This window comes from Streptomyces sp. NPDC005878, assembly GCF_040629815.1.
In the GTDB taxonomy this organism is placed as follows: Bacteria; Actinomycetota; Actinomycetes; order Streptomycetales; family Streptomycetaceae; genus Streptomyces.
On sequence record NZ_JBEXWK010000008.1, the window covers coordinates 1 to 113,754 of the forward strand.

General features: G+C 73.1%; 101 protein-coding genes and 1 riboswitch (1 of these 102 only partly in view). Of the genes, 43 read left to right on the forward strand and 58 right to left on the reverse strand.

Translation table 11 applies throughout. From position 1 onward, the window contains the following. Both ABZ404_RS14820 and ABZ404_RS14825 read left to right on the forward strand, forming a co-directional pair. Positions 1-798 (forward strand): biotin/lipoyl-containing protein (locus ABZ404_RS14820; protein WP_358836403.1); only part of this gene is annotated, 798 nt, incomplete at its 5' end. A gap of 173 nt (positions 799-971) precedes the next feature. Further along, on the forward strand, positions 972-1,532 hold the full coding sequence (locus ABZ404_RS14825) for a helix-turn-helix domain-containing protein (protein ID WP_358836404.1): 561 nt from the start codon (positions 972-974) through the stop codon (positions 1,530-1,532). A 45-nt stretch (positions 1,533-1,577) separates the two neighbouring features. Here ABZ404_RS14825 and ABZ404_RS14830 read toward each other — a convergent pair whose 3' ends face one another. Beyond that, the gene (locus ABZ404_RS14830; RefSeq protein WP_358836405.1) at positions 1,578-2,531 is read right to left on the reverse strand and encodes a DeoR/GlpR family DNA-binding transcription regulator; all 954 of its coding nucleotides are present in this window, start codon (positions 2,529-2,531) and stop codon (positions 1,578-1,580) included. Between the two features lie 143 nt (positions 2,532-2,674). Beyond that, positions 2,675-4,114: an NAD(P)H-quinone dehydrogenase gene (locus ABZ404_RS14835; RefSeq protein ID WP_358836406.1), complete on the reverse strand. Its 1,440-nt coding sequence runs from the start codon at positions 4,112-4,114 to the stop codon at positions 2,675-2,677. A gap of 152 nt (positions 4,115-4,266) precedes the next feature. On the opposite strand from ABZ404_RS14835, the gene ABZ404_RS14840 reads away from it, so the two are divergent. From ABZ404_RS14840 to ABZ404_RS14855, 4 genes are all read left to right on the forward strand, one after another. Then, positions 4,267-4,704 (forward strand): gamma-glutamylcyclotransferase, encoded by a 438-nt coding sequence (locus tag ABZ404_RS14840; RefSeq protein ID WP_358836407.1) that lies wholly within the window; start codon positions 4,267-4,269, stop codon positions 4,702-4,704. Positions 4,705-5,423: 719 nt separating this feature from the next. Beyond that, the gene (locus ABZ404_RS14845) at positions 5,424-6,248 is read left to right on the forward strand and encodes a purine-nucleoside phosphorylase (RefSeq protein WP_358836408.1); all 825 of its coding nucleotides are present in this window, start codon (positions 5,424-5,426) and stop codon (positions 6,246-6,248) included. Positions 6,249-6,277: 29 nt separating this feature from the next. Then, positions 6,278-7,918, forward strand: coding sequence for a phospho-sugar mutase (locus tag ABZ404_RS14850; RefSeq protein WP_358836409.1), 1,641 nt, complete (start codon positions 6,278-6,280; stop codon positions 7,916-7,918). 301 nt (positions 7,919-8,219) lie between these two features. Next, positions 8,220-9,347 (forward strand): glycosyltransferase family 39 protein, encoded by a 1,128-nt coding sequence (locus tag ABZ404_RS14855; RefSeq protein ID WP_358836411.1) that lies wholly within the window; start codon positions 8,220-8,222, stop codon positions 9,345-9,347. 231 nt (positions 9,348-9,578) lie between these two features. On the opposite strand, the gene ABZ404_RS14860 is transcribed toward ABZ404_RS14855, so the two are convergent. Together ABZ404_RS14860 and ABZ404_RS14865 are read right to left on the reverse strand one after the other, a co-directional pair. Next, positions 9,579-10,211: a PH domain-containing protein gene (locus ABZ404_RS14860; RefSeq protein WP_358836410.1), complete on the reverse strand. Its 633-nt coding sequence runs from the start codon at positions 10,209-10,211 to the stop codon at positions 9,579-9,581. Between the two features lie 138 nt (positions 10,212-10,349). Continuing rightward, a complete protein-coding gene (locus ABZ404_RS14865; protein ID WP_358831709.1) occupies positions 10,350-11,546 on the reverse strand; it encodes a hypothetical protein in 1,197 nt (398 codons plus the stop codon). 244 nt (positions 11,547-11,790) lie between these two features. Between ABZ404_RS14865 and deoC the strand changes: the two genes are divergently transcribed. From deoC to ABZ404_RS14880, 3 genes are read left to right on the forward strand one after another with little or no spacing between them, the layout of a single operon-like run. Then, positions 11,791-12,747, forward strand: a complete 957-nt coding sequence (deoC, locus tag ABZ404_RS14870) for a deoxyribose-phosphate aldolase (protein WP_358831762.1) — start codon at positions 11,791-11,793, stop codon at positions 12,745-12,747. A gap of 10 nt (positions 12,748-12,757) precedes the next feature. Continuing rightward, the gene (locus ABZ404_RS14875) at positions 12,758-14,200 is read left to right on the forward strand and encodes an aldehyde dehydrogenase family protein (protein ID WP_358831763.1); all 1,443 of its coding nucleotides are present in this window, start codon (positions 12,758-12,760) and stop codon (positions 14,198-14,200) included. Further along, positions 14,193-15,140 (forward strand): aldehyde dehydrogenase family protein, encoded by a 948-nt coding sequence (locus ABZ404_RS14880; RefSeq protein WP_358831710.1) that lies wholly within the window; start codon positions 14,193-14,195, stop codon positions 15,138-15,140. The genes ABZ404_RS14875 and ABZ404_RS14880 overlap by 8 nt, the downstream gene beginning before the upstream one ends. A 150-nt stretch (positions 15,141-15,290) precedes the next feature. Here ABZ404_RS14880 and ABZ404_RS14885 read toward each other — a convergent pair whose 3' ends face one another. Further along, on the reverse strand, positions 15,291-15,710 hold the full coding sequence (locus ABZ404_RS14885) for a hypothetical protein (protein WP_358831711.1): 420 nt from the start codon (positions 15,708-15,710) through the stop codon (positions 15,291-15,293). Positions 15,711-15,774: 64 nt separating this feature from the next. Between ABZ404_RS14885 and ABZ404_RS14890 the strand changes: the two genes are divergently transcribed. After that, positions 15,775-16,497, forward strand: coding sequence for a uridine kinase (locus ABZ404_RS14890; RefSeq protein WP_358831712.1), 723 nt, complete (start codon positions 15,775-15,777; stop codon positions 16,495-16,497). 369 nt (positions 16,498-16,866) lie between these two features. Here ABZ404_RS14890 and ABZ404_RS14895 read toward each other — a convergent pair whose 3' ends face one another. Beyond that, complete coding sequence (locus tag ABZ404_RS14895) at positions 16,867-17,616, reverse strand: SigE family RNA polymerase sigma factor (RefSeq protein ID WP_358831713.1); 750 nt, start codon at positions 17,614-17,616, stop codon at positions 16,867-16,869. Positions 17,617-17,796: 180 nt separating this feature from the next. Here ABZ404_RS14895 and afsQ1 point away from each other — a divergent pair, with 180 nt between their 5' ends. From afsQ1 to ABZ404_RS14920, 5 genes are all read left to right on the forward strand, one after another. Beyond that, positions 17,797-18,474 (forward strand): two-component system response regulator AfsQ1, encoded by a 678-nt coding sequence (gene afsQ1, locus ABZ404_RS14900; RefSeq protein WP_190094067.1) that lies wholly within the window; start codon positions 17,797-17,799, stop codon positions 18,472-18,474. A gap of 43 nt (positions 18,475-18,517) precedes the next feature. Continuing rightward, positions 18,518-20,008, forward strand: a complete 1,491-nt coding sequence (locus ABZ404_RS14905; protein ID WP_358831714.1) for a HAMP domain-containing sensor histidine kinase — start codon at positions 18,518-18,520, stop codon at positions 20,006-20,008. Next, the gene (locus ABZ404_RS14910) at positions 20,005-20,649 is read left to right on the forward strand and encodes a hypothetical protein (protein ID WP_358831715.1); all 645 of its coding nucleotides are present in this window, start codon (positions 20,005-20,007) and stop codon (positions 20,647-20,649) included. Before ABZ404_RS14905 ends, ABZ404_RS14910 begins: the two co-directional genes overlap by 4 nt. 630 nt (positions 20,650-21,279) lie before the next feature. Beyond that, positions 21,280-21,807: a VanZ family protein gene (locus ABZ404_RS14915; protein WP_358831764.1), complete on the forward strand. Its 528-nt coding sequence runs from the start codon at positions 21,280-21,282 to the stop codon at positions 21,805-21,807. Positions 21,808-21,895: 88 nt separating this feature from the next. Further along, on the forward strand, positions 21,896-22,096 hold the full coding sequence (locus tag ABZ404_RS14920) for a PspC domain-containing protein (RefSeq protein WP_358831716.1): 201 nt from the start codon (positions 21,896-21,898) through the stop codon (positions 22,094-22,096). Positions 22,097-22,113: 17 nt separating this feature from the next. On the opposite strand, the gene ABZ404_RS14925 is transcribed toward ABZ404_RS14920, so the two are convergent. The 3 genes from ABZ404_RS14925 to ABZ404_RS14935 form a co-directional block, all read right to left on the reverse strand. Next, positions 22,114-22,821 (reverse strand): hypothetical protein, encoded by a 708-nt coding sequence (locus tag ABZ404_RS14925; protein ID WP_358831717.1) that lies wholly within the window; start codon positions 22,819-22,821, stop codon positions 22,114-22,116. A 138-nt stretch (positions 22,822-22,959) separates the two neighbouring features. Continuing rightward, positions 22,960-23,304, reverse strand: coding sequence for an ATP-binding protein (locus tag ABZ404_RS14930; protein ID WP_358831718.1), 345 nt, complete (start codon positions 23,302-23,304; stop codon positions 22,960-22,962). Between the two features lie 134 nt (positions 23,305-23,438). Then, positions 23,439-24,593, reverse strand: a complete 1,155-nt coding sequence (locus ABZ404_RS14935) for an adenosine deaminase (RefSeq protein ID WP_358831719.1) — start codon at positions 24,591-24,593, stop codon at positions 23,439-23,441. A 114-nt stretch (positions 24,594-24,707) separates the two neighbouring features. Here ABZ404_RS14935 and ABZ404_RS14940 point away from each other — a divergent pair, with 114 nt between their 5' ends. After that, positions 24,708-25,472: a prolyl oligopeptidase family serine peptidase gene (locus ABZ404_RS14940; protein ID WP_358831720.1), complete on the forward strand. Its 765-nt coding sequence runs from the start codon at positions 24,708-24,710 to the stop codon at positions 25,470-25,472. A 122-nt stretch (positions 25,473-25,594) separates the two neighbouring features. Here ABZ404_RS14940 and ABZ404_RS14945 read toward each other — a convergent pair whose 3' ends face one another. After that, positions 25,595-26,491 (reverse strand): LysR family transcriptional regulator, encoded by an 897-nt coding sequence (locus ABZ404_RS14945; protein ID WP_358831721.1) that lies wholly within the window; start codon positions 26,489-26,491, stop codon positions 25,595-25,597. Between the two features lie 119 nt (positions 26,492-26,610). On the opposite strand from ABZ404_RS14945, the gene ABZ404_RS14950 reads away from it, so the two are divergent. Together ABZ404_RS14950 and ABZ404_RS14955 are read left to right on the forward strand one after the other, a co-directional pair. Next, complete coding sequence (locus ABZ404_RS14950) at positions 26,611-27,900, forward strand: MFS transporter (protein ID WP_358831722.1); 1,290 nt, start codon at positions 26,611-26,613, stop codon at positions 27,898-27,900. A gap of 83 nt (positions 27,901-27,983) precedes the next feature. Beyond that, a complete protein-coding gene (locus ABZ404_RS14955) occupies positions 27,984-28,982 on the forward strand; it encodes a sigma-70 family RNA polymerase sigma factor (RefSeq protein ID WP_358831723.1) in 999 nt (332 codons plus the stop codon). Between the two features lie 717 nt (positions 28,983-29,699). On the opposite strand, the gene ABZ404_RS14960 is transcribed toward ABZ404_RS14955, so the two are convergent. The 12 genes from ABZ404_RS14960 to ABZ404_RS15015 form a co-directional block, all read right to left on the reverse strand. Continuing rightward, positions 29,700-29,972 carry an STAS domain-containing protein gene (locus tag ABZ404_RS14960; RefSeq protein ID WP_358831724.1) on the reverse strand — a complete coding sequence of 91 codons (273 nt, stop codon included), beginning with the start codon at positions 29,970-29,972 and terminating at the stop codon, positions 29,700-29,702. 147 nt (positions 29,973-30,119) lie between these two features. Continuing rightward, entirely contained in the window at positions 30,120-31,397 is a 1,278-nt protein-coding gene (locus ABZ404_RS14965; protein WP_358831725.1) for a thymidine phosphorylase, read from the reverse strand. A 117-nt stretch (positions 31,398-31,514) separates the two neighbouring features. Continuing rightward, positions 31,515-31,937 (reverse strand): cytidine deaminase, encoded by a 423-nt coding sequence (locus ABZ404_RS14970; protein WP_358831726.1) that lies wholly within the window; start codon positions 31,935-31,937, stop codon positions 31,515-31,517. Further along, positions 31,934-33,220 (reverse strand): ABC transporter permease, encoded by a 1,287-nt coding sequence (locus ABZ404_RS14975; RefSeq protein WP_358831727.1) that lies wholly within the window; start codon positions 33,218-33,220, stop codon positions 31,934-31,936. Before ABZ404_RS14975 ends, ABZ404_RS14970 begins: the two co-directional genes overlap by 4 nt. After that, positions 33,217-34,338: an ABC transporter permease gene (locus tag ABZ404_RS14980; RefSeq protein WP_358831728.1), complete on the reverse strand. Its 1,122-nt coding sequence runs from the start codon at positions 34,336-34,338 to the stop codon at positions 33,217-33,219. Before ABZ404_RS14980 ends, ABZ404_RS14975 begins: the two co-directional genes overlap by 4 nt. Then, positions 34,335-35,870: an ABC transporter ATP-binding protein gene (locus tag ABZ404_RS14985; protein WP_358831765.1), complete on the reverse strand. Its 1,536-nt coding sequence runs from the start codon at positions 35,868-35,870 to the stop codon at positions 34,335-34,337. Before ABZ404_RS14985 ends, ABZ404_RS14980 begins: the two co-directional genes overlap by 4 nt. 232 nt (positions 35,871-36,102) lie before the next feature. After that, positions 36,103-37,167: a BMP family ABC transporter substrate-binding protein gene (locus tag ABZ404_RS14990; RefSeq protein WP_358831729.1), complete on the reverse strand. Its 1,065-nt coding sequence runs from the start codon at positions 37,165-37,167 to the stop codon at positions 36,103-36,105. A gap of 140 nt (positions 37,168-37,307) precedes the next feature. Next, entirely contained in the window at positions 37,308-38,540 is a 1,233-nt protein-coding gene (locus ABZ404_RS14995) for an amidohydrolase (RefSeq protein ID WP_358831766.1), read from the reverse strand. Positions 38,541-38,825: 285 nt separating this feature from the next. Further along, entirely contained in the window at positions 38,826-39,926 is a 1,101-nt protein-coding gene (locus tag ABZ404_RS15000) for a hypothetical protein (RefSeq protein WP_358831730.1), read from the reverse strand. 16 nt (positions 39,927-39,942) lie between these two features. Further along, entirely contained in the window at positions 39,943-40,881 is a 939-nt protein-coding gene (locus ABZ404_RS15005) for an N-acetylneuraminate synthase family protein (RefSeq protein ID WP_358831731.1), read from the reverse strand. Positions 40,882-40,893: 12 nt separating this feature from the next. Continuing rightward, positions 40,894-42,150, reverse strand: a complete 1,257-nt coding sequence (locus ABZ404_RS15010) for an acylneuraminate cytidylyltransferase (protein WP_358831732.1) — start codon at positions 42,148-42,150, stop codon at positions 40,894-40,896. Further along, positions 42,150-43,472 carry a DUF6716 putative glycosyltransferase gene (locus ABZ404_RS15015; protein ID WP_358831733.1) on the reverse strand — a complete coding sequence of 441 codons (1,323 nt, stop codon included), beginning with the start codon at positions 43,470-43,472 and terminating at the stop codon, positions 42,150-42,152. Before ABZ404_RS15015 ends, ABZ404_RS15010 begins: the two co-directional genes overlap by 1 nt. 188 nt (positions 43,473-43,660) lie before the next feature. On the opposite strand from ABZ404_RS15015, the gene ABZ404_RS15020 reads away from it, so the two are divergent. Together ABZ404_RS15020 and ABZ404_RS15025 are read left to right on the forward strand one after the other, a co-directional pair. Continuing rightward, a complete protein-coding gene (locus ABZ404_RS15020) occupies positions 43,661-44,647 on the forward strand; it encodes a glycosyltransferase family 2 protein (RefSeq protein ID WP_358831734.1) in 987 nt (328 codons plus the stop codon). Then, positions 44,647-45,960, forward strand: coding sequence for an alpha-2,8-polysialyltransferase family protein (locus ABZ404_RS15025; RefSeq protein WP_358831735.1), 1,314 nt, complete (start codon positions 44,647-44,649; stop codon positions 45,958-45,960). The genes ABZ404_RS15020 and ABZ404_RS15025 overlap by 1 nt, the downstream gene beginning before the upstream one ends. On the opposite strand, the gene ABZ404_RS15030 is transcribed toward ABZ404_RS15025, so the two are convergent. Then, positions 45,890-47,428: an FAD-dependent monooxygenase gene (locus ABZ404_RS15030; protein ID WP_358990472.1), complete on the reverse strand. Its 1,539-nt coding sequence runs from the start codon at positions 47,426-47,428 to the stop codon at positions 45,890-45,892. The two genes, ABZ404_RS15025 and ABZ404_RS15030, sit on opposite strands and share 71 nt — an antisense overlap. A gap of 130 nt (positions 47,429-47,558) precedes the next feature. Here ABZ404_RS15030 and ABZ404_RS15035 point away from each other — a divergent pair, with 130 nt between their 5' ends. Continuing rightward, positions 47,559-48,203: a TetR/AcrR family transcriptional regulator C-terminal domain-containing protein gene (locus ABZ404_RS15035; protein ID WP_358831737.1), complete on the forward strand. Its 645-nt coding sequence runs from the start codon at positions 47,559-47,561 to the stop codon at positions 48,201-48,203. Between the two features lie 336 nt (positions 48,204-48,539). On the opposite strand, the gene ABZ404_RS15040 is transcribed toward ABZ404_RS15035, so the two are convergent. Beyond that, the gene (locus ABZ404_RS15040; protein WP_358831738.1) at positions 48,540-50,138 is read right to left on the reverse strand and encodes a methylmalonyl-CoA mutase family protein; all 1,599 of its coding nucleotides are present in this window, start codon (positions 50,136-50,138) and stop codon (positions 48,540-48,542) included. A 93-nt stretch (positions 50,139-50,231) separates the two neighbouring features. Here ABZ404_RS15040 and ABZ404_RS15045 point away from each other — a divergent pair, with 93 nt between their 5' ends. Then, positions 50,232-51,122 (forward strand): L,D-transpeptidase family protein, encoded by an 891-nt coding sequence (locus ABZ404_RS15045; RefSeq protein WP_358831739.1) that lies wholly within the window; start codon positions 50,232-50,234, stop codon positions 51,120-51,122. Positions 51,123-51,380: 258 nt separating this feature from the next. On the opposite strand, the gene ABZ404_RS15050 is transcribed toward ABZ404_RS15045, so the two are convergent. The 4 genes from ABZ404_RS15050 to ABZ404_RS15065 all read right to left on the reverse strand — a co-directional run bounded on the left by ABZ404_RS15050 (position 51,381) and on the right by ABZ404_RS15065 (position 55,696). Then, positions 51,381-52,562: a hypothetical protein gene (locus ABZ404_RS15050; protein WP_358831740.1), complete on the reverse strand. Its 1,182-nt coding sequence runs from the start codon at positions 52,560-52,562 to the stop codon at positions 51,381-51,383. Next, positions 52,562-53,203, reverse strand: coding sequence for an RNA polymerase sigma factor (locus tag ABZ404_RS15055; protein WP_358831741.1), 642 nt, complete (start codon positions 53,201-53,203; stop codon positions 52,562-52,564). The genes ABZ404_RS15050 and ABZ404_RS15055 overlap by 1 nt, the downstream gene beginning before the upstream one ends. A 282-nt stretch (positions 53,204-53,485) precedes the next feature. Beyond that, positions 53,486-54,076, reverse strand: a complete 591-nt coding sequence (locus tag ABZ404_RS15060; protein WP_358831742.1) for an RNA polymerase sigma factor — start codon at positions 54,074-54,076, stop codon at positions 53,486-53,488. Positions 54,077-54,130: 54 nt separating this feature from the next. Then, the gene (locus tag ABZ404_RS15065) at positions 54,131-55,696 is read right to left on the reverse strand and encodes a family 20 glycosylhydrolase (RefSeq protein ID WP_358831767.1); all 1,566 of its coding nucleotides are present in this window, start codon (positions 55,694-55,696) and stop codon (positions 54,131-54,133) included. A gap of 824 nt (positions 55,697-56,520) precedes the next feature. On the opposite strand from ABZ404_RS15065, the gene sdhC reads away from it, so the two are divergent. Genes sdhC through ABZ404_RS15085 form a run of 4 tightly spaced genes read left to right on the forward strand, consistent with a single transcriptional unit; the run spans position 56,521 to position 59,950 of the window. Next, positions 56,521-56,901: a succinate dehydrogenase, cytochrome b556 subunit gene (sdhC, locus tag ABZ404_RS15070; protein ID WP_358831743.1), complete on the forward strand. Its 381-nt coding sequence runs from the start codon at positions 56,521-56,523 to the stop codon at positions 56,899-56,901. An 8-nt stretch (positions 56,902-56,909) separates the two neighbouring features. Further along, a complete protein-coding gene (locus ABZ404_RS15075; protein ID WP_358831744.1) occupies positions 56,910-57,386 on the forward strand; it encodes a succinate dehydrogenase hydrophobic membrane anchor subunit in 477 nt (158 codons plus the stop codon). A gap of 30 nt (positions 57,387-57,416) precedes the next feature. Beyond that, the gene (gene sdhA, locus ABZ404_RS15080; RefSeq protein ID WP_358831745.1) at positions 57,417-59,171 is read left to right on the forward strand and encodes a succinate dehydrogenase flavoprotein subunit; all 1,755 of its coding nucleotides are present in this window, start codon (positions 57,417-57,419) and stop codon (positions 59,169-59,171) included. Further along, a complete protein-coding gene (locus ABZ404_RS15085; protein WP_358831746.1) occupies positions 59,171-59,950 on the forward strand; it encodes a succinate dehydrogenase iron-sulfur subunit in 780 nt (259 codons plus the stop codon). The genes sdhA and ABZ404_RS15085 overlap by 1 nt, the downstream gene beginning before the upstream one ends. Positions 59,951-60,026: 76 nt before the next feature. Here the strand turns inward: ABZ404_RS15085 and ABZ404_RS15090 are convergent, their stop codons facing one another. Continuing rightward, positions 60,027-60,542, reverse strand: coding sequence for a MarR family transcriptional regulator (locus tag ABZ404_RS15090; protein WP_358831747.1), 516 nt, complete (start codon positions 60,540-60,542; stop codon positions 60,027-60,029). 91 nt (positions 60,543-60,633) lie between these two features. On the opposite strand from ABZ404_RS15090, the gene ABZ404_RS15095 reads away from it, so the two are divergent. Together ABZ404_RS15095 and ABZ404_RS15100 are read left to right on the forward strand one after the other, a co-directional pair. Further along, complete coding sequence (locus tag ABZ404_RS15095) at positions 60,634-61,899, forward strand: MFS transporter (protein ID WP_358831748.1); 1,266 nt, start codon at positions 60,634-60,636, stop codon at positions 61,897-61,899. 30 nt (positions 61,900-61,929) lie between these two features. Continuing rightward, the gene (locus tag ABZ404_RS15100) at positions 61,930-62,658 is read left to right on the forward strand and encodes a TetR family transcriptional regulator (protein WP_358831768.1); all 729 of its coding nucleotides are present in this window, start codon (positions 61,930-61,932) and stop codon (positions 62,656-62,658) included. A gap of 17 nt (positions 62,659-62,675) precedes the next feature. Here ABZ404_RS15100 and ABZ404_RS15105 read toward each other — a convergent pair whose 3' ends face one another. Next, entirely contained in the window at positions 62,676-64,232 is a 1,557-nt protein-coding gene (locus ABZ404_RS15105) for an ABC transporter substrate-binding protein (RefSeq protein WP_358831749.1), read from the reverse strand. A 158-nt stretch (positions 64,233-64,390) separates the two neighbouring features. Then, on the reverse strand, positions 64,391-64,666 hold the full coding sequence (locus tag ABZ404_RS15110; protein ID WP_358831750.1) for a hypothetical protein: 276 nt from the start codon (positions 64,664-64,666) through the stop codon (positions 64,391-64,393). A gap of 109 nt (positions 64,667-64,775) precedes the next feature. Between ABZ404_RS15110 and ABZ404_RS15115 the strand changes: the two genes are divergently transcribed. Further along, positions 64,776-66,065, forward strand: a complete 1,290-nt coding sequence (locus ABZ404_RS15115) for a D-alanyl-D-alanine carboxypeptidase (protein WP_358831751.1) — start codon at positions 64,776-64,778, stop codon at positions 66,063-66,065. Here ABZ404_RS15115 and ABZ404_RS15120 read toward each other — a convergent pair. From ABZ404_RS15120 to ABZ404_RS15135, 4 genes are read right to left on the reverse strand one after another with little or no spacing between them, the layout of a single operon-like run. After that, positions 66,019-66,927: a YihY/virulence factor BrkB family protein gene (locus ABZ404_RS15120; RefSeq protein WP_358831752.1), complete on the reverse strand. Its 909-nt coding sequence runs from the start codon at positions 66,925-66,927 to the stop codon at positions 66,019-66,021. The genes ABZ404_RS15115 and ABZ404_RS15120 overlap by 47 nt on opposite strands. Then, on the reverse strand, positions 66,915-67,343 hold the full coding sequence (locus tag ABZ404_RS15125) for a GtrA family protein (RefSeq protein ID WP_358831753.1): 429 nt from the start codon (positions 67,341-67,343) through the stop codon (positions 66,915-66,917). The genes ABZ404_RS15120 and ABZ404_RS15125 overlap by 13 nt, the downstream gene beginning before the upstream one ends. Then, the gene (locus ABZ404_RS15130) at positions 67,340-68,284 is read right to left on the reverse strand and encodes a decaprenyl-phosphate phosphoribosyltransferase (protein WP_358831754.1); all 945 of its coding nucleotides are present in this window, start codon (positions 68,282-68,284) and stop codon (positions 67,340-67,342) included. The genes ABZ404_RS15125 and ABZ404_RS15130 overlap by 4 nt, the downstream gene beginning before the upstream one ends. Then, on the reverse strand, positions 68,281-68,835 hold the full coding sequence (locus tag ABZ404_RS15135) for a phosphatase PAP2 family protein (protein WP_358831755.1): 555 nt from the start codon (positions 68,833-68,835) through the stop codon (positions 68,281-68,283). Before ABZ404_RS15135 ends, ABZ404_RS15130 begins: the two co-directional genes overlap by 4 nt. A 187-nt stretch (positions 68,836-69,022) precedes the next feature. Between ABZ404_RS15135 and ABZ404_RS15140 the strand changes: the two genes are divergently transcribed. Further along, entirely contained in the window at positions 69,023-70,378 is a 1,356-nt protein-coding gene (locus ABZ404_RS15140; protein WP_358831756.1) for an FAD-binding oxidoreductase, read from the forward strand. Between the two features lie 39 nt (positions 70,379-70,417). After that, complete coding sequence (locus ABZ404_RS15145) at positions 70,418-71,173, forward strand: decaprenylphospho-beta-D-erythro-pentofuranosid-2-ulose 2-reductase (protein WP_358831757.1); 756 nt, start codon at positions 70,418-70,420, stop codon at positions 71,171-71,173. A 102-nt stretch (positions 71,174-71,275) separates the two neighbouring features. Here ABZ404_RS15145 and ABZ404_RS15150 read toward each other — a convergent pair whose 3' ends face one another. The 3 genes from ABZ404_RS15150 to glyA all read right to left on the reverse strand — a co-directional run bounded on the left by ABZ404_RS15150 (position 71,276) and on the right by glyA (position 74,445). Continuing rightward, positions 71,276-71,851: a 2'-5' RNA ligase family protein gene (locus tag ABZ404_RS15150; protein WP_358831758.1), complete on the reverse strand. Its 576-nt coding sequence runs from the start codon at positions 71,849-71,851 to the stop codon at positions 71,276-71,278. Between the two features lie 150 nt (positions 71,852-72,001). Beyond that, entirely contained in the window at positions 72,002-73,012 is a 1,011-nt protein-coding gene (gene trpS, locus ABZ404_RS15155; RefSeq protein ID WP_358831759.1) for a tryptophan--tRNA ligase, read from the reverse strand. A 161-nt stretch (positions 73,013-73,173) separates the two neighbouring features. Beyond that, complete coding sequence (glyA, locus tag ABZ404_RS15160; RefSeq protein WP_358831760.1) at positions 73,174-74,445, reverse strand: serine hydroxymethyltransferase; 1,272 nt, start codon at positions 74,443-74,445, stop codon at positions 73,174-73,176. Positions 74,446-74,471: 26 nt separating this feature from the next. Beyond that, a riboswitch (ZMP/ZTP riboswitch) is annotated at positions 74,472-74,561 on the reverse strand. Positions 74,562-74,671: 110 nt separating this feature from the next. Between glyA and rocD the strand changes: the two genes are divergently transcribed. Further along, a complete protein-coding gene (rocD, locus tag ABZ404_RS15165; RefSeq protein ID WP_358831761.1) occupies positions 74,672-75,880 on the forward strand; it encodes an ornithine--oxo-acid transaminase in 1,209 nt (402 codons plus the stop codon). A 98-nt stretch (positions 75,881-75,978) separates the two neighbouring features. Here rocD and ABZ404_RS15170 read toward each other — a convergent pair whose 3' ends face one another. After that, positions 75,979-77,160: a glutathionylspermidine synthase family protein gene (locus ABZ404_RS15170; protein ID WP_358836114.1), complete on the reverse strand. Its 1,182-nt coding sequence runs from the start codon at positions 77,158-77,160 to the stop codon at positions 75,979-75,981. A gap of 3 nt (positions 77,161-77,163) precedes the next feature. Beyond that, positions 77,164-77,493: a hypothetical protein gene (locus tag ABZ404_RS15175; protein ID WP_358836115.1), complete on the reverse strand. Its 330-nt coding sequence runs from the start codon at positions 77,491-77,493 to the stop codon at positions 77,164-77,166. Between the two features lie 150 nt (positions 77,494-77,643). Between ABZ404_RS15175 and ABZ404_RS15180 the strand changes: the two genes are divergently transcribed. Next, on the forward strand, positions 77,644-78,474 hold the full coding sequence (locus tag ABZ404_RS15180; protein ID WP_358836122.1) for a hypothetical protein: 831 nt from the start codon (positions 77,644-77,646) through the stop codon (positions 78,472-78,474). 754 nt (positions 78,475-79,228) lie between these two features. On the opposite strand, the gene ABZ404_RS15185 is transcribed toward ABZ404_RS15180, so the two are convergent. After that, positions 79,229-80,650, reverse strand: coding sequence for a PLP-dependent aminotransferase family protein (locus ABZ404_RS15185; RefSeq protein ID WP_358836116.1), 1,422 nt, complete (start codon positions 80,648-80,650; stop codon positions 79,229-79,231). Positions 80,651-80,739: 89 nt separating this feature from the next. Here ABZ404_RS15185 and ABZ404_RS15190 point away from each other — a divergent pair, with 89 nt between their 5' ends. From ABZ404_RS15190 to ABZ404_RS15200, 3 genes are read left to right on the forward strand one after another with little or no spacing between them, the layout of a single operon-like run. Beyond that, positions 80,740-81,246 carry a carboxymuconolactone decarboxylase family protein gene (locus ABZ404_RS15190; RefSeq protein WP_358836123.1) on the forward strand — a complete coding sequence of 169 codons (507 nt, stop codon included), beginning with the start codon at positions 80,740-80,742 and terminating at the stop codon, positions 81,244-81,246. Next, positions 81,243-81,692, forward strand: a complete 450-nt coding sequence (locus ABZ404_RS15195; protein ID WP_358836117.1) for a carboxymuconolactone decarboxylase family protein — start codon at positions 81,243-81,245, stop codon at positions 81,690-81,692. Before ABZ404_RS15190 ends, ABZ404_RS15195 begins: the two co-directional genes overlap by 4 nt. Further along, positions 81,689-82,408, forward strand: coding sequence for an isocitrate lyase/phosphoenolpyruvate mutase family protein (locus tag ABZ404_RS15200; RefSeq protein WP_358836124.1), 720 nt, complete (start codon positions 81,689-81,691; stop codon positions 82,406-82,408). The genes ABZ404_RS15195 and ABZ404_RS15200 overlap by 4 nt, the downstream gene beginning before the upstream one ends. Positions 82,409-82,435: 27 nt before the next feature. Here ABZ404_RS15200 and ABZ404_RS15205 read toward each other — a convergent pair whose 3' ends face one another. The 7 genes from ABZ404_RS15205 to ABZ404_RS15235 form a co-directional block, all read right to left on the reverse strand. Further along, positions 82,436-83,428 carry a hypothetical protein gene (locus ABZ404_RS15205; RefSeq protein ID WP_358836118.1) on the reverse strand — a complete coding sequence of 331 codons (993 nt, stop codon included), beginning with the start codon at positions 83,426-83,428 and terminating at the stop codon, positions 82,436-82,438. 3 nt (positions 83,429-83,431) lie between these two features. Then, positions 83,432-83,809, reverse strand: coding sequence for a hypothetical protein (locus ABZ404_RS15210; RefSeq protein ID WP_358836119.1), 378 nt, complete (start codon positions 83,807-83,809; stop codon positions 83,432-83,434). Further along, positions 83,796-85,364, reverse strand: coding sequence for a hypothetical protein (locus tag ABZ404_RS15215; RefSeq protein WP_358836125.1), 1,569 nt, complete (start codon positions 85,362-85,364; stop codon positions 83,796-83,798). Before ABZ404_RS15215 ends, ABZ404_RS15210 begins: the two co-directional genes overlap by 14 nt. Positions 85,365-85,684: 320 nt before the next feature. Continuing rightward, complete coding sequence (locus ABZ404_RS15220) at positions 85,685-86,674, reverse strand: malate dehydrogenase (protein ID WP_358836120.1); 990 nt, start codon at positions 86,672-86,674, stop codon at positions 85,685-85,687. A gap of 229 nt (positions 86,675-86,903) precedes the next feature. After that, positions 86,904-87,917 carry a DUF2690 domain-containing protein gene (locus ABZ404_RS15225; RefSeq protein WP_358990456.1) on the reverse strand — a complete coding sequence of 338 codons (1,014 nt, stop codon included), beginning with the start codon at positions 87,915-87,917 and terminating at the stop codon, positions 86,904-86,906. Positions 87,918-88,301: 384 nt separating this feature from the next. Then, the gene (locus ABZ404_RS15230) at positions 88,302-88,808 is read right to left on the reverse strand and encodes a DUF3017 domain-containing protein (protein ID WP_358833046.1); all 507 of its coding nucleotides are present in this window, start codon (positions 88,806-88,808) and stop codon (positions 88,302-88,304) included. Between the two features lie 18 nt (positions 88,809-88,826). After that, on the reverse strand, positions 88,827-89,687 hold the full coding sequence (locus tag ABZ404_RS15235; protein ID WP_358833045.1) for a bifunctional methylenetetrahydrofolate dehydrogenase/methenyltetrahydrofolate cyclohydrolase: 861 nt from the start codon (positions 89,685-89,687) through the stop codon (positions 88,827-88,829). A 206-nt stretch (positions 89,688-89,893) separates the two neighbouring features. Between ABZ404_RS15235 and ABZ404_RS15240 the strand changes: the two genes are divergently transcribed. Beyond that, complete coding sequence (locus ABZ404_RS15240; RefSeq protein ID WP_358833044.1) at positions 89,894-90,526, forward strand: hypothetical protein; 633 nt, start codon at positions 89,894-89,896, stop codon at positions 90,524-90,526. 113 nt (positions 90,527-90,639) lie between these two features. Here the strand turns inward: ABZ404_RS15240 and purH are convergent, their stop codons facing one another. Both purH and purN read right to left on the reverse strand, forming a co-directional pair. Further along, positions 90,640-92,196 carry a bifunctional phosphoribosylaminoimidazolecarboxamide formyltransferase/IMP cyclohydrolase gene (gene purH / locus ABZ404_RS15245; RefSeq protein WP_358833043.1) on the reverse strand — a complete coding sequence of 519 codons (1,557 nt, stop codon included), beginning with the start codon at positions 92,194-92,196 and terminating at the stop codon, positions 90,640-90,642. Continuing rightward, positions 92,193-92,828: a phosphoribosylglycinamide formyltransferase gene (purN, locus tag ABZ404_RS15250; protein WP_358833042.1), complete on the reverse strand. Its 636-nt coding sequence runs from the start codon at positions 92,826-92,828 to the stop codon at positions 92,193-92,195. The genes purH and purN overlap by 4 nt, the downstream gene beginning before the upstream one ends. A gap of 476 nt (positions 92,829-93,304) precedes the next feature. Between purN and ABZ404_RS15255 the strand changes: the two genes are divergently transcribed. Continuing rightward, positions 93,305-94,231, forward strand: coding sequence for a hypothetical protein (locus ABZ404_RS15255; RefSeq protein ID WP_358833041.1), 927 nt, complete (start codon positions 93,305-93,307; stop codon positions 94,229-94,231). Between the two features lie 765 nt (positions 94,232-94,996). On the opposite strand, the gene ABZ404_RS15260 is transcribed toward ABZ404_RS15255, so the two are convergent. After that, entirely contained in the window at positions 94,997-96,778 is a 1,782-nt protein-coding gene (locus ABZ404_RS15260; protein WP_358990459.1) for a DUF6350 family protein, read from the reverse strand. 152 nt (positions 96,779-96,930) lie between these two features. Between ABZ404_RS15260 and ABZ404_RS15265 the strand changes: the two genes are divergently transcribed. Continuing rightward, positions 96,931-98,580: a DNA-directed RNA polymerase sigma-70 factor gene (locus tag ABZ404_RS15265; protein WP_358833039.1), complete on the forward strand. Its 1,650-nt coding sequence runs from the start codon at positions 96,931-96,933 to the stop codon at positions 98,578-98,580. 154 nt (positions 98,581-98,734) lie between these two features. On the opposite strand, the gene sucD is transcribed toward ABZ404_RS15265, so the two are convergent. From sucD to ABZ404_RS15290, 5 genes are all read right to left on the reverse strand, one after another. Next, complete coding sequence (sucD, locus tag ABZ404_RS15270; protein ID WP_358833038.1) at positions 98,735-99,619, reverse strand: succinate--CoA ligase subunit alpha; 885 nt, start codon at positions 99,617-99,619, stop codon at positions 98,735-98,737. 47 nt (positions 99,620-99,666) lie between these two features. Further along, positions 99,667-100,845 carry an ADP-forming succinate--CoA ligase subunit beta gene (gene sucC / locus ABZ404_RS15275; RefSeq protein WP_358833037.1) on the reverse strand — a complete coding sequence of 393 codons (1,179 nt, stop codon included), beginning with the start codon at positions 100,843-100,845 and terminating at the stop codon, positions 99,667-99,669. Positions 100,846-101,050: 205 nt separating this feature from the next. Then, on the reverse strand, positions 101,051-102,166 hold the full coding sequence (locus ABZ404_RS15280; RefSeq protein WP_358833049.1) for a VWA domain-containing protein: 1,116 nt from the start codon (positions 102,164-102,166) through the stop codon (positions 101,051-101,053). A 71-nt stretch (positions 102,167-102,237) separates the two neighbouring features. After that, a complete protein-coding gene (locus ABZ404_RS15285; RefSeq protein ID WP_358833036.1) occupies positions 102,238-104,781 on the reverse strand; it encodes a DUF5682 family protein in 2,544 nt (847 codons plus the stop codon). After that, the gene (locus tag ABZ404_RS15290; protein WP_358833035.1) at positions 104,778-105,914 is read right to left on the reverse strand and encodes an AAA family ATPase; all 1,137 of its coding nucleotides are present in this window, start codon (positions 105,912-105,914) and stop codon (positions 104,778-104,780) included. Before ABZ404_RS15290 ends, ABZ404_RS15285 begins: the two co-directional genes overlap by 4 nt. A 151-nt stretch (positions 105,915-106,065) precedes the next feature. Between ABZ404_RS15290 and ABZ404_RS15295 the strand changes: the two genes are divergently transcribed. Together ABZ404_RS15295 and ABZ404_RS15300 are read left to right on the forward strand one after the other, a co-directional pair. Next, positions 106,066-107,430 (forward strand): SWIM zinc finger family protein, encoded by a 1,365-nt coding sequence (locus ABZ404_RS15295; RefSeq protein ID WP_358833034.1) that lies wholly within the window; start codon positions 106,066-106,068, stop codon positions 107,428-107,430. 89 nt (positions 107,431-107,519) lie between these two features. Further along, positions 107,520-109,115: a DUF5691 domain-containing protein gene (locus tag ABZ404_RS15300; protein ID WP_358833033.1), complete on the forward strand. Its 1,596-nt coding sequence runs from the start codon at positions 107,520-107,522 to the stop codon at positions 109,113-109,115. A gap of 789 nt (positions 109,116-109,904) precedes the next feature. Here ABZ404_RS15300 and ABZ404_RS15305 read toward each other — a convergent pair. After that, positions 109,905-110,318, reverse strand: a complete 414-nt coding sequence (locus tag ABZ404_RS15305) for a cobalamin B12-binding domain-containing protein (protein WP_358833032.1) — start codon at positions 110,316-110,318, stop codon at positions 109,905-109,907. A 455-nt stretch (positions 110,319-110,773) separates the two neighbouring features. On the opposite strand from ABZ404_RS15305, the gene ABZ404_RS15310 reads away from it, so the two are divergent. After that, complete coding sequence (locus tag ABZ404_RS15310) at positions 110,774-111,535, forward strand: alpha/beta fold hydrolase (protein WP_358833048.1); 762 nt, start codon at positions 110,774-110,776, stop codon at positions 111,533-111,535. 253 nt (positions 111,536-111,788) lie between these two features. Continuing rightward, positions 111,789-113,261 carry a M23 family metallopeptidase gene (locus ABZ404_RS15315; protein ID WP_358833031.1) on the forward strand — a complete coding sequence of 491 codons (1,473 nt, stop codon included), beginning with the start codon at positions 111,789-111,791 and terminating at the stop codon, positions 113,259-113,261. Between the two features lie 70 nt (positions 113,262-113,331). Here ABZ404_RS15315 and pcrA read toward each other — a convergent pair whose 3' ends face one another. Next, a protein-coding gene (gene pcrA, locus ABZ404_RS15320) for a DNA helicase PcrA (RefSeq protein ID WP_358833030.1) crosses the window boundary here: on the reverse strand, positions 113,332-113,754 show its 3' end. Its footprint extends 2,043 nt past the window's final position; the window shows 423 of its 2,466 coding nt (coding positions 2,044-2,466); its start codon lies off the right edge, out of view — the gene reads right to left on this strand; it ends in the stop codon at positions 113,332-113,334.

A 113,754-nucleotide genomic window follows, 5' to 3' on the forward strand; every position in this document is an offset into this window, starting at 1 on the left:
GAACTGCGCGGCCACTCCTTCGAGTTCCGCATCAACGGCGAAGACCCCGGCCGCAACTTCCTGCCCGCCCCCGGCACCGTCACCACCTTCAACCCCCCCACCGGCCCCGGCGTCCGCCTCGACGCCGGCGTGGAATCCGGCAGCGTCATCGGCCCCGCCTGGGACTCCCTCCTGGCCAAACTGATCGTCACCGGCGCCACCCGCGAGCAGGCCCTCCAGCGCGCCGCCCGCGCCCTGGAGGAGTTCCAGGTCGAGGGCATGGCCACCGCCATCCCCTTCCACCGCGCGGTCGTCAAGGACCCCGCCTTCGCCCCCGAACTCACCGGCTCGACCGACCCCTTCACCGTCCACACCCGCTGGATCGAGACCGAGTTCGTCAACGAGATCAAGCCCTTCGCCGCCCCGGCCGACGCCGAGGCGGACGAGGAGGCCGGTCGCGAGACGGTCGTGGTCGAGGTCGGCGGCAAGCGCCTGGAGGTCTCGCTGCCCTCCTCGCTGGGCATGTCGCTGGCCCGCACCGGCCTCGCCGCCGGCGCCAAGCCCAAGCGCCGCGCCACCAAGAAGGCGGGCTCGGCGGCCTCCGGCGACACCCTCGCGTCCCCGATGCAGGGCACGATCGTCAAGGTCGCGGTCGAGGAGGGCCAGGAGGTCAAGGAAGGCGACCTCATCGTCGTCCTCGAAGCCATGAAGATGGAACAGCCCCTCAACGCCCACCGCTCCGGCACCGTCAAGGGCCTCGCGGCCGAGGTCGGCGCCTCGGTCACCTCGGGTGCGGCGATCTGCGAGATCAAGGACTGACCCCGGGTACGGAGCCGGTCCGTCACCGCTCTGTCGAAGCCCCCGCCGGTTCGCCCGGCGGGGGCTTCGGCCGTACGCGCGGCGGCGGGCCCGGCGGGGACCGGGCGCACCGGCTTCGGTCCGGACCGGTACCGGGCGGCCCTGCGGGCGCGCGCTTCGGGCATCCTTGGGGTATGACGACGAGGCCGATGCGTGCCGACGCGCGCCGCAACTACGAGCGGCTCCTGGGCGTGGCGAGGAGCGCCTTCGCGGAGCACGGGACGGACGCCTCCCTCGAAGACGTGGCCAGGCGCGCGGGCGTCGGGATCGGCACCCTCTACCGGCACTTCCCGAACCGGCACGCGCTGATGAGCGCGATCTTCCAGAGCGAGGTGGACGTCCTCCTCGCGCGCTCCCGGGAGCTGCTCGACGCCGACCAGCCGTGCACGGCGCTCGTGGAGTGGCTGCGCGCCATCATCACTCATACGGGTGAGTACCGCGGGGTGGCGCGCGCCCTCATGTCGGCGTCGCACGATGACAGTTCCGCCCTGGCGCAGTGCAGCACCCCGATGCGGGAGGCGGGCAGCGCCCTGCTGGAGCGGGCGCAGCTGGCCGGTTCCGTACGGGTCGACGTGACGATCGGCGACCTGATGCAGCTCACCAACGCGATCGCCCTGGCGGCCGAGCAGGCGCCGGACGACCCGGAGCTGGCCGACCGGCTGCTCGCACTGACCCTGCGGGGCCTGAAGCCGTAAGCGGCCGGATCCTCGGCACGGACGGGTCCGCCCGGCGGCGGGCGCTCAGCGGCGGCGCAGATCGGCCACTCTGGCCCGCTCCCCGGGACCCTGCTGGTCACCCAGCGGGGCCGCGCTGCGCAACTGGGGCCCGCCGCCCGGCACATGGCTGCGGCGCTGACCGGGCAGCGGCACGTCCCGGCGGGGCGGGCGCCCCGGGGGGACGCCCTCGCCGGACGCCGTGCCGGCCACCGCGATCTGCACGCCCTGGTCGGCCAGGGCCTGGAGCTCGGTGGCGGCCCGGTCGTCGTGGCCGGGGGGCTCGTCGGTGACCAGACGCGTGATCACGTCCGTGGGCACCGTCTGGAACATGGTGTCGGTGCCGAGCTTGGTGTGGTCGGCGAGGACGACCACCTCGGCGGCGGCCTGCACCAGGGCCCGGTCCACGCTCGCGGAGAGCATGTTGGACGTGGAGAGCCCGCGCTCCGCGGTCAGCCCGCTCCCGGAGAGGAAGGCGCGAGAGACCCGCAGCCCCTGGAGGGACTGCTCGGCCCCGCTGCCCACCAGGGCGTAGTTGGAGCCGCGCAGGGTGCCCCCGGTCATGACGACCTCCACGCGGTTGGCGTGGGCCAGCGCCTGGGCGACCAGCAGGGAGTTGGTGACGACCGTGAGGCCGGGGACGCGCGCGAGCCGGCGGGCCAGCTCCTGCGTGGTCGTCCCGGCGCCGACCACGATGGCCTCGCCCTCTTCGACGAGGCTCGCGGCGAGGTCGGCGATGGCCGTCTTCTCCGCGGTCGCGAGATGGGATTTCTGCGGGAAGCCGGACTCGCGCGTGAGTCCGCCCGGCAGTACCGCACCGCCGTGCCGGCGGTCGAGGAGTCCTTCCGCCTCCAGTGCCCGCACGTCCCGCCGGACGGTCACTTCGGAGGTCTGGACGACGCGGGCGAGCTCCCGGAGCGATACCGCCCCGTTGGCCCGCACCATTTCGAGGATCAATTGGCGACGTTCTGCAGCGAACACGAAACTGACAGTAACCTGAGCGGCCGATTGTTTTCAGCAAGTTGCGCCGAATAACAGAAGGTGTGCACAGAGGTGTCCCTGAAGTGGTATAGGCGCCCTCCCGGGCGCCTTGTCCCACGCCGCCGCGCCGCCGGGCGCCCCGGTTACGCCTCGCCCGCCCTCTTGCGCGAGTGCAGCTGACGCGCCACCTCGGCGATCGAACCCGACAGGGACGGATAGACCGTGAACGCCTTCGCGATCTGCTCCACGGTCAGGTTGTTGTCGACCGCGATCGAGATGGGGTGGATCAGCTCCGAGGCGCGCGGCGCGACGACCACGCCGCCGACCACGATCCCGGTGCCCGGCCGGCAGAAGATCTTCACGAAGCCGTCCCGGATGCCCTGCATCTTGGCGCGCGGGTTGCGCAGCAGCGGCAGCTTGACGCCGCGCGCGTCGATCTTGCCCGCGTCCACGTCGGCCTGCGTGTAACCGACGGTGGCGATCTCCGGGTCGGTGAAGACGTTCGAGGAGACCGTCTTGAGGTCCAGCGGGGCCACCGCGTCGCCGAGGAAGTGGTACATCGCGATCCGGCCCTGCATGGCCGCCACCGAGGCGAGCGCGAAGATCCCGGTGACGTCGCCGGCCGCGTAGACGCCCGGCGAGGAGGTGCGCGAGACCTTGTCGGTCCAGATGTGACCGGACTCCAGGAGCTTGACCCCGGACTCCTCCAGGTTCATCCCGGCGGTGTTGGGGATCGCGCCGACCGCCATCAGGCAGTGCGTACCGCTGATGACGCGGCCGTCCGAGAGCGTGACCTCGACCCGGTCGCCGACGCGCTTGGCGGACTGGGCGCGCGAGCGGGAGATGACGTTCATGCCGCGGCGCCGGAAGACGTCCTCCAGGACGGCCGCCGCGTCCGGGTCCTCGCCCGGCAGCACCCGGTCGCGGGAGGAGACGAGGGTGACCTTGGAGCCCAGCGCCTGGTACGCGCCGGCGAACTCGGCGCCGGTCACACCGGAGCCGACCACGATCAGCTCTTCGGGCAGCTCGTCCAGGTCGTAGACCTGGGTCCAGTTCAGGATGCGCTCGCCGTCCGGCAGCGCGTCCGGGATCTCGCGCGGGTGGCCGCCGGTGGCGATGAGCACGGCGTCGGCGGTGAGGATCTCCTCGCTGCCGTCGGCGGCCGTGACGATGACGTCCCGGGTGCCGTCGATGCCCTGCGGGCCGCCGAGCTTGCCGCGCCCGCGCAGCACCCGGGCGCCGGCCCGGGTGACGGAGGCGGTGATGTCGTGCGACTGGGCGAGCGCGAGGCGCTTGACCCGTCGGTTGACCTTGCCGAGGTCCACGCCGACCACACGGGCGGACTGCTCCTCGGGCGGGGTGTCGTCGGCGACCAGGATGCCCAACTCCTCGTACGAAGAGTCGAAGGTGGTCATCACCTCGGCCGTCGCGATCAGAGTCTTCGACGGTACGCAGTCGGTGAGCACCGACGCCCCGCCCAGACCGTCGCAGTCGACGACGGTCACCTCCGCGCCGAGTTGGGCGCCCACCAGGGCCGCCTCGTATCCGCCGGGTCCGCCACCGATGATCACGATCCGGGTCACGAAAAAGTCCGCCTCGCATTGAGGAAATGCAGTACGTAGCTCATTGTCCCGCACGCTTCAAGATGCTTCGCCCCCGGGGCGCCATACGGCTGTCACACGTGTGTGCCCTTTTCACGCGGGCGCCCGCGGGCCGCTGTCGTACCCTCGACACCATGTCGCTCTACGCCGCGTACGCCGGCAACATGGATCCGCGGCTGATGACGCGCCGCGCACCGCACTCACCGCTGCGCGGCACGGGCTGGCTCAACGGCTGGCGGCTGACGTTCGGCGGGGAGCAGATGGGGTGGGAGGGGGCGCTGGCCACGATCGTGGAGGCGCCGCGCTCCCAGGTGTTCGTCGCGCTGTACGACATCGCGTCGCTGGACGAGGACTCCCTGGACCGCTGGGAGGGTGTCGGGCTGGACATCTACCGGCGCATGCGGGTCCGCGTGGACACCCTCGACGGGGAGGAGCCGGCGTGGATCTACGTCCTGAACGCCTACGAGGGGGGTCTGCCCTCCGCGCGCTACCTGGGCGAGCTGGCCGACGCGGCGGAGTCCGCCGGGGCGCCCCACGACTACGTGATGGAGCTGCGCAAGCGGCCCTGCTGACGCTTGGGCGGGGTGACGGCTGCCCGCGCAGTTCCCCGCGCCCCTTTCGGCAGTCCCCTGCCTGCGACCCGGTGGGGCCTGGTCGCGCAGTTCCCCGCGCCCCCAGGTAGTCCGTCGCCTGCGGGCCGGTGGAGGGCTGATCGCGCAGTTCCCCGCGCCCCTAGGTAGTCCGTCGCCTGCGGCCCGGTGGAGGGCTGGTCGCGCAGTTCCCCGCGCCCCTAGGGAGTTCGTTCTCTGCGGGCCGGTGGGGGGCTGATCGCGCAGTTCCCCGCGCCCCTAGGGGGTCCCCAGCACCCGGAGAATCCGGCTCAGCCACGGCCCCCCAGGGGCGCGGGGAACTGCGCGAGCGACCCACCACGGTCCGCACACGAACGCGGGTTTCAGGGGCGCGGGGAACTGCGCGAGCAACCCACCACGGCCCGCACACGAACGCGGGTTTCAGGGGCGCGGGGAACTGCGCCAGCGACCCACCACGGCCCGCACACGAACACCGAGCCAAAAGGGGCGCGGGGAACTGCGCCAGCGACCCACCACGGGCCGCAGACGAACACCGGGTCGAAAGGGGCGCAGGGAACCGCGCGGGCCGCACGCGAGCGCCGGGCCACAGTGCCTCGCCGGCCCCGCCAGGGCCCCCTCGTGGGAAACGACAAGACAACGATCGCCCCCTTGTGCCGCCAGTCATCTACGCGCGTAGGACTCCAGCGGTTACCCTCGTCGTCGTGAACGCATCTGTTATTCCGGACAACATCCAGGGCGACCCCCAGGCCGCCGCCGACGCCGCCGCCGCGCGCCTGCGCGAGCTCACCGGCGCCGAGACCCACGACGTCGCCCTGGTGATGGGCTCCGGCTGGGCCCCGGCCGCGGACGCGCTCGGCGAGCCCGAGGCCGAGTTCCCGGTCACCGAGCTGCCCGGCTTCCCGGCGCCCGCCGTCGAGGGCCACGGCGGCAAGATCCGCTCGTACCGGATCGGCGAGAAGCGCGCCCTGGTCTTCCTGGGCCGTACGCACTACTACGAGGGCCGCGGCGTCGCCGCCGTCGCGCACGGCGTGCGTACCGCCGTCGCCGCCGGCTGCAAGACCGTGGTGCTCACCAACGGCTGCGGCGGTCTGCGCGAGGGCATGCGCCCGGGCCAGCCCGTCCTGATCAGCGACCACCTCAACCTGACGGCCGCCTCCCCGATCATCGGCGCCAACTTCGTGGACCTGACCGACCTGTACTCGCCGCGGCTGCGCGCGCTGTGCAAGGAGGTCGACCCGTCGCTGGAAGAGGGCGTGTACGTCCAGTTCCCCGGGCCGCACTACGAGACCCCGGCCGAGATCAACATGGTCCGTGTGCTCGGCGGCGACCTCGTCGGCATGTCGACCGTCCTGGAGGCCATCGCGGCCCGTGAGGCGGGCGCCGAGGTGCTGGGCATCTCGCTCGTCACCAACCTGGCCGCGGGCCTGAGCGGCGAGCCCCTCAACCACGAAGAGGTGCTCCAGGCCGGCCGTGACTCGGCGGCGCGCATGGGTTCGCTGCTGACCCGGGTACTCGACCGCATCTGACCCTGATCCGTACCGAAAGGGATGTCGACGTGACGCAGGACCTGATCGCGCGGGCCAAGGCCTGGCTGGCCGAGGACCCGGACGGCGAGACGCGCGAGGAGCTGGCCAAGCTCATCGACAACGAGGAGCTCGACGAGCTGGCCGTCCGGTTCGGCGGCACGCTCCAGTTCGGCACCGCCGGGCTCCGCGGCGAGCTGGGCGCCGGGCCGATGCGGATGAACCGCTCGGTGGTCATCCGCGCGGCCGCCGGGCTCGCCGCGTACCTCAAGGCGAAGGGGCAGGGCGACGGCCTGGTCGTCGTCGGCTACGACGCGCGCTACAAGTCCGCCGACTTCGCGCGCGACACGGCCGCCGTGATGACCGGCGCCGGCCTGAAGGCGGTCGTGCTGCCGCGCCCGCTGCCGACGCCCGTCCTCGCGTACGCGATAAGGCACCTGGGCGCCGTCGCCGGCGTCGAGGTCACCGCCAGCCACAACCCGCCGCGCGACAACGGCTACAAGGTCTACCTCGGCGACGGCTCGCAGATCGTGCCGCCCGCCGACGCGGAGATCGCCGCCGAGATCGCGGCGGTCGCCTCGCTGAACGACGTCCCCCGGCCCGAGGAAGGCTGGGAGACGCTGGGCGAGGAGGTCCTGGAGGCCTATCTGGCGCGTACGGACGCGGTCCTGACCCCCGGGTCCCCGCGCACCGCCCGCGTCGTCTACACGGCCATGCACGGCGTCGGCAAGGACGTCCTGACGGCGGCCTTCGCCCGGGCGGGCTTCCCGCCGCCGGCGCTGGTGGCCGAGCAGGCGGACCCGGACCCGGCGTTCCCGACGGTGGCGTTCCCCAACCCGGAGGAGCCGGGCGCGATGGACCTCGCCTTCGAGGCGGCCCGCGCGGTGAACCCCGACATCGTCATCGCCAACGACCCGGACGCGGACCGCTGCGCGGTCGCCGTGCCGGACGCGTCGGTGGAGGGCGGCTGGCGGATGCTGCGCGGCGACGAGGTCGGCTCGCTGCTCGCCCAGCACCTGGTGGACCGGGGCGTGAGCGGCGTCTTCGCCGAGTCGATCGTCTCGTCCTCGCTGCTCGGCCGGATCGCCGAGGCGGCCGGTCTCGGGTACGAGGAGACGCTGACCGGCTTCAAGTGGATCGCCCGCGTGGAGGACCTGCGGTACGGCTACGAGGAGGCGCTCGGCTACTGCGTCGACCCCGAGGGCGTACGCGACAAGGACGGCATCACCGCCGCCCTGCTCGTCGCGGAGCTCGCGTCCGTCCTGAAGGAACAGGGCCGCACGCTCCAGGACCTCCTGGACGACCTGGCCGTCCGGCACGGGCTGCACGCCACCGACCAGCTGTCGGTGCGGGTGGAGGACCTGTCGGTCATCTCCGACGCGATGCGGCGCCTGCGCGAGAACCCGCCGACGTCGCTGGCGGGACTCGCGGTCACCCGGGCCGAGGACCTCACCGAGGGCACCGAGGAGCTGCCGCCGACCGACGGTCTGCGCTACTACCTCGAAGGCGCCCGGGTGATCGTCCGTCCCAGCGGCACCGAGCCGAAGCTCAAGTGCTACCTGGAGGTCGTGGTCCCGGTGGCGTCCGCCGAGGCGCTGGGCGAGGCCCGCGCGAAGGCGACGGAGCTCCTGGCGGGCATCAAGCGGGACCTGGCGGCAGCGGCCGGCATCTGAGCGACCCGGCGATCCCCCGCGCGCCGTCCTCCCGGCGGGCGCGGGGCCACGGCTCCCTCGGGCGGGCGCGACCGTCCTCGCCCCGCCCGAGGGCCCCGTACGAGTGAATCCCGTACGGCGTCCGGCGCAGCGCTCCCGGCCTTTTCCGGATCATCCGAGAAAGGGTGGCCCGGAACCGCCCGCCGAGCCCAGGAGCACCGCCGTGCCCCCGACCGTCTCCCCGGCGGCCCCTACGCGCAGCCGTACGGGCCGTGCCGTCCCCGCAGCCCGCAGCCCCCGGGGGCAGGGCGGCGGGGACGGCATCCGTCTCCTCCCCGCCACGCTGCGGGCCGCGCTCGCCCGGGCCGCGCCCGCGCTCCTGGGCCATCTCGCGGTACGGCTGCTCGGCCTCGCGGTCCTCGCCCGCTGGGCGCACCTCCAGCACCACGGGGTGTGGCCGACGCTGGCCACCTCGTGGGACTCGCACTGGTACCTCGGCATCGCCGACCACGGCTACGACCGGGAGCTCGGCACCCGGCTCTACCACAACGACCTGGCGTTCTTCCCGCTCTATCCGGCCGTGGTCAAGGCGGTCGCGGCCGTGACGCCCGGCTCGCGCGCGAGCGTGGGGGTGGCGGTGGCGGTGTTCTGCTCGTCGGCGGCGGCCTGGGGGATCTTCGCGGTCGGCGACCGGCTGTACGGCCGGCGCGCGGGCACCGTCCTGACCGTCCTGTGGGGCGCGCTGCCGGTGGCCGTCGTGCAGTGGATGGGCTACACCGAATCGCTCTTCACGGCGCTCGCCGCGTGGTCGCTGTACTGCGTCCTGACGGGGCGCTGGGTGGCGGCCGGGGCGCTGGCGGGGCTCGCGGGACTGACCCGGCCCACCGGGATCGCGGTCGCGGCGGCCGTGGTGGTGGCGGCCCTGGTCGGCGTCGGACGCGGCGCCCCCGCGCGGGGCCCGGTGACGGGGGCGCTCCTCGCTCCGCTGGGCTGGTTCGGGTTCGTCGCCTGGGTCGGGGTGCGGCTGGGCCGCTGGGACGGCTACTTCGCGGTCCAGCGGCTGTGGACGAACGAGTGGGACGGCGGCGCGGACACCCTGCGCGAGCTGCGCACCCTGCTGGTGTACGACCGCTCGCCCGCGCTGTTCCTGGTGGTGGTCTCGCTGGTCCTGATCCTGGCGGGCGCCCTGTTCCTGCTGAGCGTGGCGGACCGCCAGCCGGTGGCGCTGCTGACGTTCTCGGCGGTGCTGCTCCTGGTGGTCCTGGGCAGCGGCGGCGTCTACTTCCCCCGGGCCCGCTTCCTGCTCCCCGGCTTCCCGCTGCTGCTCCCCCTGGCGGTGTCCCTGGCCAGGGCCCGCCGCCATGTGACGCTACTGGTCCTGGGCGGAGCGGCCCTGTCCTCGGCCTGGCTGGGCTCCTACATGCTGCTGGTGTGGCCGGGCCCACCGTGACAAGCCCAGATCGACCCGCGACTCAAGAACGACGGCACCCCCACCCCCCAGGGGCGCGAGGAACTGCGCGATCAGCCCAGGACGGCCCGCGGCTCAAGAACGACGGCACCCCCACCCCCCAGGGGCGCGGGGAACTGCGCGACCAGCCACCCACCACCCGCACCCGAACGACGGCCCGCACCAGAACGGCGCCCCCACCTCACCCCACCCCACCGCTCCCCCGAAAACACCTCACCCCACGGCGAGCAGCACCGCCAGCACCACGGCCCCGGCGACGGCGGGCGCGATGACCTCGTACGCCCAGCGCACGCTCACCCCGCCCTGCGCCCCCTCCCGCCCGGAGTTCCGCTCGGCCAGCTCCCGCAGCTCCCGGATCGTCCGGTCCGCGGGCGCGAGCCGGGACGCCTCGTCGGCACCGGCGGTGGCGGACGTACGCCCGTACGGGTCCGTCGCCGCACTCCGCACCTGCGCCCGATTGGCCCGCTTGCGCCGGCGCAGCGACACGGGAACCGACCACAGCTGGTACTTCGTACCGTCCTGGTCGAACACCTCGCTGGAGTACCCGGCCCGTACGTCCGCGACGGCGGCCCACGGCAGCGTCACGGTCCGGAACGGGTTGCGCACCCGCAGCCGGTCGTCGCCCGCGAACACGGCCGGGCGCACGGTGAACGCGAAGACCAGCGGCACCCCGCACAGCAGCCCGGCCAGGGCCAGCCAGGGCGCGCTCCCGTGCCCCCGCACGATCGCGTCCCCGGCCAGCCAGAGCCCGAGCGCGAGCAGCAGCACGCCTCCGGCGATACCGCCGGGTGAGCGGTAGACGCGGTCGGCGTAGGTGGGCTCGGCGGGCGGCGTGGGGCTCGTCATGGGGCCGATTGTGCACTACGTGTTCGAGCGGGGCCGAGAGAGGGCACGGACGCGCCCGCCGGGCGGTCCCGGAACACGCGCACGGGGGTGCCGCCACCGAAGTGGCGGCACCCCCGACGGGTGGCGGACCCCACGCCGTCAGCCGCGCGCGTCCGCCCGGCGGCGCAGCGCCACGAACCCGAGCCCGGCCGCGCCGACCGAGGCGAGACCCGCACCCCCGGCGACCAGCACGGTGTTGTCGTCCTTGCCGCCGCCCTCGATCTCGGCGCCGGCCGCGACCGCGCCCTTGGGCACGACCTGGACGCCGGTGGCACCGGTCTGGGCAGCGGGAGCGGGGGCGGCCGCGGGCATCGGGGCACCCGTGCCGGTCCCGCCCTTGCCGGTCCCGCCCTTGCCGGAGCCGCCCGGGTCGACATCCACCGAGGTGAGCTTGGAGCGCGAGTCCAGGATCACCCGGACCCAGACCTCCTTGTAGACCTTCTGGTCCGTCACGGCCCGGCCGTAGCCCGCCGTCAGCACACCGAGCTGGTTGCCGTCCTTCTCCAGGATGTGGGCCGTGTAGTACACGTGCTTGCCCTCGCCGTGGGCGTAGACCTTGCCCTTCAGCCCGCCGAGGAGGGCCTGGGTACGGACGAGCCGGCCCGTGTCGGTGCTCTCGCCCTGGCCGCCGTAGGGGCCCGCCAGGTCGGAGACGACGGAACCGCCCGCGGTGAGGGTGACCCGGACCCCCGCGAAGACCTTGATGTCCTTGGACGGGTAGCCCCCGCCCGCCTTCAGCTCGCCGAGCACCTTGGTGCCCTTGAGCACGGTCGCCGTGTAGTACCGGTGCTGCTCGCCGCGGTGGTGGACCCGGGCGGTCAGACCGCCCTTGAGCGCGACCGTACGGACGGTCTCGGCCGGCGCCGGCGCCGGGGCGTCGTTCACGCGCTCGGGGAAGTAGACCGTGCGGTTGGTGCTGCCCGCGCCGGAGACGACCAGCTCCGGCAGCTCGCCGCCGACGCGGTTCAGGCGCAGGTGGATCCCGTCGACGACGGTGCTGGTCCTGGTGCGGTCCAGCCTGTCCATGACGCGGAACATGTAGTTGTCGCCGGGCTTCCAGTCCGGGCCGACCACACGGATCCATGCCTCGGGGCCGCCGTCGGCGGTGTGGTTGCGCAGCACCGCGACGTACCCCTTGCCGATGTAGACCGGCGCACCGGAGTAGCGGTCGTTCTTGGCGGTGGACGTCTTGGAGACGGACGGCGCCGCCAGCGCGGTGGTCGCGGTGAGGACCGGCGTGAGGGCGACACCGGCGACGACCGCGGTGGCGAGGGCGGTACGGAGGGCGTGACGCATGACGACTCCCAAGGAGACAAGTGGTGGAAGAGGGAAGAGCCGCATGCCGCTGTGTTCTCGTTCGGAGTGGGGCCGTTGGAGGTTTCGGCGGGCTGCGTGAACAAACTTAAGGATCTTGTTCTCCGGAGCTGTCCGCTCCCTGTCACAGCGGCGTGACAGGGAACGGAACTGCGCGTTCCGAAGCGGCCCTGGTCAGCGGGGCTGTACAGGACGCTACGCGCGTAGATATGCTCATCTGGTGACCATGCCCACCAATGCACCAGCAGCTGCCCTTGCCGACGCGACCGCGTCGGACGCGGCACTGCGCCGCTTCCTCCACGGGCTCCCCGGCATCGATCCGGTGGGCCTGGAAGCGCGCGCCGCGTCCCTCGGCACCCGTTCGATCAAGACGACGGCCAAGGCGTACGCCATCGACCTGGCCATCTCCATGATCGACCTGACGACGCTCGAAGGCGCGGACACCCCGGGCAAGGTCCGGGCGCTCGCCGCCAAGGCCGTCCACCCCGACCCCCTCGACCGCACCACCCCGGCCACCGCGGCCGTCTGCGTCTACCCCGACATGGTGGCCACCGCCAAGGAGACCCTGAAGGGGTCGGGCGTGCTGGTCGCGTCCGTCGCCACGGCCTTCCCCGCGGGCCGCGCCGCCCTCCCGGTCAAGCTCGCGGACGTCCGCGACGCGGTCGCCGCCGGCGCCGACGAGATCGACATGGTGATCGACCGGGGCGCGTTCCTGGCCGGGCACTACCTGAAGGTGTACGAGGAGATCGCGGCCGTGAAGGCCGAGTGCGGTGACAAGGCCCGCCTCAAGGTCATCTTCGAGACCGGCGAGCTCTCCACGTACGACAACATCCGCCGCGCCTCCTGGCTCGGCATGATGGGCGGCGCCGACTTCATCAAGACGTCGACCGGCAAGGTCGCGGTGAACGCGACGCCCGCCAACACCCTGGTGCTGCTCGAGGCCGTGCGCGACTACCGCGCCCAGACCGGTGTCCAGGTCGGCGTGAAGCCCGCCGGCGGCATCCGCTCGACCAAGGACGCCATCAAGTTCCTGGTCCTGGTCAACGAGACCGTGGGCGAGGACTGGCTGGACAACCACTGGTTCCGCTTCGGCGCCTCCTCGCTGCTCAACGACCTGCTGATGCAGCGTCAGAAGCTGGCGACCGGCCGTTACTCCGGCCCCGACTACGTGACGGTGGACTGAGACCATGGACATGAAGAAGCCATCTCCTTTTGAGTACGCCCCCGCCCCCGAGTCGCGTTCCGTCGTCGACATCGCGCCCTCGTACGGCCTGTTCATCGACGGTGAGTTCGTCGACGCGGCCGACGGCAAGGTCTTCAAGACCGTCTCGCCCAGCTCCGAGGAGGTCCTCTCCGAGGTCGCCCAGGCGGGCGAGGCGGACGTGGACCGGGCCGTGAAGGCCGCCCGCCGGGCGTTCGAGAAGTGGTCGGCGCTGCCCGGCCGCGAGCGCGCCAAGTACCTGTTCCGCATCGCCCGGATCATCCAGGAGCGCAGCCGCGAGCTGGCCGTCCTGGAGACCCTGGACAACGGCAAGCCGATCAAGGAGACCCGCGACGCGGACCTCCCGCTGGTCGCCGCGCACTTCTTCTACTACGCGGGCTGGGCCGACAAGCTCGACCACGCCGGCTACGGCCCGAACCCGAGGCCGCTCGGCGTCGCGGGTCAGGTCATCCCGTGGAACTTCCCGCTCCTGATGCTGGCCTGGAAGATCGCCCCGGCGCTCGCGACCGGTAACACGGTCGTCCTCAAGCCCGCCGAGACGACCCCGCTGAGCGCGCTGTTCTTCGCGGACATCTGCCGCCAGGCGGGTCTGCCCCGGGGCGTCGTCAACATCCTCACCGGATACGGCGACGCGGGCGCGGCCCTCGTGGAGCACCGGGACGTCGACAAGGTCGCCTTCACCGGCTCGACCGCCGTCGGCAAGGCCATCGCCCGGTCCGTGGCGGGCACCGACAAGAAGGTCACCCTGGAGCTGGGCGGCAAGGGCGCCAACATCGTCTTCGACGACGCCCCCATCGACCAGGCCGTCGAGGGCATCGTCACCGGCATCTTCTTCAACCAGGGCCAGGTCTGCTGCGCGGGCTCGCGCCTGCTGGTCCAGGAGTCGATCCAGGACGAGCTCCTCGACACGCTCAAGCGCCGGCTGTCCACGCTGCGCCTCGGCGACCCGCTGGACAAGAACACCGACATCGGCGCCATCAACTCCGCCGAGCAGCTGGCCCGGATCACCGCGCTCGCCGACACCGGCGAGGCCGAGGGCGCCGAGCGCTGGTCCCCGGCGTGTGAGCTGCCCGAGAACGGCTACTGGTTCGCGCCGACCCTCTTCACCAACGTCACCCAGGCGCACACCATCGCCCGCGACGAGATCTTCGGCCCGGTCCTGTCGGTGCTGTCGTTCCGTACGCCGGACGAGGCCGTCGCCAAGGCCAACAACAGCCAGTACGGGCTGTCGGCCGGCATCTGGACGGAGAAGGGCTCGCGCATCCTCGCGGTCGCGAACAAGCTCCGGGCCGGGGTCGTGTGGGCCAACACGTTCAACAAGTTCGACCCGACCTCGCCCTTCGGCGGCTACAAGGAGTCGGGCTTCGGCCGCGAGGGCGGCCGGCACGGTCTGGAGGGTTACCTCGATGTCTGAGAAGTCGGCTGAGAAGTCGTCCGTGAAGCCGGCGGAGAAGCCGGCCGACAAGTCCGAGCCGACGCGTCTCGGAGTCTTCAAGACCTACAAGCTGTACGTGGGCGGGAAGTTCCCGCGTTCCGAGAGCGGCCGGGTGTACGAGGTGAGCGACGCAAAGGGCAATTGGCTGGCGAACGCGCCCCTGTCCTCCCGCAAGGACGCCCGTGACGCCGTCGTCGCCGCCCGCAAGGCCTTCGGCGCCTGGTCGGGCGCGACCGCGTACAACCGCGGCCAGGTCCTCTACCGCGTCGCCGAGATGCTGGAGGGCCGCAAGGAGCAGTTCGTCCGCGAGGTCGCCGAGGCGGAGGGGCTGTCGAAGTCCAAGGCCGCGGCCGTCGTCGACGCGGCCATCGACCGGTGGGTCTGGTACGCCGGGTGGACCGACAAGATCGGCCAGATCGTGGGCGGCGCGAACCCGGTCGCGGGTCCGTACTTCAACCTCTCCACGCCGGAGCCGACCGGGGTCGTGACCGTCGTCGCGCCCCAGGAGTCGTCGTTCCTGGGCCTGGTGTCGGTGATCGCCCCGGTGATCGCGACCGGTAACACGGCCGTGGTGATCGCGAGCGAGACCGCGCCGCTGCCGGCGCTGTCGCTGGGCGAGGTGCTCGCCACCTCCGACGTGCCGGGCGGGGTCGTCAACATCCTGTCGGGCAGGACGGCCGAGCTCGCGCCGCCGCTGGCCGCGCACCAGGACGTGAACGCGATCGACCTCACGGGTGCGGGCACGGAGCTCGCCCGCGACCTGGAGGTCGCCGCCGCGGACAACCTCAAGCGCGTCCTGCGCCCGGCCACCGCGGACTGGTCCGCCGACCCCGGTACGCACCGGCTGACCGCCTTCCTGGAGACCAAGACCGTGTGGCACCCGACCGGGTCACTGGGGGCTTCGGGCTCGGCCTACTAGCCGCGCACCCACGGGGGACGCGAACCCCGAACGGCGCCCCGGGCCCCCACCCGTGGCGCCGTTCGGCATGTTCCGGCACAGAGCCTGTCTTTGCACCCCCGGCTGCGCCCCGACGCCCGGCACGCACGCTCACCGCACGGCGACAGGCTCTCAGCCCGGGAGCAGCTTCGTGGCGGTGCCCACCACCGGGTAGTCCTTGAGCGCGCCGCTCTCGTGCAGCGGTCCCGTGGCCATCGCCGTGGAGATCGGCTTGAAGTCCGCGATCTCGGTGCCCACCGCGTTGTCCAGCGGGTCCACCGACGTCCTGGCGAACGGGTTGAGGCTGAGCGTCTTCGCCGGGGCGAGCGCGTTGGTCACCCCCGCCGACAGGTCGCCCGACACCGAACGGGTCGTGCCGTCGACCTCCGCGCCGGGGTTCGCCACGGTCCGCCCGACCGTCTCCGTCGGTTCCGTGAGCGCCTGGGCCGCGCCCGCGGTCCCGGCCAGCGCCGCACCCGCGGCGGTCGCGGTGAGTCCGGCCCGCAGCAGCACACGGCCGCGTCGGGCCCCGCCGGCGGTGTTTCGTGCCATGTCGTCCCACTCTCGTACGTCACCACTACGTGTCGCTTCGCGTACGCAGCGTAGTCGAGGTGTGATGCTCGATACCAACGGGCTCCCCGGGGGGTCCACCTCCCGGGTGGATGCCTCAGACTGGTGTCCCGTGACCGCACACGCCATCGCGACCCGCGTCGTTCTCCTCACGGGCCCCTCCGGTTCCGGAAAGTCCTCTCTCGCCGCCCGCACGGGTCTTCCCGTGCTGCGCCTGGACGACTTCTACAAGGAGGCCGACGACCCGACCCTGCCGCGCGTGCCGGGCTCCTCGGACATCGACTGGGACTCCCCCGCGTCCTGGGACGCGGACGCGGCCGTGGCGGCCGTCGTCGAGCTGTGCCGTACGGGACGCACGGCCGTGCCGGAGTACGACATCGCGACCAGCTCGCGGACCGGGACGACGCTGTTCGCCACCGACGGCGCGCAGTTGTTCGTCGCGGAAGGGATCTTCGCGGCGGACATCGTGACGCGCCTGCGGGAGCACGGTGTGCTCGCCGACGCGCTGTGTCTGCGCGGGCGGCCCTCGACCACGTTCCGGCGCCGGCTCCTGCGCGACCTCAAGGAGGGGCGGAAGTCCGTGCCGATGCTGCTGCGGCGCGGGTGGCGGCTGATGCGGGCCGAGCGGGGCATCGTGGCGCGGCAGGCCGCGCTGGGGGCGCACCCCTGCGGCAAGCAGGAGGCGCTGGGCCGGGTGTCCGCGGCGGCGGGGCTGTGCGAGGCGGCGGCGGGGTCCGTGGTCGCGGCGGCGCCCACCGCGGGGGTCTGATCGCACCGCGGGCACCGCGGGGGTCTGATCGCACCGCGGGCACCGCGGGGGTCTGATCGCACCGCGGGCACCGCGGGGGTCTGATCGCACCGCGGGCACCACGGGGGTCTGATCGCACCACGGGCACCACGGGGGTCTGATCGCACCGCGGGCGACCCCGGCCCGGTCCCCCGGGCGGACCGCCCCGAGGCGCTTCCCGAGGAGAGGCCCGGGCCAACGGGAAAGCGGGACCGAAAGGGCCCCCCGGCCCTTCGGTCCCGCCTGTTTCCCCCGTTACCCGTACGCCCGACGCATCCCCCGAGGCGCCGGCCCCCGTACGCTCCCCCCTGCTCCCCGTACTCCGGCGGCTGCCACCGCCGGGCCAGACCTTCAGGCCACCAGCTCGCCGAAGGACTCCTCCTCGTCACGGCCGAAGGCGAGGACGTCGTCCTCGCGCAGCCGGCGGAGCGACCGCCAGATGCTGGACTTCACCGTGCCGACACTGATGTCGAGGATGTCCGCGATCTCCGGGTCGGTGCGGCCCTCGTAGTACCGCAGGACCAGCATCGTGCGCTGGAGTTCGGGCAGGCGTGCCAGCGCCTGCCAGAGCACCGCGCGCAGCTCCGTACCGCGCATCGCGTCCGTGTCGCCCGCCGTCTCCGGCAGCTCCTCGGTCGGGTACTCGTTCAGCTTGCGGCGGCGCCACGCGCTGATGTGGAGGTTCGTCATGGTGCGGCGGAGGTAGCCCCCGACCGCGGCCTTGTCGCTGATCCGGTCCCAGGCCCGGTAGGTCGAGAACAGCGCGCTCTGCAGCAGGTCCTCGGCCTCGAACCGGTCTCCGGTCAGGTGGTAGGCGGTGGCGTACAGGGAGGCCCGGCGCTCCTGCACATAGGCCGTGAACTCGGCCTCGGAGGCGGAACGCTCCCCCGTGGCCTCCCCGTACGCCGCATCCCCGCCGGTCCCCGCGCCCCTGAAGGGCGAGGTCGGCACCGCGTCGAGCACCGTCATGTACGACTGGTGCTGACGCCCGGTGCCGCGAGCGCACCCCCGTCCGCTCACGGCACCGGACTTCTCGCTCCGCACGACGTCGTGGAGACGCGTGACAACTGCGCTTGAGGTGGTGCTGTGCAGTGCGTTCATCTCGCGCCCCCCGTCGGTGGAGTCTTGTTCCGGTCGGTACGAGGAAGACTCTGCCGGGCCAGTTTCATCGCGGTGTCCGACGACTGTCACAGGCCTGTCACAGCGGGCCGGGCGTGGGGGAAAGGGGGCGATGTCCACGGAAGGTCGAACTCCGCTCCCCCATGGGCCAGAATGACCTCCGTGCCTTTCCTGTTGCTGATCGAGGACGACGACGCCATCCGCACGGCGCTCGAACTCTCCCTGTCCCGCCAGGGCCACCGTGTGGCCACCGCGGCGACGGGAGAGGACGGCCTGAAGCTGCTCCGTGAGCAGCGGCCGGATCTGGTCGTGCTGGACGTCATGCTGCCCGGGATCGACGGCTTCGAGGTGTGCCGCCGTATCCGGCGCACCGACCAGCTGCCGATCATTCTGCTGACCGCGCGCAGCGACGACATCGACGTGGTCGTCGGCCTGGAGTCCGGCGCCGACGACTACGTGGTCAAGCCGGTCCAGGGGCGGGTGCTGGACGCCCGGATCCGGGCGGTGCTGCGGCGCGGCGAGCGCGAGGCCACCGACTCGGCGACCTTCGGCAACGTGGTGATCGACCGGGCCGCGATGACGGTCACCAAGAACGGCGAGGACCTGCAACTCACCCCCACCGAGCTGCGGCTGCTGCTCGAGCTGAGCCGCCGCCCCGGGCAGGCGCTCTCCCGCCAGCAGCTGCTGCGGCTGGTGTGGGAGCACGACTACCTGGGCGACTCCCGGCTGGTCGACGCGTGCGTCCAGCGGCTGCGGGCCAAGGTCGAGGACGTACCGTCGTCGCCCACGCTGATCCGCACGGTGCGCGGGGTGGGCTACCGCCTCGACACCCCGTCCTGACCCCGCCTGCGCGGTCGAACCCAAGAAAGCAGCGATTCGGAACGTGAAGAAGGCGATACTCGCCGGTCTCCGCTGGACCAGCCTGCGCCTGCGTCTGGTCGTCGTGTTCGCGCTCGTCGCGCTGACCGCCGCCGTCTCCGCGTCGGGGATCGCGTACTGGCTCAACCGGGAGGCCGTGCTCGTCCGGACCCAGGACGCGGCGCTCGGCGACTTCCGGCAGGAGATGCAGAACCGGGCGGCCTCGCTGCCGCTGCGGCCCACCGCCCACGACCTGCAGACGACCGCCCAGCAGATGGCGGCGAGCAGCCGCTCCGGCTACCACGTCAGCTCCGGCTACCAGGTGCTCCTGGTGGACCAGCGCGACCCGGGCAAGCCGATCGTGGGGGCGTCCGACGTGGACCGCTTCACCCTCGACGACGTGCCGGCCTCGCTCCAGGAGGCGGTGGGCAAGAAGCTGAAGGTCACCGACAGCAACTCCTATCCGTACCACCTGTTCTGGCAGCGCAGGACCCTGCGCGGGAAGCCGTACCTGGTCGGCGGGACGAAGATCATCGGGGGCGGCGCGACCGGGTACATGCTCGCCTCGCTCGACCAGGAGCGGCAGGACCTCAACTCGCTGGCCTGGTCGCTCGGCATCGCCACCGGGCTCGCGCTGCTCGGCTCCGCGCTGCTCGCGCAGGCCGCGGCGACGACCGTGCTGCGGCCGGTGCAGCGGCTCGGCGACGCGGCCCGCCAGCTCGGCGAGGGCAAGCTCGACACCCGGCTGCGGGTCTCGGGCACGGACGAACTGGCCGATCTGTCGCGGACGTTCAACAAGACGGCCGAGAGCCTGGAGAAGAAGGTCAGCGACATGAGCGCGCGGGAGGAGGCGAGCCGGCGGTTCGTCGCGGACATGTCGCACGAGCTGCGGACGCCGCTGACCGCGCTGACGGCCGTCACCGAGGTCCTGGAGGACGAGGCGGACAGCCTCGACCCGATGATCGCGCCCGCCGTGCAGCTGGTGGTCTCCGAGACGCGCCGGCTCAACGTCCTGGTCGAGAACCTGATGGAGGTCACGCGCTTCGACGCCGGTACGGCCAGGCTCGTCCTCGACACCGTGGACATCGCCGACCAGATCACCGCGTGCATCGACGCGCGCGCGTGGCTGGACGCGGTGGACCTGGACGCCGAACGCGGCATCATGGCGCGCCTCGACCCGCGCCGCCTGGACGTGATCCTGGCCAACCTGATCGGGAACGCGCTCAAGCACGGCGGCTCCCCGGTGCGGGTGTCGGTACGGGTGGAGGGCGAGGAACTGGTGATCGCGGTACGGGACCACGGGCCCGGCATCCCGGAGGAGGTGCTGCCGCACGTGTTCGACCGCTTCTACAAGGCGAGCGCGTCCCGGCCGCGGTCGGAGGGCAGCGGTCTCGGCCTGTCCATCGCGATGGAGAACGCCCACATCCACGGGGGCGACATCACCGCGGCGAACTCGCCCGAGGGCGGGGCGGTGTTCGTGCTGCGGCTGCCGCGCGACGGGGGTGAGGAGGCGTGAGGCGGCTTCTCGGCGGGGCGCTGGCCCTGCTCGCGCTCGGCGCCGCCGCCACGGGGTGCGGCATCCGGCCCACCGCGGTCCCGGTGGACGCCGGGCCCGCTCCCTCGCGGGTGCCGTGCGAGGTGCCGGGGAACCCCGAGAACCCGGCGGACCCGGAGAATCCCGCCTCCCCTCGGTTCGACGGCGTGCGGGTCCGGGTCTACCTGGTGTGCGGGGCGCAGCTGGTGTCGGCCGAGCGGTCCGTGCGGATCCCCGAGGGCCGGTCCTCGGCCGACCGGCTCCGGTTCGCGCAGGCGCTGCTCGGCGAGCTGGAGGTCACGCCGTCGGGGGACGAGAAGGCGGCCGGCTACACGACGGACGTCCGGGGGCCGCTGACGGTGACGGACGCGCGCAAGGGCGATCCGGCGGGGGCGCTGCGGCTCAGCCGGCTGCCCGAGGACCTGCCCGCGCTCGCGCTGTCGCAGATCGTGTGCACGTACGCGGAGAACGCGCCGGTGTCGTCGGGGGGGCGGGTGGTGCTGGGGGGGCCGGGGGAGGATCCGGCGCGGGCGTACGCGTGCACGGGCGAGATGAAGTCCCGCCCGGACGCGACCCCGACCCTGGGCGAGCCCCTGCGCTCCCCGACTCCGCCCGCGCCCTGACCTGCGGCCCGCGTTCCCGGTCCTTTCGCCTGCGGGTGATAAGTGGCCGGCCGCGCAGTTCCCCGCGCCCCTGAAGGGGCGTGCGGCCCATCCCACGGGGCTCCGCCCCGATCCTGTCGTCCGCAGACCGGCGGGGGCTGGTCGCGCAGTTCCCCGCGCCCCTTGAAGGGCCTACGGCCCATCCCACAGGGCTTCCGCCCCCCGGATCCCGTCGTCCGCAGACCGGCCGGGGCTGATCGCGCAGTTCCCCGCGCCCCTTGAAGGGCCTACGGCCCATCCCACAGGGCTTCCGCCCCCCGGATCCCGTCGTCCGCAGACCGGCCGGGGCTGGTCGCGCAGTTCCCCGCGCCCCTGGAGGGGCCTGCGGCCCCTTGGGCGGCGTCCGGGGTTCGCTCGGGACGCGCCGGGCGGCTGAACCTGCTGTTCCGGGCACCCCGTACCCCCTAGGGGCGCGGGGAACTGCGCGACCAGCCACCCACCACCCGCAGACGAACGCAACACGCACCCGAGCCACCCCAACCCCCCAGGGCGCCCCCGCAGACGAGGCGAACCGGCCCCGGAACCGTTCCCCCGCCCCCGCGCGTCTTCGCCCTCGTGCAACAGCGTCATGCCCTGGGCAACCGCAACCCCATCGCCTTCCGGAACCCCACCGCCAGCCGGTTCCGCGTGGCGGGCTCCGCTCTTCTTTTCGCGTACATGGCGCTCGTCGCGTGTCTCACCCTGCGTCCCCGTGACGTCATGTGGGTGACCGCGCCCAACCTCACCCCGCTCGCCGGCATCCGCGCCGACCTGGCGCTCGGGTGGGTCGAGGCGGTGAGCCGGATCGGGGAGGGGCTGCTGCTGCTCGCGCCGCTCGGGGTGCTGTTCCCCCTCGTCGGCGGGCGCCTCGACGTCTCCCCCGTCGCCTCCCTCCTGCGCACGACCGCCGCCGCGGCGCTCGTCTCCCTCGGCATCGCCCTGGTGCAGACGTCCGTACCCGGTCAGGTCGCCGACGTGGACGCGCTGCTGCTGAACACCGCCGGGGCCGCGCTGGCGCATATCGCCGTGGTGCCCGCCGGGCGGATCGCGCTGCGGCGGCGTCTGGGGCGCGAGCTGTCCGTACCCGCCGTGGCTCAGGGTCGTACCCCGACGATTCCCAGGGTCGGGATCGCCCCGTAGTCCGACGCTTTGCCCGGTTCCCGGCGGCAGGGTTGAGAAGCGAACGACACCAGGCGAACGACACCGCCCTCAGCCCGAAGGAGTCCCCATGGCCACCCTTGCCCGCCCCCGCGACGGACGCGTGATCGGCGGGGTGTGCGCCGCGCTGGCACGGCGCTTCGGCACCTCCGCCACCACGATGCGCGTGATCTTCGTGCTCTCGTGCCTGCTGCCCGGCCCGCAGTTCCTGCTCTACATCGCGCTGTGGATCCTCCTGCCCAAGGAGCGGACGCACAGCGCCGCCTGGTGAGGCCCCGGCTCCGCGGGTCAGCCCAGGACCCGGCGCACCTTCTCCACCTGCCGGTCCGCCACGTCCCTCGGCACCTCCACCAGCTCCTGCGCCCCGCCCCGGGACGGCGCGCCGAGGTTGAGCGTCATGAACCGTACGACCGTCGCGCCCTGGCGCACCACGACGACATGGACCGGCGTGTCCACGCCGACCTGCGTGGACGACGCCGACCAGCTCACCGACTCGTCGCCGCCGATCCGGTACGGCCGGGCCTTCACGCGCGCGTACGTGGAGGCCGTCGCGCCCAGGTCGGCCGTGAAGCCGGGGCAGGCGGCGACCGCCGCGCGCAGGTCGTCGACGAGCTTCTCCGCGTCGGGGCGCGCGTACGTACTGAGCGTGGCCGTGACCGCGAGGCCGAGTCTGCGCTGGGAGCCCAGGCCCCGGTCGACCGTCTCGCGCGCCCGCGGGTCCGGCCGGTCGCCCATGACGTCGGCGAGCGGCTGGCACTGGCGGCGGTCGGCCCGCGGGCGGGTCCGGTTCCGGGCGGTGGTGCCGGCGGAGACCTGGTAGCCGGGCACGTCGCCCTGGGCGAGGGCCGCCCGCTGGAGGGCGGTGGCCGGGGTCGAGGAGGGGTGGGAGGCGCGCGCCGCGGCCTTGTCGTCCGAGGCGGCGCCCGAGCCGCACGCGGTGGTGAGGAGCAGCGCCGACGCCGACAGCACGGCGAGTCCAGTCGCCTTCACACGCATCGTGGAACCCTACTCACCTGTCAATGGTCTGCGTTCGAGCCGCGATCCTGACACAGACGCGGCGAGGCGCACACCCGAGACCGGATGTGCGCCCCACCACAAGGCCTCCACGCACCGACTGACGGTACGTTCGCGCCATCAGCCGCCGAGGCCGGGCAGACCGGCGCCGCCGAGCGGCAGGCCGCTGGTCGGCAGACCGCTGGCGGGCAGGCCGCCGAGAAGGCCGCCCACCGGGTCCGCGCCCGCCGGCGTGGACGCGCCCTTGCCCGGCTTGTGCTGACCGGAGGTCAGGGACTGCGGGGCACCCTCGGGGAGCGTCTTGGTGACGCTCTCGACGGGCAGCGTCTTGGTCAGGCCGGGCAGGGCGGGAAGCTCGGGGACCCCGGCGACGGCGGGCGCGGCGGAGGCCGTACCGGCGGCAGCGGCGGCGAAGGCGACACCGAGAGCGGCGGCACCGAGCGTCTTGACGGCAGACTGCTTCATCTGGGATTCATCCTAGGGAAGGGGATGTGAGCGGCTCTGCAAGCTAGTCAGACCGCCGCGCGCCCCGCAAACACGTGAAACCAGGGGAAACGGCCGGGATTTGCCATTCCCGGCCGTGCGGACCCTTGTCCCGATCAGCCCATCGGCGGGGTAGAACCGCTGGTCGCAGCGGTCTGCTTGAACAGCCACGCGGATTTCAACTCGGCGTAGCCGGGCTTGATCACGTCGTTGATCATGGCGAGGCGTTCGTCGAAAGGAATGAACGCTGATTTCATCGCATTGACGGTGAACCACTGCATGTCGTCGAGTGTGTAGCCGAACGCCTCGGTCAGCCGCTCGAATTCCTGGCTCATGCTGGTGCCGCTCATCAGCCGGTTGTCGGTGTTGACCGTGGCGCGGAAGTGGAGCCGGCGCAGCAGCCCGATCGGGTGTTCGGCGTACGAGGCGGCGGCGCCCGTCTGGAGGTTGGAGGTCGGGCACATCTCCAGCGGGACGCGCTTGTCCCGTACGTACGCGGCGAGCCGCCCCAGCTTCACGGTGCCGTCCTCGGCGACCTCGATGTCGTCGATGATCCGCACGCCGTGGCCGAGCCGGTCGGCGCCGCACCACTGGAGCGCCTGCCAGATCGACGGCAGGCCGAAGGCCTCGCCCGCGTGGATGGTGAAGTGGTTGTTCTCCCGCTTCAGGTACTCGAACGCGTCCAGGTGGCGGGTGGGCGGGAAGCCCGCCTCCGCGCCCGCGATGTCGAAGCCGACCACGCCCGAGTCCCGGTAGGAGTTGGCGAGTTCGGCGATCTCCAGGGCGCGGGCGGCGTGCCGCATGGCGGTCAGGAGCGCCCCGACACGGATGCGGTTGCCGTCGGCGCGGGCCCGGCGCTCGCCTTCCCGGAAGCCCTCGTTGACCGCCTCCACGACCTCCTGGAGGGTCAGCCCGCCTTCCAGGTGCTGCTCCGGCGCGTACCGCACCTCGGCGTAGACGACTCCGTCCTGCGCCAGGTCCTCCGCGCACTCGGCGGCGACGCGGAAGAGCGCGTCGCGGGTCTGCATGACGGCGCAGGTGTGCGCGAAGGTCTCCAGATACCGCTCCAGGGAACCGGAGTCGGCGGCTTCCCGGAACCAGATGCCGAGCTTGTCGGCCTCGGTCTCGGGCAGGTTGGTGTACCCGGTCTGTTCGGCGATCTCAATGATGGTGCCAGGACGCAGACCGCCGTCGAGGTGGTCGTGGAGCAGCACCTTCGGGGCGCGGCGGATCTGGTCCGGGGTCGGTACGTCGGTGGTCTGGCTCGTCATCTGCGCATGCTAGCCCCTACGCGCGTAGATCGCCGGGAGTCTCCGGGTTGCCGATACGTAACAGTGACTGCGCGGACGGGTGGAGTACACGTCGGCTTCTGAGACTGTTCTGCCATGGCACAGCATGCGACTTCCCTGCCTGCTGCCCGGCTCGGACGGGCCGTCGGCGCGACCGGCGCCGGCTCCTCGGTCGGCGGTGTGGTGCTGGTGCTGCCGGACGGCGACCCCGTCTCGGCGCGCCGCCCCTCCCCCCTCGCCTACGCCTCGGCGCTGCCGCTGGCACGGCGGTTGGCCCGGGCGGGCCGGGCCGACGGTCTGGTGGCCCATCCGGTGCGCTACCGGGGCCGGGGCTGGAACGGCGGCGACGCCCTGCTCGCGGCGGACGCCGAATGGGCCGCGGACGAGGTGGTGCGCCGGTACGGGGACGTACCCGTGTGTCTGGCCGGGCACGGGATGGGCGGGCGGGCGGCGCTGCGCGCGGCGGGGCACGAGGCCGTCGACTGCGTGCTGGCGCTGGCCCCTTGGCTGCCGGAGGAGGACGTGGCGGCCGAGCCGGAGCCGGTGAGGCAACTGGTGGGCCGGCGGGTGCTGATCGTGCACGGCACCAATGACGCGCGCTGCGACCCGGAGCTGTCCTTCCGGCTCGCCGCGCGCGCGAAGAAGGCCAACCGCGACACCTGCCGCTTCGAGGTCCACTCCGACGGGCACGGGCTGCGCCAGCACCGCCCCGAAGTCCTGGCGCTGGCCGCCGACTTCGTGAAGGGGTCGCTCTTCGCGCACGCGTACGCGCGTCCCGTCGCCGATGCCCTGGCCGCCCCGCCGCCGCTGGGGCTGCGGATGCCGCTCGCGGCGGGCTTCGGGAAGTCGCTGGGCGGATAGCGGGCCGTACGGACGCTTCGAGCCCGCCTCGCACCCCTGTCGTCCGCCCGGAGGGCGGGGGTTCAGGGCCCGGCTCGAACCTCCGCAGTCCGGGCGGAGGGCGGGGGTGCGAGGACCGGCTCTCAGACCGGCAGCAACTGCCCCCGCCGCGACAGCAGGAACGCCTTGAAGGCGGCCACCGGAGGGGTGTCGGGGTGGCCGTCGAGCCAGGCCACCCCGATCTCGCGGACCGCCCGGGGTGCCGTCACCGTCAGCTCGACCACGCCCGGGCGGGCCACCGCGGGCGGCGGCAGCAGGGCCACGCCCAGGCCCGCCGCCACCAGGCCGCGCAGGGTCTCCGCCTCCTCGCCCTCGAAGGCCACCCGGGGCGTGAACCCGGCCTGGGCGCACAGGTCGTCCGTGATGCGCCGCAGCCCGTAGCCGGGCTCCAGGGTCACGAACGTCTCCTCGGCCGCCTCCGCGAGCCGCACCCGCTTGCGGGCCGCGAGGCGGTGGTCGTCGGGGACGACGAGGCGCAGCCGCTGCTCGTCCAGGCGGCGGGCCACCAGGTCGGGCGCGTCGGGCACCGGCGAGGTGAGGCACAGGTCGAGGTCCCCGGCGCGCAGCCGCTCGATCATGGCCTCGCCGTAGTTCTGCACCAGCGTGAAGCGCACCCGGGGGTGGGTGACGCGGAAGGCCCGGATGAGGCCGGGGACGGTCTCGGAGCCCATGGTGTGCAGGAAACCGAAGGCGACCTTGCCCGTCGCCGGGTCGGCGTCGGCCCGCACCGACTCGGCGGCCCGCCCGACCTCCGCGAGGGAGCGTTCGGCCGAGGCCAGGAAGGTGCGCCCGGCAGGGGTCAGCGAGACGGTGCGGCCCCGGCGGGCGAACAGGGTGACGCCCAGGTCCTCTTCGAGCCGCACCATCGCGCGCGAGAGCGTCGACTGGGGCACGCCGAGCTCCTGCGCCGCACGCGTGACGTGCTCGTGCCGGGCGACCGCGGCGAAGTACGCGAGGCGGGGCGCGAGTACCGCGACCATGTCTTCTTCGTTACTGTTCAATGACAGACACCCGCCTGAGCTGTGCTTATGCGTACGTGGATCGATTATGCGCGCTCCACGCATTGGACGCATAAATCTCCCGGGCCTACGGTCGAACCATGCCTCCCGCCAGTACCGGGGCACCCGCCACCGTGGGTGCCTCCACCGCGCCGTCCCCCGACCAGCTCTCCCCGGGTGCCCCCGGCTACCGCCGGATGAGCTTCGCGCTCTTCGCGGCCGGGGTCGCCACCTTCGCCCTCCTCTACTCCACCCAGGCGCTGCTCCCGCTGATCTCCGGGGACCTGGGGGCGACGGCCTCCGCGGCGAGCTGGACCGTGTCGGCGGCGACCGGCGCGCTGGCGCTGTGCGTGCTGCCGCTGAGCGCGGTGTCCGAGCGGTTCGGGCGGTCCCGGACGATGACGGTCTCGCTGGTGGTCGCGGTCGGCGTGGGGCTGCTCGTCCCGTTCGCGCCCACCGTGGGCTGGCTGGTGGCGCTGCGGGCGGTCCAGGGCGCGGCCCTGGCGGGACTGCCCGCCTCCGCCATGGCCTACCTCGCCGAGGAGGTGCGGCCCAAGGCGCTGGTCGCCGCGATCGGCCTGTTCGTCGCGGGCAACTCCATCGGCGGCATGAGCGGCCGCATCCTCACCGGCTGGGTGGCCCAGGCGTGGGGCTGGCGCGCGGCGCTGGCCGCCGTCGGACTCCTGGCGGCCGGGTGCGCGGTGGTCTTCCGGCTGCTGCTCCCGAAGTCGCGCCACTTCCGGCCCGCGCCCCTGGACCCGCGCGCGCTGGCCGCCACCGTACGCGGCCACCTCGCGGACCCGCTGCTCGTGCGCCTGTACGCGATCGGCGCGCTCTTCATGACGGTCTTCGGCGCCGTCTACACGGTCATCGGCTACCGGCTCACCGCCGCGCCCTTCCACCTCCCGCAGGGCGTGGTCGGCTCGATCTTCCTGGTGTACCTGGTCGGTACGGTCTCCTCGGCGGGCGCCGGGACGCTGGTGGCCCGGCTCGGCCGCCGGGGCGCGCTGTACCTGGCCGTCTCCACCACGGCCGCCGGTCTGGTGCTGAGCCTGCTCGACTCGCTGGCGGCGGTCCTGGCGGGCCTGGTCCTGATCACCGCGGGCTTCTTCGCGGGCCACGCGGTCGCCTCCTCCTCGGTGAGCCGCACCGCGAAGTCGGGCAGCGCCCAGGCGTCGGCGCTCTACCAGTCCGCGTACTACCTGGGCAGCAGCGCGGGCGGCACCCTGGGCGCGGTCGCCTTCCACGCCGGCGGCTGGGCCGCCACGGTCCTGCTCGGCCTGCTCGCCGTCCTGGGCGTCGTCTCGGTGACGCTGTACGGCAGCCACGCCGCCCGCACCGAGCGGCGCCGCACCGCGACGTGCCTCGGCGCACCCCGTGTGACCTGCTGAGACGTCCGCCCGATGCGCGATTGTCAGTGGGCTCCTGTAGCTTCCGAAGAGCTGGAGCACATGGGCGATCTGGGGTGGACGCGATGGGTGATCGGACGGCGGATCCTGCGGTGGCGACGGACCTCGACTCCCGTCTGGAGAAGCACCGGACCGAGCTGACGGGGTACTGCTACCGGATGCTCGGCTCGGCCTTCGAGGCGGAGGACGCGGTACAGGACACGCTGGTGCGGGCGTGGCGGAGTTACGAGAAGTTCGAGGGCCGCTCGTCCCTGCGGTCCTGGCTCTACCGGATCGCGACCAACGTCTGCCTGGACATGCTGACCGCCAGCGGCAAGCGGGCCCGCCCGATGGACCTGACGGCCCCGCAGACGGCGTCCTCGGCCGTGCTGCGCTCGCGCCCGGAGGTCACCTGGCTGGAGCCGGTGCCGGACGCGCGGGTGCTGCCGACGGCCGTGGACGACCCGGCCGAGACGGCGGTCGCGCGCGAGAGCGTGCGGCTCGCCTTCGTCGCGGCGCTCCAGCATCTGCCGCCCAAGCAGCGGGCGGTGCTCATCCTGCGCGAGGTGCTCGCCTGGAAGGCGAGCGAGGTGGCCGAGCTGCTGGGCACGACGGTGGCGTCGGTCAACAGCGCGCTCCAGCGGGCGCGTTCGACGCTGGCGGAGTCGGAGCCGCGCGCCTCGGACGCGGCGGACCCGCTCGACGAGGACCAGCAGAAGCTCCTGGCCCGCTATGTGGCGGCGTTCGAGGGGTACGACATGTCGGCCCTGACGTCCTTGCTGCACGAGGACGCGACGCTGTCGATGCCGCCGTACGACCTGTGGCTCAGCGGTCCCGAGGACATCGTGGCCTGGCATGTGGGTCCCGGGGCCGACTGCCGGGGCTCGCGCCTCGTCCCCACGGTCGCCAACGGGACGCCCGCGTTCGGGCAGTACCGGGCGAGCGGGCCCGGGGGGCGGCATGAGCCGTGGGCGCTCCAGGTCGTGGAGATCGCGGACGGCAAGATAGTCGGCCTCAACGCGTTCCTGGACACGGCGCGGTGGTTCCCCCTCTTCGGCCTGCCGCCGACGCTCGGGGAGGGGTGAAGCGGCGCGGGTTCGTCTGCGGGAAGTGGGGGTGCGGCCACTTGTGCAGTTCCCCGCGCCCCCAACCCCGCACTGGCCTGCGGCCCGTGCCGACTCACTCGCGCAGTTCCCCGCACCCCTGAAAAACCGTCGTTCGCCTGCGGCCCGTGCTGGGTTGCTCGCGCAGTTCCCCGCGCCCCCAACCCCGCACTGGCCTGCGGCCCGTGCCGACTCACTCGCGCAGTTCCCCGCGCCCTTGAAAACCGTCGTTCGTCTGCGGACCGTGCTGGGTTGCTCGCGCAGTTCCCCGCGCCCCTAAAACCGTCGTTCGTCTGCGGACCGTGGAGGGTTGCTCGCGCCGTTCCCCGCGCCCCTTGGGTAGTCGGCCGCAGCCGGAGAACCCAGCTCAGCCATGGGCTTTGAGGGGCGCGGGGAACTGCGCGAGCAACCGACCACCGACCCGCGGGCGAAGACCGGGCCGTTCAGGGGCGCGAGGAACTGCGCGACCAGCCCACCACCCACCCGCAGACAAACACCAGGCCGTTTAGGGGCGCGGGGAACTGCGCGAGCAGCCGACCACCGACCCGCGGGCGAAGACCGGGCCGTTCAGGGGCGCGGGGAACTGCGCGAGCAACCGACCACCGACCCGCGGGCGAAGACCGGGCCGTTCAGGGGCGCGGGGAACTGCGCGACCAGCCACCCACCACCCGCAGACAAACACCATGCACCCCGGGACGGTTACTCCGTCAGCCCCGTGAGGTGCAGCAGCGCCGCCAACCCCGGCCCCACCCCCCGCAGCGACAACCCCCCACCCGCCCGGCGCGCGGTCAGCCGGAGCCGGGCCACCGCCTCCACCGCCGCCAGATCGGCCCGGACGAGCCCGCCCACGTCGCACACCACCTCCCGCGCCCCGGCCGCGTACAGCGACCGCAGCCGCGCGCACAGCGCGGGGACGTCGGCGAGGGCCAGCGGCGACGGGACGACGAGGAGCGCGGGTCGAATGGGGTTCACATGCGGACAGACCCGCCCCGGCCGGGAAAGTCATCGGCCGGGGCGGGTCAGTGCGGAACCCGGGGCGGGTCCGTGCGGAACCCGGGGCAGGCCCGTGCGGAACCGGGGGCGGGTCCGTGCGGAACCCGGGGCAGGCCCGTGCGGGGGTCAGGCGATGCGGTCCAGCACGATCGGGTTCGCGGTGAACGAGGTGCCCGCCGGGGCGATGTCGTACGAGTCGCCCAGCGTCTTCAGGGCGTAGTCGAACTTCTCCGGCGTGTCCGTGTGCAGGGTGAGCAGCGGCTGGCCCGCCGTCACCGTGTCGCCCGGCTTGGCGTGCAGCTCGACGCCCGCGCCCGCCTGCACCGGGTCCTCCTTGCGGGCCCGGCCGGCGCCCAGGCGCCAGGCGGCGACGCCGATGTCGTACGCGTCGAGGCGGGTCAGTACGCCCGAGGCGGGGGCGGTGACGACGTGCTGCTCGCGGGCGACCGGCAGGGTGGCGTCCGGGTCGCCGCCCTGGGCCGCGATCATCCGGCGCCACACGTCCATGGCCGAGCCGTCGGCGAGGGCCTTCTCGGGGTCGGCGTCCTTGATCCCGGCGGCGTCCAGCATCTCGCGGGCGAGCGCCAGGGTGAGGTCGACGACGTCCTTGGGGCCGCCACCGGCCAGCACCTCGACGGACTCGCGCACTTCGAGGGCGTTGCCCGCGGTGAGGCCGAGCGGGGTGGACATGTCGGTGAGCAGCGCGACGGTCTTGACGCCGCTGTCGGTGCCGAGCGCGACCATGGTGGAGGCGAGCTCGCGGGCGTCCTCGATGGTCTTCATGAAGGCGCCGGTGCCGACCTTGACGTCGAGGACCAGCGAGCCGGTGCCCTCGGCGATCTTCTTGGACATGATCGAGGAGGCGATCAGCGGGATGGCCTCGACGGTGCCGGTGACGTCGCGCAGCGCGTAGAGCTTCTTGTCGGCCGGGGCCAGTCCGTCGCCCGCCGCGCAGATGACGGCGCCGGTGGTGTCCAGGACGTTCAGCATCTCCTCGTTGGAGAGCAGCGCGCGCCAGCCGGGGATGGACTCCAGCTTGTCCAGGGTGCCGCCGGTGTGGCCGAGGCCCCGGCCGGACAGCTGCGGCACGGCCGCGCCGCACGCGGCGACCAGCGGGGCGAGCGGCAGCGTGATCTTGTCGCCGACGCCGCCGGTGGAGTGCTTGTCGGCGGTGGGCCGCGAGAGCGCGTCGAAGTTCATGCGCTCGCCGGACGCGATCATCGCGGCGGTCCAGCGGGCGATCTCCGTACGGTTCATGCCGTTGAGCAGGATCGCCATGGCCAGCGCCGACATCTGCTCGTCGGCGACGACACCCCGGGTGTAGGCGTCGATGACCCAGTCGATCTGCTCCGGGCTCAGCTCGCCCCGGTCTCGCTTGGTGCGGATGACGGAGATGACGTCCATGGCATTCCTTCCGGCAAGTGCGGTTCGTCCGTACGGTATACGCGACTCTACGCGCATAGAGAGGTCTGACGGATGCGGCCCCTCCCTGGCTGATCAGCAACGGAGGGGCCGCGGTGGTTACTTGGGGTCCTGCGTGAGGTGGTCCGGCCCGAAGGCCTGCGGGAGCATCGCCGTCAGCGGCAGGACACCGTCCGGGGTCTCCAGCAGCAGGTCCGGTCCGCCGTGCTCGAAGAGCAGCTGGCGGCAGCGGCCGCAGGGCACCAGGACGGCGCCGTGGCCGTCGACGCACACGAAGTGCGTCAGGCGCCCACCGCCGCCGAGCCGCAGCGCCGAGACCAGCCCGCACTCCGCGCACAGGCCGAGGCCGTAACTGGCGTTCTCTACGTTGCAGCCGGTGATGGTGCGCCCGTCGTCCACGAGCGCCGCCGCGCCGACCGGGTAGCCCGAGTACGGGGCGTACGCCCGGGACATGGCGTCCCGGGCCGCCTCGCGCAGGGCCTCCCAGTCGACGGCGGGGGCGGCGGGGGCGTCCGGCGTCACTTGCCCTGGCCCTTGCGGTAGCGCATGCCGTCGGCCTTGGGCATCCGCAGGCGCTGCGCGGAGAGCGACAGCACGAGCAGGGTGACGACGTACGGCGTGGCGCCGACGAAGTCGCTGGGGACGTCGTCGGTGACCAGGTACCAGACCAGGATCGCGGCGGCCACGACCGCGCTGACCGCCGCCTGGACCATCGCCTTCCGGTACGCCTTCCAGGCCGCCAGGGCGACGAGGAGGATCACGAGCAGGAGCAGCAGCGCGTGGACGGTGGTGCCGCCGTTGCGCAGCTGGAGCGCGTCGGAGAAGCCGAAGAGGCCCGCGCCCATGGCGAGTCCGCCCGGCCGCCAGTTACCGAAGATCATCGCGGCGAGACCGATGTAGCCGCGGCCGCCGGTCTGGCCCTCCAGGTAGATGTGCGAGGTGACCAGCGCGAGGAACGCGCCACCGAGACCGGCGAGACCGCCGGAGACGGCGACCGCCGCGTACTTGTACGAGTACACGTTGACGCCGAGGGACTCGGCGGCGATCGGGTTCTCGCCGCAGGAGCGCAGCCGCAGGCCGAACGCGCTCTTCCACAGCACCCACCAGGTGCCCACGAAGAGCAGCACGGCGATGACGGTGACCCAGGAGACGTGGGTGACCACACCGCCGAGGATCCCGGCGAGGTCGGAGACCAGGAACCAGTGGTGCTTCTGGATCGACTCCAGGCCGGAGGACAGGCCCGGGACCGTGAAGTCGGGCAGGGACTCGGCGGGCGGCGACTGCTTGGGGTTGCCGCCCTTGGCCGCCGCGTCGCCCTCGTTGAAGAAGAGCTTCGCCATGTACTGCGTGGCGCCGAGCGCGAGCAGGTTGACGGCCACACCGGAGACGATGTGGTCGACGCCGAAGGTGATGGTGGCGACCGCGTGGACGAGGCCGCCCAGCACGCCGAAGCCGACGCCCGCGATCAGGCCGAGCCAGGGGCTGGACTGCCAGCCGACCCAGCCGGCGCCGAACGTGCCGAGGATCATCATGCCTTCGAGGCCGATGTTGACCACGCCGGCCCGCTCGGACCACAGGCCCGCGAGGCCCGCGAGGCCGATCGGCACCGCGAGGCCGAGGGCCGCGCTGATCTGGCCGGTGGAGGTCAGCTGGTCGGCGCCGGTGATGACGCGCACGGCGGAGACCAGGATCAGCGCGCCCGCGATGATCATCAGGATCTGCGCCAGGGAGAACGTGCGCTTGGCGTTGCCCTTGAGCCCGGCCGGGGGCGGCGGGGTCTTGGCGGGGGTCGTCGTGACGCTCATGCCGTCACCTCCTGCTTCTTGGCGGCCTGGGCCGCGAGCTCGGCGCCGACGCGCTGCTGCTGGCGCTTGAGGCCGTAGCGGCGGACGACTTCGTACGCGATCACGACGCACAGGACGATGACGCCCTGGATCACGCCGAGGATCTCCTTGTCGTAGCCGATGACTTCGAAGTGGCCGGTGGTGCGCTCCAGGTAGCCCCAGACCAGCGCGGCGAGCGCGACGCCCACCGGGTGGTTGCGGCCGAGCAGCGCGACGGCGATACCGGTGAAGCCGAGGCCGAGCGGGAAGCTGTTGTCGAACTGGTGGCTGTCGTTGAGCAGCGTCGGCAGACCGACCAGACCGGCCACCGCACCCGAGATGATCATGCTGGTGATGATCATCTTCTTGACGTTGGCACCGCTGGCCGCGGCCGCGGACTCGGACTGGCCGACGGCCCGCAGGTCGAAGCCGAAGCGGGTGCGGCCGAGCACGAACCAGTAGGCCAGGCCGACGAGCACCGCGATGACGACGAAGCCCCAGATCTGACCGGCGTCACCGTTGTCGATGTGGAAGAACCAGGAGCTGTGCGGCAGCGGCTTGGTGGAGACGAGCGTGCCCGCCTGGTCGAGCTGGCCGAGCCGCTCGGGCTGGAGCAGATAGGCGATGATCGCGGTCGCGATGGCGTTCAGCATGATGGTCGAGATGACCTCGCTGACGCCCCGGGTGACCTTGAGGACGCCCGCGATGGCCGCCCACAGGGCGCCCGTCACCATCGCCGCGAGGATCATCAGCGGGATGGCGACGATGCCCGGCAGCGAGACCGCGCCGCCGATGACGGCGGCGAGGAAGGCCGCGATGCGGTACTGGCCGTCCACACCGATGTTGAAGAGGTTCATCCGGAAGCCGACGGCCACCGCGATGCCCGCGAGGTAGTACGTCGTCGCCTTGTTGAGGATGTAGACCTGGCTGTCGCTGGCGGAGCCGTACGACAGCATGTCGTCGAAGGCGGGCATCGGGTTCTTGCCGGTGGCCAGGATGACCAGGGCGGTGACGACGAGCGCCGCCACCACCGCGAGCACGGGGGCCGCGATCGCGAGGAGCAGCTTCTCCCTGTCGATGCGCTGGGTGAACTTTTTCATCGGTCCTCTCCCCCGGTGCTGTCGTGGTGCTCCAGATGGCCGGCGGCGGCGCCGGTCATGGCGGAGCCCAGCTCCTCAGGGGTGATCGTGGCGGGGTCGGCGTCGGCGACCAGGCGGCCGCGGTACATCACCCGCAGGGTGTCGGACAGGCCGATCAGCTCGTCCAGGTCGGCGGAGATCAGCAGCACCGCGAGGCCCTCGCGGCGGGCCGTGCGGATCTGGTCCCAGATCTGCGCCTGTGCGCCCACGTCCACGCCCCGGGTGGGGTGCGCGGCGATCAGGAGCTTGGGGTTGTGGCTCATCTCGCGGCCGACGATCAGCTTCTGCTGGTTGCCGCCGGAGAGCGAGGCCGCGGTGACCTCGATGCCCGGGGTGCGCACGTCGTACTCGCGCACGATGCGCTCGGTGTCCGCGCGCGCGGCCTTGTTGTCGAGCAGACCGCCCTTGGAGTTGGGGCGCTCGGTGACGTGGCCGAGGACGCGGTTCTCCCAGAGGGGGGCCTCCAGGAGCAGGCCGTGGCGGTGGCGGTCCTCGGGGATGTACCCGATGCCGCCCTCGCGGCGCTTGCGGGTGGGCGCGTGCGAGATGTCGGTGGCGTCGAGGGTGATGACACCGCCGTCCGGGTCGCGCATGCCCATGATGGCCTCGACGAGCTCGGCCTGGCCGTTGCCCTCGACGCCGGCGATGCCGAGCACCTCGCCCTTGTGGATGGTGAAGGACACTCCGGAGAGCACCTCGCGCACCACGCCGTCGGGGTCGGTGGCGGCCAGCTTCAGCTCCTCCACCTTGAGCATCGGCACATCGGTGACGGTCGACTCGCGGGTCTCCGGGGACGGGAGCTCGCTGCCGACCATCAGCTCGGCGAGCTGCTTGGTGGTGGTGTTCCTCGGGTCGGCGGTGCCGACCGTGGTGCCGCGCCGGATGACGGTGATGTCGTCGGCGACCGAGAGCACCTCGCCCAGCTTGTGGGAGATGAAGATGACCGTCAGGCCCTCGGCCTTGAGCTCGCGCAGGTTGTCGAAGAGCGCCTCGACCTCCTGCGGGACCAGGACGGCCGTCGGCTCGTCGAGGATGAGGGTGCGGGCGCCGCGGTAGAGGACCTTGAGGATCTCCACGCGCTGGCGGTCGGCGACACCGAGGTCCTCGACCAGGGCGTCGGGACGGACGCCCAGGCCGTACGCGTCCGAGATCTCCTTGATCTTCTTACGGGCCTTGGCGCCGATGCCGTACAGCTTCTCGCCGCCGAGGACCACGTTCTCCAGGACGGTGAGGTTGTCGGCGAGCATGAAGTGCTGGTGCACCATGCCGATCCCACGGGCGATGGCGTCGGCGGGGCTGTGGAAGACCGCCTGCTCGCCGTCGACGGTGATGGTTCCCTCGTCCGGCTTCTGCATGCCGTAGAGGATCTTCATCAGGGTCGACTTGCCGGCACCGTTCTCACCGCAGAGGGCATGGACGGTGCCCTTCTTGACGGTGATGTCGATGTCCTTGTTGGCGACGACGCCGGGGAATCGTTTGGTGATGCCGCGCAGTTCGACGGCGGGAGGACTGGACGCGTTGATGGCGCACTCTCCTACGAGAAGGAGGGGGGTGGGGGCAGAGGGCGTGGTGACGCTAGCGCGCCAACTCCCGCCTACGCGCGTAGAGTTGACACATCGTTATGGGCTCGGCGGGGAGGGGGCTCTCCCTCCCCGCCGAGCCCGTCACTGCTTCAGTGCCGTGACGCGGTCCGGCCCCCGCGAGGGGGCCGGGTCACGGCCCGGATCACGGGGTCGTCTTGACCTTGATCTGGCCGTCGACGATCTTCTTCTTGGCCTCGTCGAGCTTGGCCTTGATGTCGTCGATGAAGCCGCCGCTGGTGGCGAGGGACACGCCGTCCTTGGCCAGCGGGTAGCTGTTGGTGCCGGTCAGCGGCTTGCCGTCCTTGACCGACTTGACCAGGTCGTAGACGCCGATGTCGACGTTCTTGACGACCGAGGTCAGGATCGAGGACTTGTACTTGGCCAGCGAGGCCTGGTTGTACTGGTCGGAGTCGACACCGATCGCCCAGGCGCCCTTCTTGCCCGCGACGGCCTCGATGGCGCCGTTGCCGGAGGAGCCGGCGGCCGTGTAGACGACGTCGGCGCCGTTGTCGAGCATGCCCTGCGCGGCGGCCTTGCCCTTGTCGGGGCTGGCGAAGCCGGAGGTGTCCGAACCGTGCGACAGGTACTGCGGGTCGACCTTGACGCCCGGCTTGGTGTCCTTGACGCCCTGGACGAAGCCCGCCTCGAACTTCTTGATGAGCGGAACGTCCACACCGCCGATGAAGCCGACGTGGTCGGTCTTCGTCTTCAGGGCGGCGGCGACACCGGCCAGGTAGGAGCCCTGCTCCTCGGTGAAGACGATGTTGTCGACGTTCTTGGCGCCCTCGACGACCGAGTCGACGATGCCGAAGCTGGTCTTCGGGAACTTGGCGGCGACCTGCTTCATCGAGTTGGCGTAGGCGTAGCCGATGCCGATGACCGGGTTGTAGCCCGCCTGGGCGAGCTGCGTGAGGCGCTCGACGCGGTCGGCCTCGGTGTCGGTCGTCTTGGCCGTCAGCTCCTTGATCTCACCGCCGAACTCGCCCTTGGCCTTGTCGATGCCGCGCGCGGCGGAGTCGTTGAACGAGTGGTCGCCACGGCCGCCGACGTCGTACGCGACACCGACCTTGACGCCCTTGCCGCCCGCGCTGGACGACGCGGAGGAGTCCTTGTCCTTCTCGGAGGACGTGCTGCCACACGCGGTGGCGGAAAGAGCGAGGGCGGCGGTGGCGATACCGGCCGCAGCGATCTTGGATACCCGGCGCACGAGGAGGTCCCTTCAAAACGAACCGAGAGCGCCCCTACCGGCGCTGGTTTCGCGTCGGATCGTAACGCGCGTAGATGTCGCGTAAAGACCTGTTCGGAAGCCGTTATCGAATCGCCGCGAACAGACGATGAAGTGTCCGGTTACGAACGGTGTCCTTCCAGCAGCGCAGCGGCAGTGAAGAGCTCCACACCGACCTTGATGGCGGCCTCATCGGCGTCGAAATCACCCCGATGCAGGTCAAGGCGGGCGTTGGACCCCGGGGTGCGGACGCCGAGACGGGCCATCGCGCCCGGCACGCGCTCCAGGTACCACGAAAAGTCCTCGCCACCCAGACTCTGCTCGGTGTCCTCGATCGAATAGGGCCCTCGGCGCGCCGTCTGAGCGTCGCGCAGGAGTTCGGCAACGGCCGGATCGTTGACCACCGGCGGCACGCCGGGGACATAGTTGATCTCGGGCTTCGCCCCGTGCAGAGTGGCGACCTCGTAGATCGCGGCGTGCACCTTGTCGGGCGCCTCCCGCCACGCCTCCAGGTCCAGGCAGCGCACGGTTCCGGCCAGCTCCGCGCGCATCGGGATGACGTTGCAGGCGTGCCCGGAGTCGATCCGGCCCCAGGTGACGGCGAGCCCCGCCCGGGCGTCGATGCGGCGGGCGAGCAGCGCGGGCACGTCGGTGACCACCCGGGCGGCGGCGGTCACCAGGTCGGTGGTCAGGTGCGGGCGGGCGGTGTGGCCGCCCGGCCCGTCCAGGGTGATCTCCAGCCGGTCGCAGGCCGAGGTGATCGCCCCGGTCCGCAGCCCGATGCGGCCCGCGTCCACGCGCGGGTCGCAGTGCACCGCGATGATCCTGCCCACGCCGTCGAGCGCGCCGGAGCGGATCGCGTCGGTGGCGCCGCCCGGCAGCACCTCCTCGGCGGGCTGGAAGACCAGCCGGACCGGGTTGGGCAGCAGGCCCTGCCGTTCGAGGTCGGCCAGGACGAGACCGGCGCCGAGCACGGTGGTGGTGTGGATGTCGTGTCCGCAGGCGTGCGCCCGATCGGGGACCGTGGAGCGGTACGGCGTGTTGACCTTGGCGTCCGGGATCGGCAGGGCGTCGATGTCCGCCCTGATCGCCAGCATGGGCCGTCCCCCCTTCCAGGTGCCGACATCGCACAGGAGTCCGGTACCGCTGTCGAGGACCCGGGGCTTCAGCCCGGCCGCCTCGAGGCGCTTCTTGATCGCCGCGGTGGTACGGAACTCCTGGTTTCCCAGCTCGGGGTGCATGTGCAAGTCCCGGCGGAAGCCGATGAGTTCGGCGCGCAGGGGCTCGGGGAGCAACCCGGGCAGCGGGGCTTCCCCGGGCAGCTCGGCGTCGGGTTCGTCGGAGGCGCGCGACATCAACTGGTTCACCTGTTGAAGAGTAGGCCCCTTCAAGGGCCAACTAACCGTCGATCAACAAAAGTTCAGCCCGATAGGGGAAAGAAATCTGTCCTTCCGGCGGTTGTCCCCCTTCCTGGCTGGGTAAACTCGCCGCCCGCTTCTCAGGCGTGTCGCAGCGGTTTCCCAGCGCCCTCTCAGAGGGATCTCAGCGCCGTCTCGGCGCACCGCCCCGGGCCGGGGCGTGACGGTGCCCGGCCGGGCCTCTGCCGCGACCGGACGGCGTCCCGGTGGGCGGATGCCCGCTCAGGCCGCGACCATGCGCAGCCCATGGGCGGTCCGGGCCGAGCCGGTGACGTCCGCGAGGAAGCCCTGGGCGCGCGGCGAGGCCTTCTCGGTGAGCCAGCCGGGGTCGATGTCGCAGACCAGCAGCCGCACCCCGGTGCCCGCGAGCGCCGGCGGCAGGGTGTGGACGACGGTCGAGGGAAAGCTGAGGATCGTCCGCCCGACGGGCCCCCGGCGGGCGATGAGCTCCAGCGGCAGGTCCGGCCGGACGATCTCGAGGCCGGTCCGCAGGTGCAGGGTGCGCAGCTTGTCCGGGGATTCGCGGCGGTGGGCGAAGTACCGGGTGGCGCCGTGGGTGCGGGCCAGGGCCGCGACCGCCTCCTGATAGCGGTCGGGGTCGACCACACCCGTCTCCACCAGCGAGGTGCCCACCATGTCGGCGCCCTTGGTGATGCGCGGGGGACCGAACCGGGCCCGGGTCCAGCCGAAGGTGTTCGGGGTGACCGTGACCGCCTCCGGCGCCTGGACGGGCATGGCGCTGAACACCTCGACCGTACGGCCTGGCGCCGGGGTGAGGCGACGGCGCGCCGAGGCGGCGAAGGGGGCGAACACCAGATCGCGCGCCCCTGCCCGGCTGCCGCGCCGGTGCCAGCGCACCAGCCGCTCGCCGCTACCGAGCTGGGCGACGAACTCCATGGTGGCGGTGCCGTCGTCGACGACGACCAGGTCACGGGCGCGCGCCACGGTGAGGAGCAGCTGGACGTAGCGCGAGAACGGGTCGCCGATGACGATCCGCTCCGCGCGGCGCAGCAGCGAGGAGAGGCCGCCGATGGTGCGCAGGGGGGCGCTCGGCCCGCCGCGGGCCTCCTCCCAGCGCACCCGCATGCCCTCCTCGCGGGCCAGCTCCGCCATCCGGCGCAGCTGGCCGCGGGACATCGGGTCGGTGGGCGAGAGGACGACGACGGTGAGGTCGTCGTGGCCGGCCGCCGCGCCCCGCGGGCCGCACCGCTGGGCCGGTACGCCGTTCAGGAGCGGGCGCGTGGAGTGGGCCCACTCCAGCACGTTGAGCAGCTGGACCGGGCTCTCCACGAAGGCGATCGTGGCGGAGGTGTCCCGAGGCACGGCGGCCGGCCCCGGCTCAGACCGAGACCGGCGCGCGGTCGGCGCCGGCCGTCTCGGCGTCGGCCTCGGCGACGACCCCGGGGACCCGGCGCAGCTTCTTCATCGGGGCGAGCTCCGACTCGTAGACCTTCTTGACGCCGTCGCCGAGCGCGGCCTCGATGGTGCGGATGTCGCGGACCAGGCGCGCCAGGCCGCCCGGCTCGACGGAGGCGGCCTGGTCGGAGCCCCACATGGCGCGGTCCAGGGTGATGTGGCGCTCGACGAAGGTGGCGCCGAGGGCGACGGCGGCGAGGGTCGTCTGGAGGCCCGTCTCGTGGCCGCTGTAGCCGATGGGCACGTTGGGGTACTCGGCCATCAGGCTGTTGATCACCCGCAGGTTGAGCTCCTCGGCCCGGGCCGGGTACGTGGAGGTGGCGTGGCAGAGCAGGATGTTGTCGCTGCCGAGGACCTCGACGGCGTGCCGGATCTGCCGGGGGGTGGACATGCCGGTGGAGAGGATGACGGTGCGGCCGGTGGCGCGCAGGGCGCGCAGCAGCTCGTCGTCGGTGAGCGAGGCGGAGGCGACCTTGTGGGCGGGCAGGTCGAACTTCTCCAGGAAGGCGACAGCCTCGGTGTCCCACGGGGAGGCGAACCAGTCGATCCCGCGCTTGGCGCAGTGCTCGTCGATGGCGCGGTACTCCGACTCGCCGAACTCCACCCGGTGGCGGTAGTCGATGTAGGTCATCCGGCCCCACGGGGTGTCGCGCTCGATGTCCCACTGGTCGCGCGGGGTGCATATCTCCGGGGTGCGCTTCTGGAACTTGACGGCGTCGCAGCCGGCGTCGGCGGCGGCGTCGATCAGGGCGAGGGCGTTGCCCAGGTCACCGTTGTGGTTGATGCCGATCTCACCGGTGACGTACACCGGCCGACCCGGTCCGGCGGTGCGGCTGCCGAAGGTGCGCAGACGGTTGCTCATGAGGGGGTGTCCTTACTGGGCGGTGGCGGTGGGGAGCGGGGGGTTCGGCACAGGGGTGTGGTGGAGCTCGGGTCCGAGGAGCCAGGCGGCGATCTCGCGGATCGCGCCCTCACCGCCGGGGGTGGCGGTGACCGTGCGCGCGGCGGCGCGCACGGAGTCGTGGGCGTCGGCGACCGCGACCGGCCAGCCGACGAGGGAGAAGCAGGGCAGGTCGTTGACGTCGTTGCCCGCGTAGAGCACCCGTGCCGGGTCGACGGCGTTCTCCTCGCACCACTGCTTGAGGGCGAGGTCCTTGCGGTCGACTCCGTGCAGGACGGGGATCCGCAGCTTGCGGGCGCGGGCGGCGACCACCGGGTTCTGCTCGGTGGAGAGGATCAGCAGCTTCAGGCCGGAGCGGCGCAGGGCCGCGACGCCGAGCCCGTCGCCCCGGTGCACGGCGACCAGTTCGCGGCCCTCGGCGTCGATGAGGACGCGGTCGTCGGTCTGGGTGCCGTCGAAGTCGAGGACGACCGCGTCCACCTCGTCGCGGGCCGGGATACGGGCCGGGTCGAGCAGTGGCGCGAGCGCGCGGGCGCGGGCCAGGTCGTGCGGGTCGTCGATCTCCAGGACCCGGGCCGGGTCGGTGCGCACCAGCGCGGTGCGGCCGAAGAAGCGGTGCCGGTGGGTGCGGAAGCCCTCGGCGTCCATGGCGTAGGCGGCGCCGGTCTCCAGGAAGTCCTGGGGGCGGTCCTGGCGGCGCGGGCGGAAGGCCTTGTCGTGGCCCAGGCCCTCGCCGCCGTCCGGCGACTCGCGCCAGACGAAGCCGTGGAAGGGGGCGACGGTGACGGCCGTGTCGGCGCCGTCCACCACGACGGCCGCGGCGACCCCGTCCACGTCCTCGTGGCTCAGGAACGGGCTGGTGCACTGCACGAGCAGCACCACGTCGGCGTCCCTGGCGTAGGCGGCGCCGCTCTCCAGGGCGTGCAGCACCGCGGCCTCACTGGTCGCGGTGTCCCCGGCGATCGCGGCGGGGCGTACGACGACGTGGGCGCCGGCCGCGGCGGCGGCGGAGGCGATCGCCGGGTCGTCGGTGGAGACGGCGACGTCGGTGACGTGGCGGGCGGCGAGGCAGGCCCGTACCGCCCGGACGACCAGCGGGACGCCGCCGACCGCGGCGAGGTTCTTGCCGGGGACGCCCTTGGAGCCGCCCCGGGCCGGGATGACGGCCAGGACCTTCCTGGGCCGGGCGCCGGGCGTGGGCCGGGCGGCCGTCGCGGGCTGCGTGTTCATCAGAGTTCTCCCATCCGGCGGATGGCCGGGGCCACGCGCTGCACTCCGTGGCGGTAGGCCCCGCGGGCCGCGTCCCGTACGGCGTCGCGCACCAGGCGGCGTACGCCGGTGGCCTCCGCCTCGGGTGCGGCGCCCGGCAGCGGGGTGCCGTCGGGGGCGAGGTGGTGGCGGGCGAGGATGCCGGGCAGATAACCGGGCGCGGTGGTGGGCGTGTAGTACGGGCGTACGGGCGGCAGTCCGGGGCGGGTCACCAGATCGGCGATGCGCGCGCGGGCCGTGTCGAAGGCGGTGGCGTACGCGTCGCCCGGCGCGACGCCCTGCGCGGCGAGCCAGCCGGCGTCGGGGACCGGGCGGTGGCCGGCGTCCAGCTCGTCCCAGGAGGCGAGGCAGCCGGATCCGACGAAGTGGTGGTTGCCCAGGTTCTCGCGTACCCCGAGGTCGGTGAGGACGGCAGTGGGCACCGAGCGGTGCAGGGATTCCAGGGCCGCCGTCGAGGAGACGGTGACGAGCAGGTCGGCGCGGTCCAGGACCTCGCCCATGTTCCCGTACACCAGCCGGAAGTTGGGCGGCACTTCGAGGGAGCGGACGAGCTTCTGGTAGGGCTGCTCCTCGATGTGCGTGGTGTGCTCGCCGGGCCGGGAGCGCAGTTTGAGCAGCACCTCGCGGCCGGGGTGGCGGCGGGCGTGGCCGATCAGGCGGCGCAGCAGGTAGAGCCGGTCGGCGCGGCTCTCGGGCACCGAGGGCTGGGCGGCGAAGACGAGCGTGTCGCGGCCCGGCTCGGGGCGGTGGGGCGCGCCCCCGAGGAAGGGCAGGGCGGCCTCGGTGACCGCCGAGGCGTCGGCGCCCACGCCCTCGTACACCGCCCGGAACCGCGCGGCGTCGTGGGCCGAGTTGGCGAGGACCACGTCGGCGCCGTGGCGCAGCAGCAGGCCGTCGGTGAGCTTCTCGTAGACGACGCCGACGTAGCCGGTGACCAGGACGGGCCTGCGCGTCCCGGCCGGCCACAGCCGGGCGAGGCCGTGCAGCGCGGCCTGGGCGGCGCCGCCGACCAGCGCGAGGACCACCACGTCGTACGGCTCGCGCTCGACGGCGTGCAGGAACCCGGCCATCGTCACCTCGCGCAGCGCGTCGGCGCCGACGCCGACCTCGGCGAGCTGGCGCGGGGTGGGAGTGGCCCGGCCGCGCAGCAGGAAGCCGCTGAGTTCCGGCGGGCGCTCGGCGATGCGGCGGGCGGTGAGGGCACCCCATTTCCACCGCGTGTCGGAATCGGCGACGACGGCGATCCGGGGCGCGGTGGCGGTGGGATTCGTAACGGACGGCACGTCGAAGAAGCTAGGAATCCATTCCGTTTGGCGGCCCAACTGGGCCGCAACAGATGGTTAACAGCGCGTCTACGCACGGGGAAAGGGCCCGTGGGGCGAACGGGTTAACAGCCCGGTCGCCCACTGTTCACCCACCATCCCTCGCACGGACAGGGCGCATGACGCGGCGCCGCTTTAGCGTCACCCGGGTGGTCAAGCTCTCCGTGGTCGTGCCGTTCTACAACGTGCGCGCCTATGCCCCCGACACCCTGAGAAGTCTGCGCGACAACGCGCGAGAGGACTTCGAGTTCCTGCTGGTCGACGACTGCTCCTCGGACGGTACGGCCGCGCTCCTCGCCCGCGCCGAGCGCGAGCTGCCGGGGGCGGTGGTCCTCACCCACGAGAAGAACGGCGGTCTCGCCACCGCGCGCAACACCGGCATCGACGCGGCGCGCGGCGAGTACGTCACCTTCCTCGACGGCGACGACTGGCTGGCGCCCGGCTACTATCGCCAACTCGTCGCCGCTATCGAGGAGTTGGGCTGCGACTTCGTGCGCACCGACCATGTCCAGTGCACCGGCACCCGGCGCTCGGTGCAGCGGGTGCCGCACGGGCGGCGCGGCGAGGTGCTGGACCCGCGCGCGGCGATCCTGCCGACCACCCGCTCGACCTCGGTGGACTACGCGTTCGCCTGGGCCGGGATCTACCACCGGCGGCTGGTGGAGCGGGGTCTGCTGCACTTCACGGACGGGCTGCGCACGGCCGAGGACCGGCCGTGGATCTGGCGGCTGCACCGGGAGGCGGAATCCTTCGCGGTGCTGGGTCTGCTCGGGGTGTACTACCGGCGCGGAGTCGCCACCTCGCTCACGCAGATAGGCGATGTACGCCAGCTGGATTTCCTGCGGGCTTTCGACCAGGTGGTCGAGGAAACGGCCCGGGATTCCCGTGCCGCGGAACTGCTGCCGAAGGCGGTACGGACGTACTGCGCCATTATCTCCCACCACCTGGGTAATAGGGAGCGATTCGAACCGGCCGTGGCGCGCGAACTGCGGAGCAGGAGTGCGGAGGCGTTGAGAAGAATGCCGCAGGACGTCCTCGACGAGGCGCTCGGCTCGATGGACTCGGCCCGCGCCTCCCGGCTGCGGCGGCTGCGCGGCCGCACCCGCTCCCTCACGTCGGCGGGGGCCGCGGCCTGATGCCTACGACGCAGATCTTCCTCGCCACCACGGTGTACGGGACGGCGACGCTGGCCGCCGCGATCGACAGCGGCTGCTTCGGCCCCGCCGACCGGCGCCTGCTCCTCATCAGCAACAACGCGCCCGTCCCGGAGACCGCGCCCTCCCTCGACACCATGCCGGGCTTCGCGTCCCTGCGCGGGCGCTTCGACGGGGTGCTGTCGTGGAACGACACCATCGCGCCGATGCATCCGGCCGGCTGGGCGCCGCGCCCGGACGACGTGCCGCTGTGGGAGCGGCAGTTGCGGCGCGCCTGGGACCTCGGCGACGACCGGATCGAGCTGGCCGTGGAGTCCATCCAGGTCAACCCGGCGGGCGCGGTCGCCCAGCTCTTCCCGGACGCGCCCCTGCACGTGTACGCGGACGGGCTGATGAGCTACGGCCCCACCCGCAACAAGCTGGACCCGCTGGTGGGTTCGCGGGTGCGGCGGGTGCTGCACCTGGACCTGGTGCCAGGCCTGGAGCCGCTGCTGCTCGGTGAGTTCGGGGTGGGCGCGGAGGTGATCCCGACGGCGGCCTTCACCAAGGTGGTGGGCGAGCTGTCCGCCGAGGGCGCCGGCCTCGACGTGCCCGAGGGCGCGGCCCTGCTGCTCGGCCAGTACCTGGCCGCGCTCTCGATCCTCACCGAGGACGAGGAGGAGCGGCTGCACCTCGCCATGGTGCGGGGCGCCGCCGCGCGCGGCCACCACCGGATCGTCTTCAAGCCGCACCCCTCGGCGCCGCCCGCCTGGACCGAGGCACTGCGCACCGAGGCCGGGGCGCTGGGCGTGGAACTGACCGTCCTGGAGAGCGCCCTGCCGGCCGAGGTGCTGTACGAGCGCCTCGCCCCCGCCCTGGTGGTCGGCTGCTTCTCCACGGCGCTGATGACGGCGTCCGCGTTCTACGGCCTCCCGGTCGCCCGCACCGGCACGGAACTCCTCCTGGACCGCCTCACCCCGTACCAGAACAGCAACCGGGTGCCGGTGACGCTGGTGGACGCGCTGCTGCCGCCCCTGGACGGCGAGGCCCCGCGGCCCCCGGACGACCCGGCGGCGCTGCTGGCGGCGGTCGGCTACGCGATGCAGTCCGAGATCCGCCCCGACCTGCGCCCCGCCGCCGAGCAGTACCTCACCCACCAGCTGACCCCGCACACCTGGCGCTACTTCAAACGCCGCCGCCTGACCACCCTGGCCCTCCCCGGCGCCCTCCCCACCCAGCTCGCCTTCATCCCCCGCAACGCGACGGTCCGGAGACTGGCCCGACGGGCACGGGCTGTGCGGCGCCGGTTGCGCTGACGGCCGCGGCGGATGGGCCGGCGGCCGAGGCGGGCGGGCCGGCGGTCGCGCCGACCCGCGCCAGGTACCCGGTGAGGCCCCTCGGGGTTTCGCCCGCCCAGCCCACGTATCCGTCCGGGCGGATGAGGAAGAGTCCGCGTCCGTACGGCTCGTACGCGGTCAGGGTGTGGACGTGGACCAGTTCGCTCTCCAGTGCCGGGGCCTCGGTGCCGATGGCCAGGAGGGTGAAGTGGGGGCCGCTGTACAGGTCGAAGAGGCGGCCCTCGGGCAGGACGCCGTCGGGGGCGCGGTCGCCGGCCTCCAGGGAGCCCGCCCGGCCCACCGAGAGCGGGCCGCCCCGGTAGCCGATGCCGAGCTGCTTGACCTCGTTGCCGCGCCGGCTGTCCCCGCCGAGCAGGGCCTTGCGGTGCAGGCGGGTGCTGATGCCCAGGACGTCGGCGGCGACCGGCCGGCGCTCCGCCTCGTAGGTGTCGAGCAGATCGGCCGGAGCGCCGTGCCGCAGTACCTGGCCGAGCTTCCAGCCCAGGTTGTAGGCGTCCTGGACACTCGTGTTCAGGCCCTGGGCGCCGGCCGGTGAGTGCACATGGGCGGCGTCCCCGGCGAGGAAGACGCGGCCCACCCGGAACCGCTCGGCGAGCGCGGCCCGGGGCCGGAAGTCCGAGGCCCAGACGACCTCGGCGATCTCGTCGGCGGTGACCGGCGTACGGGCGGCGATCAGCTTCCGTACGCCCTCGGGGCTGGTGTCCGCCACCGTGTCCACGTCGTCGTACTGGGCGACCATCTGGAACAGCCGGGGGGCGCCCGGCAGCGGGCAGAGCACCAGGGCGCCGCCGTCCCCGCCCGTCCACACGTGCCAGTGCTCCTCGTCGACGAACGCGTCCGGCGCGACGACCACGTCCGCCACCAGCATCGGCTTGGGGTCGACCGACTCGCCGCGCAGGGCGACGCCGAGCAGCCTGCGCACGGTGGACCGGCCGCCGTCGGCCGCCACCAGATGGCGGGCGCGGACCTCGCGGCCGTCCGCGAAGCGGGCCGTGACCGCGTGCTCGTCCTGGTCGAGCCCGGCCAGCCCGGCGCCGAAGACGACCTCGCCGCCGAGGGCGCGCAGCTGGTCGTGGAGCAGCGCTTGGAAGTGCGCCTGGCCGATGAGCAGGCCGTTCGCGTACGGGGTCTGCTCGGTGGGCTCCGAGCGCTCCATCATGTCCCACTCGCGCCCGCGCGTCGTCCCGTCCGGGCCCTCCCAGGAGAGCATCCGGGGGTACTCGCGCCCGGCCGCGCGGACCGTCTCCAGGATGCCGAGGTCGTGCAGCACCTCCTGGGTGCGCGGCTGGAGGCCCTTGCCGCGCGAGCCGGGGAAGAGGTGGTCGGCCTTCTCGACGAGCAGGGCGGGGACGCCGCGGCGGGCGAGGTCGATGGCGAGGACGAGGCCGGTGGGGCCGGCTCCGCAGATGAGTACGTCCGTGTCCACGGCCGTCTGCCCGTCCCCGGCCGTGTCCCCGTTTCCGTTTCCTTCCACGGCCGTGTTCCCGTCCACGCTTTCCTTAACGTTGTTAAGTTCCATGCCGGGAGCATGTGCTTAACGGTGTTAAATTGTCAAGGTGGCTACGACGAGAATCGACCGGGCGCTGGTCGCCGACACCGCGCTGCGGCTCCTGAACGAGGTGGGCCTCGACGGGCTCACCCTGCGGGCGATCGCCAAGGAGCTGAAGGTCCAGGCGCCCGCGCTCTACTGGCACTTCAAGAACAAGCAGGCGCTGCTCGACGAGATGGCGACGGTGATGTACCGGCGGATGGCCCAGGACGCGCCCGGCGTCCCCGGCGTCTCCCCCGACGCGCCCTGGCAGGAACAACTGGCCGGGTTCAACCGGGCGTTGCGGGCCATGCTGCTGAGCTACCGGGACGGGGCGAAGGTGTACGGGGGCGCCCGCTTCACCGGCACCGACCACGCCGGGGCGCTGGAGGCGCTGCTGTCCGCGATGGGTGCGGCGGGCTTCGGCCCGAGCGAGGCGGCCCTGGCCGGGACGACGGCGTACGCCTACACGATGGGCTTCGTGGCGGAGGAGCAGGGGATGGGGGCCGAGCCGTTCGACGTGGGGGCGCGGGCGGCACGGCTGGCGGAGTACCCGCTGGCGGCGGCGGTGGGGCCGGATCTCTTCGAGGGGTACGAGGAGCGGTTCGAGGCGGGGTTGCGGATGGTGATCGCGGGGGTGGAGGTGGTGCGTGGGGGGCGGGGTGGTGCCTGAGGCCGCGTTTCGGCTGCGGGCGCGTGGGGGCCGGGGGGCCGGGGGGCCGGTCGCGCAGTTCCCCGCGCCCCTGAAGCCCCTTTCGTCTGCGGGCCGTGCCGGGTTGCTCGCGCAGTTCCCCGCGCCCCTAAAAGCCCTCCGTCCGCGGACCGTGCCGAGCTGCTCGCGTCGTTCCCGGCGCCCCAAAAGCGCCCTTCGTCTGCGGACCGTGCCGGGTGCTCGCGCAGTTCCCCGCACCCCTGGAGCCCCTTTCGTCTGCGGGCCGTGCCGGGTTGCTCGCGCAGTTCCCCGCGCCCCTAAAAGCCCTCCGTCCGCGGACCGTGCCGAGCTGCGGAGTCAGAACGCCTCGTGGGGTTCGTACGTGCCCCACACCTCGCGCAGTGCCCCGCACACCTCCCCCACCGTCGCCCGTGCCGCCAGTGCCTTCTTCATGGGGTACAGGACGTTCTCCGAGCCCTCGGCCGTCCGGCGCAGTTCCTCCAGGGCCGCGGTGACCGCCGGTCCGTCGCGGTCCGCGCGCAGCGAGGTCAGGCGGGACGCCTGGCGGGCCTCGATCGCCGGGTCCACCCGCAGCGGCTCGTACGGCTCCTCCTCGTCGAGGCGGAAGCGGTTCACCCCGACCACCACCCGCTCCCCGCTGTCCGTCTCCCGTGCGATCCGGTACGCCGAGCGCTCGATCTCGCCCTTCTGGAAGCCGTGCTCGATCGCGCCCACCGCCCCGCCCAGCTCCTCGACCCGCTCCATCAGCGCCAGCGCCGCCGCCTCCACGTCGTCCGTCATGGACTCGACGACGTACGAACCGGCGAAGGGGTCGACGGTCGCCGTCACGTCCGTCTCGTAGGCGAGGACCTGCTGCGTACGCAGGGCCAGGCGCGCGCTCTTGTCGGTGGGCAGCGCGATCGCCTCGTCGAAGGAGTTGGTGTGCAGCGACTGGGTGCCGCCCAGCACCGCCGCCAGGCCCTGCACGGCGACCCGGACCAGGTTCACCTCGGGCTGCTGGGCGGTCAGCTGCACCCCGGCGGTCTGGGTGTGGAAGCGCAGCATCCACGACCTGGGGTCCTTCGCGCCGAAGTCCTCCCGCATCACCCGCGCCCAGATCCGGCGGGCCGCGCGGAACTTGGCGACCTCCTCCAGGAGCGTGGTGCGCGCGACGAAGAAGAACGACAGGCGCGGCGCGAAGTCGTCCACGTCCATGCCGGCCGCGACCGCCGTCCGCACGTACTCGATGCCGTCGGCCAGGGTGAACGCGACCTCCTGCGCGGGCGAGGCCCCCGCCTCGGCCATGTGGTAGCCGGAGATCGAGATCGTGTTCCACCTGGGCAGCTCGGCCCGGCAGTACCGGAAGACGTCCGCGACCAGCCGCAGCGACGGCTTCGGCGGGAAGATGTAGGTGCCGCGGGCGATGTACTCCTTGAGCACGTCGTTCTGGACCGTGCCCGTCAGCGCGTGCGCCGGGACGCCCTGCTCCTCGGCGACCAGCTGGTACATCAGGAGCAGCAGCGCGGCCGGCGCGTTGATCGTCATCGAGGTCGAGACCTCGCCCAGCGGGATGCCGTCGAACAGGACCCGCATGTCCTCGACGGAGTCCACGGCCACCCCCACCTTGCCGACCTCGCCGTGCGCGAGCGGCGCGTCGCTGTCGTACCCCATCTGCGTGGGCAGGTCGAAGGCGACCGAGAGGCCGGTGGTGCCGTGGGCGATGAGCTGCCGGTAGCGGGCGTTGGACTCGGCCGCCGTGCCGAAGCCGGCGTACTGGCGCATGGTCCAGGGGCGTGCCGCGTACATCGTCGGGTAGACACCCCGGGTGAACGGATACCCGCCCGGCTCACCCAGCTGCCGGGCCGGGTCCCACCCGTCGAGGGCTTCCGGCCCGTAGACCGGGTCGAGAGGCAGACCGCTCTCGGTGCGCCGGGCACCGTCCGACTCGCGCGCCATGGGTTCCGCCTCGCTTCCTCGACGGGTTGTTGCAACCGTTCGGCCCGGGAAACAGTCTCTGGGATCACCAGAGGGAATATCAGGGGGGCGACGATGCGCCGGATCCATCTCACCACTGTCATAGCCAGAACGCTCGCCGCGGCCACGGTCCTGACCGTGACCGCCGCGTGCGGTGCCCAGACCGACAAGGCGTCGGGGACCACCGCCGACCAGAAGCCCGCAGCGCAGGCGCCCTCGGCGGCGCCCGCGGCGGACACCACCGCCAACGACCACCAGCCCGAGACCGCCGGCCTGGCGGACGCGCCGGTCACCACGGACCGCGCGGCCACCACCGCCGCCAGGCCCCAGCCGAAGGTCCTGATGGCGGCCGGTTCGCGGGGCGCGCAGGTCAAGGAGCTCCAGGCCCGGCTCGCCCAGGTCGGCTGGTTCGACGACACGCCGACGGGGACGTACGGCAGCGTCACCACCGCCGCCGTCAAGGGTTTCCAGAGCAAGCGCGGCCTGCCCGCCACCGGCACGGCCGACGCCGCCACCTGGCAGCGGCTGGGCGTCATGACGACCAAGCCGACCCGCCAGGAGCTCGACGGGAAGGCCGTCAACAAGCCGAAGACCAAGCTGGACAAGCGCTGTATGACCGGCCGCGTGCTGTGCATCAGCAAGACCACCCGCACGCTCAACTGGGTGGTCAACGGCAAGGTGCAGTCCTCGATGGACGTACGGTTCGGCTCGCAGTACACGCCGACCCGCGAGGGCGTCTTCAAGGTCTTCCTGAAGAGCAAGAACCACGTCTCGTCGATCTACCACACGCCCATGCCGTACGCGATGTTCTTCAGCGGCGGCCAGGCCGTGCACTACTCGTCGGACTTCGCCAAGCGCGGGTACGCGGGTGCCTCGCACGGCTGTGTGAACGTGCGCGACAAGGCCAAGCTCGCCAGGCTCTTCGACCAGGTGAAGGTGAACGACAAGGTCGTCGTCTACTGGTGAGTGCCGTTTGGCGGTGAACGCCGTCCGCCCGGTGGGCGGGCCATCCGGCCCGGTGGGCCGGTCCTCGTGACCGGGTCGCCGGGCCGTTCGCTGTCCGGCCGTCGGCCGGCCGGAAGAGGGAGGGCGCGGGCGGGACCGGGGGAACGTGTCCCGCCCGCGCCGTTCGCGCCGAGCCTTGGGTACGGGGGGAACCCCGGCTCTGGGCGCCGCCGATGACCAGTCGGCTCACTTCCTACTGCGTCGGCGGCCCGAAAAGTGTCACACCCGCTGTTCGGCCCGGTGAACGAGCGCCCGGTCGGCGCTCTGGAGGGCGGAGTCCACCGGCGTGAGCGGGCCCTGCGCCCGGCGTACGCGGGAGGTCGGCGGGACGTCCGGCGCGGCCGGCGGCAGGGCCGGGGCGCGCATCTCCGGCAGGGCCGGCAGCCCGGGGAGCCCGGGCGAGCCCTGCGCGGGCGGGGTGGACCAGCTCACGGTCGGCAGCTTCAGGACGGAACCGTCGCGGCCGCCCCGGCCGCCGGAGACACCGCCGTGGCCCCCATGGCCGTCCCCCTTGTCGTCCTTGTCCTCGCCGGAGCCGCCCTTGCCGCCCGAGCCGCCGGATCCGCCCTTGCCGCCCGAACCGCCCTTGCCGCCGGTGCCGCCCTTGGCGCCCCGCTCGGCCTGTTCGATCACGCTGTCGCAGAACTGCTTCACCTTGGCCGCGCCCAGAGCGGCGATTTCCAGCCGGTGGCGGCGGTTCTGGTCGAGGCGCCCGGAGCGGTAGTCGCGGCAGTACTCGACCTTCTGGGCAGCCCAGTCGTCCTGCTTGCCCCCGTCCGAGGGCGCCGGGTCCGGCGTCGTCCTCGGGGCCGGGGAGGTGCCCGGCGTGGTCGCGCCGGGGGTGGCGGGCTGCCCCGAGGCGGTGCGGCCCGGGGCCGGGGAGCGCGGGCCGACGGGGGTGCCGGTGCGCCCGGACACCGGGCCGGAGGCGATCGGGGACGGGGTCGCGGCGGCCGACACGGACGACACGGGCTCGGGGTCGGCGGTGCCGAGGCCCGGCAGCACTCCGGTCCCGGCGGCCATGGCCACCCCGCCCAGGGCGCATCCGGCGATCGCCGCGGCAAGGCCGAAGCGGACCGGGCGCAGCCGGCGCCGGGGCGCGCGGATGCCGCGCGGCTCGCGCCCGACCCGTACGACGGTGTCGGCGGGCGCGACCGCGGGGGCGTCCGCATCGGCGCGGGCGCGGCGGAACGCGGCCAGCGCGGCGGCCTCGCCCGGCAGCTCGCGGGCGGCCGGGGCGTCCATGGCCTGGCGTACGTCGGGGCCGGCCAGCGCGCGCAGGACGGCGGTGAGCCGTTCGGCCTGCTCGCGGGCGCGGTCGTCGGCGGGAACGACGTTCTCTCCGCGGAGCAACCGCTCCGCGGCGTCCTCGTCCAGCCATTCGTGGCGCTCGTCGGCCATCACATGTCCTTCTGCGTCGGCGCGCCCGATTGCGTCACACCGCACGACCGGTTCCGTTGCGGCGGCACTCCGCCGAGATCCGCCGGGCCGTTCTCCGTACCCAGCAGTTCGGCCAGCCGCTTGAGGCCGCGGTGGGCGGCCGTGCGCACCGCGCCGGGCCGCTTGCCCAGGGTCTCGGCCGCGCTCTTGGCGTCGAGGCCGACGACCACCCGCAGCACCACGGCCTCGGCCTGGTCCTGCGGGAGCTGGGCGATGAGCGCCATCGTACGTCCGGTGGAGAGGGCCTCCATCGCCTCGCCCGCGGTGTCGGAGTCGGCGGGGCGGCCGGTCAGCTCGGTCTCGTCGCCGCCCACGGCGGGGCGCCTGCCGCGCATACGGATGTGGTCGAGGGCCCGGTTGCGGGCGATGGTCGCGGCCCAGCCGCGGAAGCGGTCGGCGTCGCCGCTGAAGCGGTCGATGTCCCGGGCTATCTGGAGCCACGCCTCGGACGTCACGTCCTCCGCGTCGAACTCGCCGACGAGCGAGCGGGTGTAGCCGAGCAGCCGTGGATGCACCGCGCGGTACACAGCACGGAACGCGCTCTCGTCGCCGCCCTGTGCCGCGAGTATCGCGGCGGTCAGCTCCGCGTCTTCCCCCTGCACTCCCCGCACCTTGCTCTGGTGTCGCAGCTGGTCTGGCTGCCGCGCCGACCGGCGCGAAGGAGCACGCTACGGCCTGGACGGCGGTTAAGTCCATTACTTGTACAACTCGCAACAATTCACTGACAGAGCGCGGTGTGACAGAAAACGCAGTCATGGCGCTGAGAGGAGTACGGGGTCGCCACACGGCCCCGACGGAAGACGGCCGGGGCCTCTCCTGTGGGGGGTGGCGGCCCCGGCCGTCCTTCCGCGCAGGCGCCGCCCGCCGACGCGGGTGCGCGCCCGTCACGGCAGGTCCCGCTCCCCCTCCATGCCCCGCGCCAGCCGCCGCAGCCCCCGGTGCGCCGAGGTGCGCACGGACCCGGGGCGTTTGCCGAGGACCCGCCCGGCCGCCGCCCCGTCGAGCCCGGCCACCACCCGCAGCAGCACCGCCTCCGCCTGTTCGCGCGGCAGGGTGGCGATCAGCTGGAGCGCCCGGCGGGTGGAGAGGAACTCCAGGGCCGCCTCGGCCGTGTCCTGGCCGCCGGGCAGTTCGAGCGCCTCCTGGTCGAGCCCGACCGTCCTCGGTCTCCGCTTCTGGCGGCGCAGATGGTCCAGGGCGCGGTGGCGCGCGATGGTCGCGGCCCAGCCGCGGAAGCCCGCCCCGTCGCCGTGGAACCGCCCCAGGTCACGGGCGATCTCCAGCCACGCCTCGGAGGCCACGTCCTCGGCCTCGGTGCCCACCAGCGACCGCGTCTGGGCGAGCAGCCCGGGGTGGACCAGCCGGTAGACGACGGCGAAGGCCCGCTCGTCGCCGCCCTGAGCGCCCGCGACGGCGGCCCCGAGCTCCGCGTCGTCGCTCCGTGTCCGGCCACGGCGCCGGCCCCCGCCCCCCATGGTCTGTTCTGCGCGCGGGCGGCCCGAAGTGTCACAGCCGGGCCCGCGCCGGGCTCACCCCAGCTTGTCGGCGAGCTCCTTGAAGTCCTCCCACTCCAGGGCCGGGGTGCGCGGGTCCCACAGCTTCTGGGCGGTGGCCCGCAGCGGCATCCGGATGCCCCGGGCCACCTGGTCCTGGGTCTGGGCGTCGGCGTGGTCGCACCAGACGGCGAACCGGGCGCCGAGCACCTGCCCGGAGTAGCGGTCGGGGACGGGCTTGGTGCCGCGCAGCACCAGCGGCGTCCACTCCTGGTAGATGCGCCGGCCGGTGGGGTACTTGAAGGCGTTGGGCTCGCCCAGGACGTAGTACAGGTACTCGTCGTTGAGGTTGACCGTCCTGCGCCCCTCGGCCAGGTACTCCTCGGGCGCGCGGGCGCCCAGCTCCTTGCCGGTCCAGTACTCGACCTCGCGGGCCGGGTCGGGGGCGACGGAGGTGCCCTTGAAGTAGCCGTCGTTCCAGGCCTTGAACTTCTTGCCGTACGGGCGCAGCGCCGCCGCCCGGTCGTTGAGCCAGCCGGTCGCCAGGTCCGCGATGCCCGCCTTGGGTCCGTACTTGGCGCGCGCGGCCTCGGCGAGCGCCGGGTAGGAGGCCGCCGGGTCCTTGGCCGTCAGCGCCAGGTACTCGTCGCCGCCGAGGTGCCAGTACGCGCCGGGGAACAGGTCCGCGTACTCGCGCAGCAGGTCGTCGACGATCCGGGCGGCGTCCGGGTTCGCCAGGTCGACCGCGCCCTGGACCGGGTGCCCGTTCGCGCCGCGCAGCGCGAGCGCCGGGTGCGCCGCGATCACCGCGCCCAGGTGCCCCGGCGAGTCGATCTCGGGGACCACCTCGATGTGCAGCCGGCGGGCGAGCGCGACGATCCGGTCGACCTCGCGCTTGCTGAGGTGGTCGCGCGAGACGACCTCGGGGTGCGAGGCGGACTCGATGCGGAAGCCCTGGTCGTCGGAGAAGTGCAGACCGAGCTGGTTGAGCTTGAGGTCGGCCATCTCCCGCAGCCGGCTCTCGATCCAGCCCGCCGTGAAGGGCTTGCGGGCGATGTCGAGGTTGAGCCCGCGCTGCGGCCGGTCGGGCCAGTCCTCGACGACGCCCTCGGGCATCACCCCGCCGTCGCTCAGCGCCTGCTTGAGCGTGCGGGTGCCGTAGAAGACTCCGGCCTCGTCGGGGCCGGTGATGCGCACGGTCCGCTCGCGGACGGTCAGCGCGTACGACTCAGGGGTGGCCCCGGCCTTGGGGGCGAGCGCCAGCTCGATGTCCCCGGCCCGGGGCGCGGCCCCCTGCGCGTACTGCCTGCCGAGCTCCTCCGCGAGCAGCTGGGCCTCGTCCGCCAGCGACTCGCTGCCCGCGGGCACGACGACCCGGGTGGCGGCGACGGGCCGGAAGCCGGGGCCCCGGGCGGGCTCGTGCTGCCGTACGGAGGGGATCGTGCGGGGCGGCGAGGAGATCGGGTAGATCTGGGCGGGCGAAGGGGAGGTGCCGGGCTTGGGGTCGACCCGGCCGCCGTGGCCGCCGTGGGTGTCGTCCTCCGGCCAGACCAGCACGGTGAGCACGAGGGCGGCCACGGCCGCCACGGCGACACGCGCCATCAGGGCGCCCCGGCTGATCCGGGCCGTCCGCTCACCCCGGGCGCCGTCGGCGCCTCCGGCACTCCTGGACTGCGACATCACTCAGAATCCTCCCATACGGGAACAACCACGGCGAAGGCGAGGCGGGAAACCCGGGAGTCGTCCACTATGCGCACTCCACCCCTCACGTCCGGGTGAAATCCGCGCGACCGCCGGACACCCTCCACTCCGCGTCGATAGCGTGGCGGCACTCCCACCCCTCCTTCACCTCCCACCTCTCCGCACGTCTCCGCTTGTCCCCGCCTGCCCCTGGGACCGCCGTCTCCCACCGGAGCGCGTCCGAAGCCCCGGCCGGCCGCGTTCGTCGTCCGTTGCGAGGAGCCCACGCCGCCGGTGAATCCCCCGCCGGCCCCCGCAAGCGACCGCCGCCACTCCATCACACTCCCCGCGCCCCGGGCCGCCCGGCCGAACCGTCGCTCATCCCCGCCAACCCCCACATTCCGGACCCGGTCGGCCCGGACGAGGAGCGGGCCGTCGCCGCCGGCGAGCCGCGCCGACCCGCCCGCACACGAATCACCCATATCCTGAGCAACCACTTGGACCCGGACATCACGGGCGCGTTCCGCTGGACCCGCCCCCACCACCGGCCCCGTGACGGCCCGTGCGGGCCGCTCCCTAGCCCGTCCGTGGCTGATTGATTGCCTGTTTGATCACACCTGAGGACCCCGCGCGAACGAACCGACATCTCGTCGCTACGATGACCGGGGCCGGTGGACCGTACCCGGCCGGGTCAGACCGACAGTCAAGCCGGCCGGCCCTAGTCCCCGCTCCCGGAGGGTTTTTCCGTGCCGGCTGGAACGCTGTACCGCGGCCGGGAAGGTATGTGGTCGTGGGTGGCTCATCGAGTCACCGGTGTCCTCATTTTCTTCTTCCTGTTCGTCCATGTCCTCGACACCGCTCTCGTGCGTGTCTCCCCCGAGGACTACGACAAGGTCGTCGCTACCTACAAGACGCCGATCGTGGCGCTTCTGGAGTACGGCCTCGTCGCCGCCATCCTCTTCCACGCGCTCAACGGTCTCCGCATCATCGCGGTCGACTTCTGGGCCAAGGGCCCCCGCTACCAGAAGCAGATGCTCTGGTCCGTGGTGATCATCTGGCTCATCCTGATGATCGGCGCCGTCCTGCCCGTACTCGGCCACGCCGCCCGCGAACTGTTCGGGAGCTGAGGACTGACATGTCTGCCGAAACCACTTCCGCGATCGGCGAGGTCGAGGCCTCCGGCCCGTACGACGCCGACAACCCCGCGCCGCTCATCGAGGCCCCGCGCAAGCGGACCAAGAAGACGCCGAAGTCGACCCGCACCAACTTCGAGCTGTACGGCTGGCTGTTCATGCGGCTGTCCGGCATCGTCCTGGTGGTCCTCGTCGTCACCCACCTGTGCATCCAGCTGGTGCTCGACGGCGGCGTCTCCAAGATCGGCTTCGCCTTCGTGGCGGGCCGCTGGGCCAACCCGTTCTGGCAGGTCTGGGACCTGGCCATGCTGTGGCTCGCGATGCTGCACGGCGCCAACGGCCTGCGCACGGTCATCAACGACTACGCGCAGCGGGACAACACCCGCTTCTGGCTGAAGATGCTGCTCTACACCGCCACGGTGTTCACCGTCCTGCTGGGCACGCTGGTGATCTTCACCTTCGACCCGAACATCCGCTAGGCCACGGGCTGAGGGACTGAGGAATTTCTGATGAAGATCCACAAGTACGACACCGTCATCGTCGGCGCCGGCGGCGCCGGTATGCGCGCCGCCATCGAGGCGACGAAGCGCAGCCGCACCGCGGTGCTGACGAAGCTCTACCCCACCCGCTCCCACACGGGCGCGGCGCAGGGCGGCATGGCCGCCGCGCTCGCCAACGTGGAGGAGGACAACTGGGAGTGGCACACCTTCGACACGGTCAAGGGCGGTGACTACCTGGTCGACCAGGACGCCGCCGAGATCCTGGCGAAGGAGGCCATCGACGCCGTCCTCGACCTGGAGAAGATGGGCCTGCCGTTCAACCGCACCCCGGACGGCACCATCGACCAGCGCCGCTTCGGCGGTCACTCGCGCAACCACGGCGAGGCCCCGGTGCGCCGGTCCTGCTACGCCGCGGACCGCACCGGCCACATGATCCTCCAGACGCTGTACCAGAACTGCGTCAAGGAGGGCGTGGAGTTCTTCAACGAGTTCTACGTGCTCGACCAGCTCATCACCGAGGTCGACGGCGTCAAGACGTCCGCCGGTGTGGTGGCGTACGAGCTCGCGACCGGCGAGATCCACGTCTTCCAGGCGAAGTCCGTGATCTACGCGTCCGGCGGCACCGGCAAGTTCTTCAAGGTGACCTCCAACGCGCACACCCTGACCGGTGACGGCCAGGCCGCCTGCTACCGCCGGGGCATCCCGCTGGAGGACATGGAGTTCTTCCAGTTCCACCCGACGGGCATCTGGCGCATGGGCATCCTGCTGACGGAGGGCGCCCGCGGTGAGGGCGGCATCCTCCGCAACAAGGACGGCGAGCGCTTCATGGAGAAGTACGCGCCGGTCATGAAGGACCTCGCGTCCCGTGACGTCGTCTCGCGCTCCATCTACACCGAGATCCGTGAGGGCCGCGGCTGCGGTCCCGAGGGCGACCACGTCTACCTCGACCTCACGCACCTCCCGCCGGAGCAGCTGGACGCCAAGCTGCCCGACATCACGGAGTTCGCCCGGACGTACCTCGGTATCGAGCCGTACACGGACCCGATCCCGATCCAGCCCACCGCGCACTACGCGATGGGCGGCATCCCGACCAACGTCGAGGGTGAGGTCCTGGCGGACAACACCACCGTCGTCCCGGGTCTGTACGCGGCCGGCGAGGTCGCCTGTGTGTCGGTGCACGGCGCCAACCGCCTGGGCACCAACTCGCTCCTGGACATCAACGTCTTCGGCAAGCGCGCGGGCATCGCGGCGGCGGAGTACTCGGCGAAGGCCGACTTCGCCGAGCTGCCGGACAACCCGGCGGAGCTGGTGGAGACCCAGGTCAAGAACCTGCTGTCGTCGACCGGCACCGAGCGGGTGTCGGTGATCCGCAAGGAGCTCCAGGAGACCATGGACGCCAACGTCATGGTCTTCCGCACCGAGCAGACGATCAAGACGGCCGTGGAGAAGATCGCGGAGCTCCGCGAGCGCTACAAGAACGTCTCGGTCCAGGACAAGGGCAAGCGGTTCAACACCGACCTGCTGGAGGCCATCGAGCTGGGCAACCTGCTCGACCTGGCCGAGGTCATGGCCGTCTCCGCCCTGGCGCGCAAGGAGTCCCGCGGCGGTCACTACCGCGAGGACTACCCCAACCGCGACGACGTCAACTTCATGCGCCACACCATGGCGTACCGCGAGGTCGCGGACGGCGGCAAGGACTCGATCCGACTCGACTACAAGCCCGTCGTCCAGACCCGCTACCAGCCGATGGAGCGTAAGTACTGATGGCCACCCCCACTCTCGACAAGGCGGACAAGGCCGGCGCGCCGGAGCCCGGTTTCGCCGACTCGCCGTACATCACGGTCACCTTCCGGGTCCGCCGGTTCAACCCGGAGGTCTCGGCCGAGGCGACGTGGCAGGACTTCCAGCTGGAGATCGACCCGAAGGAGCGCGTGCTCGACGGTCTCCACAAGATCAAGTGGGACCTGGACGGCTCGCTCACCTTCCGCCGCTCCTGCGCCCACGGCATCTGCGGGTCCGACGCGATGCGGATCAACGGCAAGAACCGCCTCGCGTGCAAGACGCTGATCAAGGACATCAACCCGGAGAAGCCGATCACGGTCGAGCCCATCAAGGGCCTCACGGTCCTGAAGGACCTGGTCGTGGACATGGACCCGTTCTTCCAGGCGTACCGCGACGTAATGCCCTTCCTCATCACGAAGGACACCAACGAGCCGACGCGCGAGCGCCTTCAGTCGGCCGAGGACCGCGAGCGCTTCGACGACACGACGAAGTGCATCCTGTGCGCCGCGTGCACGTCCTCGTGCCCGGTGTTCTGGAACGACGGCCAGTACTTCGGCCCGGCGGCGATCGTCAACGCGCACCGCTTCATCTTCGACTCGCGTGACGAGGCCGGGGAGCAGCGCCTGGAGATCCTGAACGACAAGGACGGCGTGTGGCGCTGCCGCACCACGTTCAACTGCACGGACGCGTGCCCGCGAGGCATCGAGGTCACGAAGGCGATCCAGGAAGTGAAGCGCGCGCTGATCACGCGTCGCTTCTGACCGCCCGCGCAGTACGCGACCGAGGCCCCGCTTCCCGTTCCCGGGAGGCGGGGCCTCGGCCGTGCCGGGGGCCGGTTCAGCGCCCCTCGGCGACCACCATGATCCGTCGCAGCATGTCGTTGAGCAGCTCCCGCTCGGCGGGCGACAGCGCCCCGAGCACCCGGGACTCCTCGTCCCCCAGCATGTCCATCGCGCCCCGCCACACCGCGCGGCCGGAGTCGGTCAGCTCGACGTGGACCCGGCGCCGGTCCGTGGTGGAGGGCGTGCGGCGGACGTAGCCGCGCCGCTCCAGCGCGTCGATGCGCCCGGTGACGGACGCGGGCGCGAGGTCCAGGTCCATGGCGAGCTGCGAGGGCGTCGCCGTCCCGCCGCGCCCGGCCAGCTTGTGGAGCGTGTCGAACTCCGGCCGGTCGAGCGCGAAGTCGGCCAGGGACCGCTCCCGTACCCGGCGCAGGTGGCCGGAGAGCATCTTCATCCGGGTCACCGCGCCCTCGACGACCGGGTCGAGTCCCGGCAGCACGGGCAGCCACCGCTCCACGTGCCCGTCGGTCCAGTCGCGCTTCCCCTCGGCCCCGTCGTCTGCGTGCTCCATGCCCTGATCGTACGTAGGCGTCCGGATCCCAGCTCCTTCGGTTCCATATATTTCGTTGACGAATTATTCGGTTCCGAAATACATTCTCGGCATGCCCCTGCCACCGCTGCCCCATCCCCTGCGCACGCGCGCGTTCCGGCTGTTCTTCATCGGCCGCTCCCTGTCCCTGCTGGGCGACGCCGTGATCCCCGCCTCGCTCGCCCTCGCCGTGTACCTGGCGACCGGCTCCACCGCCGACCTCGCGCTCGTGCTCGGCTGCTCGATGGTCCCCCGGCTGCTGCTCCTGCCGGTCGGCGGTGTGATCGGCGACCGGCTGAACGCCCGGACCGTCGCGCTCGCCGCCGACCTCGTGCGCTGCGCCACCCAGCTCTTCGTCGGGGTCGAACTGCTCGGCGGCGACCCCCGGCTGTGGCAGATCGCGCTCGCCGAGGCGATCGGCGGCGCCGCCTCCGCGTTCGCGATGCCCGTCCAGGCGCCGCTGATCACCGGGACGGTCGAGGAGGAGAACCGGGGCCGCGCCAACGCGCTCCTCGGGGTGGTCTCCAGCGCCACCCGGGTGGGCGGTCCTGCGCTCGCCGGCGCGCTCATCCTCACCATCGGCCCCGGCTGGGCCTTCGTCCTGGACTCGGCGTCCTTCGCCGTCAGCGCGGCCCTGCTGAGCGCGATCCGGGTGCGGCACGTGCCGCTCGCCCGCAGCTCGCTGACCGCCGACCTCAAGGAGGGCTGGAGCGAGGTGCGCTCCCGGGACTGGTACTGGACCAGCCTGTTCGCCCACTCCGCGTGGAACGGCGCCGCCGCCGTCCTGATGACGCTCGGCCCGGCCATCGCCTTCGAGGAGTTCGACGGCAGGACGTTCTGGCTGGCCTTCCTCCAGGTGGGCGCGGTGGGCCTGCTGATCGGCTCGCTGGCCGCCGGACGCGCCCGGCCGAGGCGGCCCGTCCTCACCGCCAACCTGGGCCTGGCCACCTACGCCCTCCCGCTCACCCTGCTCGCGCTCTCCGCCCCGGCGCCGCTGGCCATCGCCGCGTACGGCATCGCCCAGGCGGGGCTCGGCTTCCTCTCGCCGGTCTGGGAGACGGCCGTGCAGTCGGCCGTTCCGGCCCACGCCCTGGCCCGGGTCACCTCCTACGACTGGCTGCTCTCGCTCGCGGCGATGCCCCTGGGGTACGCGCTCGCGCCCCTGGCCGCCGACGCCTGGGGCACCGGGGTGCCGCTGCTGGTGGCGGCCGCGGTGGTGGGCGGGGCCTGTCTGGCGACGGCGGCGGTGCCCGGGGTGCGGCGGTTCGGGCAGCCCGCCCCGGCCGTGCCCGTACCGGACCCGCCGACCCGCGCCGAGGGCGTCCCCGTGGCCGATTAGGCTCGTGCCGTGCCAGCAGAGAACGCGCGTGTGCCCGCCGAGTCCGAGCTCCGCCCGAGCAGGTCCGAGCCCGCCAAGGGCGAGCAGACCCGCACCCTGATCCTGGAGACCGCCATGCGGCTCTTCCAGGAGCTCGGGTACGACAGGACGACGATGCGGGCCATCGCCAAGGAGGCCGGGGTCTCCGTCGGCAACGCGTACTACTACTTCGCCGGCAAGGAGCACCTGATCCAGGGGTTCTACGACCGGATCGCCGCCGAACACCAGGCGGCGGTCCGGGACGTACTGGACCGCGAGACCGATCTGGAGGCGCGGCTGGCCGGGGTGCTGAGCGCCTGGCTGGACATCGCGGCCCCGTACCACGAGTTCGCCGCGCAGTTCTTCAAGAACGCGGCGGACCCCGACAGCCCGCTCAGCCCGTTCTCACCGGAGTCCGCGCACGCCCGCGAGGCCGCGATCGACGTGCACCGCGAGGTGCTGGCGGGGGCCCGCTCCAAGGTCCCCGCCGAACTCGCCGACGTCCTGCCGGAGTTGATGTGGCTGTCCCAGATGGGCCTGGTGCTGTACTGGGTGTTCGACCGCTCCGAGGGCCGCGAGCGCAGCTACCGGCTCGCCGCCCGCGGCGCCCGGCTCACCACGCGCGGCGTCGCGCTCGCCCGCTTCCGGGTGCTGCGCCCCCTCGTCCACGAGGTCCACGAGCTGTTCACGGACTTCCTGCCCGGCATGGCCCAGGCGGCGACGGCCCGCAAGAAGTCCTGAGCCGAGGGCACGGGCCCTCAGATCCAGTTCAGCTCCCACAGCCGCCACACGCCGGTCCCGTCCGACAGGTACTGCAGGCCGCTGACGCTGCGGCTGCTGACCACGTAGTCCTTGCCCTGCCACAGCGGGATCAGCGGCACGTCCTCGGCGACCTTGTCCTGGAGCGCCTTGAAGTCGTCGGCGGTGCGGCCCCGGTCGCTGTACTGCTGGGTGCGCTGGATGATGCCGTCGACGTCCTTGTCCGAGTACCCGGTGTGCAGGCTGTTCCCGGTGCCGACCAGCGGCTGGCTGAAGTTGTCCGGGTCGGGGAAGTCCGCGACCCAGCCCGCGGTGTACGCGTCGTAGACCCCGGCCGCGTAGTTCTTCTGCATCTTCGTCCAGTCGGCCTCGGCCAGCAGGTCGACCTCGAACAGACCGCCCTTCTCCAGCTGCGCCTTGAGCAGCTCCGCCTCGGCGCCGTTGGCCCCGAGCTTGCGGTAGGCGAGGGTGAACTTCACGGGTGTGCGCACGTCCGCCGACTTCAGCAGCGACCTCGCCCTGCCCACGTCCACCCTGGGGTAGGCGTCGAAGAAGGCGGTGCTGTGGCCGGTGAAGCCCTGCGGGATCAGCGAGAACAGCGGCTCGACCGTGCCGTCGTAGACCGAGGTGGCGAGCGCCGGCCGGTCGATCAGCGCGGCCAGCGCCTGGCGGACCTTGGTAGGGGCCAGCGGGTGGCCGGCCCGGACGTTGATGTTCAGGTTGCGGGTCTCGGCCCCGGGCGTCTCGCTGATGCGGATGTCCGGGTCACCGGGCGAGAGCTTGGCGAGCACCGTCGGCGGCATCTGCCGGTGCGCGACCTCGACCTGCCCGTCCTTCCACGCCTGATTGAGCTGGTCGGACTCGGCGTAGTAGCGCACCTCGATCGGCAGGCCCTTCTTGCCGACCGCCCCCCGGTAGTCCGGATTGGGCTCCAGGGTCGCGCTGCGGCCCTGCTTGTACGACTTCAGCAGATACGGGCCGGAGCCGACCACGCCGTCGCCCTTGCGCAGCGACGCCGCCGGGTACGCCCGGCTGTCGACGATCGACCCGGCGCCGGTCGCGAGCTTGGACGGGAAGGTGGCGTCCTTGGTCTTCAGGTTGAAGGTGACGGTGTCGCCGTCGGCCTTGACCGAGCCGAGGGAGGAGAGCAGCGAGGCCGGCCCCACATCGCTTCTGATCCTCATCACCCGGTCGAAGGAGAACTTGACGTCCGCCGCGGTCATCTTGCGCCCGGACGAGAAGGTCAGCCCCTCGCGCAGCTCGCACTGGTACGTCATCAGCTTCAGCCCGATGAACTGGCAGCCTCGCGCCGCGTCCGGCACCGGCACCGCCGAGCCGGGCTTGAAGGTCAGCAGCGTCTGGTAGACGTTGCTGTAGAGCGCCCAGGAACCGGCGTCATAGGCGCCGGCCGGGTCCAGGGACGTGATCGCGTCCGTCGTCCCGACCGCGATCGGGTCCTTCTTCTTCCCGTCGGACGGCAGCAGCTGCCATCCCCCCACCCCGACGACCACCAGTACCGCACAAATCGCCAGAATCCGCATACGGATCGACCGCATCGCCGTGCTCTCCTCGCAACGCCCCACCCTTCAGGCGTGCCGAACCCCCTCGCGCACCCCTGTGATGGCGCTCACCCAATCACACGGCTTTCACATGCGGAAGAGGAAATCTTCACTACACAGCTACTTGTTAGCCGCGCGTGACAAGGGGGGCGGAGCTAGTCGTTAGCGGTCCGTGACCCGGCCGTGGGAGCGGTCCCCGCGCGCAGAAGGCGTACGGAACGGAACCCGATGAGGCCCACACCCGTCCCCAGGAGAAAGGACACGACGGCGAGGGTGAGGTGCACCCAGAAGTACGCCGTCGGGTCCCCCGCGTCGTCGAAGGCCAGCCCGCTGCCGTCCTTCCACAGGTTCTTGACGAAAGTGATCCAGATGATCCAGCTCCACACTCCGAACGCGAGCAGGAACCAGGAGACGCGGCTGCTGAGCTTCATGGAATCAGTATCACCGGGGCGAAGCGGGCGCAGCCGGGCGGGTGGCGGCTCCCGGCGGGTCACCCCTCCGGTGTACGGATCGACACCTTCGGCCTGTACGTTCTCGTCCGTGTCTGCTGTGAAGAAGCCTGCCCGGATCGCCCTGGCGGTCGCGGTCGCCGCGCTGCTGCCCGCGCTCGCCGCCGCGCCCGCCTCGGCGCTGCCCCACGACGACAAACCGGGCACGCAGGGCCAGTCCGGCAAGCCCGGCAGGACCCGCGGGGACGCCGACCCGCCGCCCGCCGGCATGTCGACCGTCGGCGGCGCGCTGCTCGGGCAGCCCGGCACCCAGGTGAAGCTCGGCCCCGGCGCGCCGGTGCTGCCGATGGACCTCACCGGCCGCTCCTGGATCGTCGCGGACGCGGAGAACGGCCAGGTGCTCGCCGCGCACAACGCGCACTGGCGGCTGCCTCCCGCCTCCACCCTGAAGATGCTCTTCGCGGACACGGTGCTGCCCAAGTTCCCCCGGACCGACGTGCACACCGTCACCCCCACCGACCTGGAGGGCGTCGGCGAGGGCAGCAGCATCGTCCCCATCCACACCAACCTGCCGTACACCGTGCACGACCTGTGGCTCGGCGTCTTCCTGCGCTCCGGCAACGACGCCGTGCACGTGCTGTCGTCGATGAACGGCGGTGTGCCCAAGACCGTCCAGGACATGCAGGCGCACGCCGAGGACCTCCAGGCGCTCGACACCCATGTCGTCTCACCGGACGGCTACGACGCCCCGGGGCAGGTCTCCAGCGCCTACGACCTCACCCTGTTCGCCCGCTCGGGCCTGCAGAAGAAGGACTTCCGCGACTACTGCTCCACCGCCTCCGCCAAGTTCCCCGGCGCCGAGGGCAAGAACCACGAGCGCGACTACTTCGAGATCCAGAACACCAACCGGCTGCTCGTCGGCGAGCGGGGCCTCGACCCCTACAAGGGCATCGCGGGCGTCAAGAACGGCAACACCACCAACGCGGGCGCCACCTTCACCGGGGTCGCCGAGCGGGGCGGCCGGGTGCTGCTCGTCACCGTGATGAACCCGGACTCCTCCGAGGGCCAGGCCGTCTACAAGGAGGCCGCCCGTCTGCTGGACTGGGGCTTCTCGGCGGTCGGCAAGGTGACCCCGGTGGGCGAGCTCGTACCGCCCAGGTCGGCCCTTCCGGCGAACACCCCGCCGGGCTCGCAGCCGCCGTCGAGCGCCGGAGCCCAGGACCCCGCGAAGGCGGCGGTCACCACCCGCAAGGGGCCCGGCTCCGGTGGTGTCGCCACCGCGCTCGGCATCGCGGCGGGCGCCCTCCTGGTGGTCGCCGCCGGAGTGTTCCTGCTCAACCGGCGCTGGCCTCTTCCGGAGCTGGTGCGTCGAAAGCGGTGAGGGAGGGGTCGTCCTTCTTGGCGGGGGTGGCCGTCCAGGCGGCGCAGAACAGCAGCAGCTTCGCCGTGAAGTTGATCCACAGCAGCAGCGCGATGGGCACCCCGAACGCCCCGTACATGCTCTTGGCCGCGACCCCCTGCATATAGCCGCCGAGCAGCACCTTCAGCAGTTCGAACCCCACCGCGCCGATCGCCCCGGCGGTCAGCAGATGGCGGCGCGGCGGGGAGACCCCGGGCAGCAGGGTCAGGACGTACATCAGGACCAGGAAGTCGGCGGCGGCCGCCACCGCGATCGCCACGATCGCCACGAACACCCGGCCGACGCCGTTGTGCTCGAGACCGAGCTGGGCGGCGGCCCAGCCCACGGCCGTCGAGCCGAGCGAGGACGCGGCGAACGAGGCGAGTCCCGCGCCGCCGAGGCCGACCAGCACCCCGCCGTCCTTCAGCTTGCGCAGGAACGGGTTCTCCTCCTCGTCGTCCCGGTCCCACACCACTCGCAGACAGCCGCGCATCTGGCCGATCCAGCCGATGCCGGTGAACAGCAGCAGGGCGCCCGCGACGACCCCGACCGTGCCCGCGTTGCGGGTCAGGTCCTCAAGGTCGAGCTGGTCGGAGATGCCGGGGACCTGCTCGGCGAGGGTGTTCTGGAGCTTCTCCACCCGGCCCGGGGTCAGCACGGCGGCGGCCACGGCCGCGCTCACCGTGAGCAGCGGGAAGAGCGCGAGAAAGCTGATGAAGGTGATCGCGGCCGCGAGCCGGGACCAGCGCACCCGGTCGAGCCGCTCGTACGACCGCCACGCGTGCGTCCGCATCAGCCGGGCGGCCCACGGCCCGACGACGGGAAGGTTCTTCAGCCAGTCCATGACGTGCGAGTACCCTCCTCACCCCGGAAGACAAGCGTCCGGGTCCCCCAGAAGCGCAGGCAGGTGGCGAGTGCCATGCCGAACACCCCGCCCGAGAGCGTGTCGGCGCGCGGCGAGGTGAGGCCGAGGCCGTAGTGGGTGACGGCCAGACAGAGCAGCTGCACCAGCGCGCCCGCGATGTTGACCGCGAAGAACACGGCGTACTCGCGGCCCCCGGCCCGGCTGCCCCGGTAGGTCCCGAAGGCGTTGCCGAGGTACGCGACGGTGCACCCGGCCACGAAGGACAGGCACTTGGCGGCCAGCGGGTCCCAGGCGAGCGACGACCGCAGCCACACGAACAGGCCGAGGTCGACGGCGTACGCGAGGCTCCCGGCGAGTGCGAAGCCGACCAGCTCGGCCCGGCGCACGCCCCTCACAGATCCGACACCGCCAGCCCGTACAGCGCGATCCACACCAGCGCGATGACCACCAGCGCCCGGTCGCGCAGCACCACGTCCTCGGGGGCGCCCGCGCTCCCCCGGTCGGCGAAGACGGCGTACCGCAGGATCCCGCCGATGAACGGGACCATCGACAGCTGCCGCCACGGCAGCAGCGAGCCACCGGTCATGCCGCCGCTCTCCAGTGCCCACATGCAGTACGCGAGGACCGCGACCCCGGCCGCGAGCTGCCAGACGAACCGCAGATAGCCGGTGGTGTACGCGTCCAGGAGCGCGCGGGTGGCACCGCCGCGCCCCTCCATCTGGACGGCTTCCGAGTACCGCTTGGCCGCGACCATGAACAGCGCGCCGAACCCGGCGGTGATCAGGAACCAGCGCGAGAGCGGGATGGCGAGCGCCACCCCGCCGATCATGGCCCGCATCAGGAACCCGGCGGTGACCACGACGAGGTCGACGACGAGGACGTGCTTGAGCTTGACGCAGTAGGCGAGCTGCATCAGCACGTACCCGGTGAGCAGGGTCGCCGTCATGGCGTTGCAGGTGAGGGCCGCGCCGAGCGGGGCGAGCAGCGCGAGCAGTCCCCCGGTGGCGTACGCGACGGGCACCGGCACCTGGCCGGTGGCCACCGGGCGGTGGCGTTTGTGCGGGTGCGCGCGGTCGGCGTCGGCGTCGCGCGCGTCGTTGACGAGGTAGACGGCGGAGGCGGCGGCCGTGAACAGGACGAAGACCACCACGAGTTGGCGCAGGGTGTCCCGCGAGTCGAGCTGCCCGGCGGCGGCGGGCGCGGCGGCCACCAGCACGTTCTTGATCCACTGCCGGGGGCGCGCGGTCCTGAGCACGCCGGCGGGCACGCCGAGCGCGCGCCGCCCCGGGTGCCGGGCGACCGGCTCGTCGAGGACGGCGAGGCCGGGGCGGCTCATGCGGCGGCTCCCGCTGCGGGACGCGGCCGGGCGGGTGGGCGCGGCCGGCCCAGCCACCGTGTCCCCAGCCGTGCCGTGGCCCCGCCCATCAGCGCTCCGGCCAGCACGTCGGAGGGGTAGTGGACGCCGGCGACCAGCCGGGACACGCACATCGCGGCGGCGAGCGGCGGCACCAGACGCGCCCCGGCGGGCCGCAGCGCGCCGTAGGCGACGGCCGCCGCCGCGGCCGAGGCGGCGTGCGAGCTGGGGAAGGAGTGCCGCCCGGCGGTGCGCACCAGCGGCTCGCGCGCGGGCAGGAGCGGCCGGGGCCGGCGCACCACCCGCTTCACGCCCACGCTGGCCAGGTGCGCGCCCGCGACCAGCGCGGCCCCGCGCAGCCAGCCCGTACGCCGCTCCCGGTCCAGGGCGGCGGCCAGCGCCCCGCCCGCCAGCCACACCGCCGCGTGCTCCCCGGCGAAGGAGAACGCGCGGGCGGCCGCGGCCACCCGTGGCTCGGCGCCGCAGTCCCGCAGCGCCGCCAGCAGCCGGTGATCCGCGTCGGAGTACCGCATCTGCCACCCCAATCCCGTGAGACAGCCCCGCCGATCGGCCGTCGGCCGTACGCGACTCTCCCCGGCGGCGGCGCCGGATGCGCGTCAATGCCGCTTGACACTCACTCAATCACCCATTTCGGTGAGCACCACACCAAAAAGGGCATAACGCCACATTCCTCGGAGCGGCCCCGCTACGGTCGCTGTCATGCCTGCCGCCACCGCCCCGACGCCCGTGACCGGCTGGGGCCGCACCGCCCCGACGGCCGCCCGGCTGGTCCGCCCGCGTACGTACGAGGAGGCGGTGGCCGCCGTCCTCGCGGGCGGGGCACGCGGGTCCATCGCCCGGGGCCTGGGCCGGGCCTACGGCGACGCCGCGCAGAACGCGGGGGGCGCCGTCCTGGACATGACCGGCCTCGACCGGGTCCGCGCCATCGACGCCGAGGCGGGCGTGGTGGTCTGCGAGGCGGGGGTCAGCCTGCACCGCCTGATGGAGGTCCTGCTGCCGCTGGGCTGGTTCGTACCGGTGACGCCCGGGACCCGGTACGTCACGGTCGGCGGCGCGATCGGCGCGGACATCCACGGCAAGAACCACCACGGCTCGGGCTCCTTCTCCCGCCATGTCCGCGCCCTCGACCTCCTCACCGCCGACGGCACCGTCCGCCGGCTCACCCCCACGGACGAGCTGTTCCACGCGACGGCGGGCGGCATGGGCCTGACGGGGCTGATCCTCGCCGCCGAACTGCGCCTGCACCCCGTCAGGACGTCCCTGATGTCGGTGGACACCGAACGGGCGGCGGACCTGGACGACCTGATGGCGAGGCTGACCGCGACCGACCACCGCTACCGCTACTCGGTGGCCTGGATCGACCTGCTCGCCAGGGGCGCGCGGACGGGCCGGGCGGTCCTGACGCGCGGCGATCACGCGCCCCTTGAGGCGCTGCGGGGCCGCGCGAGCAGAGCGCCCCTGCACTTCGCCCCGCCCCGGCTCCCGCCCGCCCCGCGCCACCTCCCCGGGGGCCTGCTGACCCGCGCCTCGGTGTCCGCGTTCAACGCGCTCTGGTACCGCAGGGCCCCCCGGCACCGCACCGGGGAACTCCAGTCGATCGCCACGTTCTTCCACCCCCTGGACGGCGTCCCGCACTGGAACCGGATCTACGGCAGGGCCGGCTTCGTCCAGTACCAGTTCGTGGTCGGCCACGGCCAGGAGGAGACCCTGCGCCGGGTGGTGCGCCGGATCGCGCGCCGGGGCTGTCCGTCCTTCCTCGCGGTGCTCAAGCGCTTCGGCGAGGCCGACCCGGGCTGGCTCTCCTTCCCGGTCCCCGGCTGGACCCTGGCCCTGGACATCCCGGCCGGTCTGCCGGGCCTGGCGGGGTTCCTGGACGAACTGGACGAGGAGGTGGCGGGCGCGGGCGGCCGGATCTACCTGGCGAAGGACTCCCGGGTACGCCCGGAGGTCCTGGAAGCCATGTACCCGCGCCTGGCCGCGTTCCGCGCCCTGCGCCGCGAACTGGACCCGGACGGGGTCTTCGTCTCCGACCTCTCCCGCCGTCTGCACCTCTGAAGGACCGCCCGCTTCCCCGGAGTTACGAGGAGTCATGAGATGAAGGACGCGTTCGGCACCCCCCAGTCCCTGCTGATCCTGGGCGGCACCTCCGAGATCGGCCTGGCCACCGCCCGCCGCCTGGTGGCCCGCCGCACCCGTACGGTCTGGCTGGCCGCCCGGCCCTCGCCCGCGCTGGACGCGGCGGCGGCGGAGCTGCGCGAGCTCGGCGCGGACGTGCACACGCTCGCCTTCGACGCGCTGGACGCGGAGTCGCACGAGCAGGCCCTGGGCAGGGTCTTCGCCCAGGGCGACATCGACATGGTCCTGCTGGCGTTCGGCATCCTGGGCGACCAGGTGCGGGACGAGGGATCGCCCCTTGCGGCGGTACGGGTCGCGCAGACCAACTACACCGGCGCGGTCTCCGCCTCCCTGATCTGCGCCAAGGCCCTCCAGAGCCAGGGCCACGGCTCCCTGGTGGTGCTCTCCTCGGTGGCGGGCGAACGCGCCCGCCGCGCCAACTTCATCTACGGCTCCAGCAAGGCCGGCCTGGACGCCTTCACCCAGGGCCTGGGCGACGCGCTCCACGGCTCCGGCGTCCACGTGATGGTGGTGCGGCCCGGCTTCGTCCGCACCAAGATGACGTCCGGCCTCCCGGAGGCCCCCCTGGCGACCACGCCCGAGGCGGTGGCCGAGTCCATCGAGACGGGCCTGCGCAGGCGGGCGGAGGTGGTGTGGGTGCCGGGGACGCTCAGGGTGGTGATGTCCGCGCTGCGGCACGTCCCGAGGCCGCTGTTCCGGCGCCTGCCGGTGTAGGAACCTCCGGGCCAGGAGGGCGGCTGCGGACCGTGATGGGTCGCCCGCGCGGTTCCCCGCGCCCCTGGGTAGCCAGGGGCGCGAAGGCGGAGCCCCTGGGGCTCAGGCCCGCACGGACGGCTCGTCCCGCGAGCCGCCCTGCGCGGGCACCCCGCTCAGGCCGAACCCGTACTCGTACAGCTTCCGCCAGACCCCGTCCGCACCCTGCTCGTACAGGGCGAAGCCGCCGCACGTCCACTCCGCCTCGAACCCGGCCAGCTCCTCGAACGCCCGGTCCATCCCCTCCTCGGAGATGCCGTGCGCCACCGTCACATGCGGGTGGTAGGGAAAGTGGAGCTCGCGCACGAGCGGCCCGGCCTCGTCCCGCACCCGCTGCTGGAGCCAGGCGCAGTCCGCGCCGCCCTCGACGACCTGCACGAACACCACCGGCGACAGCGGCCGGAACGTCCCCGTCCCGGACAGGCGCATCGGGAAGGCCCGCCCGGCCGAGGCGACCTCGGCCAGGTGGGCCCGGATCGCCGGCAGGCGTGCCGCGTCGACCTCGGTGGGCGGCACGAGGGTGACATGCGTGGGAATCCCGTACGCGGCGGGATCACCGAAGCCCGCGCGCCGCTCCTGGAGCAGGCTGCCGTACGGCTCCGGGACCGCGATCGAAACGCCGAGCGTTACGGTCCCCACGTCGTTCTCCTCCGTCGTTGTCCGGGTACGTCTGTGTCCGTCAGTGTGCAGTGTGGCGGGCGCCCGGCCCTTCTGGCCAGAGCCCTCGGCCGGGCCGTCGCTCCCGTGGCCCGGAGCACGCCCCCCGCACCCCCCGTGTCCGGGCGCGGCTCAGTGCTTGGCGGGCAGGAACCCCACCCGCTCGTATGCCGTGGCCAGCGTCTCGGCGGCGACCGCCCGCGCCTTCTCCGCACCCTTGGCCAGGACAGAGTCCAGCGTCTCGGGGTCGTCCAGATATTCCTGGGTCCGGTCCCGGAACGGAGTGACGAAGTCCACCATCACCTCGGCGAGGTCCGTCTTGAGCGCCCCGTACATCTTGCCCTCGTACGCCGTCTCCAGCTCGGGGATCGTCCGGCCGGTGAGGGTGGAGTAGATGGTGAGCAGATTGGAGACGCCCGGCTTGTTCTCGGCGTCGTACTTGATCACCGTGTCCGTGTCGGTGACCGCGCTCTTGACCTTCTTGGCCGTGGTCTTCGGCTCGTCGAGCAGGTTGATCAGGCCCTTCGGCGTGGACGCCGACTTGCTCATCTTGATCGACGGGTCCTGGAGGTCGTAGATCTTCGCGGTCTCCCGGAGGATGTACGGGCTGGGGATCTTGAACGTCTCCCCGAAGCGGCCGTTGAAGCGCTCGGCCAGGTCGCGGGTGAGCTCCACGTGCTGGCGCTGGTCCTCACCGACCGGGACCTCGTTGGCCTGGTAGAGCAGGATGTCCGCGACCTGGAGGATCGGGTACGTGAAGAGGCCGACGGTGGCGCGGTCGGCGCCCTGCTTCGCCGACTTGTCCTTGAACTGCGTCATACGGGACGCCTCGCCGAAGCCCGCCAGGCAGTTCATGACCCAGGCGAGCTGGGCGTGCTCGGGCACATGGCTCTGCACGAAGAGCGTGCAGCGCTCGGGGTCGAGCCCGGCGGCGAGGAGCTGGGCGGCGGCGAGCCGGGTGTTGGCCCGCAGCTCCCTCGGGTCCTGCGGAACGGTGATCGCGTGCAGGTCCACGACCATGTAGAACGCGTCGTGGGACTCCTGCAGCGCCACCCACTGGCGGACCGCGCCGAGGTAGTTGCCGAGGTGGAACGAGCCGGCGGTGGGCTGGATTCCGGAGAGCACTCGCGGGCGATGCTGCATGGCGGAGCCATTCCCCTGAGGGTGGTGGTGGGCGACGGGCGGGCGATCAGAGGCCATGTTCATCATTCTCTCAGGTGCCGCCGACAGCTCGGAAACGGTGGGGATACGGCAGGAGAGGAGGAACACAGTGTGTTCCTCCTCTCCCTCCGGGTACGGCGGTGCTACCGCGTGGGCAGCCCCGGCGCCGGGAACGCGGCCATCAGCTCGGCCACCTCGTCCCGGATCACCGCGAGGGCGTCCTCGTCGCCGCCGCGGGCCGCGCCGACGCCCCGGTCGATCCAGTCGGCCACGGCCGCCATGTGCTCGGTGCCGAGGCCGCGCGAGGTGAGGGAGGGGGTGCCGATGCGGATGCCGGAGGGGTCGAACGGCTTCCTGGGGTCGTAGGGGACGGTGTTGTAGTTGACGACGATCCCGGCCCGGTCGAGGGCCTTGGCGGCGACCTTTCCGGGGACGTCCTTGGGGGTCAGGTCCATCAGGATCAGATGGTTGTCGGTGCCGCCGGAGACCAGGTCGAAGCCGCGCGCGAGGAGCTGCTCGGCGAGCGCCCGGGCGTTGGCGACGACGGACCGGGCGTAGTCGCGGAAGGAGGGCTGGGCCGCCTCGTGCAGGGCGACGGCGATCGCGGCCGTGGTCTGGTTGTGCGGGCCGCCCTGGAGGCCGGGGAAGACGGCCTTGTCGACGGCCTTGGCGTGCTGCTCGCGGGACATGAGCATGGCGCCGCGCGGGCCGCGCAGCGTCTTGTGGGTGGTCGTGGAGATCACGTCCGCGTACGGGGCCGGGGACGGGTGGGCGCCGCCGGCGATCAGGCCCGCGATGTGGGCGACGTCCGCGACCAGCACGGAGCCCGCCTCCCGGGCGATCTGGGCGAAGGCGGCGAAATCGATGGTGCGGGGCAGGGCGGTGCCGCCGCAGAAAATGATCTTCGGCCGTTCCTTGAGGGCGAGTTCGCGCACCTCGTCGAAGTCGATCAGGCCGGTGTCGTGGCGTACGCCGTACTGCACGCCCCGGAACCACCTGCCGGTCGCGGAGACGCCCCAGCCGTGGGTGAGGTGGCCGCCCATCGGCAGGGCCATGCCCATCACGGTGTCGCCCGGCTCGGCGAAGGCGAGGTAGACGGCGAGGTTGGCGGGCGAGCCGGAGTAGGGCTGGACGTTGGCGTGCTCGACGCCGAACAGCGCCTTGGCCCGCTCCACCGCGAGCGTCTCGACCTGGTCGATGTTCTGCTGGCCCTCGTAGTAGCGGCGCCCCGCGTAGCCCTCGCTGTACTTGTTCTGGAGCACCGTGCCGGAGGCTTCGAGGACCGCCCGCGAGACGTAGTTCTCGCTGGGGATCAGCCGCAGGGTGTCCGACTGGAGCCGCTCCTCGGCGGCGACCAGCGCGGCGAGTTCGGGGTCGGTGGCGGAAAGGGCCGGGTGGGAAAGGGGCAGGTTCATGGCGTCCTCCGGGGTCCGTGATGGTCCCGGGGTGCCCAGGCGGGCGGCACCTCGTGCGCGTGGCACGCACGGCTTCCCCGAGGTCGCTTCCCCGTGCGCCAGTCGCCGTACGTACCACCCACCCTAACGGGCACACCGGGAATCAAGGTTTCCCCGTCCAGCATCCGAGCGACGAGAGAAACTGGGCCCTACCCCGTCCCACGCCGCACGATGAAACGGAGACCCCGTGTCGACTACATCGGACGCCATCCGCTCTGCCGAGGCCCACAGTGCGCACAACTACCATCCGCTGCCCGTCGTCGTCGCCTCGGCCGAGGGCGCGTGGATGACCGATGTCGAGGGGCGCCGCTTCCTCGACATGCTCGCCGGGTACTCGGCGCTGAACTTCGGACACGGCAACCGCAGGCTGATCGACGCGGCCAAGGCGCAGCTGGAGAGAGTGACGCTCACGTCGAGGGCGTTCCACCACGACCGGTTCGCCGAGTTCTGCGGGCAGCTCGCGCAGTTGTGCGGCAAGGAGATGGTCCTGCCCATGAACACCGGGGCGGAGGCGGTGGAGACGGCGGTGAAGACGGCCCGGAAGTGGGGGTACCGGGTCAAGGGGGTGCCGGACGGGACGGCGAAGATCGTCGTCGCGTCCAACAACTTCCACGGGCGTACGACGACGATCGTCAGCTTCTCCACGGACCACGAGGCCCGCGCGGACTACGGGCCCTACACCCCCGGCTTCGAGATCGTGCCGTACGGGGATCTGACCGCGCTGTCGGCGGCCGTCACGGAGAACACCGTGGCGGTGCTCCTGGAGCCGATCCAGGGCGAGGCCGGGGTGCTGGTGCCGCCGGCCGGATACCTGCCGGGCGTACGGAAGCTGACCCGCGAGCGGAACGTGCTGTTCATCGCGGACGAGATCCAGTCCGGCCTCGGGCGGACCGGGAAGACGTTCGCGTGCGAGCACGAGGACGTGGTGCCCGACCTGTATGTGCTGGGCAAGGCGCTCGGCGGCGGGGTGGTGCCGGTCTCGGCGGTGGTGGGCTCGGCGGAGGTGCTCGGGGTGTTCCGGCCCGGCGAGCACGGGTCGACCTTCGGCGGCAACCCGCTGGCGTGCGCGGTCGGCCTCGAAGTGATCGCGATGCTGCGCACCGGGGAGTACCAGCAGCGGGCCACCGAGCTCGGTGAGCACCTCCACCACGAGCTGGGGCTGCTGGCCGGCACCGGCGCGGTCGAGGCGGTGCGCGGACGCGGCCTGTGGGCGGGGGTCGACATCGACCCGGAGTTCGGCACGGGCCGGCAGATCTCCGAGCGGCTGATGGACCGGGGCGTCCTGGTCAAGGACACGCACGGCTCGACGATCCGGATCGCCCCGCCGCTGGTGATCAGCAAGGAGGACCTGGACTGGGGGCTCGACCAGCTCAGGGCGGTGCTGGGACAGGAGTAGGGCCGGGCCCGCGCGGGTCGGTCCCCGTGGCGGGGCGGTGGCGGCGGGGCGGGGCGGGGCCGGACGCGCGCCCGGCCCCGCCGGAGCCGCCGGACCCGCTAGCGAATCACATGGGGGACGAACCGCGCGTACTCGTCCGTGATCGGGCCCGACGACTCGCGGATGCCCAGGCCCGCCGCCTCGTCCTCGACGACCCAGGCGCCCAGGACGACCCGGTTGCCGTCGAAGTCGGGGAGCGGGGCGAGGGCCTGGTAGCAGGCGGGTTCGGAGCGCGGGGCGGCCGGCGCGCCGGGGTGGTGGATCTGGACCCCGGCGCCCTCCCGGCCGAGCAGCGGCTTGGAGACGTAACCACCGGTGGCGGCCAGCTCGCGCGGCCCGTCCAGGTAGGCGGGGAGCAGGTTCGGGTGGCCGGGGTAGAGCTCCCACAGGATCGCGAGCAGCGCCTTGTTGGAGAGCAGCATCTTCCAGGCGGGCTCGATCCAGCAGGTGCTTCCGGTGCCGCCGCCGTTGTCCAGGGTCTCCAGGACGTGCGGCGCGAACCGGTCCGTGGTCAGCCACTCCCACGGGTAGAGCTTGAAGCAGCTGCGGATGAAGCGGAGCCGGTCGTCGACGAAACGGCCGGTGAGAGCGTCCCAGCCGATCCGCTCCACCGACAGCGCCCGCGTCTCGATGCCCGCCTGCTCGGCGGTCTCGCGCAGATACGCCACCGTCATCAGGTCCTCGCCGAGCTCGTCGTCGTCCGAGTGGGCGAAGTGGAGCGGGCCGGGTGGGAGGAGCGGGGCCTGCCGCTTCCAGGCGGCGATCAGCCGTTCGTGGAGCGAGTTCCACTGGTCGGCGCCGGGGAAGCGCTCCTCCATCCAGAACCACTGCGGGCTCGCGGCCTCGACGAGGGAGGTGGGGGTGTCGGCGTTGTACTCCAGCATCCTGGCCGGGCCGCTGCCGTCGTAGCGCAGGTCGAAACGCCCGTAGACGGAGGGGAGTTCGGCGCGGCGGTGCCAGGACTCGGCGACCCGGGCGACGAGCGCCGGGTGGGTGATGCCGAGATCGGCGAAACGATTCTTCTCGACGATGTGCGCGGCCGCCGCCAGACACATCGCGTGGAGCTCCTCCACGACCTCCTCCAGCGCCTCGACCTCGGGGAGGGTGAAGGAGTAGTACGCGCTCTCGTCCCAGTACGGGCGGAGCGAGCCGTCCGGGTAGCGGGTGAGGGGGTAGATCAGCCCCTGGGCCTCGACGGTCTGCTGCCAGCCGGGGCGGGGTTCGATGCGGTGCCGCTGCATCCGTCAGCCGCCGCCCGAGCCGGAGTGGCCGCCGAGACCGCCCCGGTCGACGCCGCCGGAGGAGCCGGAGGAGGCGGAGGACCCCGAGGAGCCGGAGGAACCGGACGAGCCGGATCCGGAGCGGAAGGAGCCGCCGTAGACCGTGCCGTTGCGGACGTTTCCGCCGTAGTAGTACGAGCCGTGGCCGCCGCTCTTGCACTCGTACTTGGGGAGCTCCTTGTGCGTGACCGGGTCGACGCAGCGGCGGTCCGGCTCGTGGGAGCACGCCGTCAGCGTGGCGGCGAGCACTCCCATGCCGCCGAGCACCACCGCGGTGGACCGGAATCTGCGCATCTGCGGACCTCCCCCTCGCGAACCGTACGTATGTCTGGTGTCTGGGACGTGAACCGGCCACACCCTAGTTCCCGGCCATCCGGGACGAGGAATCCGTCTGCTCCTGCCCCCTGAACTCCCTTCCATTACAGTCCGTCTGTGCTCTTTGGGATGATCTGTGCGCTGGGGTCGGCGGTCTGCTACGGCACCGCGACCGTTCTCCAGGCCGTCGCGGCGCGGGCGGCGTCCGGGCCGGCCACCACCGGGTCCGGGGAGGCGGGGGTCGATCCCGCGCTGCTGCTGCGGGCCGTGCGGCAGTGGCGCTACCTCGCCGGGCTCGCCCTCGACGCGCTCGGCTTCGTCCTCCAGATCGTGGCGCTGCGGGCCGTCCCGATCTACGCGGTCGGGGCGGCGCTGGCCGCGTCGCTGGCCGTGACGGCGGTGGTCTCGGCGCGGGTGCTGGCGGTACGGCTGTCCGGTACGGAGTGGGCGGCCGTCGGGGTCGTCTGCGCCGGGCTCGCGATGCTGGGGCTCGCGTCCGGCGAGGAGGGCCACGAGCACGGGCCCGCCGCGCTGCCCTGGGCGCTGCTCGCGGTCGCGGCGGCGATCCTGCTGGCCGGGGCGGTCGCCGGGCGCCTGCCGGGACGGGCCCGGGCACTGGTCCTGGGACTCGGGGCGGGCTGCGGATTCGGGGTGGTGGAGGTGGCGGTCCGGCTCATCGACTCCTTCGACCTCGCCGAACCGGCGCTGTACGCGCTGCTGCTGGGCGGGGGCGCGGCGTTCCTGCTCCTGACGTCGGCGCTCCAGCGGGGTTCGGTGACGACGGCGACGGCGGGGATGGTGCTGGGCGAGACGGTCGGGCCGGCGCTGGTGGGGGTGGGGTGGTTGGGGGACCGTACGCGGGTGGGGTTGGGGTGGTTGGCGGTGGTGGGGTTTGTGGTGGGGGTTGCGGGGGCGCTGGTGCTGGGGCGCTTCGGGGAGGCGCCCCCGGGTGAGGCGTAGATGGCTTCCGGGGCTCCGCCCCGGCCCCCCCGGCTGCGGGCCGGCTTTCACGCCGACGTGCGGGTGGGTGGGGGGTTGCTCGCGCAGTTCCCCGCGCCCCTCAACCGCTGGGCCTGCGGCCCACGCGACCCGCTTCGCGTTTACCTGCGGGTGAGTGGGGGCTGGTCGCGCAGTTCCCCGCGCCCCTCATCGCTGGGCCTACGGCCCACGCGACCCTCTTCGTGTCCACCTGCGGGTGGGTGGGGGGCTGGTCGCGCAGTTCCCCGCGCCCCTAAAAGCCGGGGCCTGCGGCCCCGATGAGGTTTCGCGTCGATGTGCGGGTCGGTGGGGCTGCCCGGGTCGCAGGGGGTTTCGTGTCGACGTGCGGGCCGGTGGGGGCTGGTCGCGCAGTTCCTCGCGCCCCTGAAGTCCTGGGCCTGCGGCCCGGACCCCGCCCGCACGCACGCCCGAGGAAGTGACGCTGCGGCGCCCCGAAGTACCCAAGGGGCGCGGGGAACTGCGCGAGCAACCGACCACCGGCCCGCAGACGAACCCCAGGCACAACCAGGCCACCACCGGCCCGCAGACAAACACCGGGCCCTCAAGGGGCGCGGGGAACTGCGCGACCAGCCCACCACCAGCCCGCAGACAAACACCGGGCCCTTAAGGGGCGCGGGGAACTGCGCGAGCAACCCACCACCCACCCGCAGACGAACCCCAGGCACAACCAGGCCACCACCGGGCCGCAGACAAGCACCCGGCAACACCCCGCCCCTCAGGGCAACACCCTGCACAGTGCGTCCAGCGCCCCCGCCCAGCCCCAGTCCGGTGGCGCCGCGTACCCCACCACCAGCGCGTCCCGCGCCGCGGGTGTCCGCGGGTGGCGGAAGGCCGAGAGGCCCTGGAGGGCCAGGCCCTGCCAGGCCGCGGCCTGGATCACCGCGCGCTCGGTCCCGGGCGGCAGCTCCAGCACCGCGTGCAGCCCCGCCGCGATCCCGCTCACCCGCACCTCCGGCGCCCGCGCCGCCAGCGCGGCCACCAACTGGTCGCGCCGGCGCCGGTAGCGCAGCCGCATCCCGCGCACATGCCGGTCGTACGCCCCGGACGCGATGAACTCCGCCAGCGTCAGCTGGTCGAGCGCGCCGCACGCCCAGTCGACGTCCCCCTTCGCCTCCGCCACCTCCCCCGCCAGCCGCTCCGGCAGCACCATCCAGGCCAGCCGCAGCCCGGGCGCCAGGGACTTGCTGGCCGTGCCCAGGTAGACGACGTGGTCGGGGTCGAGGCCCTGCAAAGCCCCCACGGGCTGGCGGTCGTAACGGAACTCGCCGTCGTAGTCGTCCTCCAGGATCAGCCCGTCCACCGCCCGCGCCCAGTCGACGACGGCGGCGCGCCGGTCCGGCGGGAGCGCGACCCCGACCGGGAACTGGTGCGCGGGCGTCAGCAGCACCGCCCCCAGCCCCTTCACCGCCCCCAACTCCCCCGTCATCGTGCCGTCTTCGTCGAACGGCAGCGGCGGGGTGCGCAGTCCCGCCCGCGCCAGCAGGTCCCGGTGGACGTCGAGCCCGTACGACTCGACGCCGATCTCACGGACCCGGCGCGCCCGCAGCACCCGTCCGAGCAGCATCAGGCCGTGCACGAACCCCGAGCAGACGACGATCCGCTCGGGGGCCGCGTGGACTCCGCGCGCCCGCGCGAGGTACTCGGCGAGCACCGTACGCAGTTCGACGCGCCCGCGCGGGTCGCCGTAGCCGAAGGCCTCGTGCGGCGCGGCCGTCAGCGCCCGCCGGGACGCCTTCAGCCACTCGGCGCGAGGGAAGGACGCCAGGTCCGGGCTGCCCGCGATCAGGCTGTACGCGGGGCTGCGGCGCGCCGCGTGCCGGGGCCCGGACGGCTGCGGGCGGCGCGGCGCGCTCCGTTGGGCGACCCGGGTCCCCGAGCCCTGGCGTGCGGTGAGCCAGCCCTCGGCGACGAGTTCGGCGTACGCGTCGGCCACCGTGTTGCGCGCGATCCCCAGGTCCGCCGCGAGCGAGCGCGAGGAGGGCAGCCGTGCGCCGGGCGCGAGCCTGCCGCCGCGCACCGCCTCGCGCAGCGCGTCCATGAGGCCGGCGCGCAACCCGCCCGCGCCCACCTCCACATGGAAGTCGACACCGAAGACTTCGGCCAGGGTTCCGGAGGAAGTGGCCCAGGATTCCGCCATGAAAATGGACCATACCCGTGTGACATGTGCCGCGTACCGTCATCCGTATGACGGCGACGAACGAGAACACCGGGACCACGGGAGACGGCATGAGCGGGAACGAAGTGGGCGGGACCGGCTCCTACGCCGCCGAGCACACGCCCCGGCTGCACTGGGCGAAGGCCGCCCCCGAGGTCTACAAGGCGATGGTGAAGCTGGACGCGGCGGCCGGGCGCGGGGTGGACCCGGTGATCCACGAGCTGGTGAAGATCCGGGCCTCGCAGCTCAACCACTGCGCCTTCTGCCTCGACATGCACACCAAGGACGCCCTCGCGGCGGGCGAGTCGGTCGAGCGGATCGTGCAGCTCAACGCCTGGGAGGAGTCCCAGCACTTCTACACCGCCAGGGAGCTCGCGGCGATCGAGCTGACCGAGGCGATCACGGTCCTGACCGACGGGTTCGTGCCGGACGAGGTGTACGCGCGGGCGGCCGCGCAGTTCGACGCGACGGAGCTGGGCCATCTGATCGCCGCGATCACGGTGATCAACGCCTGGAACCGCTTCGGCGTCACCACCCGGATGGTCCCGGGCCACTACACCCCCGGGATGTACAAGTGACCGCCCGGGCCTGGCAGGTCCCGCAGGAGGTCTACCGGGCCCTGGCGGGGGTGAGCGCGGCCGCCAAGAAGGCGCTCGACCCGACCCTGACGGAGCTGGTCATGGTCCGCGCCTCGCAACTCAACCACTGCGCTTTCTGCCTGGACATGCATCTCGACCTCGCGCGCGAGCACGGCGAGACCGAGGGACGGCTCGATCTCGTCGCGGCCTGGCACGAAGCGGGCGACCGCTTCAGCGAGCGCGAGCGCGCGGCGCTCGCCCTCACCGAAGGCATAACGGTCCTGACCGACGGATTCGTTCCCGACGAGCTCTACGAACGCGCCTCCCAGCACTTCGACGGGACCGAACTGGCCCATCTGATCGCCGCGATCACCGCCATCAACAGCTGGAACCGGCTGATGGTGGCGCGGCGCACCGCACCCGGAGAGACCGAATGGCACAGCTGACCCCCGTCGCCGTCTTCCGCGCCCTGCACCACGGGCGCCCGGCGGGCGACCCCCTGATCCTGCCCGGCCCCTGGGACGCGGCCAGCGCCCGCGTCTTCGAGGAGGCGGGCTTCCCCGCGCTCGCCACGCCGAGCGCGGGGGTCGCCGCCTCGCTCGGCTACGCGGACGGAGCGACGCCCGGGGACGAGATGTTCGCGGCGGTCGCCCGGATCGTACGGGCGGTCTCCATCCCCGTCTCGGCGGACGTCGAGGGCGGCTACGGCCTCGCCCCCGAGGAGCTGGTGGACCGCCTCCTGGAGACCGGTGCGGTCGGCTGCAACCTGGAGGACTCCGCCGACGGCACCCTCAAGGACCCGGCCCGCCACGCCGACTGGCTGGCGGAGGTGCGCGCGGCGGCCGGGGACCGGCTCTTCATCAACGCGCGCGTGGACACGTACATCGAGGGCGTGGACGACCTGGACGCCACGATCGCGCGGGCGCGCGCGTACGTGGCGGCGGGCGCCGACTGCGTCTACCCGTACGGGGCGCCCGCCGGCCATCTGCCGAAGATCGCCGCCGCCGTGCCGGCCCCGGTCAACCAGGTGGCGCTCGCGGACGGGCCGACCCCGCGCCGCCTGGGCGAACTGGGCGCCGCGCGCATCACCTTCGGCCCGCTCCTCCAGCGCCGCGCGATGAGGGCGGTACGGGAGGCGGCGGACCAGCTGCGCGCGGGCTGAGACGGGCCCGGGGCGCGCGCCCCGGGCTCACTCCGGCGCGAACGTGCCCAGCACCCTGTTCAGGATCCCGCGCTGGAGGGGCCAGTCCTCGTCGGGGCCGTACACCAGCACCGTGTACGGCACCCCGTTCCCGGCGACGAAGGCGCGGGCGATGCCCTGGATGCGGTCGGTCTGGACGGTGCGGTTGTACGCGTAGACCAGCTCGGCCGCGTCCGTGGTGGTCACCTCGGTCATGCGGCGCAGCGAGATCTGCTCGTAGCCGCGGTAGTTGCCGAGGTTGGCGGAGGTGACGCGCATCGCCTCGTACGGGGTGATGCCCGGTTCCGTCAGCCGGAACATCTGGAGCAGATACCGCTCGTCGGGCGAGCGGTAGAGGGCGCTGCCGCGCTCCTCGGTACGGGTCCAGGCGGCGGGGACGGCGACGCTCCAGCCGAGCGGGTCGTCCACCGGGCGGTAGCCGTCGGGCACGGGGGCGGTTCCCGTGTCGGGGGTGGCGGTGTGCGTGGCTCCCGGCGTGCCGGACGTGTCGTCGGTGGGCGTGGTCGTGGTCTCCGAGGGCGTGGAGGTGTCCGTGGGCGTCGGGTCGTCGGTCGCGCTGTCCGTCGGCGGCTCCACCGGCGCCGAGGCCGAGGACCCCGCCACTCCCCCGCTCCCGGGGCCGCCGTCCCTGCCCCACAGCAGCCAGCCCCCGGCCGCCCCGCCCGCGAGGACGGCGACGGCGACGGCGGCCACGACCGCCCGCTGTCGGCGCCGCCCCGGGTCCACCGGCGCGTACGCGGGCGGGTGCGCCGGATCGCGCGGCAGTTCGTACGCCCGCGCGGTCTCCGCCTCGTGGTACGGGACCGGCGCGTAGGGCGGCGGGCCGGGCGGCAGGGGCGGTGGCGCGTACGGCGGCGGTCCGAAGGCGGGCGGGTCCGGAGGCCTCGGGGACGGCGGGGCGTCCCGGCCGGGCGGTGGTGCGCCCTGCTCCCAGCTCTGCGTCTCGTCGTTCCACCAGGCTCCGCCGCCTCGTGCGTTCATGGCTCAGCCGCCCAGGAGCGAGGCGAGCGTCCGGCCGACGGCGGCGGCCGAGGCGAGGACGCCGGTGAGGCCCTCCGCGTCGGCGAGCGCCGCGCGCAGCCGGGCCAGGCGCCCCGGGCCCGCCGCGCCCGCCGCGGCGATCTCGGCCTCCGCGTCGGCCGCCGCGCCGTCGAGCGCCCGGACGCGTTCACCCGCGACCACGCGCGCGAGGTCCGCGCGCAACTCCCGTATCGCTTCCAGGAGTTCCACCTGCGCCGGGTCCACCGGCGTGCCGCCCTGCTGGTGGGTGACGGTGTTGTGGTCGCCGATGGCCATCGCGCCCACCACACTGCCGATGCTGATCCCGCCCCGCGTCTTTCCCTGCCCGTCATCCGTCGCCACGGCCGTCTCCCGTTCTGCCTCTGCCCGTTCGGCTGACCACCGTGTTGCGGTTGCCGATCGCGATGGCACCCTTGGCGGTCTCGATGAACGTCGCCCCCTCGGCGACGTTGACGATCTTCTGGACGAACTCGTCCGTCTCCCAGCCCGCCTCCTGGAGCGCGAGCCGCACCCCGTTCGCCACCCGGTCCTGGATGGACTTCAGATAGCGGCTGACGTCCATCTCCTGGAAGAGCGAGGCGTCGTCGTCGGAGCCCAGTTCGCGCACCGCCCGCACCGGCCCCTCCGGCAGCGCCCGGCCGTGCCCGCCGGTGGCCAGCCGCCACAGCGAGACGGCGCCGCGCCACAGCGTGAGCACCGCGCGCCCGGCGGCGGCCGGGGTGTGCCCCATCGCCCAGGCGGCCTTGCCGAAGCGGTTGTTGTGCCGGTAGCGGTGGGCGGCCCGGTCGGCGTCCTGGTACAGCTGCCGGACCGGGCGCAGCACGTGCGGGGCGACCTCCAGCATCAGCATCCCGCCCTGGGTGTGGACCCGGACGAAGACGGTGGTGACGATCTCCTCGCCCCAGCCGCCGACCCGGATCCGCAGGAAGTGCCGCCGGGTCTCGCCGCCCTCCTCGATCGCGTGCGCGCGGTGCTCCTCGAAGGCGCCCGGCGTGTACGGGGCGTCGGCGCGCGCCGGCAGCCCGACGACCGGCAGGAACACGATCTCGTCGAGCTCCAGCTCCCGCAGCCGGTCGCGGACCGCGTCGGCGAGCTCCGGCGAGCCGTGCGGGGAGGGGACGCGCAGCGCTTCCAGGAGCGGCACGATCCGGCGCAGGATGGCGCTGTTGTCGAGCGGCTCGGGCTCGCGGCCCTCGCGCGGGCGCAGTTCCACGGAGAGCGACCACGGCTCGTACGGCCGGCCCGCGCCGCAGAAGGGGTTGGCGACGCGGTAGAGGATCAGCGGCGCGTGCTGCTCGGCGCGGATGCGGCGGGACAGGCGCTGGAAGCGGACGCCCTCGGCGGCCTCGGCCGGGTCGGCGGTGAGCGTCGGGAAGCGGGACCGGGACAGCTCCTCGGTGAGCGACTTGGCGAACTGGCCGCGCTGCATGGCGACCGCCCAGGCCAGCAGCAGCGGCAGCACCAGCGCGCACCAGGCCTGGATGCGCGCGTCGCCGGAGGTGCGCGCGAGGTGGGCGGGCAGCTCGGCCTCCCCGCCCCGCAGCGCGGGCTCCAGCAGGAACACCAGCGCCCACCCGTAGAACCCCCAGCCGCCCCAGCGCACGTACCAGGCGACGAACCGGCGGGCCAGGGGCGGCCGCTCCAGCGGCCCCCGGACCCAGCCGGCCAGCGTGAACAGCGCGAACGCCGGAAGGTAGATGAGGATCAGCCACTGCGTGAGCGGTACCGCCACGATCCACAGCAGCACGATCCCGGCGGACCAGCCGAGCTCCAGGCGCCGGGCGCGCAGGGCGTGCGCCAGCACGCGCGCCGCGTCGATGCCGAGCGAGGGCGCGGCGATGCGCTCCTCGTGGACGTACAGCTCGTCGATGACGGCGTCACGGAAGGTGCCGTCCAGATACGCGCCCGCGCACAGCAGCCGGGTGGCCTCGCTGGTGCCGGGCGCCCTCGCGCCGGACGGACCCCCCGGCCCCCGACGGCCCGGCCGGCGCGCCGGGTCGGTCTGCGTCAACGGTCCCCCCGATGAGCGAACTCCCCACACCCACAGGCGAGTTGCCTGTGACGGAGGTCACAGCGTAGAGGAGGGGCGCCGTCCGTGTCGTACGCCAAAAAGACCACCCCCGACGGCCCGGTGGGGCCGACGGGGGTGGTGGGTGAGCCGGGGCTCAGGTGGCGCTGGATGAGGCCGGGCCATCGGATACAGCCGCCGGGCGGGGCTCAGATGAGGCCGAGCTCGCGCACCGCGTCACGCTCTTCCTTGAGCTCCTGCACCGAGGCGTCGATGCGGGCGCGCGAGAAGTCGTTGATCTCCAGGCCCTGGACGATCTCGTACGTACCGTTCTTCACGGTGACCGGGAAGGACGAGATGAGGCCCTCGGGGACGCCGTAGGAGCCGTCCGAGGGGATGCCCATGGAGGTCCAGTCGCCCTCGGCGGTGCCGTTGACCCACGTGTACACGTGGTCGATGGCGGCGTTGGCGGCGGAGGCGGCCGAGGAGGCGCCACGGGCCTCGATGATCGCGGCGCCGCGCTTGGCGACGGTCGGGATGAAGGTGTCGGCCAGCCACGCCTCGTCGTTCACCAGCTCGGCGGCGTTCTTGCCGGCGATCTCGGCGTGGAAGACGTCCGGGTACTGGGTGGCCGAGTGGTTGCCCCAGATGGTCAGGCGCTTGATGTCCGAGACGGCCGCGCCGGTCTTCTTCGCGAGCTGCGAGATGGCGCGGTTGTGGTCCAGCCGGGTCATCGCGGTGAAGCGCTCGGCCGGGACGTCCGGAGCCGCCGCCTGGGCGATCAGGGCGTTGGTGTTGGCCGGGTTGCCGACGACGAGGACCTTGATGTCGTCCGCGGCGTTGTCGTTGATGGCCTTGCCCTGCGGCTTGAAGATGCCGCCGTTGGCGGAGAGCAGGTCACCGCGCTCCATGCCCTTGGTGCGCGGGCGGGCGCCGACGAGCAGCGCCACGTTGGCGCCGTCGAACGCGACGTTCGGGTCGTCGGTGATCTCGATGTCGCGCAGCAGCGGGAAGGCGCAGTCGTCGAGCTCCATGGCGGTGCCCTCGGCGGCCTTCAGGCCCTGCGGGATCTCCAGCAGACGGAGGTTGACCGGCACGTCCGCGCCGAGCAGGTGACCGGAGGCGATACGGAAGAGCAGCGCGTAGCCGATCTGTCCGGCCGCGCCGGTGACGGTGACATTCACGGGAGTGCGGGTCATGGCGATCTCCGTTTAGAACAGCAGGTGGTGGGGGTTGTGCCCCCTAGTTCCGGCTGTCTCCTCACGTCAAGGCCCGGCTCGGGGAGCGGCTCGTCCCGCGGGTGTCCCGAACTGAATCTTGACGTGAAGAGACATCCAGCGGTCAGGCTATCCGACCCCGGCCCTCCCGAACCCCCGCCCCCCTGTGGGACGCCTCACCCGGTGGCCCGTCCGGGCCACCGGGGCGGGTTCACCGCGCGGTGGTGCAGCCCTTGCGGCCCGAGGCGAGGGTCGCGCAGGCCTGGGCCGAGCCGGGCCCGTCGACCGCGAGCATCCGGGTGTACGCGTCCTTGTCGGCGTCGACCGTGCCGGTCCCGCCCGCCGTGGCGCCCGAGCTGATCCGCACCTCGTCGCCGGGCGCGGCCTGCTGGATACGGGCCCAGGCGGCCTGGCAGGTCGGGCTGTAGCGGACCTGGACCAGGGCGGTGCCGATCTTCGCGGACGCCACCGTCTTCGCGAACGCGCCGCCGCACCCCATCGTTTCCGGGTCCTGTCCGGTGCAGCTGTCGCGGACGCACTTCACTCCCGCGGGCAGCGAGGGCGCCGCGGTGGTGGGGGTGGCCGAAGCCGCCGGGGATGCCTTGTCGTCGCCGCCGCTCCCCACTCCGGTGAGCAGGAGGACCGCGGCGATGACGAGCAGGACGCCCAGGACACCGGCCGCGATCAGGGCGGGCCGGCGCCGGCCCGGGCCGGGCCCGTCCCCGCCGCCCGGGGCGCGCTCGGGACCCCGGGGCGGCACGCCCCAGGCCGCGTCCGGCTCGGCCCCGGGGGCGCCGAGGCCGGAGGGGCGGGGTGCGGTGGGCAACGGCTCGGCGGTGCGCCGGGGGGCCGGGCTCTGCGGGCCGCCGCCACCGGGGGGCGGGCCGAACTCGCCGAGCGCCGCGCGGGCCTGGGATATCCGGATCTGTTCCATCGTCATGTCGTGGCGCATCTCGGCGCGGCTCCAGGCGCGCTCCGCGAGCTCCCACATGGTGGTCAGATGGATGGCATTGGTGCCGGTGGCCTCGGCGAGCGCGACGACCGCGGCCTTGGGTGCCAGCAGCCGTCCGCCCAGATAGCGCTCCCACGAGGTCTTGCTGTAGCCGGTGCGGTCGGCGACCGCCGCCAGGCTCAGTCCGCTGCGGTCGACCAGTCTGCGCAGCTGGCTGGCGAACTCCCGTACCTGCGGGTCGAGTTCCTCCGGCAGCGCCTTCCAGCGAGGCATGTGCTTCCCCCTTGTCCCCCCATTTGTGCCCGATGTGCCCCCGAGGCCGATGCCGCCCCCGGCACACCCTTGGCCCCTGTTCCGCCCCCATCCTCCCATCGGCGGAGGGTGCCGTCATCAAGGCCCCCGCCGCCCGGGGGCGGCTGTTGCGCGACGCACACACAGTTGCGGAACGGTCACCTCCGCGCCACAGGCCTCCGGCTTCCCTTGTAGCCGCCTTGGCGCGTCCATGACTCTTACGTCCACGGGGGACAGACGGCGCCCGTCTTCCCACGGGGGAGAGGACGGGCGCCGTTCTGTTGACCGGGTGTCCCGTCCGTTCACGGGATGTTCCGTGTACTTACGGGACGTTCCGGGCGGGTCAGCACACCGAAGCGGGCAGGCTCAGCGCACCGTGAAGCGGACCGCGTCCTCCAGGAACGGGATGTCCAGCCAGGGCCTGGGCTGCGCCACCAGGGCGAGCAGCACGATCAGGACGCCCAGCGCCCCGTACGTGGTGATGTCGGTGAAGCGCGAACGCACCGCCAGCATCCCCACCGAGGGCAGCAGCCAGCGCAGCACCCCGCCCGCCAGCAGGGCAAGGCCGATGATGATCAGCCCGGCCCGGAAGAGGTCGAGCGAGACGAGCAGCAGCCCGAACCCGGTCGACCCCAGCACGCTCAGCAGCGGCCACTGGCGCGCGGGCGCCGGCGCGGTCCCGGAGGCCGCCCGTCCGCCGCCCTCGGGCCGCGCGGTGTACCGCGTGACCGAGGGGAACCGCCGGGAGGCCCGGCGGGGGGCGGGAGCGGCCGCCACGGCCCCGTCGGAGGACGGCCGGGCGCCGCTCACCGACGGCTCGGCGGGGTCGTCCCCGCCGGAGCCGCCGTCTGCCGTACTCGTGTCGGCGTCCATGCCTCGGTCCCTTTCCGGTCAGCTCGCGGACGCGCCGCGCTCCGCCGCCTCGACGACGTTGACCAGCAGCTGGGCGCGGGTCATCGGGCCGACGCCGCCCGGGTTGGGCGAGACCCAGCCCGCCACCTCGGTGACCCCGGGGTGCACGTCCCCGAGGATCCTGCCGTTCTCGTCGCGGCTGACGCCGACGTCGAGGACGGCCGCGCCCGGCTTGACGTCCTCGGGCCTGACCAGGTGCGGCACCCCGGCGGCGGCCACGATGATGTCGGCGCGGCGCAGATGGGCGGCGAGGTCACGGGTGCCGGTGTGGCACTGCGTCACCGTCGCGTTCTCCGAGCGGCGGGTCAGCAGCAGCGGCATCGGGCGCCCGATGGTGACCCCGCGGCCGACCACCACGACCTCGGCGCCGTTGATCTCCACCCCGTGCTCGCGCAGCAGCTGGATGATCCCGTACGGCGTGCAGGGCAGCGGGCCGGGCTCGTTGAGCACCAGGCGGCCGAGGTTGGTCGGGTGCAGCCCGTCCGCGTCCTTGGCCGGGTCCATCAGCGTCAGGATGCGGTTCTCGTCGATGCCCTTGGGCAGCGGGAGTTGGACGATGTAGCCCGTGCACTCCGGGTCCTCGTTCAGCTCCCTGACGACCGCCTCGATCTCCTCCTGCGTGGCGGTGGCGGGCAGTTCGCGCTGGATGGAGGCGATGCCCACCTGGGCGCAGTCGCGGTGCTTGCCCGCCACGTACTTCTGGCTGGCGGGGTCCTCGCCGACCAGGACGGTGCCGAGACCGGGGTGGATCCCCTTCTCCTTCAGGGCCGCCACGCGGACGGCCAGATCGGACTTGATCGCTGCGGCGGTGGCCTTGCCATCGAGAATCTGGGCGGTCATGTTTCCCATTCTTCCAGGGCGAGTGATGATCGCCCAAGTTGCACTTGCACAACACATCCAGCTTCCGGCTGGACAAACTTATGTCCCGTTGAGAACGATGATGCGTGCAGTACCGCGGGCAGTGCCGGGGGGCGAACCGCTCACACATCATCTTTCCTCCGCTCGGGCCGCGTCGTCCCCGCACGGAACAACGGAGGAAGTCCGCCATGAGCTTCGGCGACCCGAACAACCCTTACGGCCAGGCACCCCCGCCGCCGCCGCAGAGCCCGCCGGGCTACGGCTACCCGGCGGCCCCCCAGGGCCCGCCGCAGCAGCAGCAGCCCTACGGCTACCCGCAGCAGCCCGCGTACCCGGGGTACCCCGGCGGCATGATGATGCCCCCGCAGATGCCGGGCCTCATGCAGACCGCCCGGGTGTTCCTGTTCATCGTGGGCGCGGTTCAGGTGCTGAGCGGCCTGGCGTGGCTGTTCTTCGCGGCGGTCGCGGACGACGCGTCGGACAAGACGGACGACACCTTCGGCGACAACTTCGCCTCGGACTTCGGCCACGCCGCCGCCGGCATCATGGTCCTCATCGCCCTGGTCGCCCTCGGCCTGGCCGCCCTGTCGATCACGCTCGGCGCACGGCTCTCGCGCGGTGGCCAGGGCGTGCGCATCACGACCATGGTCTACGGCATCCTGGGCGCCCTGGTCGGCATCCTCATCCTGGCCACCGCGGCCGACGCCGGCAGCTCCAGCGCGGTGGTCATCGCCCTGCTGTGGCTGGCCTTCGGCGGCATCATGGCGGCGGCCATGATGACCCGCGACGGCGCGGCCTGGTTCAACCGCCCGCGCTACTGACGCACGCGCTCCGAGGGCCGCACTCCGCACGCGGGGTGCGGCCCTCGGCGTGTGCGCCCCCGGGCCACCCGGGGCGAGGCCGACCGGGCGAGGCCGCGAAGGGCCGGCGCCGCTCAGTGGAAGAAGTGCCGCGTCCCGGTGAAGTACATCGTGACGCCCGCCTTCTTCGCGGCCTCCACGACGAGTTCGTCCCGCACCGATCCACCCGGCTGCACGACCGCCTTCACGCCCGCGGCCGTGAGGATCTCCAGCCCGTCCGGGAACGGGAAGAACGCGTCGGAGGCGGCGTACGCCCCCCGCGCCCGCTCCTCGCCCGCCCGCTCCACCGCGAGCTTGGCGGAGTCGACCCGGTTGACCTGGCCCATGCCGACACCGACCGAGGCGCCGTCCTTGGCGAGCAGGATCGCGTTGGACTTGACGGCCCGACAGGCCTTCCAGGCGAACGCGAGTTCCTTGAGCTCGTCCGCGGAGAGCGCCTCGCCGGTGGCCAGCGTCCAGTTCGCCGGGTCGTCGCCCTCGGCCTGGAAGACGTCCGTCTGCTGGAGCACGGCGCCGCCCGAGACCGGCTTGAGGTCGCCGGGCTGGTGGGGGGTGCCGTCGACCTTGAGGACGCGGATGTTCTTCTTGCGCGCCAGGACCTCCAGCGCCCCGTCCTCGTACCCCGGTGCCGCGATGACCTCGGTGAAGATCTCCGCGACCTGCTCGGCCATGGCGACCGTCACCGGGCGGTTGACCGCGATGACACCGCCGAAGGCGGACAGCGGGTCGCACTCGTGGGCCTTGCGGTGGGCGGCGGCGAGGTCGGCGTCGACCGCGATGCCGCACGGGTTGGCGTGCTTGATGATCGCGACGCAGGGCTCGTCGTGGTCATAGGCCGCGCGCCGGGCCGCCTCGGTGTCCACGTAGTTGTTGAAGGACATCTCCTTGCCGTGCAGCTGCTCGGCGTTGGCGATGCCGCCCGGCCGGCCGTCCGTGTAGAGCGCGGCGGCCTGGTGCGGGTTCTCGCCGTAGCGCAGGGTGGACTTGCGCTCCCAGGTGCCGCCGAGGAAGCCGGGCAGTACCGCGCCCTCCTCGGGGGCGTACACGTTGGTCATCCAGGAGGCCACGGCCACGTCGTACGCGGCGGTGTGCTGAAACGCTTCGGCGGCCAGGTGCTTGCGGGCCTCCAGGTCGAAGCCGCCGCTCTGGACGGCCGCGAGCACGTCCGCGTACCGCTCGGGGCTGGTGACGACGGCCACCGACGGGTGGTTCTTGGCGGCGGCCCGGACCATCGAGGGCCCGCCGATGTCGATCTGCTCGACGCACTCGTCGGCGGAGGCGCCCGAGGCGACGGTCTCCTTGAACGGATACAGGTTGACCACGACGAGCTGGAACGGCTCGACGCCGAGCTCCGCCAGCTGCTCGCGGTGCGCGTCCAGGCGCAGATCGGCGAGGATGCCGGCGTGGACGCGCGGGTGCAGCGTCTTGACCCGGCCGTCCAGGCACTCGGGGAAGCCGGTCAGCTCCTCCACCTTGGTGACCGGCACTCCGGCGGCCGCGATGCGCCCGGCCGTCGAGCCGGTGGAGACGAGCTCGACCCCGGCCGCGTGCAGACCCCGCGCCAGCTCCTCCAGCCCACTCTTGTCATAGACGCTGACCAGCGCGCGACGGATCTCCCGCTTGCTACTCACGGCAACAGAACCTTTCGTCCCTCAATGCGATAGCCGTCGCGGGCCAGCCGCCCCACGACGTCGACGAGCAGCCTTCGCTCGACTTCCTTGATGCGCTCGTGGAGCGCGTCCTCCGTGTCGTCCCCCCGGACCTCGACCACACCCTGGGCGATGATCGGGCCGGTGTCGACGCCGTCGTCGACGAAGTGGACGGTGCATCCGGTGACCTTGGCGCCGTACGCGAGGGCGTCACGGACGCCGTGGGCGCCGGGAAAACTGGGCAGCAGGGCGGGGTGCGTGTTGACGGTCCGCCCGCCGAACCGGGCGAGGAAGTGCTTCCCCACGATCTTCATGAACCCCGCGGAGACGACGAGGTCCGGCTCGTACGCCGCGATGGCCTCGGCGAGCGCCAGGTCCCAGCCCTCCCGGGTCGGGTAGTCCTTCACCCGGCAGACAAAAGTGGGCAGACCGGCCTTCTCGGCCCGCTCCAGCCCGACGATGCCGCCCCGGTCGGCCCCGACGGCCACGATCCGCGCCCCGTACCCGTCGGGGTCGGCGGCGATGGCGTCGAGCAGCGCTTGGAGGTTCGTACCGGATCCGGAGACCAGCACGACGAGGCGCGCGGGCGCGGCGGAGGGGGGCGGGGAGGCCACGGCTGGGCCCTTTCTCGCGTACGGGGTGCGGGGTGAGGCGTGGTCGGCGGGGGGGGCGGGAACGGTTCTGTGCCGGTGCGTGCGGTCCGCCCCGCCGGGCGGGGCCGGGCGCCCGGTCGGACTCCGCCCGCGACGCACCTTTGTACGGTCGTACGAACGAGTCGTCCCCCTCGATACGGGGAACCCTACGAATGCGCCGACCGTCAGCAACGATACCGGCACACCGAACCGCCCCCACGGGACGGGGGCAGGCCCGGCAGGTAGCGTCTGGGGAGGCGCGGTCCGCGGACGGCGCCACGATGACGACAAGAGCACCGACAAGAGCACGGACAAGGGCACGGGCCGGAGTCGCGTCGCGTGTCCGGCCGGTCCCCGCCCGTGCGGGCGGCCCGGCGGGACGCGCGAGACGACTCCACCTGAATGCCCGACGAATGCGACCCCCTTGGCGAGGGGTCCGAGGGGAAGACGTTCACCAGATGCCGGACCGACGCGACCAGCCGTTCGCAGAACGCCAGTCCCCCGCGACGACGGATACGTCGGGACCGACGGATCCCACACCGCGGGGCGAGGGAGCCGGGGGATCCGGGAGGGAGGGGGCGGGTCCGGGGGCCGGTACGGGGACCGGGGCCGACCCGGGCCCGGGGGCGGGTGCGGACGCTGGTGCGGGCACAGGTACGGGCACGGGCACGGGCACGGGCACAGACGCTGGTACCGGTACGAACGCGGGTGCCGGCTCGGGGCCGGGGGCGTCGGAGGACGGCGGCCGGGACCGGAAGCCGTCCGACGACAACCCGTTCGCACCGCCGCCGGAGGGCCGCCCCGACCAGCCGTGGCGGCCGCGCCGCCCGGCGGACGGCGGCTCGCCCTGGGGCAGCCAGTGGAGCAGCCGCCAGCCCGGCCGGGGCCAGGGCGGTTTCGGCAACCGCCCGGAGGACCCGGAGCGCGGCTCGGGTCCCAACCCCGGCCAGAACCCGCCGCCGGGCCCCGCCCTGCGCTGGGACCCCACGGATCCGGCCCAGCGCCGTGCGCGCTACGCGCTGCTGTCGGGCATGTGGGCGTTCTTCTTCGCCCTGTTCGACATGCCGGAGATCGCGCTGCTGCTGGGCTCACTGGCGCTGTACTGGGCGATCAGCTCGCTGCGCGCCAAACCGAAGCCCCCCGAGGCTCCCGCCTCGGCCCCGGCCCCGCCCGCGCCTCCCGCGAAGCCGCAGACGACGGCGGCGGTGACGGGTCTGGTGACGGCGATCCTGTCCCTGTCGATCGTGGCGGCGACGTTCACGATGCAGATCGTGTACCGCGACTACTACACGTGCGTGGACGACGCCCTGACGAAGACGGGCTCCCTGTCGTGCAACGACATGCTGCCGAAGCCGCTGCGGCCGATGTTCGGGGTGGAGGAGTAGGGGTGGGTGCGTGAGGGGCTGGGCCGGGCTTTGCTCCCTGGCCCGGCTCCGGTGGAGGGGCGGGCGGGCCGGATAGGGCGACCCCGGCCGCCAGACGCCGACGACGGCAGGCCGACCCCGAGAGGCCCGCTGAACGGGCGGGCGGGTGGGGCACAGCCCGCCGCAGGCGGGCACCGCGACCACCGGGCGGCAGCCGCCAACCAGGGGGCAACCCACCACGAGAGGCCCGGGCCATCCCAATCCGGTTGCACGGACGGGCGGGTGGGACAAGACGACCACCGGCCGGCAGACGCCGACGACGGCAAGGCCACCACGAGGGACCCGGCGCACCAACCCCGCTGAACGGGCGGGCGGGTGGGAGAAGGCGACCACCGACCCGCAGACGCCGACCCGCAGCAAGCCACCTCAAGAGGCCCGGGCCCTCCAACCCCGCCGAACGGGCGGGCGGGTGGGACACAGCCCGCCGCAGGCGGGCACCGCGACCACCGGACGGCGGCCGCCGACCGAGGGCAACCCACCACAAGAAGCCCGGGCCATCCCAACCCCACTGCACGGGCGGGCGGGTGGGACAAGACGACCACCGGCCGGCAGACGCCGACGACGGCAAGGCCACCACGAGGGACCCGGGCGCACCAACCCCGCCGAACGGGCGGGCGGGTGGGACAGGCCCACCACCGGCCCGCAGGCGCCGACCCCCGGCAAGCCACCTCCAGAGGCCCGGGCCCTCCAACCCGGCCGAACGGGCGGGCGGGTGGGCCGGGATGGCTACTGCGGCCCCGCCCCCGCGTCCTCCCCCGCATCCCGCTCCCCCGCACCCCCCGCCCCCGGCGCGATCTCCGGCATCAACCCCCCGGACGCCTCCCGCAACGCGGCCCACCGCGCCTCCCGCGCCCCGCTCTCGTGCCACGCCCCCGCCCCCGTCGGCAGGAAGTCGTACGGCTCGTACGCGCCCCGCTCCACCACCTCTCCCCCGCCCCCCGGACGCCGCCACCACACGAGCCGCGCCCACCACCGCACCCCGCCCGCAGGCCGCCGCCACCACACGAGCCGCGCCCACCACCGCACCCCGCCCGCAGGCCGCCGCCACCGGACGACCCGCAACCACGACCGCCCCCGCCCCACGGGCGACCGCCCCTCCGACACCGCCGCCCGCACGGGCAGCCCATCCGGAACGGCGGACGGCACCCCCGGCGTCACCCCCGGCGCCGTCTCCGGCACCTCCGGCTCCGCCGGCACCCGTCCCCACCACCACCGCAGCACCAGCGCCGCCGGCACCCCCACCCCCGCCGTCCACCCGAGTGCCGCCGCCCCCGTGCGCCACCACACCGGCCCCAGCGCCGCCAGCCGCGCCGTGCCGAGCGGGCCGCCCGAGAGCGCGGACAGGAACGCGAGCGCCGCCCCGCACACCACCGCCCCGTACAGCGCCGCCAGCGCCGTCTCCCCGGGCCGCCACGCCTCCTCCCCGTCCCTCGCCCGCCGCGCCGTCCACCAGCCGACGGCCACCCCGGCCGCCACCGGCAGCACCGCCACCGACCAGGTCGCCCAGTTGCCGCGCGGCTCCTCGGGCAGGGCGCTCAGCAGCGGGAAGTGCGGCACCGCCGGCGTCCCCGTCACGCCGAGCGGCGTCGCCACCGCGCCCGCCCCGAGCAGGAACCCCGGCCCCAGCCCGTACGCCGCCGCCCACACCGCCGCGTTCGGCACCAGCGCCAGTGCCAGCAGCACCACCGCGAGCCGCCCCGGCCAGTCCTCCGCCAGTCGCAGGAACGTGTCCTGGGCCGTACCGAGGTGCCACATCAGCGCCGTCCCCGCGAGCAGCCCCCCGCCCGCCAGCAGCACAGCGGTTCCGGCCGACCCGGCTCGTACAGCCGTATGAACATGACGACCCACCAGCACCCGGCCCACCGCGCCGGGCACCCAGTGCGGCAGCGCGGCGCGGGGGCGGCCGTACGCGGTCCAGAGCCCGGCCGCCACCGCCCCCGACGCGACCAGCAGCAGATGCAGTGCGGCGCTGAACGGCGCGGCGGGCAGCGGACCGTCGGACGCGTACAGCACCGCCGCCGCGCCCACGGCGAGGTATCCGCCGGTCACGGCCGCGAAGGCGGTCCAGGGCGGCGGCAGCACCACCGACTCGTCGTCGTCCTCCTCGGCCTCGTCCCCGTCCCCGTCCCCGCCCTCGCCCTCGCCCCCGTACTCCTGGTCGTCCCCGTACGCCGGCACGTCCCGCGCCGCCCGGTGCGCCAGCCACACCGGCAGCCCGACCAGCAGCAGCGGCACGACGCCCACCGGCGCGGGCACCCCGCTGAGCGTGTCCGGTCTGACCAGTTGTGCCCCGTGGGCGAGCAGCCACAGCGAGGCCGCCGCGCGCAGAGCGCCGCCGGGCCCGCTGTCGGGGTACGGCGAGCTGATCCACACCACCGTCACCAGCACGGCGAGCGCGCCAAGGCCGAGCCCCGCCGCCATCACCCCGCGCAGCACGCAGGTCGCCAGCACGGACGAGCGGCCCTGGGCCGTCGGCACCATCAGGCCGCGATCGGTCACTTGTGTCACGCCGCCATGCTGCCAACGACACGCGCCTTATCCGCGTAACGGGAAAATGCCCGCCGTGTCGCCCAATATACGTTTATGTACTTTTCCGCTCGGGGTAAGGCTGCGGGCGGTACGGCCGTCTCGGCCTTCGCGGGGAGTCCAGGGAGCCCTTCATGACAGAGCGCACGTCCGACACCGGTGCCGCCATGTCGTCGCCGCCCCTGCCGTCCCCGGAGGAACGGTCCGCCACGGGCTCCGGCGGGGCCCCGCCCCCGGCACCGCGCGCCGACGCCTCCCCGGGCGGCGGAAGCGCGAACGGCGGCGCCGACGCCGGAGCGGATACCGGGTCGGGGTCGAAGCCGGGGACGGGAACGGAGCCGGGAACGGGGTCGGGGCCGGGCGCCCCCACCGTCCGGGTGAAACCCGGCGTGTCACTCAAGCGCCACAGCACCCGCCGCCCCCGTTCCGCCGCGAAGCGCGCCGCCAAGCCCCCGGCCTCGGCCCCGGTCCGCCACGACCCGGCCCATGACCCGGGCCACGTCCACGACCCGAGCCACGTCCGCGACGCGGCTCACGCCCAAGGACCCGCCCCCATCCAGGAACCCGCCCACGGCCAGGAACCCTCCCACGGCCACGCCCCGGCCCCGTTCCCCTCACCGGCCGGTGAGGCCACGCTCCTCGCCGAACGGGCGGGCGGTACGCCTCCCGGCGCCACGCTGCCGGCCGCGCTCGTGGCGGGCCCGGCCCCCGAGGGCCCGCTCAAGGAAGCCCCGGGCGGCGGAGACCACCCGGCCCGTTCGAGCGCGGAAACCGGCACGGATCCCGGCAAGGGCGTCGGATCAGGCAGCGGCACGGACCCCGACACCGAGCCCGCCGCCCAGGCCGAGACAGAGACCGAGACCCAGACCGGCGCCGAGGCCGCGACAGAGACCGGGACCGACCCCGGCGACGAGGCCGGGGCCGACCCCGGGCTCCCCGGCCACCCCCACCCCCTCTTCGACACCGCGGGCGAAGCCTTCGACGCCCTCTACGCCGCCCTCTCCACCCCCCTCGCCCACCAGGCGTACCTGCTCACCGGGCGGCGGCAGCTGGCCAAGGAGGCCGTCGAGCGCGCCTTCCACCTCGCCTGGCAGCACTGGCCCGAGGTCGCCACCGACCCGGACCCGGCCGGGTGGGTGCGGGCCGCGGCGCACGAGTACGCCCTCTCCCCCTGGCACCGGTTCCGCCCCGCGCACCGCCGTCCCGACCGGCCCCCGGCCGACCGCGGGCTCCGGAGGCTGCTGCGCTCGCTCCTCGAACTGCCGCCCGCCTACCGCCGTACGCTCCTGCTCTACGACGGCCTCGGCCTCGACCTGCCCGAGACCGCCGCCGAGACCCAGGCCAGCACCCCCGCCACCGCGAACCGGGTGCTGCACGCCCGCGAGGCCGTCGCCTTCCGCGTACCGGAACTCGCCGCGGCGGCCACCCCGGAGGCGCTGTCCGCGCTGCTGCGCCAGCGCCTCGGTGACCTGGTGCTCGCCCAGCCGGAGGGCGTCGTCAAGCTGCCCGGCCCCCGGCGCGTGCGGACCGGCGGCGAGCGCCGCATCCGGGTCTGGACGCGCGCCGCCGTCAGCCTGACCGCCGTCATCGTGGGCGCGACCGCGTTCACGCTCTCCACCGCGCCCACCCGCTACATCCCGCCCGTCTCCCCGGGCCAGCGCATCGGCAACGTCCCGCTCAACAGCGGTCCGCAGCGGCAGGGCGAGGTGGACGTGGAGCTCCACCGCAAGCTGCTCGAAGAGCCCGTGCACGGGCCCGAACGGCTGGTCCCGGAGTTCCGCTGACCGGCGCGCGCGACCCGCGCGCACGCGAACGCGCGTGGGCCCGCACCCCCGTCGGTGATGTCCGAGGGGAGTACGGGCCCACGCGCGTGCGGACGTACAGACGTCCAGACGTACGGACCAGACGTACGGACCAGCCGTACGGGTGACCGGGAGGTCAGCCGGCGAGGATCTCGCGCGCCAGCTTGGCCGTCTCGGTCGGCGTCTTGCCGACCTTGACGCCCGCGGCCTCCAGGGCCTCCTTCTTGGCGGCGGCCGTGCCGGAGGAGCCGGAGACGATGGCGCCGGCGTGGCCCATGGTCTTGCCCTCGGGCGCGGTGAAGCCCGCGACGTAGCCGACGACCGGCTTGGTCACGTTGGCCTTGATGAAGTCGGCCGCGCGCTCCTCGGCGTCGCCGCCGATCTCGCCGATCATGACGATCAGGTCGGTGTCGGGGTCGGCCTCGAACGCGGCGAGCGCGTCGATGTGCGTCGTACCGATGACCGGGTCGCCACCGATGCCGACGGCGGACGAGAAGCCGATGTCACGGAGCTCGTACATCATCTGGTACGTCAGCGTGCCGGACTTCGACACCAAGCCGATACGGCCCGGCTTGGTGATGTCGCCCGGGATGATGCCGGCGTTGGACTGGCCGGGCGTGATCAGACCGGGGCAGTTCGGGCCGATGATGCGGGTCTTGTTGCCCTTGGCCTTCGCGTACGCCCAGAAGGCGGCGGAGTCGTGGACCGCGATGCCCTCGGTGATCACCACGGCGAGCGGGATCTCGGCGTCGATCGCCTCGACCACGGCGGCCTTGGCGAACGCCGGCGGCACGAAGAGGACGGACACGTTGGCGCCGGTCTTCTCCATCGCCTCGGCGACCGTGCCGAAGACCGGGATGTCGTTGCCGTCGATGTCGACGGACGTACCGGCCTTGCGCGGGTTCACACCGCCGACGATGTTGGTGCCGTCCGCGAGCATGAGCTTGGTGTGCTTCATGCCCGTGGCACCGGTCATGCCCTGGACGATGACCTTGCTGTCCTTGTTGAGGAAGATAGCCATGGCTCTGGTTTCCTGAGTCCCTTAGTCGTGTCGGAGACGGGCGAAGGTCAGCGCGCGGCCGCGAGCTCGGCGGCCTTGTCGGCCGCGCCGTCCATGGTGTCCACACGCTGGACCAGCGGGTGGTTCGCGTCCGACAGGATCTTGCGACCCAGCTCCGCGTTGTTGCCGTCGAGGCGCACGACCAGCGGCTTGGTGACCTCTTCGCCCTTGTCGGCGAGGAGCTTCAGCGCCTGGACGATGCCGTTGGCGACCTCGTCGCAGGCGGTGATGCCACCGAAGACGTTGACGAACACGGACTTGACGTCCGTGTCGCCGAGGATGATCTCCAGGCCGTTCGCCATCACCTGGGCGGACGCGCCGCCACCGATGTCGAGGAAGTTGGCCGGCTTCACGCCACCGTGGTTCTCACCGGCGTACGCCACGACGTCGAGGGTGCTCATGACGAGCCCCGCGCCGTTGCCGATGATGCCGACCTCGCCGTCGAGCTTGACGTAGTTGAGGCCCTTGGCCTTGGCGGCGGCCTCGAGCGGGTTGGCCGCGTCCTTGTCCTCGAGCGCCTCGTGGCCGGGCTGGCGGAAGCCGGCGTTCTCGTCGAGCGAGACCTTGCCGTCCAGGGCCAGGATGCGGCCGTCCTTGGTCTTCACCAGCGGGTTGACCTCGACGAGGAGCGCGTCCTCGGCGACGAAGGTCTCCCACAGGGTCACCATCGCCTCGGCGACGCCCTCGGCCACCTCGGCCGGGAACTTCGCCTGGGCCACGATCTCGCGGGCCTTCTCGATGGTCACGCCCTCGACGGCGTTGACCGGGACCTTCGCGAGGGCCTCGGGGGTCTTCTCCGCGACCTCCTCGATGTCCATGCCGCCCTGCACCGACGCCATGGCGAGGAAGGTGCGGTTGGTGCGGTCGAGGAGGTACGAGACGTAGTACTCCGCCTCGATCTCCGGGGACAGCTCGGCGATCATCACCTTGTGGACCGTGTGGCCCTTGATGTCCATGCCGAGGATGTCCGTGGCCCGGGCGACGGCCTCGTCCGGGTTCGCGGCCAGCTTCACGCCGCCGGCCTTGCCGCGGCCGCCTACCTTCACCTGCGCCTTGACGACGGACTTGCCGCCCAGCCGCTCGGTCGCCTCGCGGGCTGCCTCAGGCGTGTCGATCACTTCACCGGCCAGCACCGGTACACCGTGCTTGGCGAAGAGGTCCCTCGCCTGGTACTCGAACAGGTCCACGCGCGTCCGTCCCTTTTCAGTGGTCTCGCGGTTCGTTTTCTGCGTGGGCGTGCCGCGAAGGGCAACGTGACGGCGCTGTCACTGAGGGAGGCGTACACGGTGGCCGGGTACGCGGCATGTCCGTCTCGCAGGTTATCCCCGCCAGAGCGAGCTCCCTAAATCGCAGATCACACCGGAGCGGTGATACCTGTCACAGATCACCTGTTCACAGCGTGTCAGGTATCGGCAGAGCCCGCTTCTCGACGGCCGCCGCCATGATCTCCGGGAAGAGGTCGGGGGTGCAGGCGAAGGCGGGCGCGCCCAGCGCGGACAGGGCCGCCGCGTGCTCGTGGTCGTAGGCCGGGGCTCCCTCGTCGGAGAGGGCGAGCAGGGCCACGAACTGCACCCCGGAGGCCTTCATCGCCGCCACCCGCTTGAGCATCTCGTCGCGGATCCCTCCCTCGTAGAGGTCGCTGATCAGTACGACGACGGTGTCGGCAGGACGGGTGATCTGCGACTGGCAGTAGGCGAGGGCCCGGTTGATGTCGGTGCCGCCGCCCAGCTGGGTGCCGAACAGCACGTCCACCGGGTCGTCGAGCTGGTCGGTGAGGTCGACGACGGCCGTGTCGAAGACGACGAGGCGGGTGGCGATCGAGCGCATGGAGGCGAGGACGGCGCCGAAGACCGACGCGTAGACGACGGAGGCGGCCATCGAGCCGGACTGGTCGATGCAGAGGATGACGTCCTTCTTGACGGACTGGGCGGCCCGTCCGTAGCCGATGAGGCGGTCCGGGACGACCGTGCCGTGCTCGGGCAGGTAGTTCTTCAGGTTCGCCCGGATGGTGCGGTCCCAGTCGATGTCCCGGTGGCGGGGGCGGCTGATCCGCGCCGAACGGTCCAGGGCGCCCGTCAGCGTCGCCCTCGTCCGGGTCGCGAGCCGCTTCTCCAGGTCCTCGACGACCTTGCGGACGACCGTGCGGGCCGTCTCCTTGGTGGTCTCCGGCATCGCCTTGTTGAGCGAGAGCAGCGTGCCCACCAGGTGCACGTCCGCCTCGACGGCCTGAAGCATCTCCGGCTCCAGGAGCAGCGCGGAGAGCCCGAGCCGGTCGATGGCGTCGCGCTGCATGACCTGGACGACGGGGCTGGGGAAGTACGTACGGATGTCGCCCAGCCAGCGGGCCACGGCCGGGGCGGAGGCGCCGAGCCCGGCGCCCCGGTCCTTGGACGTTCCCCGGTCGCCGGAGCCGCCGTAGAGCGCGGAGAGGGCGCCGTCCATCGCGGCGTCGCGCCCGGTGAGCGCGTGGCCCGTCCCCTCGGCGCCCTGCTCCCCGCCGAGCACCATCCGCCAGCGGCGCAGCCGCTCGCCGGAGGCCGCGTCGAGGTGCCCGGTGCCTGTCGTCGGCTGACCTGTGCTCACTTCACCGCTCCTGCCATCTGGTCCTGGTCGGACTGCTGCGGGTGCGCGCCGGGGCCGTGGGCGCCCGAGCCGTGGGCGCTTGACCCGTGCGCGCCTGGCCCGTGCGCGCCTGGGCCCTGGGCGCCCGGCCCGTGGGCACCGCCGAGGAGCAGCCGCAGCAGCGGCTCCATGGCGTCGGCGCGCTCCTGGTCCAGCCCGGCCGCGAAACCGGGGGCCGAGGTGAGGGCGGCGGCCGGACCGGACGTGCCGGGGCCGCGCCGGACGAGCTCGCCGAGGGTGCGGCGCACTCCCGGTTCGTACGCCGAGAAGGTGCGGCGCAGCAGCGGCAGTACGTCCGTGAAGGCGTCGGCCGGGACGCCGGTCAGCCAGGTGTCGACCAGGGCCAGCAGCCGCTCGTCGTGGACGAGCAGCATGCCGCCGCCCGACGCTCCCCCGACGAACCCCTCGATCCAGGCGGCGGCCTCGCCCGGCGGTGTCCCCACGGAGAGCGCCAGGCCCATGTGGCGCTCCACCTCGGTGTCCTCCAGCCGTCCGTCGTCCAGGAGCAGCCGGACGGCGCGGCCCCGGATCTCCCCCGCCACCGAGTCGCGCCCGGCCAGCCTGGCCAGGACCGAAGCCCAGCGGTCCCGCAGCGTGAGCGGTCCGTCGGGCGCCTGCGGGAGGAGGGCCAGGGCGGTGTGGACGTCGTCGACGCGGCGGCGCATCTCGGTGGCGCCGTCCGCGTCCAGGCCCGTGCAGGCGGGCGGCAGGCCGACACAGATCCGCTCGGCGAGCCCGGCCGCGACCTCCCCGAGCGCGGCGGTCTCCGTACCCCGTACGTCTCCGTACCGCAGCGTGCGGGCCAGGGCGGGCAGCGCCTGGGCGAGGTGGGCGACGTCGGTGTCGAGCGCGGCCCGGTCGGCGAGCGCGCGCATCACCACGGGAAGCGCGTCGGGGAGTTCCGCCAGCAGACAGCGCTCGGCCAGCGCGGTGATCTCCCCCAGGACCGTCGCCCCCACGGCTTCCGCCTCGGTCCGGGCGGTGGCGGCGGCCAGGACCGTGGTCCCCCAGACCCCGGCCTCGGCCACCCGCACCGACAGCTCGGGCTCCCAGCGCAGCCGCCAGCTCTCCCGGAACGTGCCGGTGCTGCCCCGGGACACCGACTGCTCGCCCCACCCGATGCCGAGCAGGCTCAGCCGGTGCAGCAGCCGGCTGCGCGCGGCGTCGGTCTCCTTGCGCAGATCGAGCTCCAGCTCCCGCTCCAGCGCCTCCGGCTTGAGGCGCAGGGCGCGCTGGGCGCGAGTGAGATCGCGCTGGAGCGGGACGGCCGGGGCGGCCTCCGGGACCTCGCCCAGCACATCGCCGACGACGAGGCGGTCCTGGACGAGGGCGAGCGGCACGTCGGAGCCCTCGCACATCACCGCCCGCACCGCGTCGGTCGTCTCGGTCAGGCCCGGCAGCGGGCGTCCGCGCATCGCGGCGAGGGTCGTGGCGAGCCGCACCGCCTCGATGACGTGCGCGGACGAGACCTGCCGGTCCTCCGCGCGCAGCAGTCCGGCGACCTTGGTCATCCACCGTTCGACGGGCCGGTCGGGGGCGGAGAACAGATGTCCGTACCACCCGGGCGAGTCGATGCCCGCCCCGTAGCCGCTGTGCCGGGCGAGGCGGCGGTGGGTCCAGGGCACCCAGGTCAGCTCGGCCTTCACCTTGGGCAGGCCCTTGAGCAGCGCCCGGTCGGCGGCCACGGTGGTGCGGGCGGCGAGCGCGGGCACGTGCCAGGCGCCGCACACCACCGCGATCTCGTCCCCGAACTCGCGCCGCGCTCCCCGCAGTTGCCGGCGCATGTACGCCTCGCGCACCAGGTCGCGCGTGTGGCCGCCGTCCCCGTACGCCTCGCGCAGCGCCGTCATCGCCTCGCCCAGGACGGCGAACGGGCCGTACGGGTCGGCGCCCGGGGTGCCGTCGCGGTGCTCCACGACGTCCTCCCACCAGGCCTCCGGGTCGTCGTATCCGGCGGTCTCGGCGAGCACGCCGATCGGGTCGACGCGCAGGGCGGGCTCGACGGGGGCGCCTTCGGGATCTCCCTCGCCATTCCCCTCGCACGCGGGGCCGTTGTCACGGCCGTCGTCCGGGCCGTTGCCAGGGCCTCCGTCCGGGCCGTTGTCCGTCGCGCTGAGCGGTTCGGTGTCCGGGGCGCTCTCGCCCAGCGCCAGGGAGTGGGACGCCGGGAGGTCGATGAAGCGGACCTCGGCGCCCTCCTCCAGGGCCCAGCGCAGGGCCACCCACTCCGGCGAGAACGCCGCCATCGGCCAGAAGGCGGCGCGGCGCGGGTCGTCCACCACATGGGCGAGCAGGGCGACCGGTGGCCGCATGTCCGGGTCGGCGGCGAGCGCGAGGAGCCCGTCGGCCTCGGGCGGGCCCTCGATCAGCACCGCCCGGGGCCGCGCCGCCTCCAGCGCGGCCCGGACGGCGCGCGCCGAACCGGGGCCGTGGTGGCGCACGCCGAGCAGCCAGGGGCCCGGTGGCGGCGCGCCCGGCGTCCTTGGGGACGGGCCGGTCATGCCGACACCTCTCGGCAGGCGCGGTAGAAGTCCTTCCAGCCGTCGCGCTCGCGCACCACCGTTTCCAGGTACTCCTGCCAGATGACGCGGTCCGCCGCCGGGTCGCGGACGACCGCGCCGAGGATGCCCGCCGCCACGTCGCCGGAGCGCAGCACACCGTCGCCGAAGTGCGCGGCCAGCGCCAGACCGCCGGTCACCACCGAGATCGCCTCGGCCGTGGAGAGCGTCCCCGAGGGCGACTTGAGCTTGGTGCGGCCGTCGCCCGTCACCCCGGCGCGCAGCTCGCGGAAGACGGTGACGACACGGCGGATCTCGTCCATGCCCTCGGGCGCGGCGGGCAGGTCGAGCGAGCGGCCGAGCTGGTCGACCCGGCGGGAGACGATGTCGACCTCCTCGTCGGCGGTCGCCGGAAGCGGCAGCACCACCGTGTTGAAGCGGCGGCGCAGCGCGCTCGACAGCTCGTTGACCCCCCGGTCGCGGTCGTTGGCCGTGGCGATGAGGTTGAAGCCGCGCACGGCCTGGGTCTCCTGGCCCAACTCGGGGATGGGCAGGGTCTTCTCCGACAGGATCGTGATCAGCGTGTCCTGCACGTCGGCGGGGATACGGGTCAGCTCCTCGACCCGGGCCGTCATCCCCTCGGCCATGGCGCGCATGACCGGGCTGGGCACCAGGGCGGCCCGGCTCGGGCCGTGCGCGAGCAGTTGCGCGTAGTTCCACCCGTACCGGATCGCCTCCTCGGGGGTGCCGGCCGTGCCCTGCACCAGCAGCGTGGAGTCGCCGCTGACGGCGGCGGCGAGGTGTTCGGACACCCACGTCTTGGCGGTCCCGGGGACGCCGAGCAGCAGCAGCGCCCGGTCGGTGGCGAGGGTGGTGACGGCGACCTCGACGATGCGGCGCGGGCCCACGTACTTCGGCGTGATCACCGTGCCGTCCGGCAGGGTGCCGCCGAGCAGATAGGTGGCCACCGCCCACGGCGAGAGCTGCCAGCGGGCGGGCCTCGGCCGGTCGTCGGCGGCTGCCAGCGCCCTGAGCTCATGCGCGAACGCCTGCTCGGCGTGCGGACGCAGGGCCTCGGCGGCGGCCGCCTCGACACCGCTCGCGGCGCCTGCGGAATGGGTTGCGGACACGGTCATGGATCCCCCTCCAGATCAGTCGACCCGATGTGCCTCCACGGTGCACCACGCCACTGACAATCGGCCTCGTCGCGAACGAAAGCGCAGGTCAACGCCCGGGTCAGCACACGGGCCGGGGTGATTGTCAGTGGGGGCGGCTACCTTCAGAACCATGAATCAGCAGGGGGTGCGCTGGACGGCGGATCAGGTGCTGGCCCTGGCTCCTGACGCCGCGTCACGCAAGGCGGGGAGCAGGCTGGGCACGGCCGGCCCGTGGTCGGAGAGCGGCTGCGACGACGTGAGCGTGTGGGGCCTGTGCAAGGGCAGCGGCAGCAGGCCGTACCAGACGGTGGTCGACACGGGCGGGCTCGGATACGCGTGCAGCTGCCCGAGCCGCAAGTTCCCGTGCAAGCACGCGCTGGGGCTGCTGCTGCTCTGGGCCGCGGACGAACAGGCGGTGCCGGCCGTCGCGGACGGGGAGGTGCCCGGCTGGGCCGAGGAGTGGCTGCGCGGGCGGCGGGCGCGGGCGGAGAAGAAGGAGAGCGGGGCGGCGGGGCCGGCCGAGGCGCGGACGGCCGATCCCGAGGCGGCCAGGCGCCGCGCGGAGAGGCGCGCCGAGCGGGTCACGGCCGGGGCGGGCGAGTTGGAGCAGCGCCTTGAGGACCTGCTGCGCGGCGGCCTGGCGGCGGCCGAGCGGCCGGGGTACGGACTGTGGGAGGAGACGGCCGCCCGCATGGTCGACGCGCAGGCACCGGGACTGGCAGCGCGGGTAAGGGAGTTGGGGGCGATACCGGGCTCCGGTCCGGGCTGGCCGGTGCGGCTCCTGGAGGAGTGCGCGCTGCTGCATCTGCTCGACCGGGCCTGGCTGGGCCGCGAGGCGCTGCCCGAGCCGCTGGCCGCCACGGTCCGGGCGCGGGTCGGCGTGCCCACGCCGCCGCAGGGGCCGCCGGTGCGGGACCTGTGGCAGGTCCTGGCGCAGTACGACACGGCCGACGCCAAGCTGACCACGCGCCGGATCTGGCTGCACGGGCGGGAGTCGGGCCGCACGGCGATGGTGCTCGACTTCGGCGCGGCGGGCCGGGCCCCCGAACTCGCCCTGCCGGTCGGCCTGGCGATCGACGCCGAGCTCACGCCGTATCCGGGCGGCGGCCAGGTGCGCGCCGCGCTGGGCGAGCGGTTCGGGGCGCCGCTCCCGGCGGAGGGGCCACCGCCGGGCGCCACCACGGCCGAGGCGACGGAGCGGTACGGACGGGCGCTGCGGGACGACCCGTGGCTGGACGCGTGGCCGGTGACGCTGGGCGGGGTGATACCGGTGCCGCCCGTCGAGGGCGGCGCGGAGACGTGGCAACTGGCCGACAGCGAGGGCGGGTCGGCGCTGCCGGTGGCCCAGGCGGCGGCCGACCGGGCGGGGCTGTGGAAGCTCGTCGCGCTGTCGGGCGGCGGCCCGGTGACGGTGTTCGGCGAGTGCGGCCACCGGGGGTTCGCGCCCCTGGCGGGGTGGGCGCCGGGCGAGGCGGAGGCGGTGCGGCTGAGGTGAGCGCCGCTCGGGGGCACGCGCAGGTGCGCGAACACATACGGGGAGGGGAGGGCGCGCACATGGCGCCTGTGTACGGAGGGGAGGCCACCATGGCCGCTGCGGCCGGGGAGCGGGACGGTTCCTGGGAGGAGCTGGTCACCACCGCGCTGCTCGGCACCGAGCGGCGGCCCGCCGCCGGTGAGCCGGCCGCGCTCCTTGACGAGGCGGCGCGGCAGACCGTCCGCCGCCGGGCGGCCCTGCTGCCCGCGCCCGCGTCCGTACGGCCGGAGAGGGCGCCGGAGGACGGCCGGCGGCCCCTGCCGGAGGCCGCGCGGCGAAGGCTGGGACAACTGCTGGCGGACCGTTCGGCGTCGGCGCACTCCGGGGGGCGGCGCGGGGCGGCGCCGGATCTGGCGGAGCTGCTGCCGCAGTGGCTGAGCGCGGCCTCCGAGCGGGGGTTCCGGGCGCCTGCGGAGCTGCTGCCCGCGCTGCTCGACGCGGCCCGGGCGCGTACGGACCTGCGGCCGCAGGCGCTCGCGTTCGCCGGGCCGCGCGGGATGTGGCTGGCCCGGCTGAACCCCGAGTGGCGGTTCGCGCTGCGCGGCGGGCCGGGAAGCGCGGCCCTGCCCGACGTCTCGGACGCCGAGGCGGTGCGGCGGCTGTGGGAGGAGGGGCTGTTCGCCGAGCGGGTGGCACTGCTGGCGGCGGTACGGGCGTACGAGCCGGGCGCCGCGCGGGAGTTGCTCGCCGGGACCTGGGCGGCCGAGCGGGCGGAGGACCGGCTGATGTTCCTCGACTCGCTGCGGACGGGGCTGTCCGGGCAGGACGAACCGTTCCTGGAGCAGGCCCTCGCCGACCGCAGCCGCAACGTCCGGGCCACGGCCGCCGAACTGCTGTCGGCGCTGCCCGCCTCCGCGCTGGCCGGACGGATGGCGGCGCGGGCGGCGTCGTGCGTCGCGCTCGACCGCTCGGGGGACGGGGGCGGGGCGCGGATAGCGGTGGAGGCACCGCACGAGTGCGACGCGGCGATGCAGCGGGACGGGGTGGCGCCCAAGCCGCCGACCGGGCGGGGCGAACGGTCGTGGTGGCTCGGCCAGTTGGTGGAGGCGGCCCCGCTGGGGGGCTGGACGGGGCGGCTCGGAGGGCGTTCGGCGCGTGAGATCGTGGCGCTGCCGGTCGCCGACGACTGGGGGGACGAACTGCACGCGGCGTGGTGCCGGGCGGCGGTGCGGCAGGGCGACGCGGAGTGGGCGCGGGCGCTCCTGGGCACCCCGTCCTCGCCGCCGGGCGGCAACGCCGGGCCGGTGTCGCTGGCCGAGCGGGCCAAGCTGCTGTCGACGCTGCCGGAGGAGGAACGGGCGGAGTGGGTCGCCGCGTTCATCGCCGCGCACGGGTTGTCGGAGGCGTTCCAGTTGCTGGGGGTGTGCCTGGTGCCGTGGTCGGCGGGGCTGGGGCGGGCCGTGGTCGACGCCCTGGAGATCGCGCGGGACGCGGGCAGCTATCCGTGGAGCTTCAGCGGGGTGATGGGGCTGGCGGAGCGGTGCCTCGACCCTGCGGAGGCGGGGAGGCTGGAGGGGTTGACGGCTGTGCCGGTGGAGGAGGAGGGGGCTTCGCCGGGGGCGGGGGGGTATTGGGCTGAGGCGTTTCAGCGGTTGGTGGGGACGTTGGGGCTGCGGGGGGTGATGCTGGGGGAGCTGGGGGGTTGATTTCCCCACCCCGCCCCTTCCCGTAACCCTCCGGGGGGTGAGGGGGCAGAAGGTGGACGTCCCACCGGGGCTCCGCCCCGACCCCTCGCGGGACCTACGGCCCCTGCACCTGCACCCCACCACCGGGCTCCACCCGAGCCCCCTGAGCGGCCTGCGGCCCACCACCCGGACTCCGTCTCGGCCCCCTTGCGGGGCCTGCGGCCCGCCCCCCGGGCTCCGCCCGGGAACCCCTCTTTCGTCTGCGGACCGTGCTGGGTTGCTCGCGCAGTTCCCCGCGCCCCTGAGGAAACCCCCCGCCCCCGGAACAGTCGCCTCACCCACAGACCTTCAGGACCGCGAGGAACCGCGCTACCAGCCCACCACCGACCCCCAGCCGAAATCCGGGCCCCGAAGGGGCGCGGGGAACTGCGCGAGCAACCCCCACCGGCCGGCAGACGAACACCGAGCCGAAAAGGGGCGCGAGGAACCGCGCGACCAGCCCACCACCGACCCGCAGCCGAAATCCGGGCCCCGAAGGGGCGCGGGGAACTGCGCGAGCAACCCCCACCGGCCGGCAGACGAACACCGAGCCGAAAAGGGGCGCGGGGAACTGCGCGACCAGCCCACCACCGACCCGCAGCCGAAATCCGGGCCCCGAAGGGGCGCGAGGAACTGCGCGACCAGCCCGCCACCGGCCCGCAGGCGAGCCCCCGGTCGAGAAGGGGCACGGGGAACTGCGTGGCCCGTCGCCTGCCGGTCCGCAGGCGGCGATGGGGCGGCGGGGCGGCCCAGGGGGTCGGGCGGGGCGGGCTACGCCCCGGCTTCCGCCCGCACATTCCCCCGCACCCACTCCACGATCGACGTAGTCGTCGCCCCGGGCGTGAAGATCTCGGCCACGCCGAGGGACTTCAGCGGGGCGATGTCCGCCTCCGGGATGATCCCCCCGCCGAAGACCTTGATGTCCTCCGCCTCGCGCTCCTTCAGGAGTTCGATGACCTTGGCGAACAGGGTGTTGTGGGCGCCGGAGAGGATGGAGAGCCCGATCGCGTCGGCGTCCTCCTGGATCGCCGTGTCGACGATCTGCTCGGGCGTCTGGTGCAGGCCGGTGTAGATGACCTCCATACCCGCGTCGCGCAGCGCCCGTGCGATGACCTTGGCGCCCCGGTCGTGCCCGTCGAGCCCCGGCTTGGCCACCACCACGCGGATCGGACCGGTTACACCCATCACTGCCTCCACACGAGGTGAACAACCTGAAACAACCTGAAGTGAACGAACGTTATCTACAGCATCGCGCACCCCGCAGTTTCGCGGACGCCGGGGAGGGGGAAATCACACGGTGGGACTTGTTCGTTTTGGTCGCCGCACCCCGTACCCGAAGGTCCGCCGCCTGGCGGCGTGACCGGACGGGGACGGCGCAAGGGGAGCCGCTCCGAAGAAGCCGGACCGCCGTGCCGTCAGCCGCGCAGCACGGTGGTCCGGCCCATGGCGTTCTGGACGAGCGCGTTTTCGCGACGGCGCCCCATGAGGGCACACGGGGGGACGGCGCTCCTCCCGGCGTGCCGTTCGGGAGGCCGTCCGTGCCGTTGTTTCCGCCCCTTCCCTTCAGTCTCCTTCCCTTCAGTCTCCTTCCCGCCAGTCTGCTCCCGGCCCGCCTGCGCCGCGCCTGGGTCTCCGCCGCGATGCTGCGCGCCGCCGCTCTCGACCTCGCCGTTCTCGCCGGCCATCTCGTCCTCTATCCCTCCGGGATGGCCGCCGAGCGACGGGAAGAGGTCCCGGACGGCGCCCCCCGGCTGCCCACCGCCGGGCGCGCCCGGCCGCCGGTCGTGCTGCTGCACGGCTTCATCGACAACCGCTCGGTCTTCGTCCTGCTGCGCCGCTCGCTGTCCCGGCACGGCTGGCGCCACCTCGAATCCCTCAACTACTCCCCGCTGACCTGCGACATCCGCACCGCCGCCGAGCTGCTCGGCCGCCATGTCGAGGAGATCCGCGCCCGCACCGGGCACACCGAGGTGGACATCGTCGGGCACAGCCTCGGCGGTCTGATCGCCCGCTACTACGTCCAGCGCCTCGGCGGCGACGCGCACGTCCGTACGCTCGTCACGCTGGGCACCCCGCACGCGGGCACCCGCTCCGCGCAGATCGTCAGCGCGCACCCGATCGTCCGCCAGATGTGCCCCGGTTCGGACGTGATCGAGGAGTTGCGTGGGCCCGCGCCCGGTTGCCGGACGCGGTTCGTGAGCTTCTGGAGCGACCTCGACACGCTGATGGTCCCGGTGGAGACGGCCCGTATCGACCACCCCGATCTGATCGTTCAGAACGTACGGGTGTCGGGCATCGGGCATCTGGCGCTGCCGGTCCATCCGGCCGTCGCGACCGGGATACGGGAGGCCCTTCAGACGGAGAACTCCGGTGAGGCGCGGGGCGTTTTCTCCGTCGCCTGACGCGAGCGGGAGGCGGCGTCCCGTACCCCCGACACGCCCTCACATTCTCGAACAACCCTCGAACGCAAGACCAAGCCTCTGCCCATGGTCCGCCGAAAGGCGTCGATTGCCCGTTTCCTCATCCAATAAAACCTGCGGAAGATTGTCGCTGTCGCGTACCGCCGGGTACAGTCGCGCCACTGCTTCCCCCACCGGGAGCCCCTCCCCAGGGCCCTCGGACCCAGGTCCTGTTGCCGAGGCGAGAGAGAAGTTGGTGACTGACCAGCACGCCCACGCCGGGTACGCCGGATACGACGGCCATTCCACGGCGGACGCCACCGGCGCCCTCGACACCGACCCGCTCTTCGGTGCTCTCCCCGGCGGTTACGACACAGGTCATACCGGCACGTACGACACGGGCCAGTGGAACGCCTACGGCGCGCAGCAGTACCAGCAGCAGACTTCGTACGACACCACCGGCCAGTGGACGATCCCGGCGCAGGCGGCCGGGCCCGACGTCACGGGGCAGTGGGACGCCGGCGCCTGGAACGAGGCGCAGCAGACCGGGCAGTTCGAGACCACCGCGTTCGCGTACGGCGCCGCCTACGACACGACCGGGCAGTGGACCGTGCCCGGCGCGGGCTACGCGGCCGGTGCGTACGACGAGACCGGGACGTACAACACGGCCGCCTGGAACGTCGGCGTCGAGAGCATGGGCGGGCACGGCGGGCACGGCACGCCGCCCGCGCAGGCCGACGCCGGGCATGAGCAGGCGTACGAGCACGGGTCCGCGAACGGGTACGACAGCGGCTACGAGAGCGAGCGGACCGAGACACGGGACGAGACGCGGGCCGAGAGCACCGCGCAGTTCCCGGCGCTCGACCTGGACGCCGGTCTTCCCGAAACACCGCCCGCTGAAGAGGACTTGTCCCCCGAGGACGCCGAGGACACGGCCGAGCCGCTCGTCGCGGTCGCCGCGCCCGGCCCCGGCCGCCGCCCCGCGGGCAACCGCAGCCGTCGGCGCAGCCCGGCCAAGCGGTCCGCGCTGCTGACCGTCGCGGTGCCGTCCGTGTGCGTGCTGGGGGCCGCCGGGGTCGCGGCCGCCTCGGTGAGCGGGCTCGGCGGTGAGACCAAGGACGCGAACACGGCGGTCATGGCCTCCGACCCGGCCTCGGTCAAGCCGGTCGCCGCCAACAGCAAGCTGGACACCCAGCTCGCCAACCTCAGCGCGGAGGCGGGCGACTTCGCCGACCGTGCCAGCCGCACGCAGGAACGTCTCGACCTCAAGGCCCGCCAGGCCGCGGAGAAGCAGCGCAAGGCCGAGGCCGCCGCGCGCAAGGAGGCCGCGCGCCCCAAGTTCCTGCTGCCGGTCGATCAGCGGGGCCTGAGCGCCTACTACGGCCAGGCGGGCGTCAACTGGATGTCGGTCCACACCGGCATCGACTTCCCCGTCTCGTACGGCACGCCGGTGATGTCCGCGACGGACGGCACCATCCGTACGCAGTGGAACAGCGCCTACGGCAACATGGCCATAGTGACCGCCCCCGACGGCACCGAGACCTGGTACTGCCACCTCTCCAGCACCAAGCTGCGGTCGGGGCAGGTCAAGGCCGGTGACGTCATCGCGTACTCGGGCAACTCGGGCAACTCCACCGGTCCGCACCTGCACTTCGAGGTGCGCCCCGGCGGCGGGTCGCCGATAGACCCCCTGCCGTGGCTGCGCGGCCACGGGCTCGACCCGACCTAGGCCGGGCCGAGGAGCCGGACCCGCCCGCTCCGCGCGGACACGGGAGCGGGCACGGGAACACGGCAGCGCTCTACAGCTTCTCCACCGGCGCGTAGCGCAGCAGCAGCTTCTTGGGGCGCTCGTCGCCGAAGTCGATCGTGGCCTGCGCGTCCGAACCGGAGCCGGTCACCGACACCACCGTTCCCAGACCGAACTGGTCGTGGGTGACGCGGTCGCCGATGGTCAGCGCGATCACCGGCTTGTCGCTGGTGCGCCGGGTCGCGAAGCCCGAGGGACCCGACCGCGCCCGCGAGGAGGAGATTCCCCCGCCCAGGCCCTTGCCCGAGACCGGCCCGGCCGGGGCGGCCATCGGTCCGGTGCGCTTCCACTCCAGGTGCTGGCCGGGGATCTCCTCCAGGAACCGGGACGGCGGGTTGTACGAGGGCTGGCCCCAGGCGCTGCGCATCGAGGAGCGCGTCAGATACAGCCGTTCGCGGGCGCGGGTGATGCCCAC

Coding starts and splice junctions, on each gene's coding strand:
- ABZ404_RS15240 (WP_358833044.1), top strand. CDS start 89,894: ATGAGCTTCGGCGACCCGAACAACCCTTACGGCCAGGCACCCCCGCCG.
- ABZ404_RS15185 (WP_358836116.1), bottom strand. CDS start 80,650: ATGGCGGAATCCTGGGCCACTTCCTCCGGAACCCTGGCCGAAGTCTTC.
- ABZ404_RS14930 (WP_358831718.1), bottom strand. CDS start 23,304: ATGAAGCAGTCTGCCGTCAAGACGCTCGGTGCCGCCGCTCTCGGTGTC.
- ABZ404_RS15225 (WP_358990456.1), bottom strand. CDS start 87,917: ATGCCTCGCTGGAAGGCGCTGCCGGAGGAACTCGACCCGCAGGTACGG.
- ABZ404_RS14940 (WP_358831720.1), top strand. CDS start 24,708: ATGGCACAGCATGCGACTTCCCTGCCTGCTGCCCGGCTCGGACGGGCC.
- ABZ404_RS15110 (WP_358831750.1), bottom strand. CDS start 64,666: ATGAAGCTCAGCAGCCGCGTCTCCTGGTTCCTGCTCGCGTTCGGAGTG.
- ABZ404_RS14840 (WP_358836407.1), top strand. CDS start 4,267: ATGTCGCTCTACGCCGCGTACGCCGGCAACATGGATCCGCGGCTGATG.
- ABZ404_RS15285 (WP_358833036.1), bottom strand. CDS start 104,781: ATGACCGGCCCGTCCCCAAGGACGCCGGGCGCGCCGCCACCGGGCCCC.
- ABZ404_RS15045 (WP_358831739.1), top strand. CDS start 50,232: ATGCGCCGGATCCATCTCACCACTGTCATAGCCAGAACGCTCGCCGCG.
- ABZ404_RS15065 (WP_358831767.1), bottom strand. CDS start 55,696: ATGGCGCGTGTCGCCGTGGCGGCCGTGGCCGCCCTCGTGCTCACCGTG.
- ABZ404_RS14860 (WP_358836410.1), bottom strand. CDS start 10,211: ATGACGAGCCCCACGCCGCCCGCCGAGCCCACCTACGCCGACCGCGTC.
- ABZ404_RS15025 (WP_358831735.1), top strand. CDS start 44,647: ATGCCTACGACGCAGATCTTCCTCGCCACCACGGTGTACGGGACGGCG.
- ABZ404_RS15190 (WP_358836123.1), top strand. CDS start 80,740: ATGAGCGGGAACGAAGTGGGCGGGACCGGCTCCTACGCCGCCGAGCAC.
- ABZ404_RS15075 (WP_358831744.1), top strand. CDS start 56,910: ATGTCTGCCGAAACCACTTCCGCGATCGGCGAGGTCGAGGCCTCCGGC.
- sucD (WP_358833038.1), bottom strand. CDS start 99,619: ATGGCTATCTTCCTCAACAAGGACAGCAAGGTCATCGTCCAGGGCATG.
- ABZ404_RS15120 (WP_358831752.1), bottom strand. CDS start 66,927: ATGGACTGGCTGAAGAACCTTCCCGTCGTCGGGCCGTGGGCCGCCCGG.
- ABZ404_RS15005 (WP_358831731.1), bottom strand. CDS start 40,881: ATGAGCAACCGTCTGCGCACCTTCGGCAGCCGCACCGCCGGACCGGGT.
- ABZ404_RS14865 (WP_358831709.1), bottom strand. CDS start 11,546: ATGCGTCACGCCCTCCGTACCGCCCTCGCCACCGCGGTCGTCGCCGGT.
- ABZ404_RS14825 (WP_358836404.1), top strand. CDS start 972: ATGACGACGAGGCCGATGCGTGCCGACGCGCGCCGCAACTACGAGCGG.
- ABZ404_RS15095 (WP_358831748.1), top strand. CDS start 60,634: ATGCCCCTGCCACCGCTGCCCCATCCCCTGCGCACGCGCGCGTTCCGG.
- ABZ404_RS15040 (WP_358831738.1), bottom strand. CDS start 50,138: ATGGCGCGCGAGTCGGACGGTGCCCGGCGCACCGAGAGCGGTCTGCCT.
- ABZ404_RS14875 (WP_358831763.1), top strand. CDS start 12,758: ATGAAGAAGCCATCTCCTTTTGAGTACGCCCCCGCCCCCGAGTCGCGT.
- deoC (WP_358831762.1), top strand. CDS start 11,791: ATGCCCACCAATGCACCAGCAGCTGCCCTTGCCGACGCGACCGCGTCG.
- sdhA (WP_358831745.1), top strand. CDS start 57,417: ATGAAGATCCACAAGTACGACACCGTCATCGTCGGCGCCGGCGGCGCC.
- ABZ404_RS14920 (WP_358831716.1), top strand. CDS start 21,896: ATGGCCACCCTTGCCCGCCCCCGCGACGGACGCGTGATCGGCGGGGTG.
- ABZ404_RS15255 (WP_358833041.1), top strand. CDS start 93,305: ATGCCGGACCGACGCGACCAGCCGTTCGCAGAACGCCAGTCCCCCGCG.
- ABZ404_RS14925 (WP_358831717.1), bottom strand. CDS start 22,821: ATGCGTGTGAAGGCGACTGGACTCGCCGTGCTGTCGGCGTCGGCGCTG.
- ABZ404_RS15105 (WP_358831749.1), bottom strand. CDS start 64,232: ATGCGGTCGATCCGTATGCGGATTCTGGCGATTTGTGCGGTACTGGTG.
- ABZ404_RS14885 (WP_358831711.1), bottom strand. CDS start 15,710: ATGGCACGAAACACCGCCGGCGGGGCCCGACGCGGCCGTGTGCTGCTG.
- ABZ404_RS14890 (WP_358831712.1), top strand. CDS start 15,775: ATGCTCGATACCAACGGGCTCCCCGGGGGGTCCACCTCCCGGGTGGAT.
- ABZ404_RS15140 (WP_358831756.1), top strand. CDS start 69,023: ATGCCTGCCGCCACCGCCCCGACGCCCGTGACCGGCTGGGGCCGCACC.
- ABZ404_RS14955 (WP_358831723.1), top strand. CDS start 27,984: ATGGGTGATCGGACGGCGGATCCTGCGGTGGCGACGGACCTCGACTCC.
- ABZ404_RS15180 (WP_358836122.1), top strand. CDS start 77,644: ATGATCTGTGCGCTGGGGTCGGCGGTCTGCTACGGCACCGCGACCGTT.
- ABZ404_RS14880 (WP_358831710.1), top strand. CDS start 14,193: ATGTCTGAGAAGTCGGCTGAGAAGTCGTCCGTGAAGCCGGCGGAGAAG.
- ABZ404_RS14950 (WP_358831722.1), top strand. CDS start 26,611: ATGCCTCCCGCCAGTACCGGGGCACCCGCCACCGTGGGTGCCTCCACC.
- ABZ404_RS15290 (WP_358833035.1), bottom strand. CDS start 105,914: ATGACCGTGTCCGCAACCCATTCCGCAGGCGCCGCGAGCGGTGTCGAG.
- ABZ404_RS15130 (WP_358831754.1), bottom strand. CDS start 68,284: ATGAGCCGCCCCGGCCTCGCCGTCCTCGACGAGCCGGTCGCCCGGCAC.
- ABZ404_RS15145 (WP_358831757.1), top strand. CDS start 70,418: ATGAAGGACGCGTTCGGCACCCCCCAGTCCCTGCTGATCCTGGGCGGC.
- trpS (WP_358831759.1), bottom strand. CDS start 73,012: ATGCAGCATCGCCCGCGAGTGCTCTCCGGAATCCAGCCCACCGCCGGC.
- ABZ404_RS15060 (WP_358831742.1), bottom strand. CDS start 54,076: ATGGGGGGCGGGGGCCGGCGCCGTGGCCGGACACGGAGCGACGACGCG.
- ABZ404_RS15235 (WP_358833045.1), bottom strand. CDS start 89,687: ATGACCGCCCAGATTCTCGATGGCAAGGCCACCGCCGCAGCGATCAAG.
- ABZ404_RS15280 (WP_358833049.1), bottom strand. CDS start 102,166: ATGGTGCTCGGCGGGGAGCAGGGCGCCGAGGGGACGGGCCACGCGCTC.
- ABZ404_RS14975 (WP_358831727.1), bottom strand. CDS start 33,220: ATGAGCGTCACGACGACCCCCGCCAAGACCCCGCCGCCCCCGGCCGGG.
- ABZ404_RS15135 (WP_358831755.1), bottom strand. CDS start 68,835: ATGCGGTACTCCGACGCGGATCACCGGCTGCTGGCGGCGCTGCGGGAC.
- ABZ404_RS15300 (WP_358833033.1), top strand. CDS start 107,520: ATGGCCGCTGCGGCCGGGGAGCGGGACGGTTCCTGGGAGGAGCTGGTC.
- ABZ404_RS15230 (WP_358833046.1), bottom strand. CDS start 88,808: ATGGACGCCGACACGAGTACGGCAGACGGCGGCTCCGGCGGGGACGAC.
- ABZ404_RS14965 (WP_358831725.1), bottom strand. CDS start 31,397: ATGGACGTCATCTCCGTCATCCGCACCAAGCGAGACCGGGGCGAGCTG.
- ABZ404_RS15090 (WP_358831747.1), bottom strand. CDS start 60,542: ATGGAGCACGCAGACGACGGGGCCGAGGGGAAGCGCGACTGGACCGAC.
- ABZ404_RS15170 (WP_358836114.1), bottom strand. CDS start 77,160: ATGCAGCGGCACCGCATCGAACCCCGCCCCGGCTGGCAGCAGACCGTC.
- ABZ404_RS15220 (WP_358836120.1), bottom strand. CDS start 86,674: ATGACCCGCACTCCCGTGAATGTCACCGTCACCGGCGCGGCCGGACAG.
- ABZ404_RS14935 (WP_358831719.1), bottom strand. CDS start 24,593: ATGACGAGCCAGACCACCGACGTACCGACCCCGGACCAGATCCGCCGC.
- ABZ404_RS15175 (WP_358836115.1), bottom strand. CDS start 77,493: ATGCGCAGATTCCGGTCCACCGCGGTGGTGCTCGGCGGCATGGGAGTG.
- ABZ404_RS15265 (WP_358833039.1), top strand. CDS start 96,931: ATGACAGAGCGCACGTCCGACACCGGTGCCGCCATGTCGTCGCCGCCC.
- ABZ404_RS15305 (WP_358833032.1), bottom strand. CDS start 110,318: ATGGGTGTAACCGGTCCGATCCGCGTGGTGGTGGCCAAGCCGGGGCTC.
- ABZ404_RS15085 (WP_358831746.1), top strand. CDS start 59,171: ATGGCCACCCCCACTCTCGACAAGGCGGACAAGGCCGGCGCGCCGGAG.
- ABZ404_RS14980 (WP_358831728.1), bottom strand. CDS start 34,338: ATGAAAAAGTTCACCCAGCGCATCGACAGGGAGAAGCTGCTCCTCGCG.
- ABZ404_RS14945 (WP_358831721.1), bottom strand. CDS start 26,491: ATGGTCGCGGTACTCGCGCCCCGCCTCGCGTACTTCGCCGCGGTCGCC.
- ABZ404_RS15310 (WP_358833048.1), top strand. CDS start 110,774: ATGCTGCGCGCCGCCGCTCTCGACCTCGCCGTTCTCGCCGGCCATCTC.
- ABZ404_RS15205 (WP_358836118.1), bottom strand. CDS start 83,428: ATGAACGCACGAGGCGGCGGAGCCTGGTGGAACGACGAGACGCAGAGC.
- glyA (WP_358831760.1), bottom strand. CDS start 74,445: ATGAACCTGCCCCTTTCCCACCCGGCCCTTTCCGCCACCGACCCCGAA.
- ABZ404_RS14895 (WP_358831713.1), bottom strand. CDS start 17,616: ATGAACGCACTGCACAGCACCACCTCAAGCGCAGTTGTCACGCGTCTC.
- ABZ404_RS15050 (WP_358831740.1), bottom strand. CDS start 52,562: ATGGCCGACGAGCGCCACGAATGGCTGGACGAGGACGCCGCGGAGCGG.
- ABZ404_RS15295 (WP_358833034.1), top strand. CDS start 106,066: ATGAATCAGCAGGGGGTGCGCTGGACGGCGGATCAGGTGCTGGCCCTG.
- ABZ404_RS14995 (WP_358831766.1), bottom strand. CDS start 38,540: ATGTCGCGCGCCTCCGACGAACCCGACGCCGAGCTGCCCGGGGAAGCC.
- ABZ404_RS15010 (WP_358831732.1), bottom strand. CDS start 42,150: ATGAACACGCAGCCCGCGACGGCCGCCCGGCCCACGCCCGGCGCCCGG.